This window comes from Streptomyces sp. NPDC079020 (genome assembly GCF_044542225.1).
Classification (GTDB): Bacteria; Actinomycetota; Actinomycetes; order Streptomycetales; family Streptomycetaceae; genus Streptomyces.
In genome coordinates this window covers 55,029-168,296 of the sequence record NZ_JBITUB010000001.1, presented here as the reverse complement: position 1 = coordinate 168,296, position 113,268 = coordinate 55,029, and the positions used below count along the sequence as shown (strand labels likewise).

Genomic DNA, 113,268 nt, shown 5'->3' with positions numbered 1-113,268 from the left:
CGATTCGCGGTCTCGCAGATGGCCCAGACCTCGCTCCGGTCGATCATCGGTAAGAGCGACCTGGACGATCTGCTGTCCAACAGGGAGAAGCTGAACCAGGGCCTGGAGCTGATGATCGACAGCCCCGCCGTCGGCTGGGGTGTGCAGATCGACCGGGTGGAGATCAAGGACGTGTCCCTGCCGGAGACGATGAAGCGCTCCATGGCACGTCAGGCGGAGGCCGACAGGGAGCGGCGCGCCAGGGTGATCAACGCCGACGCGGAGCTGCAGGCGTCGAAGAAGCTGGCCCAGGCGGCCGAGCAGATGTCCAGCCAGCCGGCGGCCCTGCAGCTGCGACTGCTCCAGACCGTGGTCGCGGTCGCGGCCGAGAAGAACTCCACCCTTGTCCTGCCGTTCCCGGTCGAGCTGCTCCGTTTCCTGGAGCGGGCGCAGCAGCCGCAGCAGGAAACGGAGCAGCAGCAGCAACAGCAGCCGCCACAGGTTCCGCAGCGGACCGATGCCGCGAGGGCCGAGGCCTCCGGAGCAGGGTCCGCCAGGAAGGGGTCCCCCACGGGCTCGACGGCTTCCACGCCTTCCAAGGCCTCCACCTCCAAGGCCTCCACGGCCTCCACGGCCTCCAGGACCGATGCCGGGCCGTTCGCCCGTCACTGAGCGGGCCGCCCCTCGCCGCCGACCGCTCTGAGCTGCGGTAACAGTCGCGACAACGGCAGCCGGAGCGGTCGTTGTCAGACCCCCCGCCTAGACTCGCGGAGTCAGAGGAACACACACGAGCCGGGGCGGGAGGGGGTGGCCGGACATGGCCGTACAGGACACGCACGACGCGCGGGAAGCGCACCTCGGCCGCCTGCTGCGCCAGCCGGCGGTCTTCCTGCCCGGCGCGCTGCCCAGAGACGGCCGGGTGGCCTTCTGGGACCCGGAGGAGCGCGGGGACGCCGCGGAGGCCGGGAATCCGTTCGCGTACGTCACCGGTGCCGCACCGGCCGGGACAGCGGCGCCCACCACCGCTGCACCGGCCGGGACAGCGGCGCCCACCACCGCCGGGCAGGGGGGAGTCACGGAGCTCACCGTCGTCCGGCGTGACGGTACGGGCGGCGCCCGGGACGTCCGGACGCGCACCGTCCCGGCCGTGCTGCTGTCCGTCGAGGACGCCCTGCCCCTGCTCGTCCGTGCCCGTCATCGGGCATCCGCCCATCCCGCCACGCGCTGCTGGGGTGCGGCGGCGCTGCACGCGCTGAATCTGGTGGCACGGGGCAGGCTGCTGCCCGGACTGACGGCGGGGAACCACGACGCCTGGCGGGCGGGGCCGCGTGACGCGGAGGACGTCGCGCAGCTGCGGGCCGTCGCCGCCGCGATGCCGCCGGAGGGTCACGCGGTGCCGGTCCAGGTCCTCCCGCCGCTCCGGCTCCCCGACCCCGAGTTCCTGATCGGCGCCTTCCTCGACGCGGTCGCCGACACCCTGCCCCGCACGCCGGCCGCGGCGTACGCGATGGGGGCGCCGTTCGCCGCCCGCGAGGCCCAGCATCTGCCCGGTGCCGCCGCCTGGGCCGTCGAGGTGGCCTCCGGCCTGGACGCGGGTGTGCGGGTCTCGTTGCGGCTCGACCTCTCCGCGTACGAGCTCTTCGACACCGCCGACACCTACGCCCCCACCGCCGCCCCGGACGGTTCCGGCGACGCCGACGGCCCCGGGGGTGCGGGTGGTCCGGGAGATCCCGCCACGCGCCACGCCGCCGCGGCCGTCGTCCAGGTGCACAGCCTCGCCGACCCGACGTATGTGATCGACGCCGCCGCCCTGTGGCACGGCGGCGGAGGTGAGCCCTTCGGGCCGCGGGCCCAGGTCGACGCGGTGCTCGCGCTGCGCCGTGCCGCCCGCGTCTGGGCTCCGCTGGAACGGCTGCTCGGCCAGCCCGTTCCCGACGTGCTCGCCCTCGCCGAGGACGAGCTGTACGAGCTGCTGAGCGATGCCGGGGCCCGCCTCGCGGCGGCGGGCGTCACGGTCCACTGGCCGCGGGAGCTGGCCCGCTCGCTCACCGCGTCCGCCGTCGTGCGCCCCGCGCCCGGCTCGGCCACCGACGGCACCTCGTTCTTCGACGCCCAGCAGCTCTTCGCGTTCAACTGGCAGCTGTCGCTGGGCGACGAGCAGCTGACCGAGGCCGAGATGGACACCCTGGCCGAGGCGCACCGCCCGGTGGTGCGGCTGCGGGACCAGTGGGTGGTCGTCGACCCCGCGCTCGTACGCAAGGCGCGCAAGCGGGAGCTGGGGCTGCTCGATCCGGTGGACGCCCTGGCCGTCGCCCTCACCGGGAGCGCCGAGGTCGACGGGGAGCAGGTGGACGCGGTGCCGGCCGGTGCGCTGGCCGCTCTGCGGGCCCGTATCCTCACCGACGACGCGACCGTTCCGGCGCCCCCCGGCCTGGACGCGACCCTGCGGGACTACCAACTGCGGGGCCTGGCCTGGTTGGACCGCATGACCTCGCTGGGTCTGGGCGGCTGCCTCGCCGACGACATGGGCCTCGGCAAGACGATCACGGTGATCGCCCTGCATCTGCACCGGGCCCGCTCCGCGCCGACGCTGGTGATCTGCCCCGCCTCCCTCCTGGGCAACTGGCACCGGGAGATCAACCGCTTCGCGCCCGGCGTTCCGGTGCGCCGCTTCCACGGCACCGACCGCACACTGACCGACCCGGACGGCGGCTTCGTCCTCACGACGTACGGCACGATGCGCTCCAGCGCGGCCCGGCTCGCCGAGCAGTCCTGGGGCCTGGTCGTCGCCGACGAGGCGCAGCACGTGAAGAACCCGCACTCCTCCACGGCCAAGGCCCTGCGCACGATCCCGGCCCCGGCCCGCGTCGCCCTCACCGGCACCCCTGTGGAGAACAACCTCTCCGAGCTCTGGGCGCTGCTCGACTGGACGACCCCCGGACTGCTCGGCCCGCTCAAGGCCTTCCGGTCGCGGCACGCCCGGATCGTGGAGAACACCGGTACGGCCGCGGGGCTGGGCAACGACGAAGCGGTCGAGCGGCTGGCCCGGCTGGTCCGCCCCTTCCTGCTGCGCCGCAAGAAGTCCGACCCCGGCATCGCCCCCGAGCTGCCGCCGAAGACCGAGACCGACCACCCCGTCTCCCTCACCCGCGAGCAGGTCACGCTCTACCAGGCGGCGGTGCGCGAGACGATGGCGCAGATCGAGGCGGCGGAAGGTATCGCCCGCCGGGGTCTGGTGATGAAGCTGCTTGCTTCGCTGAAGCAGATCTGCAACCACCCCGCCCAGTATCTGAAGGAGGAGCCGACCCGGCTCACCGGCCGTTCCGGCAAGCTCGCGCTGCTGGACGAACTCCTCGACACGATCCTGTCCGAGGGCGGTTCCGTCCTGATCTTCACCCAGTACGTGACGATGGCCAGGCTCCTCTCCGCCCACCTCGCCTCCCGTGCCATCCCCTCCCAACTCCTGCACGGCGGTACGCCGGTGGCCGAACGGGAACGGATGGTGGACCGCTTCCAGGCGGCCGAGGTCCCGGTGTTCCTGCTCTCCCTCAAGGCGGCCGGCACCGGACTGAACCTCACCCGCGCCGCCCATGTCGTCCACTACGACCGCTGGTGGAATCCGGCGGTCGAGGAACAGGCCACCGACCGGGCGTACCGGATCGGCCAGACCCAGCCCGTGCAGGTCCACCGGCTGATCGCGGAGGGGACCGTGGAGGACCGGATCGGCGAGCTGCTGGAGTCGAAGAGGGCGTTGGCCGACGCGGTCCTCGGCACCGGCGAGAGCGCGCTGACCGAGCTCAGCGACCGTGATCTGGCCGATCTCGTCTCGCTCCGGAGGCCGTCATGAGCCCCCTCCCCGCGCCCCGTCCCGCATCCCGCACCGCATCCCGCGCGGCGCCCCGGTCCCGGCCGGGCCCCGACGATCTGCGGCGCACCTTCGAAGCGGTACCGGCCCGCACGTCCCAGGAGGGCGAGCCCTTCGCGGACAGCTGGTGGGGGCGTGCCTGGGTGGCCGCCCTGGAGTCGCTGTCGATGGACGAGGCACGGCTCGCCCGCGGACGTACGTACGCCGACGCCGGACATGTCGCCGCGATCACCGTCACTCCCGGCCGGGTCGTCGCCTATGTCCACGGCAGCCGCCCCCGCCCGTACCGGGCCGAACTGCGTCTGCGCACCTTCACGGACACCGGCTGGGACACCCTCCTCGACGCGGTCGCCGCCCACCCCGGGCATCTGTCCGCACTCCTGGCCAAGGAGATGCCGCACTCCCTGGCCGACACGGCCCAGGAGGCGGACACCCGGCTGCTGCCCGCCGCGGGCGATCTCGATCCGAGCTGTTCGTGCCCGGACCACGGCCGGCCCTGCAAGCATGTCGCGGCACTCTGCTTCCAGACGGCCAGGCTGCTCGACAGCGACCCGTTCGTCCTTCTGCTGATGCGCGGCAGGGGTGAGCGGGAGCTGCTGGACGAGCTCGGCCGGCGCAACGCGGAACACTCCGCCCGGGAGCGCCCCGCCGCCCCCGACGCGCCCTCGGTCGCCGCCGGTGACGCGCTGGCCGAGCGCTTCCTGCCGCCGCTCCCGGCGCCCCTCCCGGTCCCCCCGCACCCCGGGCAGCCGCCGTCCTACCCGGATCTGCCGGGCGCACGCGATCCGCTGGGCCTGGACCACCTCGCCACGGACGCGGCGGCCCGCGCCCACCGGCTGCTCACCACCGGCGAGGACCCGCTCGCGGGCCTCACCCCGTGGCAGGACGCGGTCCGGCTGGCAGCGTCCCGCCCCACCGCCGGGCTCACCGCCACCACCCGGGCCCTCTACCGGGAGCTGGCCTTCGCCACCGGCCGTACCACCACCGACCTGGCCCGTGCCGTCGCCGCCTGGCGGCAGGGCGATGCCGAGGGCCTCGCGGTCCTGGAGGCCTCCTGGGACCCTCCGGCCGGTCCGTTCGACCGGGCCCGTCCGGCCCTGGCCGCCGCCGACTTCCCCCGCTTCCAGCCCTGGCGCAACCACCTCACCCACCCGGGCGGCGCCCTTCAGCTCCGCTTCGGCCACGACGGCCGCTGGTACGGCTACGAGTCCGACCCCGGCGCTGACGACTGGTGGCCCCGCGCCACTCCGGACACCGATCCGGTGAGCGCCCTGGAAGCCCTGCTGGGCGGCTGACAGCCGCGAAAATCCCTTCGACCGGCGCGGGTTGGCGGTGCTACGTTCCCGCACGTGGCGAAACTCAATCAGATCATCGCAGTGGAGAAGGGCGTCAAGTCCAAGGCACACCAGGACCTGACGGCGGCGCATCACGGCCTTCAGAAGGCCGGACTGCTGGCCGGGATCTCCCGGACCTACCAGCCGAAGGACGAGGAGGGCGAGCAGCTGCCGCCCGAGTCCACCCTGGTGCAGGTCAAGGCCGAGGACGTTCTGCGGGAGACCGCGCTGACGCTGACCCGGCTCTTCGATGTGACCGCCACGAAGGACTGGGCGAACTGCACGGCCCGCGCCGATGTGCTGGTCGACGGCCGGGTACTGGTGAGCGCGGTGCCGGTGTCCTACCTCCTCTTCCTGGAGAAGCAGCTGACCGACATCAACACCTTCGTCCGCAAGCTGCCGGTGCTGGACGCCTCGGAGGCATGGACGCAGGACCCGTCGACCGACTCCTGGAAGACAGAACCGGTCAGGACCCTCCGTACCAAGAAGGTGCCCCGCAATCATGTGAAGGCGGAGGCCACCGAGAAGCACCCGGCACAGGTCGAGGTGTACTACGAGGACATCCCGATCGGGTACTGGACGACGGTGAAGTTCTCCGGAGCCCTTCCCGCGCGGCGCGTCAACGAGCTGCTGGACCGGGTGGAAAAGCTCCAGCAGGCGGTGAAGTTCGCCCGCGAGGAGGCCAACGGCGCCGATGTCACCGACCAGCGGGTGGGTGACGCGGTATTCGGTTACCTCTTCGGGTAACCGACCATGGATTCCCCGGCCACCATGACACCACGGCCGGGGTGCGCGAGGAGCGCAAGCTGAACCTGAAGCTTGTCGTGACGACGCGGTTCCAGTGGAGGTTCGATTCCTCCCTCCGGCACTCCCGCGTACACCGCCGCAGGTGTACGCGTCCGGGCCGGAGTGGCCCAACTGGCAGAGGCAGACCGCGATCAATCTCAGACTCTTGCTCCAGACTCAGCATTCGCCACCGATCGCCGGATCAAACGGGCCTGGGCCCAAGGGCGTCGAGATGCCGGTTCGACTCCGGCCCGCGGAGCTTCGGTCCGCGGTCGTCTAAAGGCAGGACGCGACGACATAAGGCTGACCCAGGTCCTTAAATGTGCCGGTGTGCAGCATGGGTGGCAACCACAGGGCCCGGAGGCCGGCTACGCCTCCGGGCCCGCTCCCGTCCCTGCCCCCGCTCCCGTCCCCGCCGCCTGTGCCGGACCCGGCCCCGGGGAGACGCCACGGCCTGCGCCCAGGGAGACACCGCGGCCGGCGAAGAAGCGCCCGAAGTGCGCCAGCGGCAGCCGCGCGGACCGCGACCCGGCGTGCGTCCCGGACGGATTGTGGAAGTGGACGCCGTCCCCGTCCGGTGTGCGCGAGGTCAGCAGCACCAGATGCCCGCCCCGCCCGGGGGCCGGCCGCTCGGGGTGCCGGATCCCGTAGTGCACCGACGCCATCACCGTCCGGCCCTCGTCCAGCAGTCCGGGGATCTCCTGGAGGGCGAGATGCCGGTGCACGGTGGCGTCGAGCCCGTGGACCTCATGTACGTACCGGGCGAACGGGGCGTAGACCAGGCCCTTGATCACCCCGTCCGCGTCCTCGGTGTACGCCCCGTACGTCAGCCCGCCGTCGCGCAGGGCGAACAGCGGGGGAACGGCGGCACCCGGGCCGGGAACACCGGACGGGCCGGGAACTCCGGACGGGGCGGGAACACCGGGTGCTCCGGGGGCGCCCAGGGCCATGCGCAGACAGGTCATTCCGCACAGATGACCCGCCCAGCGCGCGTACTCGGCGGGCGAGGCCGCGCCGGATTCCGCCCAGCCCGGATCCTCGGCCGGATTGAGCCCGCCCTCGACGATCGGCCCCACCAGCTCCGGAGTGGCGAACTGCGTGTGGACGGGAACCCGGCAGAACGAGCAGGTCACTGGCGGTATCCATTCAGGAATCGGCCGATGCGGCTGATGGCCGCGTCCAGATCGTCGGCGTAGGGGAGGGTCAGAATCCGGAAGTGGTCAGGGCGCGGCCAGTTGAACCCCGTGCCCTGGACCACCTGGATCTTCTCGCGCAGCAGCAGATCGAGGACGAACCTCTCGTCGTCGACGATGGGGTGCACCTTCGGGTCGATGCGCGGAAACGCGTACAGCGCGCCCTTCGGCTTCACACAGGAAACGCCGGGGATCTCGTTGAGCTTCTCCCAGGCCCGGTTGCGCTGCTCGTACAGCCTGCCGCCCGGTGCCACCAGTTCACGGATGGACTGCCGGCCGCCGAGCGCCGCCTGGATGGCGTACTGCGAGGGCGCGTTGGGGCACAGGCGCATCGAGGCGAGCATGGTCAGGCCCTCCAGATAGCTGCGGGCGTGCTGCTTGGGCCCGGACACCACCATCCAGCCCGAGCGGAAGCCCGCGACGCGGTACGTCTTCGACAGCCCGCTGAAGGTGAGGCAGACCAGGTCGGGGGCGAGGGCCGCCACGCTGTGGTGCTCGGCGTCATCGTAGAGGATCTGGTCGTAGATCTCGTCGGCGAGCACCAGCAGCCCGTGCCTGCGGGCCAGTTCGAGGATCCCGTCGAGGATCTCGCGCGGGTACACGGCGCCGGTCGGATTGTTCGGGTTGATGATCACGACGGCCTTGGTGCGGTCGGTGATCTTCGACGCCATGTCGGCGAGGTCCGGGTTCCAGTCCGCCGACTCGTCGCAGACGTAGTGCACGGCCTTGCCGCCCGCGAGCGTCACCACGGCCGTCCAGAGCGGGTAGTCGGGCGACGGGATCAGCACCTCGTCGCCGTCCTCCAGCAGCCCCTGCACGGCCATGGAGATGAGCTCCGAGACCCCGTTGCCGAGGAAGATGTCGTCCACGCCGACGTACGGCAGCCCCATGGCCTGGTAGCGCTGCGCGACAGCGCGCCGCGCGGAGAGGATGCCGCGCGAATCGGTGTAGCCGTGTGCCTGCGGGAGCATCCGGATCATGTCCTGGACGATCTCCTCCGGCGCCTCGAAGCCGAAGAGCGCCGGATTGCCCGTGTTGAGGCGGAGCACGCTGTGGCCCGCCTCCTCAAGGGCGTTGGCCTGCTCGATGACCGGGCCCCGGATCTCGTAACAGACCTCGTTGAGCTTGCTGGACTGCCGGAACTCCATGCGGTGCCTCCCCGACCTGATTGCGATACTTGGTTTTACCAAGCTCGGGCTTGGAAAGTCCAACAACATGTCTAGACTGCGTCGCATGCCACGTCAGCAGCAGCCAGCAGCACGCCCTGTCCGCCGCCGGAGTTACGACCAGTTCTGCGCCGCCGCCCGCGCCCTCGACTCCGTCGGCGACCGGTGGACCCTGCTGATCGTCCGTGAACTGCTGGCGGGCCCGCGCCGCTACACCGATCTGCACGCCGACCTGCCCGGCGTCAGCACCGATGTGCTGGCCTCCCGCCTCAAGGACATGGAGCAGGGCGGCCTGGCCGTGCGCCGCCGGCTCCCGCCACCGGCGGCGGCGTCCGTGTACGAGCTCACCGAGCGCGGCCACGGCCTGCTGCCCGTCCTGGCCGCGCTCGCCGAATGGGGCGCGCCGGCACTGACCGGGCGGCGCCCCACCGACGCGGTACGGGCGCACTGGTACGCCCTGCCGCTGCTGCCTGCCCTGGACGGCCTGACGCACAGCGGAGTCGTCGAGGTCCACCTGGACGAAGGCGAGTTCCATGTCCGCGCGGGAGCGGGGGGAGAGGGCGGGGACGTGTACGGCTACGGCCCCGCCGACCGTCCCGATGCCCGGATCACGCTCGACGCCGAGCTGTGCCCGGCGCTCGGCAGGGGCGAGGTGACGTTCACCGAGGCGGTGAAGGACGGCCGGATCGAGGTGACGGGCGAGGGGCCGCTCGCCGCCGAACTGCGCGGGGAGTGAGGCCGGGGGACGGGGGATGATGGGCGCGTGCGACTCGAAGCGATCACCTGGGACGGGCTGGCCGGGGCCCTGGCGGCGCACGCGGACACCCTCACGCCGTCGGACGGTGGTGCCCGGCTCCGGGTGGGCATCGACGGAGCCCCGGCGTCCGGTACCGGCGAGCTGGCCGAACGCGTCGCCCAGGGGCTGCGGGTGCGCGGCCGGGCCGTGCTCGTCGTGGCCACCGAGGGATTCCTGCGTCCGGCGAGTCTCCGGTACGAGTACGGGAAGGAGGACCCCGACTCGTACGCCGACGGCTGGTTCGACACGGGTGCCCTGTGGCGCGAGGTGTTCGGGCCGCTGGAGCCGGGCGGCAGCGGGCGGGTGCTCCCGGACCTGTGGGACCCGGTGACCGACCGGGCGACCAGGAGCCCGTACCACGCCCTGCCCGAGGGCGGAGTGGTGCTCGTGCACGGACCGCTGCTGCTGGGACGCTGGTTCCCGTTCGACCTGAGCGTCCATCTGCGGCTCTCGCCGGGGGCGTTGCGGCGGCGCACCGCGGAGTCCGGCCGGTGGACCCTGCCCGCGTTCGCCCGCTACGAGGACGAGGTCGCGCCCGCCGAACGCGCCGACGTGGTCGTAAGGGCCGACGACCCGCGGCATCCCGCCTGGTCGGGGCTGGGGGACACGGGGCGGGGTGCGGGCCGGGGCGCGTAGCGGGAGGCCGGCGCGTGACGGTGGGCGGGTGCGGTGGGGCCCGGCGTCTGATGGTGGCCCGGCGTGTGCTGGTGGGCGGGCCGGGGTGTTACGGCGGTGGTCGGCCGCCGACCGTGGCGACCGCTTCCGCTCCTGCCCGGCAGCCCGCGGCCGCGGCCGAGGCGTCGTCCGCCCCGGCGAGACGCGCCGCGAGGAAGCCTCCGGTGAACGCGTCGCCCGCGCCCGTCGAGTCGACCGGGCCGTCGACCGGGCGGGCGGCGACACGGGCGATCACCGCACCCCCGACTGCCAGCAGGGCGCCCCGCTCGCCGAGCGTGACGACGACCTTCGGGAACCGCCGGCTCAACTTGGCTGCGGCATCCGCCGGTTCGGGCAGACCGGTCAGCTGCTCGGCCTCGTCCGCGTTGGGCAGCAGCAGATCCGCCCCGTCGGCGAACTCCAGGAAGCGGCCGGCACCCAGCTCGGCCAGAAAGCCCGCGGAGGCGGGGTCCACACTGACCGGGATGCCGCGCCGCCGGGCCGTCCGCAGGGCCAGGAGGGCCGTCGCGCGGCTGGTCGCGGCGAACAGCAGATAGCCGGAGATATGCAGATGGGCGACGCCGTCGAGCATCGAGGGCGAGAAGTCGTCGGGGGCGAGGCGCAGCACGGCGCCGCTGTCGGTGAGGAAGGTGCGCTCGGCGGACCGGTCCACCAGCGCGATGACCGTCGCGGTCGGCACCTCCGTGTCCAGGGCCAGCAGCGGACGTACGCCCGCGCGGTCCAGCGCCTCGCGGTGCCAGGCCGCGGAGCCAGCACCGGCACGGGCCAGCAGGGTCACGTCCCGGCAGCCCGAACGCACCGCCCAGCAGGCGACGTTGGCGCCCGCGCCGCCCGGCAGCGTACGGATCCGGGCCGCTGTGTCCGTGCCGTGGACGAGCCCCGGTCCATGCCGGGCCACGATGTCCGTGACCACCTCCCCGACGACGAGGAGCCCGCCGGACGGGGGAGGACCGCCCCTTTCCGTCACAGGAGGGCCGCCGCCGCGATCCGTGCCGCGAGCCGCACGTTTCCGCGTACCGCCGCCAAGTTGGCCTCCAGCGAGGCGCCTTCGGTCCGCCGCATCAGCTGGTCCAGCAGGAACGGGGTGACGGCCTGCCCGGTGATGCCGCGCTCCCGGCAGGCGTCCAGCGCCTCCGCGAGCACCCGGTCGTGCACCGCTGGATCCAACTGGTCCGCTTCCGGTACGGGGTTGGCGACGATCAGCGCGGACTCCGGGCCGCCGAGGGCCTCGCGCGCCCGCATCACCTCCGCCACCTCCCCCGGGGTGCGCACCGTCCAGTCGACAGGCTCGCCCGAACTGCTCAGATAGAAGCCGGGGAAGTGCCCGGTGCCGTAGCCGAGCACCCCGACCCCGAGCGTCTCCAGGCGCTGGAGGGTGGCCGGGACGTCGAGGATCGACTTCACTCCGGCGCACACCACCGTGATGCCGGTGCGTGCGAGCAGCCGCAGATCCGCGGACTCGTCCTGGCTGTGGGTCCAGTCGCGATGCACCCCGCCCAGGCCCCCGGTGGCGAAGACGCGCAGCCCCGCGCGGGCGGCGAGGAAGGCCGTCGCGGACACGGTCGTCGCCCCGCTCACGCCCGCCGCCGAAGCGGGCGCGAGGTCCCGGTGGCCCAGCTTCCGTATCGCCGGATCACCGGCGACGCGCTCCAGCCCGGCTTTGTCCAGGCCCACTTGTGCTCTGCCGTCCAGTACGGCGACGGTCGCGGGGACGGCCCCCTCGGCACGCACGAGATCCTCCAGCTCCACGGCGACCTGAAGGTTGCGGGGGCGCGGCAGACCGTGCGCGATGATCGTCGACTCCAGTGCGACGACGGGGCGGCGGGCGGCGAGGGCCGCACGTACCTCGTCGGACAGTGCCGGCGCGTAGCGCCCGGCGTCGTCGTGCGCGGGGCCGGGGGTGTGCTCCGGCGGTCGGCGGGTCGTCTGCTCCGACGGGTTCTGTGGCATGCCCCATCCCTGTCGCGGGCGGGGCGCCCGCAAACCAGGAAGTGCCGCCCCGCCGCCGGTCCTGGCCGCTTCCCACCGGTCCTGGTGGCCCTCCGCGCCGGTCGAGGTGGGCCCTCTCCGCCGGTCGAGGCGGGCCCTCTCCGCCGGTCCTGGTGGCCGGGGCTCCGGGAGCGGCGGCTAGGGTGACCGGCCATGACGACACTTGATCAGGCTCCCGCCTCCTTCTCCGTGCACATCCCGGATGCCGAACTGGAACCAGAACCTCTCGATCCCGCGCAGATCGTTTCGGGTGACCCGGTGGTGACGGGCAAGGTGCTGTGGGAGTCCCCGGACGGCAAGCAGGTGCGGGGCATCTGGCAGATCACGCCCGGAGTGGTCACCGACACCGAGGCCGACGAGCTGTTCGTGGTCGTCAGCGGGCGGGCGACGGTCGTGGTCGAGGGCGGCGGGACGCTCGAGGTGGGGCCGGGGGACGCCTGTGTGCTGCGGGAGGGCGACCGTACGACGTGGACGGTGCACGAGACGCTGCGCAAGGCCTACCACATCAGTCTTTGAGGCGCCGGTTCCGGTCGGCGGCCGGGCCCGCCGCCCGGCCGCCCGCGGCCCGTTCCCCGTTCGGGTCCGCTGCCCGGTCCGCGGCCCGATTCCCGTCCGGGTCCGCGGCCTGTCCGTCGTTCGGGTCCGGGGCCCGGTCGCTGTCCGGGCGCAGGCTCCGGCGCAGGGCGAGCGCGGCCATCGGCAGCAGCAGACAGGCGCCGATCGCGTTCAGCGGGCCGTAGCCCCACTGGGAGACGATCACCCCGGCCACCGCGCCGCCGACGCCCGCCGCCGTGTTCATGGTCAGGTCCGACAGACCCTGCACGGCGGCGCGGGCGGCCGGTGGCACCGAGTCGGTGAGCAGGGCCGAACCGGCGATCATGCCCGCCGACCAGCCGAGCCCGAGCACGAACAGGCCGGCGGCGGTCTGTCCGTCGCGGTGGCCCGCGGTGCCCGCCAGCAGCGCGGCACAGGCGAGCAGGCCGACCGCCAGACCGATGACGGCGAGCCGGCCGAGCCGGTCGGACAGCCAGCCCATCACCGGTGAGAACGCGTACATGCCCGCGATATGGCCGCTGATGACCAGCCCGATCAACTGGAGGTCCGCACCGTGCCGGCCCAGATGGACCGGGGTCATGACCATGATCGAAACCATGGCCGTGTGCGAGACCGCCACGGTCACCAGCGCGAGCCGGGCCATCGGTGCGGCCCGGACGGCGGCGACGGCGGTCCGCAGCGAACGCTTTCCGGCGGCGGGGCCGTCGTCCGGCGCCAGCGCGCGGGCCGTGAGCAGCGGGTCGGGGCGCAGCAGTACCGCGACCACGAGGCCCGCGAGCAGGAAGATGGCCGCCGCGATGAGGAACGGGCCCGCGTTCTCGGGCACGGCCGTACCGCGGAAGAGCCGGCCCGCCGGTGCGGTGATGTTGGGGCCGAGCACGGAGCCGATCGTCGTGGCCCAGATGACGGTGGAGATCGCCCGGCCCCGCCGGTCCGGGCCCGCGAGATCGGCCGCGGCGAACCGGGCCTGGAGATTGGCCGAGGAGCCGGCGCCGAAGGCGGCCATGCCGAGCAGCAGCAGCGGAAAACTGCTCACGACGGTGGCGAGCACCACCAGGCCGGCACCGAGCGCACCGATCAGATAGGCGACCACCAGGCCGGGTCGGCGGCCCCGTGCGGTCATCAGCGCGGCCAGCGGCAGTGACAGCAGGGCCGTACCCGCCACCGAGGCGGTCGAGGCGAGACCGGAGAACGCTTCGGAGCCACTCACCTCCGTGGCCAGGACGGGGGCCAGGGCGATGGCGATGGGCACGCCGAGGCCGCCGAGCATCTGGCTGGCGATGAGGACGGCGGATGTCCTGCGCTGCAGCGCGGGCAGGTCGGCGGCGGTGACCGCGGGGAGGGAGCGGGGGGTCGTCACCGGCGAAGTGTGCCATCACCCGTACGTGAGTACGAAGGCGGTTTCGGTGTCCCGTCGGCCACACGCCGATGGGACGAGGCGGCCACGGGGCCGTAACGGCGGCTGCCGGCCCAAGCGGCGGCTGTCCGCCCCGGGGCGTCCCTTCAGAAGAGCGGCTGCGGCAGAACCCCCTCCAGGGCGAGCAGCCGCCGCTTGGTCTCCAGCCCGCCGCCGAAGCCGCCGAGCCCGCCGTCGCTCTCCACCACCCGGTGGCACGGCACCACCACCGGAAGCGGATTGGACCCCATGGCCGCCCCCACGGCCTGCGCCGCCCCCGGCTGCCCCACCCGCGCGGCCAGCTCGCCGTACCCGACGACCGTCCCGTACGGCACACCGAACGCCAGCTCCCGGAGCACCTCGCGGTGGAAGCCGGAGGTCAGCGACCAGTCCAGCTCCAGCGTGAATTCCCGCAGCCCGCCCGCGAAATAGGCCGCGAGCTGGCGTATCGGCGCGGCGAGCCGCGCGGAGCCGGGAACCTCCACCGGCTCCGCGCCGAGTCGCGTGCGCAGCCGGCCGAGCGCCTGGTCCCGGACGGCGGGTGCGGCGTGGAAGATCACGCTCACCAGCCCGGTGCCGGTGGCGGCGAGCAACAGCGGTCCGATGTCGCTCGGTACGACGGACCACTCCACGGCCTGCTCGTTGCTGTTCATGCCGACCACGGTACGACCGGCCACTGACAACGCGGCATCCACGGCCGCACCACCACTCCCAGCACCTTCCCGCGCGTCCCCGTCCGCGCGTCCCGGCCGTCCGTCCCTGTCCGTCCGGCGTCAGTGTCCGGCGTCAGTGTCCGGCGTCAGCGCGTGGCGTCACGCACCACGTCGGGGAAGTTCGTGATGATGCCGTCGACCCCGAACTCATGGACCTTGGCCGCGTTCGCCGCGTCGTTGACCGTCCAGGTGTTCACCTGGAGCCGTTTGCCGTGCGCGCCCTTCAGCTTGTGGACGGCCGCCACGTAGTCCGCGCTGATCGTGGAGTACGAGGGGTTGATCTGGTCGGTGAACGCCGCGTACGACGGCAGATCGGCCACCGCCGGTGTGCCCAGGAAGCCGGTGGTGATGTCGGGACGGAGCGTGTGCACCTTCTTCACGCTGTCGCCGCCGAAGCTCTGGATGATCAGCTTGTGCTTCACATGGCGGCGGTCGAGCCAGCCCTCCTTGCGCAGCACCCGCAGGGTGGCCTGCTCGATGCCGGGGTAGGTCTCCGGGCTCTTGATCTCCAGCAGCAGCTTCTGGCGGTTGCGCTCGACCCGGTGCAGATACTGCTTGAGCGTCGGTACCCGGGCGCCCGCGAACTGCGCGCCGAACCAGCTCCCCGCGTCCAGTCTCGCGATCTCGGCGGCGGTGAAGTCCTTGACCGCCCAGGGGGCACGGTCGGGGTAGACCTCCTCGGCGTTCGTCGTCCGCTTCAGGTTGGTGTCGTGGATGACGACCAGTTCACCGTCCTTGGTGAGCTGCACATCGTTCTCCACCCAGTCGATGCCCAGGTCGTCCGCGGCGTCCACGGCGGCCAGGGTGTTCTCCGGCGCGTACGCCGAGGCCCCCCGGTGGGCGAAGACGACCGGGCTGTCGTGACGGCCGCGACTGTCGTGACGGTCGGCGGCCTGCGTCTGGGATGCGGGCAGCAGCAGAGCGCCGGCGCCGAGCAGGGCGGCGACGGCGGTGGAGGCGGTTGCGGTGCGTACGGACACGTGTACTCCTCGCTCGGAGATGCGGACACGCAGAGAGTCGCAGCCGATCACCAACGGAGAACAGGGCGCCGATGGCCACGACGTGAACGGAATCCCCGGTACCGGGTCACCGGCGGATCTCCATGTCGATAAAATGCCGCTCTTATGTTTGTCTGCCGGGCCTCGCCCCTTAGGGTCACCCCCGAACCCGGGCTTCCGTGAAGGGCGTACCAGCATGCAGGGCACAGTGGACGGTTTCAGCTACGGCCTCGTCACCCCGGTCGCGGCATTTCTCATGGCCTGCCTCGGCGCCGCGCTGGGACTGCGCTGCACCACCCGGTCCCTGAGAACGGAACAGTCCTTCAAGGCCGGCTGGCTGGCCCTGGGGGCCACCTCCATCGGTTCCGGTATCTGGACCATGCATTTCGTCGCGATGATGGGGTTCACCGTCGAAGGGGCGCCGATCACGTACGACAAGGCCATCACCTTCGCGAGCCTGGCTGTCGCGATCGTGATGGTCGGTGTCGGCATCTTCATTGTCGGCTACCGCGGCGCGACCCGCATGGCACTGATCACCGGCGGCACCATCACCGGCCTCGGGGTGGCCTCCATGCACTACCTCGGCATGGCGGGAATGCGGCTCCAGGGACAGTTCGCGTACGACACGCTCACCGTGTCCCTGTCCGTCGTCATCGCCGTGGTGGCCGCTACCGCCGCGCTCTGGGCGGCCGTCTCCGTCCACGGCTTCGCGGCCAGCCTCGGTGCGAGCCTGGTCATGGGTGTCGCGGTGAGCGGAATGCACTACACCGGAATGGCCGCGCTCGACGTTCACCTGCATGCCGACGCCCCCACCGGCGCCGTCGCCGGGGACACCCCCGCCACACTGATCGTCCCGATGCTGATCGGCCCGGCCGTCTTCCTGCTGCTGGCCGCGGTGGTCGTGATGTTCGACCCCCTGGTGGTCATGGGAGAGCCCGGCGGGGAGGGCCGACGGAACGGCGGGGGCGTCCGGGGCACCGGCCGGCCCGGGGCCGTGGCCGCCCAGCCGCGCCGCGCGACCCATGAAACCCCTGGCCGCAGGGATACCAGGCCGCCGCGGTACCGCTGAACCGGCCCCGTTGTCAGTGGGGGGTCGTACGGTGGTTGCATGCGGCCCGTTTCGAAGATCGAACGTTCGGTGGCGCCTTTCGAGGTCGTCAGCTCCTACCAGCCCAGCGGCGACCAGCCGGCGGCCATCGCCGAGCTGGAGCGGCGCATCCGCGCCGATGAGAAGGACGTGGTCCTGCTCGGCGCCACCGGCACCGGCAAGTCGGCGACCACCGCGTGGATGATCGAGAAGCTGCAGCGCCCCACCCTGGTGATGGCGCCGAACAAGACGCTCGCCGCCCAGCTCGCCAACGAATTCCGCGAGCTCCTGCCCAACAACGCCGTCGAGTACTTCGTCTCGTACTACGACTACTACCAGCCCGAGGCGTACGTACCGCAGTCGGACACCTACATCGAGAAGGACTCCTCGATCAACGAGGAGGTCGAGCGGCTGCGCCACTCCGCGACGAATTCGCTGCTCACCCGGCGTGATGTCGTCGTGGTCGCCTCCGTCTCCTGCATCTACGGCCTCGGCACGCCCCAGGAGTACGTGGACCGGATGGTCCAGCTCAAGGTCGGTGAGGAGATCGACCGCGACCGGCTGCTGCGCCGCTTCGTCGAGATGCAGTACAGCCGCAACGACCTGGCGTTCGCCCGTGGCACCTTCCGGGTGCGCGGCGACACCATCGAGATCTTCCCGGTCTACGAGGAGCTCGCCGTCCGCATCGAGATGTTCGGCGACGAGATCGAGGCGCTCTCCACCCTCCACCCGCTCACCGGAGAGGTCATCAGCGAGGACCGGTCCCTCCACGTCTTCCCCGCCAGCCACTACGTCGCGGGTCCCGAGCGGATGGAGAAGGCGGTCAGCGGCATCGAGCAGGAGCTGGAGCAGCGCCTGGCCGAGCTGGAGAAGCAGGGCAAGATGCTGGAGGCCCAGCGGCTGCGCATGCGCACGACGTACGACATCGAGATGCTCCGCCAGATCGGCACCTGCTCCGGCGTCGAGAACTACTCGATGCACTTCGACGACCGCGCCCCGGGCACCGCCCCCAACACCCTCCTCGACTACTTCCCCGAGGACTTCCTGCTCGTCCTCGACGAGTCGCACGTCACGGTGCCGCAGATCGGCGCGATGTACGAGGGCGACGCCTCCCGCAAGCGGACCCTCGTCGACCACGGGTTCCGGCTGCCGTCCGCCATGGACAACCGCCCGCTGAAGTGGGAGGAGTTCCTGAAGCGGACCGACCAGACCGTCTACCTCTCCGCCACCCCCGGCAAGTACGAACTCTCGCGCGGCGACGGCTTCGTGGAGCAGATCATCCGCCCCACCGGGCTCGTCGACCCCGAGGTCGTGGTCAAGCCCACCGAGGGCCAGATCGACGACCTGGTGCACGAGATCCGCGCGCGCACCGAGCGCGACGAGCGGGTCCTGGTCACCACCCTCACCAAGAAGATGTCCGAGGACCTCACCGACTACTTCCTGGAGCTCGGCATCCAGGTCCGCTATCTGCACAGCGACGTCGACACGCTGCGCCGTATCGAGCTCCTGCGCGAACTGCGCGCCGGTGAGTACGACGTCCTGGTCGGCATCAACCTCCTGCGCGAGGGCCTCGACCTTCCCGAGGTCTCGCTGGTGGCCATCCTCGACGCGGACAAGCAGGGCTTCCTGCGCTCGGGCACCTCGCTCATCCAGACCATCGGACGTGCGGCCCGTAACGTGTCCGGCCAGGTCCATATGTACGCCGACAAGATCACCCCGGCCATGGCGCAGGCCATCGACGAGACCAACCGCCGGCGCGAGAAGCAGATCGCGTACAACACCGAGCGCGGCATCGACCCGCAGCCCCTGCGCAAGAAGATCAACGACATCGTCGCGACCATCGCGCGCGAGGAGGTCGACACCGAGCAGCTCCTGGGCACCGGCTACCGGCAGACGAAGGGCGCCAAGGCCCCGGTTCCGGCGCTGGGCGGCAAGGCGGCCAAGGGCGGAGCGCGGGGCGGTGCCGCGTCGAACGGCGCGGTGCTCAGCGACCGGCCCGCGACCGAGCTGGCCGGAATCATCGAGGAGATGACCGAGCGGATGCGGGCGGCCGCTGCCGACCTGCAGTTCGAGGTGGCCGCCCGGCTGCGCGACGAGGTGGGCGAGCTGAAGAAGGAGCTGCGGCAGATGAGGGAAGCGGGCCTCGCCTGACCACGCCGGTCCGGTGTGTTGCAGGACCGACACAAAAACGGCCCGAACCTGCTGCGGGCCCGGGCGGACTGCGTAGGGTGCGGGGAAACCGCACACGGACGGATGCGGGGCAATGCGGAGAGGGGACAGCGCGTGACGGTCAATATGACCAAGGGTCAGGCCATCAGCCTGCAGAAGAGCGACGGGGGGACCCTGACCGCGGTACGGATGGGGCTCGGCTGGCAGGCGGCTCCGCGCCGCGGACTGTTCGGCTCGCGCACCCGCGAGATCGACCTGGATGCCTCGGCGGTGCTGTTCGCCGACAAGCAGCCTGTCGATGTCGTGTTCTTCCGCCACCTCGTCAGTGATGACGGCTCGGTGAAGCACACCGGCGACAACCTGGTCGGCGGCGCCGGTTCGGGCGGCGACGACGAGGCGATCCTCGTCGACCTCGCGCGCGTCCCGGTCCACATCGACCAGATCGTCTTCACGGTGAACTCCTTCACCGGGCAGACGTTCCAGGAGGTGCAGAACGCCTTCTGCCGCATCGTCGACGAGACCAACGGCCAGGAGCTCGCCCGCTACACGCTCGACGGCGGCGGACAGTACACCGCCCAGATCATGGCGAAGGTGCACCGCGCGGGGAGCGGGTGGCAGATGACCGCCCTCGGCAACCCGGCCAACGGCCGCACGTTCCAGGACCTGATGCCCTCGATCCTGCCGCACCTGTAGGGGCCGCTCACGGCACCGGACACGGCGCACGCGGCACGGTCCGGTCCGCGGCGGCACGAGTACGACGAGCGGTACGAGTACCAGCAGTACGAGCAGCTCCCGGAGGCCCCGCCGCCGGGAGCTGCATCACATCGCACGACACCGCGACACCGCGAAAACCCATGCGAACCACACACCGAGCAGCACCGCACCACAAGCCGATCGTCGAGGGGACAGGGCAGGAATGACGGCCGAACTGGTCCGGGGGCAGAACCACACCTTGCCCCAGACCCGTCTGGAGATCCGGGTATCGGCGGGCTCCCCCGTCGTGGCCGGAGCCACCCTCGGCGACGAACAGGGCACGGTGCACGGCATCGAGTGGATCGCCCACCCCGGATCGCCCCGGCTCCCCGGTCTTGAGGTGTCCCAGCAGGCCGCCGCGGGCCACCGGCTCGCCGTGGACCTCGACGCCCTGCCCGACGCGGTCCACCGTGTCACCGTGCTGCTCGCCCTCCCCGTGGGCGTCGGCGGTCCGGTGCGGTTCGGTGCCGTCGCCGCGCCCTTCGTGGCCGTCACCGGGCTGGACGGCACCGAGATCGCCACCTTCACGCTCACCGGTCTGGACTCCGAGACCGCCGTCAGCGCCCTGGAGCTCTACCGCCGGCAGGGAGTCTGGAAGGTCCGCGCCGTCGGCCAGGGCTACGCCGCCGGACTGGCGGAGATGCTCGCGGACCAGGGGCTGGCGGGAGCCGCGGAGCTGGCCGGTTCGATCCAGGAAGCGGTCGCCCGGGGCATGGCCCGCTCCGTGGCGCCGCCACCGCCCCGTACCCCGGACGGAGACCGGGCCCGCCACGCGGCGGGACCCTCGGCCTCCCCGGCCCCCCGGCCCGCCGCCGCGGCCTCGTCGGGCGACCCCGGGCCCGCCGCCGCGCCCTCCCCGGCAGTCCGGCCCGCGGCCGTGCCCCCGGCCCCGCAGCCCGCCCCGCAGCCCGCCGAGCCGCCGGCCGACCCCGCCACGGCCGCGGCGACCGCGCCCGGTGCCACGGCGGCCGCCTCGCCGGGCGGACCGATCAACTACGCGCACCCGCGCCGCCGGAGCACCGCACCGCCGCCCCCGCCCGCGGCGCCTCAGGCCCCGCCCGGACAGGCCGCGCCGCCCGTCGCCGGGGACGCGAGCGGCTGGTCGATGGACGAGCGCCTCTACAACCAGATCTGGGGCATGTTCGAGGATCTGGCCCGTGCCACCGCCGCCTACCGCAGCGCCGTGGACTTCGCCGACTCCCGCATGGAGCAGGAGCTCGACCGCACCCTGTCCGACCCGCGCAACCGGATCGGCGGCACGGGCGACCGGGCCCGCGAGGCGGCCCTGGCCAAGCGCGACGAGCTGACCGGCCGGGCGCGCGAGGCCCTGGACCGCGACCTCGCGCAGCTCGTCGCCGAGGCCGCCGTCGTCGAACCCGCGCTCCCCGCCGCCTACGCGGGCTGGGACAACCCCGTCTGGCACGGTTACCGCGTCCCGATGGAGATTCCGATGGCCCTGCGCATCGGTGACCTCCATCTGCCCGAGCGCACCGACCTGCGCATCCCGCTCCTCGTACGGCTGCCCCTGGAGCGCGGCATATGGGTCGACAGCGGCCGCACGGCCTCCGAGGCAGCCGCGCTGACGGACACCGACAGCCTGCGCCGCCTCGCCATGGAGAGCGCGGTCGGTCATGCCGCCCGGATGCTCGCCGTCTACCCCGCCGGGGAGTTCTCGGTGCATGTCATCGACCCGGCGGGCTCGGCGTCCGGGGCACTCGCGCCCCTGGTCGGCGCGGGAGTCCTCGCAGGGCCGCCGGCCGCCGGACCCGGGGGAGTGGCCTCGGTCCTGGCGCATCTCACCCGGCGCGTCGACCTGGTGCAGATGGCGGTCCGGGCCGGTGCCGCCGACTCCCTCCCGCCCGACCTGGACACCGGTGAGCACCTCCTCATCGTCAACGACTTCCCGCACGGTTTCGACGACCGGGCCGTCACCCAGCTGCGTTACCTGGCCGACGAGGGCCCCGCGGTCGGAGTGCATCTGCTGATGGTCGCGGACCGGGAGGACGCCGGCGCGTACGGTCCGGTGCTCGACCCGCTGTGGCGCTCCCTGCTGCGGATCACCCCGGTGGCCGACGACCACCTCGCCGACCCCTGGGTCGGCCATGCCTGGACGTACGAGCCGCTGAGGCTGCCGCCGGGCAGTCGCGTCCTGGAACAGGTGCTGGCCGCCGTGGCCGCCGCCCGGCGCACGGGCGGCGGCTGAGTCTCCCGCCCCGAAAACGCCTGCGGCCAGAGTGCGAGGCAGTGCTCTGACCTGCCATTTTGGCGGTTTCTTTACCCTTCTCTTTACCTTTTCTTGGTAGTGCCTGTACTGTTTCTTGGACGGAGGGGAGTACTCCCATACGCGACGTTCCCGTCAGTACGGACTGTGACCGGTCCCGGGGCGTCGGCCCAGGCACGCATCCCGTGTGCCCAGGTGGAAGAGACCTCCGGCAGCGACGACGCTGATCAGTAGCCGTAGCGAACTGCCGGAGGCGCAGTGGACGTTTCATGGACTCTTTGGGTGCTGACCATTCTTGGTCTGTGTGCCCTGATCGCCGTCGACTTCTTCATCGGGCGCAAGCCCCATGACGTGTCGACCAAAGAAGCCGGTATCTGGACCGTCATCTGGATCGCGCTGGCCGTCCTCTTCGGGTTCGGCCTGCTGCTCTTCGGCGAGAGCCAGGCATCCGGCGAGTTCTTCGCCGGGTTCATCACCGAGAAGTCGCTCAGTGTCGACAATCTCTTCGTCTTCGTCCTGATCATGGCGAAGTTCTCGGTGCCCTCGTACCTCCAGCAGCGTGTGCTGCTGGTCGGTGTGCTGATCGCGCTGGTGCTGCGGGCCATCTTCATCGCCGCGGGCGCCGCGGTGATCGCCAACTTCTCGTGGGTCTTCTACATCTTCGGCGCGTTCCTCATCTACACCGCCTGGAAGCTCATCCAGGAGGCGCGGGCTGACGAGGAGGAGGACGACTTCGAGGAGAACCGCCTCCTCAAGTCGATCGAGCGCCGCTTCGGTGTCGCCGACCAGTACCACGGCACCAAGCTCTTCATCCGGAAGAACGGCAAGCGCGTTCTGACCCCGCTGATGGTCGTCATGCTCGCCATCGGCACCACCGATGTGCTGTTCGCCGTGGACTCCATCCCGGCGATCTTCGGCCTGACCCAGGACCCGTACATCGTCTTCACCGCCAACGCCTTCGCCCTGATGGGGCTGCGTCAGCTGTACTTCCTCATCGGCGGTCTGCTGAAGAAGCTGGTCCACCTCAGCTATGGCCTGTCGGTGATCCTCGGTTTCATCGGCGTCAAGCTGGTGCTGCACGCACTGCACGAGTCCGGGGTGCACGTCCCCGAGGTCACCATCCCGTTCTCGCTGGCCTTCATCTGCGCCGTGCTGGTGGTCACCACGATCACCAGCCTCATCGCCAGCAAGAAGCAGGCTGCGGCCGAGGCGGCGAAGAAGGACGATCAGGCCGACGAGGAGAGCAAGAGCGTCTCCGGCTGACCCCGAGGGGCGGTGGCGTCAGCCGCGGGGCGACGCCGAGGAATCCGGTACCGGCCGGGGTGAGCGGAGATGTCCGCCCGCCCCGGCCGGTTTCCGTTCGGCGGGGCGGGGCTGCGGTGGGAGGGGCGGACGGGGCCGAGCCGGTCAGGTCGGGCGGACGGGGCCGAGCCGGCCGGGGACGAGGCCCCCAGCCACCCGCGCGGGCCCGCCACCCGCTACCAGCCGCGTGCGCGCCATTCGGGCAGCCGCGGCCGCTCGTCACCGAGCGTGGTGTCGTGCCCGTGCCCCGGGTAGACCCAGGTCTCGTCGGGCAGCCGGTCGAACAGCTTCGTCTCCACGTCATGGAGCAGGCTCGCGAAGGCCGCCGGGTCCTTGCGGGTGTTACCGACCCCGCCGGGGAAGTCCTAGGTTCCTCTGAACACCAGGATGCTCCCCGCGCCGTACCCTCGTCTTCCTTTACGCGCGGATCTCTGGGGACCCGCGCGTACCGTCGACGGGGCGTCAACCGGCAGCTGAGCGACCTGCGGCCGTTCTCCGAGGAGAACGGCTGGGAGGTCGGCGGCGAGTACGTCGAGAACGATGTGAGCGCGCACTCGGGTGAGGAACCCCCCCCGCGTACGACCGGCTGATGGCCGATGCCATCGAGGCAGCCGTCCGGGTGTTCAGGTCTTGCCGCTGAGGTTTCGGACAGAAGAGGTTCAGTCAGCCAGCGAGCCGGCGAAGATCTGCCACGCCAGGAGTGACTTCGCCACGAGGCTGAGGACCAGGTAGGCCTTTTCACCATATGCGTAGTCGGACCACCGGCCGACTCCGCAGTACTGGAGCCACTGGTTGAGACCGAAGCTGAAGAAGAGGGCGGCCTGGACGAGAACGATTCCGTACACGAAGCCGGGGACGGTCTCGGCCGCGACGGTGTTATACGCGATCGAGACCCACGGCGTGACGCCGACCAGCGTCCCGAACCAGAACGGCAGCATCCTTGTCCTCGCCCGCCCCGGAGGGTTCATCACCTCCTCGACCCAGCCGAAGAGAATCATCCCGACGTTGGCGCCGACGACGGCGATGACGGCATTGAGGCTGGTAATGCCCGCGTAGAAGCCGATGAGGAGCACCATCAGGGTTGCGCTCAGCGCGTACTCCAGCCACCGGAAGCGGTTGATGCCGCGTCTGAGGTCGCGTTCGTAGGTGTCGCGGCACACTGTCGCCGTCAGCAGGTGATCTGCCGCCGCGAGGGCGAGGAAGACGGCGACGGCCCAGCCGATCGGCACGTCGAACAACGCTTCCGGGGCGGGCGCTGCCGTTCCCGGTGGCCCCTCGGGGACGGAGGAGGTCACGGTGATCGAGAAGCTTCCGGCGAGCAGGACGATGGCCACGGCCTGGATCAGGTGCAGCAGCGTGAGCCCCAGGTTCCACCTGCGGAGCCCGGTGAGACGCTCGGTGGTGACACCGGTGGCCACCGATGTGCCGTCCTCTCGCTCCACAGGTCCTCCCCAGTGGCTGGTGCCGTGGTACGTCAGCATGGTCGTACCGGTCGGCCGGGAATCACGGCAGTCACGCCACGGCCCCGCCGAAAAGTCGCCCGAGTGGCGCCCGGGAATCCGCCGAAACCGCTGGCCTCCGGGACGCCCCCCGAGATCTCTCCCGGGACGGTGTGGCTGGGGTTGCGAACGACCACAGCAGCTCGCTGTGCTGGGGTACCGCCCGCCGAACAGTCCTCCCAGGGCGCTGATCTGGAGGCTTCCGGCGCCCGGCGTCTGTTCTTGGACGGTGACCAGAGCGCAGGCCGGCGACGGGCTCCGATGTCGAGTGCGGGTGCCGGGGACGACGCCTTCGTGCCGCACCGTGTCCGGCTGCCGGCATGACGGTTGGGTGCGCGAGCCGCGTAGGACTGCGCGCAGTCACCGGCCCGGCTGAACCGGGCAGGGCGGCTGTGCCCTGGTCCGGCCCGCGGGGGGCCAGGGTGCAGAGCGTTTGCGATGTTCAACGACGTGGGGTGAGGGGTCCGGACGGATCGGCGGTGCGGGATGTGGCCCGGGACGCGTCGTGGACTCTGGCGAAGTACTGGCCGGGTGGGTGGAGGGGCACGGAAGTGATCACGGTTGTGGCACCGATGCGGGCGGCGAACCGCGCCAGGGCGCGGGCGGGTAGGCGGTGAAAGAGGTTGGTGCGGGCGGGGAACAGGACGCTGGCATTGCGGTAGTGACCGGCTGCGGCGAGGGACTCGGTGTGGGGTGCGAGAACGGCTTCCGCCTGGTGGGTCAGGCGCCGGTGGCGGGCGATATGGAGTAGGGCGTTGACGCTGAAGCCGCGGGAGCGGAAGGCGACCGCGGCGGTGACCTTGCGGCCGGTGCGGGCGGCGAGCCGGCCCGCGTGGGCGGCTACGTCCGCATCGGCGCGGGCGCCGGTCAGGATGCCCAGGACGCCACCGCCTTCCGGGCCGCCGACGACGGTGTAGGCGTGGACGGGGGAGGTGCGGGGCGGGGCGGGTGTGCTGCGGCGGTGGGGGCTGAGGGTGGTCATGACGGCCGTCCTTCCGGATGGTGCGGGCTGGAGGAGGAGGTCGAGGCGTGGGCGCCGGTGGCCGGGTGCGGCTACGTGTGGTCCGTCTGTGATGCGGTTTCGCCGCTGTCGCTGTCCTCGCCGCGGGTGGCGATAAGGGACCAGGCGATGGAGACGGTGATGACGCCGAGGGTGAGGGGGCACGGTCGCCCTGCGTCATCCCAGCGAGGCGGACCACCCCGTCGGCGACCTCCTGGCTACCTTCCTGCACCGCGAGGACACCCCCGTCGCCGATTCCGAACGCACCGCCTTGTAACCGGCGCTCACCGGGCAGGCGGCACCAGAGTGTGCAGCAGCCGGTCCCGGTCGCCCTCTCCCCGTGGGGTGGCCGGGACCGATTCCTTTTGCCCGAGACTCAGCGGGGCGGGCAGGACGCGGCCAGCGGCGTCCACGGCACCGGTGGGCCGCGTGCACGAACGGGCCGCCACGGATGGCGGCGGCCTCCATCGCCGTGCACGCATCCAGCCTCGCCGGCCCGCTGCGCGATACCACCAGCAGCGAGTAGCCGTTAAGGACCGCCGTGTCCAGCAGTGCCTTCGCCGCATGCAGTCGCCCGCCGCCGCGCACAGCGGGACGGTGGTAGACGGCCGACCGATGGGCGATCCCCGCGCGGGCCAGCCGCGGCAGGGCCCGCCCGACCGCCGCACCGACCGCCATCAAGTCCGGGTGGACGGTCTTGGTCCTGGGCGGCGGTGGAGGCAGCACCGCGATCAGCAGCAGCGGTGCACCGCGCGAGGCGGCGAGTCGGACGGCCGCGTCCACCACGGCGGTGGGCGGTCGTCATTGGACGGTTACCAACCCCGCGCGCGCCACTCCGTGAGGTGGGGCCGCTCAGTGCCGAGGGTGGTGTCGTTACCGTGGCCGGGGTAGACCCAGGACTCGTCGGGCAGGGCGCCGAACAGCTTGGTCTCCAGGCCGCCCATCAGGGAGTCGAACTCATCCGGATGTGTTGTCCGGCCAGGGCCGCCGGGGAAGAGGCAGTCCCCGGTGAACAGGTGCGGGGCCCCGTGCGGGTCGTCGTAGACCAGCGCGATGGAGCCCGGCGTATGACCGGTCAGATGGCGGGCGGTCAGCGTGACCCGGCCGACGCGGATCGTGTCGTTGTCCTCGACGAGCACATCGGTCGGGACCGGGATGCCCTCGGCGTCGTACCGGCCGGCGTACGTCCGTGCTCCGGTCGCCGCCACCACCTCGGCCAGCGCCTGCCAGTGGTCGCCGTGCTGATGGGTGGTGACGACGGACGCGATGCCGTCGTCACCGATCAGCCCGAGCAGGGTCCCGGCCTCGGCGGCCGCGTCGATCAGGAGCTGCTCGCCGGTGGCCCGGCAGCGCAGCAGATAGGCGTTGTTGTTCATCCGGCCGACGGCGACCTTGGAGATCATCAGATCCGTCAGCTCGTGCACATCCGCAGGTCCGCCGACCTTCACCGCTCCGCTGTACGTCATACGGCTCAGCCTATAGCGGGGGCAGCGCCGGCAGCGGGCCCGCCGTCACGGTCAGTGCGGAGCCGTCGCGGCGCCCGGAGAGCCAGCCGAGCAGTTCGGCGGCCGGGCCCCGGACGGCCGCCGGGGCGCCCTCCGCACCGCCGCCCGTCGACCAGTCGCGGCCGTCCTCGTCGGTCAGGGCGGTGGCCGCGACATCGGGGTGCCCGGCGAAGCGGTCGGTGAGGAAGGCGATCTCCCGGGTCACGAACTCGTCCGGCAGGTCCTCCAGCTCGTAACCGACGCCCAGGTCGACGTGGTGCAGCTCCAGCTCGATCCGGCGCCGGAAGGGGACCCGGGACGCGGAGTCCGTCACGCCGTTGCGCAGGGTGACGGTGCGGGACCGGTCGCCCGGTTCCGCCGCCGCCGCGAGGAAGCGGTCACCGCTGTCCCGGAGGTCGGCCAACTGCTCGGCGAGGGGGCGCGGGGCGTCGCGCTCGATGTCCCGGTCGCGGGTTTCGCTGCTCGCGTACATCGGGAGACCCCGGAGAACATTTGCCAGTGCGTCGGCGTTACGTGACAGGTGGGCCAGTACATGGCCCCGGCTCCAGCCGGGCAGCCGTGACGGCTCGGTGACAGCGGCGTCGTCCCATGTGCCCGCTGCGCTGAGCAGTCGTTCGGTCGCCTCGCGTACAGCTCCCAGGTCGTGCGCATGATCGTTCATACGGCCGAGCCTAGCTCCGCCACTCATTCGGGTGAAGGAGTCCGAGGGCGACCGTAAATCGAATGCGCGTGCTATACGCTCGGAGTCGAAAGCCTCCTCCATCGCTGTGGCGCCCCCCATACCCTGGGAGAGGGGCTCAGTTCCCCCGCTTCCCCAAGAAAGGTGCGGACCGGCGTGGCCGACCGTCTCATCGTCCGTGGCGCGCGCGAGCACAACCTCAAGAACGTCTCGCTCGATCTCCCCCGCGACTCCCTCATCGTCTTCACCGGGCTCTCCGGGTCGGGCAAGTCGTCCCTCGCGTTCGACACGATCTTCGCCGAGGGCCAGCGGCGCTACGTGGAGTCCCTCTCCTCGTACGCCCGGCAGTTCCTCGGCCAGATGGACAAGCCGGACGTCGATTTCATCGAGGGCCTCTCGCCCGCCGTCTCCATCGACCAGAAGTCGACCTCGCGCAACCCGCGCTCGACGGTCGGCACCATCACCGAGGTGTACGACTACCTCCGGCTGCTCTTCGCCCGGATCGGCAAGCCGCACTGCCCGGAGTGCGGCAGGCCCATCTCCCGCCAGTCGCCGCAGGCCATCGTCGACAAGGTGCTCGGCCTGCCCGAGGGCAGCCGGTTCCAGGTCCTCTCACCGCTGGTGCGCGAGCGCAAGGGCGAGTTCGTCGACCTCTTCGCCGATCTGCAGACCAAGGGCTACAGCAGGGCCAGGGTCGACGGCGAGACCATCCAGCTCTCCGAGCCCCCCGCGCTCAAGAAGCAGGAGAAGCACACCATCGAGGTGGTCGTCGACCGCCTCACCGTGAAGGAGAGCGCCAAGCGCCGGCTGACCGACTCGGTCGAGACCGCGCTCGGCCTCTCCGGCGGCATGGTCGTGCTCGACTTCGTCGACCTCCCCGAGGACGACCCCGAGCGCGAGCGGATGTACTCCGAGCACCTCTACTGCCCGTACGACGACCTCTCCTTCGAGGAGCTGGAGCCCCGCTCCTTCTCCTTCAACTCGCCCTTCGGCGCCTGCCCCGACTGCACGGGCATCGGTACGCGCATGGAGGTCGACCCGGAGCTGATCGTCCCGGACGAGGACAAGTCCCTTGACGAGGGGGCGATCCACCCCTGGTCGCACGGCCACACCAAGGAGTACTTCGGACGGCTGATCGGCGCGCTCTCCGAAGCCCTCGGATTCCGTACGGACATCCCCTGGGCCGGGCTGCCCCAGCGCGCGAAGAAGGCCCTGCTCTTCGGCCACAAGATCCAGACCGAGGTGCGGTACCGCAACCGGTACGGCCGCGAGCGCGCCTACACGACCCCCGCCTTCGAGGGCGCGGTGCAGTTCGTGAAGCGGCGCCACTCCGAGGCCGAGAGCGATTCCAGCCGTGAGCGCTTCGAGGGCTACATGCGCGAGGTGCCCTGCCCGACCTGTGAGGGCACGAGGCTGAAGCCGATCGTGCTCGCGGTGACGGTGATGGAGAAGTCCATCGCCGAGGTCTCCGCGATGTCGATCAGCGAGTGCGCGGAGTTCCTGGGCCGGATGAAGCTCAACGCCCGCGACAAGAAGATCGCCGAGCGGGTGCTCAAGGAGGTCAACGAGCGGCTCAGGTTCCTCGTCGACGTCGGCCTCGACTACCTCTCGCTGAACCGGGCGGCGGGCACCCTGTCCGGCGGTGAGGCCCAGCGCATCCGGCTCGCGACACAGATCGGCTCCGGTCTGGTCGGCGTGCTGTACGTGCTGGACGAGCCGTCCATCGGGCTCCACCAGCGGGACAACCACCGCCTGATCGAGACCCTGGTCCGGCTCCGCGACATGGGCAACACCCTCATCGTCGTCGAACACGACGAGGACACCATCAAGGTCGCCGACTGGGTCGTCGACATCGGCCCCGGCGCCGGTGAGCACGGCGGCAAGGTGGTCCACTCCGGCTCGCTCAAGGAGCTGCTGGCCAACAAGCAGTCGATCACCGGCCAGTATCTGTCCGGCAAGCGGGCGATCCCGATGCCCGACATCCGGCGCCCGGTCGACCCGGGCCGCCGTCTCACGGTGCACGGCGCCCGGGAGAACAACCTCCAGGACATCGACGTCTCCTTCCCGCTCGGAGTCCTCACGGCCGTCACGGGTGTCTCAGGGTCCGGAAAGTCGACCCTGGTCAACGACATCCTCTATACGCACCTGGCCCGCGAGCTGAACGGTGCCAAGTCGGTCCCCGGCCGGCACACCCGGGTCGACGGCGACGACCTCGTCGACAAGGTGGTGCACGTCGACCAGTCGCCCATCGGCCGTACGCCCCGGTCCAACCCGGCCACGTACACCGGGGTCTTCGACCATGTCCGCAGGCTGTTCGCCGAGACCATGGAGGCGAAGGTGCGCGGCTATCTGCCGGGCCGCTTCTCCTTCAACGTCAAGGGCGGCCGCTGCGAGAACTGCTCCGGCGACGGCACCATCAAGATCGAGATGAACTTCCTGCCCGATGTGTACGTCCCGTGCGAGGTCTGCCACGGAGCGCGCTACAACCGGGAGACCCTGGAGGTCCATTACAAGGGCAAGTCCATCGCCGAGGTGCTGGACATGCCGATCGAGGAGGGCCTGGAGTTCTTCGAGGCCGTCCCGACGATCGCCCGCCATCTGCGCACGCTCAACGAGGTGGGCCTCGGATACGTCCGGCTCGGACAGTCCGCGCCGACGCTCTCCGGCGGTGAGGCGCAGCGGGTGAAGCTGGCGAGCGAGCTCCAGAAGCGCTCCACCGGCCGCACGGTCTACGTCCTGGACGAGCCGACCACCGGTCTGCACTTCGAGGACATCAGCAAGCTGATCAAGGTGCTGTCCGGCCTGGTCGACAAGGGCAACACGGTGATCGTCATCGAGCACAACCTCGATGTCATCAAGACCGCGGACTGGGTCATCGACATGGGCCCCGAAGGGGGCAACGGCGGAGGTCTGGTCATCGCCGAGGGCACCCCGGAGAAGGTCGCCTCGGTTCCCGCCAGCCACACCGGCAAGTTCCTCCAGGGCATCCTGGACGCGGACCGGATCAGCGAGGCCGCGCTGCCCGCGGCCCGCAAGCCGGTGCGGAAGGCGGCTGCCGCCACCGCGGCCAAGAAGACGGCGGCAGGCAAGGCGGCGGCAGGCAGGACGGCCAAGGCCGCGCCCGCCACGGCCGCCAGGAGCACGGCCGCCAAGAGCACAGCGGCGAAGAAGACGGCCCGCGCCCGCAAGGCGTGACCGTCGTGCCATGAGCCGGTGGCGGCGGTGGCCCGGAAACGAGGACCACCGCCGCCACCGGCCCGGCGCGCCCTCCGGCCGGTGGCGGGGCCCGCTGTCCGGCCATGTCCGGCCCGGCCGCAGAGCCGCCGGTCTCCGCCGGTATCGTCGTTTCTGTCACCGGGAACCGTGGCGCCGCTGCCACCGGTCGTCTCCGGCGACCGCCCGCACCACTTCCGAACACCGACCCGTGGAGACCGCATGCCCGGCCAGCCCGCCGCCCGCCGTACCGTGCTGAAGGGTGCCGCTCTCGCCGGTGCCGCCGGGCTGGGCGTGGCCGCCTGCTCGACCGACTCCAAGCTCGGCCACGCCGGGACGCCCACGCCGACCGCCCCCGTGGACCTCGGTGCCGCGGACGCGGTACCCGTCGGTGGTGCCAAGCTCTACCGTGAGCAGCGCGTCGTCGTGAGCTGCCCGGCGAAGGGCCAGTACAAGGCGTTCAGCGCCCAGTGCACCCACGGTGGCTGTGTCCTGGACAAGGTCGAGGGCACCGAGGGCCACTGCCCCTGCCACGGCAGCCGCTTCGACATGACCACCGGCAAGGCGCTCCACGGCCCCGCCACGGTGCCGCTGCCCTCCGTCCCGGTCACGGCCGAGGGCGGCAAGCTCGTCGTGGGCCCCGAGGCCTGACAGGCCTGCCGGGGCCGCTCCCCGGCCCCGTTCACTCCCAGGCCCGGTCGCCCCCGGTCCCGGCACTCCCGGCCCCCTCGTTCACTCCCAGTCCCAGTCGATGCCGACGAGACCGGGCCGTACCCCCTGCTCCACCAGATGCACGGTCCGGTGCCGCCCGGTGAGCGTCAGGTCGGTCCGGGCGCCGCGAGCCGCCCCCGCCGACGCCTGGACGAAGCGCCGGCACCGGACCGGCAGCGCGGCCTCGTCGAAGCGGATCTGGAGCACGTACTGCCCGCCGCCGAAGGTGAAGCCGCGCACGTATTCGCCGCTGGGCCCTCCCGTACCGTCGTCGAAGCCGTAGCCGAAGAGGTACGTCTCACCGGCCCGCAGCCGGGTGTCGAAGAGCAGTTCCGCCACCAGCACGCCGGAGTCCCCGTCCCAGCGGACCCGGCCGGTCCGGCAGTTCTCCCGGGCCCGCACCGTGATCCTGGACGGCTCACAGCCCGGATCGCCGCGGTGGACGGCCAGATAGCGGTCGACGCCGTCGCGGTGCGCCCGTACGACATGCTCCGAGTCGCGGCCCGCCAGCTCCCGCCCGGCCCCGATGCGTACCCGCTCCTGGTGCCCCACCGTGTGCAGCCCACCGTCGACCGGTGACTCCATCGCGGCCAGCAGCCGCTCCACCGCGCCCGACGCCTCCAGCAGCGAGCGGTACGAGCGCGCCGCGGGACGCTCGCCGTCCGCGGGGGCGTCCCCTGTCTCCAGCAGCCGCAGCAGCGAGTTGCCCGGCAGCGAGAGAACCTCCTCCAGAGCCCGCACGGCACGCAGCGACTCGGCGCGCCGGGGGCGGCGCGCGCCCTGCTGCCAGTAGCTGAGGCTCGTCACCCCGACCTTGATCCCCCGGTGCGCGAGGTGGTGCTGGACCCGCTGGAGCGGCAGCCCGCGCACGGACAGGGCGGTGCGCAGCGCCAGATGGAAGGGGCCGGTGTGCAGCACCTGGGCGAGTTCGGTCTCGGTGTGCCGCATGCCGGGCCTCCGGTGAACGTTCACGGCGGGAAGCGGGTGCGCCGCCCGTACGGGAACGGGGGAGCAGGTGACCGGGGCGGCACTGTTCACACATCCGCCGCGCCGTTCACACCGCGATGTCACCCCGCATTGAAGCGTGTTGACCCGTTCCGGACAACGGTCGATGCTCCTCAACAGCGTCCGGACGCGCTCCTCCGATCCCACCCCCCCCGCCATGGGAGGAACGCCATGCGCAACCGAAGAATCAGGCCGGGAAGGTTCCCGTTCACGGCACTCCTGGCCGCCGTGCTCCTCGCCGTCCCCGCGGCGACCGCCACCGCCGCCCGGAACCCGGCCACGCCGGAGGGCAGCGCCGTCGCCGCCACCCAGCGGCTGAACATCACGATGCAGGCCCAGCAGAAGACCAACTGGTGCTGGGCGGCCGCGGGCAACACCATCGCCACCTGGTTCGGGCGGAACTACTCCCAGAACCAGTTCTGCAACGCCGCCTTCGGCCGGAACCAGGGCTACGAGTGTTCCAACTCGCAGGCCACGCTCGGCGATGTCCAGAGCGGCCTGTCCTGGACCGGGGTCAACCCCGGGTCGTACGTCACGGGCTGGCTCCGCTACCCGACCGTGCAGGGCGAGATATCCGCCGGCCGTCCCGTCGAGACGCGCATCCAGTGGTCCTCCGGCGGCGGGCACATGCATGTCCTGTACGGCTACGACGACGCCAACAGCTGGGTCTACTGGGGCGATCCCTGGCCCTCCAGCAACCGCTACAACTGGGCCTCCCACGCCTGGTACGTGAACAACAACGAGTTCTCCTGGACCCACTCGCTGTACCGGATCGGGGCGTGACGGCATGACTTCCACGACCCGGCGCATCGTCACGGCCACCGCGCTCACCGGCGCCGCGCTGTTCGCCGCCGCCTCTCCCCAGGCCGCGGCGGACAGCGCACCCGCCGCCCGCCCGGCCGCCACCGTCCCGGCGCCCGTCATCGCCGTCAGCGCCCCGGCCCTGGCCGCCGCCCACGAGGCGGCGACCTCGGCCTCGACGCTGGACACCCTGTCCCGGTTCTTCGCCAGGGAGGGCGCGGTCACCCGGGCCGCGGCCGCACCGCGGGTCGGGCCCACGGCCGTCCCCGTACGCACGCTCTCCGCGGACTTCGTCGCCGGGAAACCGGGGGCGGCCCTCACCACGCTCGACTACCTCGCCTCCACGGCGGTCTCCTCGGACGGGCAGAAGGCGTCCCTGTGGACCGTCCCGAAGGCCGGCCGGAGCGGGGACTGGCAGGTGGTGAACATCGCCACCGGCGACGACGAGGCGCGGTACGCCGCGGCGGGCGCCCGCAAGCTCCCCGGCGGCACGGTGTTCCGTGAGCCGCAGATCGACGCCTGGTACGTCCACAAGGGCGCGAGGGTGCTCCCGCTGGACGAGGACGCCGCCGGGGCGGTCGGCGCGGAGGGCACCACCCTGTCCGCCTACCGCGGCCGGGTGCGGGAGGCGTACGGGGACAAGCTCCCCGGCTCCGGCTACGCCCGCTCCGGCAGGGCGGGAGGCTACGGCCCCGAGGCGGCGACGGGCTCCGGCCCCGGTCCGGAGACCGGCCCGGTGGCCGGTCAGGCCGAGGGACCCCGCTCCGCGCCCGCCCTGGCCGCCACCGCGGCGGGCACGCCGGACAGCGGTCCGGGCACCGCGTCCACCGCCGCCCCGGCCGCCGCCGGAGCCGGGGCCCTGCTGGTCCTGGCCCTCTGCGGCATCACCGCGGCCCGCCGCCACCGCCGTACCCGGGAGACCCCCGTCACCGGCGCCTGACCGGCACCCGCCGGACCCGTGCTCCGGGGCGCGCGCGCACCCCACCCGTACCCCGGAGCACGGCACCACCCGGGAGGAGGGCTCACTGTCACACTCCGCAAGTAGGCTGTGAGACATGGCAGACCCCTCCAGCTACCGCCCCAAGCCGGGACAGATCCCCGACTCCCCGGGGGTCTACAGGTTCCGCGACGAGCACCGCCGGGTGATCTACGTCGGGAAGGCGAAGAACCTGCGCCAGCGCCTGGCCAACTACTTCCAGGACCTGGCGGGCCTCCACCCGCGTACGCGCACGATGGTCACGACCGCCGCGTCCGTCGAATGGACGGTGGTCTCCACCGAGGTCGAGGCGCTCCAGCTGGAGTACTCCTGGATCAAGGAGTACGACCCCCGGTTCAACGTCAAGTACCGCGACGACAAGAGCTATCCGTATCTCGCGGTCACGCTCAACGAGGACTTCCCGCGGGTCCAGGTCATGCGCGGGGCCAAGAAGAAGGGCGTGCGCTACTTCGGTCCGTACGGGCACGCGTGGGCCATCCGCGAGACCGTCGACCTGATGCTCCGCGTCTTCCCCGTCCGTACGTGCTCCGCGGGCGTGTTCAAGAACGCCGCCAGGACGGGCCGCCCCTGCCTCCTCGGTTACATCGGCAAGTGCTCGGCCCCCTGCGTCGGCCGCGTCACTCCCGAGGAGCACCGCGAACTGGCCGAGGACTTCTGCGACTTCATGGCCGGCCGGACGGGGACGTACATCCGCCGGCTGGAGAAGGACATGATGCTGGCGGCGGAGGAGATGGAGTACGAGCGGGCCGCACGGCTCCGCGACGACGCCGAGGCCCTGAAGCGGGCCATGGAGAAGAGCGCCGTCGTCCTCGCCGACGCCACCGACGCCGACCTGATCGCCGTCGCCGAGGACGAGCTGGAGGCCGCCGTCCAGATCTTCCACGTCCGCGGCGGCCGGGTGCGCGGTCAGCGCGGCTGGGTCACCGACAAGGTCGAGGCGGTCGACACCGCGGGCCTGGTCGAGCACGCTCTCCAGCAGCTGTACGGCGAGGAGACGGGCGACTCCGTCCCCAAGGAGGTCCTGGTCCCGGCCCTCCCCGAGGACCCCGAAGCGGTCTCCCAGTGGCTCGCCGGGCGCCGGGGCTCGCAGGTCAGCCTGCGCATCCCGCAGCGCGGCGACAAGAAGGACCTCATGGTCACCGTCCAGCGCAACGCCCAGCAGGCGCTCGGACTGCACAAGACCAAGCGCGCCTCCGACCTGACGACCCGCTCCCGCGCCCTGGAGGAGATCGCCGAGGCGCTCGGCCTCGACACGGCCCCGCTGCGCATCGAGTGCTACGACATCTCCCATCTCCAGGGCGACGACGTGGTCGCGTCGATGGTGGTCTTCGAGGACGGGCTCGCCCGCAAGAGCGAGTACCGGCGCTTCCAGATCAAGGGCTTCGAGGGCCAGGACGACGTCCGCTCGATGCACGAGGTGATCGGGCGCCGCTTCAAGCGCTATCTCCAGGAGAAGGAGCGCACGGGGGAGTGGGAGGAGCCGCAGGAGTCCGGCCCGGTGCCCACCGGACCCGTCCCCGCGCCGGAGCTCGCCGGGGGTGCCGGTCCCGGTGGCGGCGAGCCGCGTGAGGACGAGGCCCGTGAGGACCAGGCCCGTGAGGACCAGGCCCGTGAGGACGAGCCGCGTGAGGACGACGGCCGCCCCAAGCGGTTCGCGTATCCGCCGCAGCTCGTCGTCGTCGACGGCGGACAGCCCCAGGTGGCCGCCGCCAAGCGCGCCCTGGACGAGCTGGGGATCGACGACATCGCCGTCTGCGGGCTGGCCAAGCGGCTCGAAGAGGTCTGGCTGCCCGATGACGACGACCCCGTGGTCCTGCCCCGCTCCAGCGAGGGCCTCTACCTCCTCCAGCGCGTGCGCGACGAGGCGCACCGCTTCGCCATCACCTACCAGCGGGCCAAGCGGGCCAAGCGCATCCGCAGCAGCCCCCTGGACGATGTCGCCGGTCTCGGAGAGACCCGGAAACAGGCGCTGATCAAGCATTTCGGCTCCGTGAAGAAGCTGCGGCAGGCGACAATCGACGAGATCTGCCAGGTTCCGGGGATAGGCCGCAGGACGGCGGAATCGGTGGCCGCCGCCCTCGCCTCGACCGCTCCGGCCGCACCTGCCGTGAACACGGCCACAGGAGAGATCATTGAAGACGACGACGGGGGCACGTCATGACTGAGCACACGGACGAGACAGAGAACAGAACCACGGCCGGGGGCGGGCACACCCCCGGACACGAACACCAGCACGAACGCACAGACCGAGCAGACGGAGCAGCAGACGTGAGTACGGGCACCACGAACGAGACGGGCGAGGCCGCCACGTCGGCCATTCCCGAACTGGTGATCATCTCCGGGATGTCGGGCGCGGGGCGCAGCACCGCCGCCAAATGTCTGGAGGACCTCGGCTGGTTCGTCGTCGACAATCTGCCACCCGCGCTGATCCCCACCATGGTGGAGCTCGGCGCCCGCTCACAGGGCAATGTGGCCCGGATCGCCGTCGTGGTCGATGTGCGCGGCCGCCGCTTCTTCGACAATCTGCGGGAGTCCCTCGCGGACCTGGAGGCCAAGCACGTCACCAGGCGGATCGTTTTCCTGGAGTCCTCCGACGACGCCCTGGTGCGCCGCTTCGAGTCGGTCCGCCGTCCGCACCCCCTCCAGGGCGACGGCCGGATCGTCGACGGCATCGCGGCCGAGCGCGATCTGCTGCGTGAGCTGCGCGGCGACGCCGACCTGGTGATCGACACCTCCAGCCTCAACGTGCACGAACTGCGGGCCAAGATGGACGCCCAGTTCGCGGGCGACGAGGAGCCGGAGCTGCGGGCCACGGTGATGTCCTTCGGCTTCAAGTACGGCCTGCCGGTCGACGCCGACCTGGTCGTGGACTGCCGCTTCCTGCCCAACCCGCACTGGGTCCCGGAGCTGCGCCCCTTCACCGGCCTCAACGAGGAGGTGTCCGCGTACGTCTTCGACCAGCCGGGCGCCAAGGAGTTCCTCAACCAGTACACGGAGCTGCTCCAGCTGATCGCGGCCGGTTACCGCCGCGAGGGCAAGCGGTACGTGACCATCGCTGTCGGGTGCACGGGCGGCAAGCACCGCTCCGTCGCGATGTCGGAGAAGCTCGCGGCCCGACTGGCCACGGAAGGCATCGAGACCGTCCTCGTCCACCGGGACATGGGGCGCGAGTGACCGGTCGCAATCTGCGTCTGCGGCGGCTCAGCAGAGCCACGTCGGCGCTCTCCGGCCGCAAGCGCGGCGCCCAGCCCAAGGTCATCGCGCTCGGCGGCGGTATGGGCCTGTCGGCGTCCCTCGCGGCGCTGCGCCGGATCACCGGCGACCTCACGGCCGTGGTCACCGTCGCCGACGACGGCGGCTCCAGCGGCCGGCTGCGCGAGGAGCTGGGGGTCCTGCCGCCCGGCGACCTGCGCAAGGCCCTCGCCGCGCTCTGCGGCGACGACGACTGGGGACAGACCTGGGCCCGGGTCATCCAGCACCGCTTCGAGTCCAAGGGCGATCTTCACGAGCACGCGGTCGGCAATCTGCTGATCGTCGCCCTGTGGGAGCAGCTCGGCGACCATGTGCAGGCGCTCGACCTGGTCGGCAAGCTGCTCGGCGCGCACGGCCGGGTGCTGCCGATGTCGGCCGTGCCGCTGGAGCTCCAGGCGCTGGTACGGGGACACGACGCGGAGCGCCCCGAGGAGATCGTCACGGTGCGCGGCCAGGCCACGGTGGCGCTCACCCCGGGTGAGGTCCAGTCCGTGCATGTCGTCCCGGCGGACCCGCCGGCCGTCCCCGAAGCGGTCGAGGCGGTCCTCGACGCGGACTGGGTGGTCCTCGGCCCCGGCTCCTGGTTCTCCTCGGTGATCCCGCATCTGCTGGTGCCCGATCTGCTCGACGCGCTGGTCGCCACGAAGGCCCGGAAGGTCCTCTCGCTGAACCTCGCGCCGCAACCCGGTGAAACAGATGGCTTCTCCCCGCAGCGTCATTTGGAGGTTTTGGGACGACACGCACCTAAACTCGCCTTGGACGTGGTGCTGGCCGACGAGGCCGCCGTGCCCGACCGTGAGTCCCTCGCCGATGCCGCGAAACGGCTCGGTGCCGCGGTCGAGCTGGCGCCTGTGGCCTCACCCGACGGCGTTCCGATTCATGATCCGGAGCTGTTGGCCGCCGCGTACGACCGTATTTTTCGGATGCATGGAAGGATCGGCCCATGGCGATGACGCCAGCGGTGAAGGACGAAATCTCTCGGCTTCCCGTCACCCGGACCTGCTGCAGGAAGGCAGAAGTCTCGGCGATTCTTCGTTTCGCGGGCGGGCTGCATTTGGTGAGCGGCCGGATTGTGATCGAGGCGGAGCTGGACACCGCGATGGCGGCGCGCCGGCTCAAGCGCGACATCCTCGAAATCTTCGGGCACAGCTCGGAACTGATCGTGATGGCCCCCGGCGGGCTGCGGCGCGGCTCGCGCTACGTCGTCCGCGTGGTGGCGGGTGGTGACCAGCTGGCCCGCCAGACCGGTCTGGTGGACGGCCGCGGCCGTCCCATCCGCGGGCTTCCCCCGCAGGTGGTCTCGGGAGCCACCTGTGACGCGGAGGCGGCCTGGCGCGGAGCATTCCTGGCGCACGGCTCCCTCACCGAGCCGGGCCGTTCCTCCTCGCTGGAGGTGACCTGCCCGGGGCCGGAGGCGGCGCTCGCACTGGTCGGCGCGGCCCGCAGGCTCTCCATCGCCGCGAAGGCCCGCGAGGTGCGCGGTGTGGACCGTGTCGTCGTCCGGGACGGCGACGCCATCGGGGCCCTGCTGACCCGGCTCGGTGCCCATGAGTCGGTGCTGGCCTGGGAGGAGCGCCGGATGCGGCGCGAGGTCCGGGCCACGGCGAACCGGCTGGCCAACTTCGACGACGCCAACCTGCGCCGCTCGGCCCGCGCCGCGGTGGCCGCCGGGGCCCGGGTGGGGCGCGCGCTGGAGATCCTGGGCGAGGAGGTGCCCGAGCACCTCGCGGCGGCCGGACGCCTGCGCATGGAGCACAAGCAGGCCTCCCTGGAGGAGCTGGGCGCGCTCGCCGACCCGCCGCTGACCAAGGACGCGGTCGCGGGCCGGATCCGCCGTCTGCTGGCCATGGCCGACAAGCGGGCCCAGGACCTGGGCATCCCGGGTACGGAGTCCACCCTGAGCGAGGAGCTCGCCGACGGCCTCGTCGGCTGACCGGTTCCTTATCCCCACGGGCCCGCGCGGGCGGCCGGATTCCGGTCCCCGGCGGGCCCGCCCGTCCGTCGGGTGCGGGGTGAATTCAAGCCGCCGCGTACCGGTGCGAAAAGGCGCGGAGAGGCATTGACAAACCGAGAGGCACGACTCTCGGCTCCGGTCGTCGCGGACCGGGACCAAGGTCCCGGCCTGCGACGGGACCAAGGGATCCCGGGCCCGTGCTCCTACCCAGGAGTACGGGCCCGAGCGCTCTTCCGGCCCCTGTCGATGTCACTCCCGGGCCCTCGGAGAGGTAGGGTCGGAGGCGGTCGGGGACATCCCATACAACTCGCCGGCGTCGAAACCCGGCGTACCTAACGAGGAGATCGGTTCGTGACGATCCGCGTAGGCATCAACGGCTTTGGCCGCATCGGACGTAACTACTTCCGCGCGCTGCTGGAGCAGGGTGCGGACATCGAGATCGTGGCTGTCAACGACCTGGGTGACACTGCGACCACGGCCCACCTGCTGAAGTACGACACCATTCTGGGTCGTCTCAAGGCAGAGGTGAGCCACACCGCCGACACCATCACCGTCGACGGTCACACCATCAAGGTGCTCTCCGAGCGCAACCCGGCCGACATCCCCTGGGGTCAGCTGGGCGTCGACATCGTGATCGAGTCGACCGGCATCTTCACCAAGAAGGCCGACGCCGAGAAGCACATCGCGGGCGGCGCCAAGAAGGTCCTCATCTCGGCTCCGGCCAAGGACGAGGACATCACCATCGTGATGGGCGTCAACCAGGAGAAGTACGACGCGGCCAACCACCACGTCATCTCCAACGCCTCCTGCACCACCAACTGTGTGGCGCCGATGGCCAAGGTCCTCGACGAGAACTTCGGCATCGTCAAGGGTCTGATGACGACGGTCCACGCGTACACGAACGACCAGCGCATCCTGGACTTCCCGCACTCGGACCTGCGTCGCGCCCGCGCCGCCGCCGAGAACATCATTCCGACCACGACGGGTGCCGCCAAGGCCACCGCCCTGGTCCTCCCGCAGCTCAAGGGCAAGCTCGACGGCATCGCGATGCGCGTCCCGGTCCCGACCGGTTCGGCCACCGACCTGGTCGTCGAGCTCCAGCGCGAGGTCACCAAGGACGAGGTCAACGCCGCGTTCAAGAAGGCGTCCGACGACGGCGACCTCAAGGGCTTCCTGGCCTACACCGAGGACCCGATCGTCTCGTCCGACATCGTCAGCGACCCGGCGTCGTGCACCTTCGACTCCTCCCTGACGATGGTTCAGGAGGGCAGGACGGTGAAGATCCTCGGCTGGTACGACAACGAGTGGGGTTACTCCAACCGCCTCGTCGACCTGACCGTCTTTGTCGGCGGCCAGCTCTGATCCTCGGATCGGCAGGCATCTCGATGTGAGCTCGGGGGTGTCCGACCACGATCCACCGGGCACCCCCCAGGGGCTCGAACGGCGCAACGTGGCGCGGTTCGAGCCTCCTTGCATGCTCATCCGCCCTTGCAAGGAGTAACGGAACAGATGAAGACGATCGACGAACTTCTCGCCGAAGGGGTCGCGGGCAAGCGGGTTTTCGTCCGCGCCGACCTCAATGTGCCGCTGGACGGCACCACCATCACCGACGACGGCCGGATCCGCGCCGTCGTCCCGACGGTCACCAAGCTCGCCGACGCGGGTGCGCGGGTCATCGTCGCCTCGCACCTGGGCCGCCCCAAGGGCGCCCCGGACCCGGCCTTCTCGCTGGCGCCCGCGGCCGCCCGCCTCGCTGAACTCCTCGGCACGGAGGTCGCCTTCGCGGCCGACACCGTCGGGGAGTCCGCCCGCGCCACGGTCGCGGCCCTCACCGACGGCAAGGTCGCCGTCGTCGAGAACCTCCGCTTCAACGCCGGTGAGACCTCGAAGGACGACGCCGAGCGCGGCGCCTTCGCCGACCGGCTCGCCGAGCTCGCCGATGTGTACGTGGGCGACGGCTTCGGTGCCGTCCACCGCAAGCACGCCTCGGTCTTCGACCTCCCGGCCCGGCTGCCGCACTACGCGGGCTACCTCATCGCCACCGAGGTCGGGGTGCTGAAGAAGCTCACCTCCGACGTCAAGCGGCCGTACGCGGTCGTCCTCGGCGGCGCCAAGGTCTCCGACAAGCTCGGGGTCATCGACCACCTGCTGGAGAAGGCCGACCGCATCCTGATCGGCGGCGGCATGGTGTACACCTTCCTCAAGGCCCAGGGCCACGAGATCGGCACCTCGCTGCTCCAGGAGGACCAGGTCGCCGCGGTGCAGGGCTACCTCGAGCGGGCCGAGGAGCGCGGTGTGGAGTTCGTGCTCCCCGTCGACATCCTGGTCGCGGACGAGTTCCCGGACCTGAGGACCAAGGCCCCGGCCCACCCGAGCACGGTCGCCGCCGACGCCATGCCGGCCGGCCGGCAGGGTCTGGACATCGGCCCCGAGACCCGCAAGCTGTACGCATCGAAGCTCGCCGACGCGGCCACCGTCTTCTGGAACGGTCCGATGGGCGTCTTCGAGCACCCCGACTACGCCGAGGGCACGCGCGCACTCGCGCAGGCCCTCATCGACTCCCAGGCCTTCAGCGTCGTCGGTGGTGGCGACTCCGCCGCCGCCGTCCGCATCCTGGGATTCGACGAGAACGCATTCGGCCATATTTCGACCGGTGGCGGCGCCAGCCTCGAATACCTCGAGGGCAAGACGCTTCCCGGCCTCGCCGCACTGGAGGACTGACCCTTAATGAGCACCCGCACCCCGCTGATGGCGGGCAACTGGAAGATGAACCTCAACCACCTCGAGGCCATCGCCCACGTCCAGAAGCTCGCCTTCGCCCTGGCCGACAAGGACTACGACGCCGTAGAGGTCGCCGTCCTGCCGCCCTTCACCGACCTGCGATCCGTGCAGACGCTGGTGGACGGCGACAAGCTGAAGATCAAGTACGGCGCCCAGGACATCTCGGCGCACGACTCCGGCGCGTACACCGGTGAGATCTCCGGCCCCATGCTCGCCAAGCTGAAGTGCACGTACGTGGCCGTCGGCCACAGCGAGCGCCGCCAGTACCACGGCGAGAACGACGAGGTCTGCAACGCCAAGGTCAAGGCCGCGTACAAGCACGGTCTGACCCCGATCCTCTGCGTCGGCGAGGGCCTGGACATCCGCAAGGCCGGTGACCAGGTCTCCTACACGCTCGCGCAGCTCGACGGCGCCCTCAAGGACGTGCCGGCCGAACAGGCCGAGTCCATCGTGATCGCCTACGAGCCGGTCTGGGCCATCGGGACCGGCGAGGTCGCCACCCCCGAGGACGCCCAGGAGGTGTGCGGAGCGATCCGCCGCCGGCTGGCCGAGCTGTACTCGCAGGAGCTGGCCGACGCCGTCCGTATCCAGTACGGCGGCTCGGTGAAGTCCGGCAATGTCGCGGCCATCATGGCCCAGCCCGACGTGGACGGCGCCCTGATCGGCGGCGCCGCGCTGGACGCCGACGAGTTCGTCAAGATCGTCCGCTTCCGCGACCAGTGAGTATGCGCTAGCGCGGATCCGTCGTACCCTTGCGGGGGCCGAAGGGAGTATCACCCTCCGGCCCCCGTTGTCCGTAGATGCAGTCCTGGGAATTCCGGAAAGTAGGGACCAGCCGTGATTTTGGGGTTCGAGATCGCCCTGATCGTCTTCAGCCTGCTGCTGATGCTGCTGGTGCTGATGCACAAGGGAAAGGGTGGCGGCCTCTCCGACATGTTCGGTGGCGGTATGCAGTCCTCCGTCGGTGGCTCCTCGGTCGCCGAGCGCAACCTCGACCGCATCACCGTCGTGGTCGGTCTGGGATGGTTCGCCTGCATTGTGGTCCTTGGTCTGCTGATCAAGCTGGACAACTGACCCGTCGTCCGCGATTCCCGGTGAGGGTGTAACTCCTTTCACTGGACGCGCGTTGGGCCTTACGTAGACTGGGGCATCTTCGAGCACCATCACGCAGGGAGTTACGACCGTGGCAAGTGGCAACGCGATCCGGGGAAGCCGGGTCGGAGCGGGGCCGATGGGGGAGGCCGAGCGGGGCGAGTCCGCACCGCGCCTCCGCATCTCCTTCTGGTGCTCGAACGGGCACGAGACGCAGCCGAGCTTCGCCCATGACGCGCAGGTACCGGAGACCTGGGACTGCCCGCGCTGCGGCTTCCCGGCCGGTCAGGACCGGGACAGCCCGCCGGACCCGCCGCGCACCGAGCCGTACAAGACGCATCTGGCGTACGTACGGGAGCGGCGCAGCGACGCTGACGGCGAAGCCATTCTCGCCGAGGCCCTTGCCAAACTGCGCGGCGAAATCTAGCGCCCTTCCCGGCGCGCTGGAAAACGTTCACCGGCCGGACACCCCAGGGTGTCCGGCCGGTCTGCAATTTCCCTGCCGTTGCCCGCATTTCCCGTGCCGCAGCCCACCCTCGCGCCCCGGCGACTCCCGATCAATTAGGTTGGAGGGGCAGCGGGGATGCGCAAGTACGAGAAGAAGTGGGCTGATATCCGCGATGAACGCACAAAGCCGAACCAGGCTCAATCAGACGCCCGAGTGGACGGCTCTCGGCAAGCACCGTGAAGAGCTCGGCGGGACCCATCTGCGGCAGCTGTTCGCGGACCGGCCGGACCGCGGCAGTGCCTACACCCTGCGGGTCGGCGACCTGTACCTCGACTACTCCAAGCACCTGGTCACCGACGAGACGCTCCGCCTGCTGCGCGAACTCGCCACCGCCACCGGGGTCACGGAACTGCGCGACGCGATGTTCCGCGGCGAGAAGATCAACACCACCGAGGACCGGGCGGTCCTGCACACCGCGCTCCGCGCCCCGCGCGACGCGGTGATCGAGGTCGACGGCGAGAACGTGGTGCCCGCCGTGCACGCCGTCCTGGACAGGATGGCCGCCTTCTCCGAGCGGATCAGGTCGGGGCAGTGGACCGGTCACACCGGCCGGCCCGTCAAGAACATCGTCAACATCGGCATCGGCGGCTCCGACCTCGGCCCCGCCATGGCGTACGAGGTGCTGCGCTCCTTCACGGACCGCTCGCTCACCGTCCGCTTCGTCTCCAACGTGGACGGAGCCGACCTCCACGAGGCGGTGCGCGACCTCGACGCGGCCGAGACGCTGTTCGTGATCGCCTCCAAGACGTTCACCACGATCGAGACCATCACCAACGCCACCTCCGCCCGCGACTGGCTGCTCACCGAGCTGAGGGCCGGTCAGGACGCCGTCGCCAAGCACTTCGTGGCGCTGTCGACCAACGCCGCGAAGGTCGCGGACTTCGGCATCGACACGGCCAACATGTTCGAGTTCTGGGACTGGGTCGGCGGCCGCTACTCCTACGACTCCGCCATCGGTCTCTCGCTGATGGTCGCCATCGGCCCGGACCGGTTCCGCGAGATGCTCGACGGCTTCCACCTCGTCGACGAGCACTTCCGCACCGCCCCCGCGGAGGAGAACGCCCCGCTGCTGCTCGGCCTGCTGGGTGTCTGGTACGGCGCCTTCTTCGACGCCCAGTCGCACGCGGTGCTGCCCTACAGCCACTATCTGTCCAAGTTCACCGCGTATCTGCAGCAGCTGGACATGGAGTCCAACGGCAAGTCCGTGGACCGGGACGGCAACCCGGTGGACTGGCAGACCGGCCCGGTGGTCTGGGGCACCCCCGGAACCAACGGCCAGCACGCGTACTACCAGCTGATCCACCAGGGTACGAAGATGATCCCGGCGGACTTCATCGGCTTCGCCGCCCCGGTGCACGACCTGCTGCCCGGACTGATCGCCCAGCACGACCTGCTGATGGCCAACTTCTTCGCCCAGACCCAGGCACTCGCCTTCGGCAGGACGCCCGACGAGGTCCGCGCCGAAGGGGTGCCCGAGGAACTGGTCCCGCACAAGACGTTCCGGGGCAACCACCCCACGACCACGATCCTCGCCGACCGGCTGACCCCCTCGGTCCTCGGCCAGCTGATCGCGCTCTACGAGCACAAGGTCTTCGTCCAGGGCGCCGTCTGGAACATCGACTCCTTCGACCAGTGGGGCGTCGAGCTCGGCAAGGTACTCGCCAAGAAGATCGAACCGGTCCTGACCGAGGGCACCGGCGGCGAGCGGCTGGACAGCTCCACCGCGACACTGGCCGCCGCCTACCGCACGCTGCGGGGGCGCTGAGCCGATGCCGCGGGGGGAGGGGACGATACGGCTCCGGCCGCCGGTCAACACGCTGGACGGACGGGCCGTGGGCTGGTGGCGCGCCCAGTGGGCGCTGCTCACCGCCGTACCGGTCGTGGTGCTCGGGGTGCTGGGCGCGCTCATCGAACCGGCCCGGTTCTGGCTGCTGCTGCCCGCCGGAGTGCTGGCCGTCACCGGAGCGGTCTGCGCCGTCCTCCTCCCCCTGTGGTGGTTCCGTACCCACCGCTGGGAGGTCACCGAGGACGCGGTGTACGTCCGCACCGGCCTCCTCCGGCAGGAATGGCGGATCGCGCCGATGTCCCGGATCCAGACCGTGGACACCGTGCGCGGCCCGCTGGAACAGCTCTACCGGCTCGCCACGGTCACCGTCACCACCGCGTCCGCCAAGGGCGCGGTGAAGATCGAGGGCCTGGACCACGAGGTGGCGGCCGAGCTGGCCGAACGGCTGACCCGGATCACCCGCGACACCCCGGGCGACGCCACATGAGCGCTGCCGGCGACTGGCGCCGCCTCGCCCCGCGCACGGTCCTGGCCACCGCGCTCGTCACGGCGGGCGTCGCGGCGGGCACGGCCGTGCCGACCACCCTCGGGCTGACCGGCCGGCTCGGCACCGGCCCGGCGGTCCTCTGGGTACTGGCCGGAGCCGTCCTGCTGATCGGCTGCGCGGCGGCCGGCGACCACATCCGCTGGCGCCGCACCCGCTACCGCGTCGGCCCCGGCCGCGTCGACCTCCACACCGGGCTCCTGCTCGTCAAGAAGCGCTCCCTGGCCCGCGAGCGCATCCGCAGCGTCGATCTGACCGCCCACCTGATGCTGCGCCTCCTCGGCCTCGTCACGGTCAGGATCGGCACCGGGGAGCACGCCGGGGGCGAATCCACCCTGGAGCTCGACCCGGTGACCCGCGCCGAGGGCGAACGGCTGCGCCGGCTGCTGCTGGAACGCACCGTCACCGTCCCCGGGGGCAGCCACCGCGAGGGCGACCTGGTCACCCTCGACCCCCGCTGGATCCGCTATGCCCCGGTCTCCTTCGTCGCCCCGATGCTGGGCGGCGCCGCGGCGGGGGCCGTGATGCAGGTCAGCGAATGGGTGGGGGCACAGGGGCAGGTCATCGCCTGGATCGGTGATCGCTTCCGGGAGACCCCGCTGCTCTGGATGATCGTGATCCTGGCCCTGGCGGCCCTTGCCGCAGGTGTCCTCGGCGCGCTCGGACTCTGGGTCGAGATGTGGTGGAACTACCGCCTGGAGCGCGAACCCGGCGGCACCCTGCGGGTCCGGCGCGGGCTGCTGACCACCCGCTCCATCTCGGTCGAGGAGGCCAGACTGCGCGGTGTGGACCTCGTCGAGCCGCTCGGTGTCCGGCTGCTCGGCGCCGCCCGGCTGGACGCGATCACCACGGGGATGGCCAAGGACGAGGACTCGGAGAACGCGGACCACAACACCCTGCTCCCGCCCGCGCCCCGGCGGCTGGCCGACAGCGTCGCCGCCGAGGTGCTGCGGGAGCAGGTCGCCCCGACCGGTGTCCCGCTCACCGGGCACCCCCGCGCGGCCCGCCGCCGCAGGCTGGGCTGGGCGCTCTCGGCGGCCCTGGCCCCCGCCGCGGTCCTGGCCGTGCTCGGGGCACTGCTGACGCCCGTCCTGCTCTGGATCGCGCTCGCCTGGGCGGTGGTGTTCCCGCCCGTCGCGGTCCTGCTCGCGCTGGACGCGTACCGTGCGCTGGGACACGCCATCGGCGGCCGGTATCTGGTGACCCGCTCCGGCACCGTCCGCCGCTCCACCGCCGCGCTGGAGCGGACCGGGGTGATCGGCTGGACGGTCAGGCAGACGTACTTCCAGCGGCGGGCCGGGCTGCTGAGCATCACCGCCACCACGGCCGCCGGAGCGGGCGCCTACACGGCGCACGACGCCGACGCCCACGAGGGCCTCGGCTTCGCCGCCGAGGCCGTCCCCGGCCTGCTGGAACCCTTCCTGGAGCGTGTGACGGCGGAGGCCCGGCCCGCTCGATGAGCGAACCGGGCCTCCGCGGTGTCCTGCCGGCGACCGCTCAGGGAGAGGCCGGCGGATACAGCGCACGCGGCAGCCGCGAGGCCGCCGCGGCGTCCAGCAGCCACAGCGTCCGGGAGCGTCCGTACGCCCCCGCCGCCGGGGCCTGGATCTCCCCGGCACCGGACAGCGCGATGGCCGCGGCCTCCGCCTTGTCCTCGCCCGCCGCCAGCAGCCACACCTCGCGCGCCGCCCGGATCGCGGGCAGCGTGAGGGAGACCCTGGTCGGCGGCGGCTTCGGGGCACCGTGCACACCGACGACGGTGCGCTCGGTCTCCCGTACCGCGGGCAGCTCCGGGAAGAGCGAGGCGACATGGGTGTCCGGGCCCACGCCCAGCATCAGCACGTCGAAAGCCGGTACGGGGCCGTGGTCCTCCGGCCCCGCCGCCGCGGCGAGTTCCGCGGCGTAGCCGGCGGCGGCCGCGTCCGCGTCATTGCCGTACGCGCCGTCCGAGGCCGGCATCGCGTGCACCCGGGCGGGATCCAGCGGCACCGAGTCCAGCAGGGCCTCGCGGGCCTGCGTGACATTGCGCTCCGGGTCGCCCTCGGGCAGGAAGCGCTCGTCGCCCCACCAGAGGTCCAGCCGTGCCCAGTCGACCGCGTCCCGGGCGGGCGCCGCGGCGAGTGCCGCCAGCAGGCCGTTGCCGTTGCGTCCTCCGGTCAGCACCACTGAGGCGTGACCGCGTGCGGCCTGGGAGTCCACGATCCTCGTGATCAGCCGGGCCGCCGCGGCCTGTGCCATCAGCTCCTTGTCGCGGTGCACGACCAGCTGGGGGACCGTCACTTGGACGCCGCCTTCTTGGCCGGGGCCTTCTTCGCGGCCGGGGGCTTCGCCCCGTCGTCGGCGGACGGCTGCTCCGCCGCCCGGACGGCCCGCACCGTCGGCGCGGGTGACGGACCGCCGAGGCGCTCCACACCGAACTTCACCGCGGACTCGTAGGTGTTGTCCGGGTCCAGACGGCGCAGCTCCTCCGCGAGCAGCTCGGCGGTCTCCCGCCGCTTGAGCGCGACGGCGCGGTCCGGCTGCCCCTCCATGGAGAGCGTGGCCAGTGAGCCGTCGGCCCGGTCGAGAACGATGACACCGTTCTTCGTCTCCATCCGGACCGCGGTCAGACCGGGACCGCCGGAGAGCGTGCGCTCCACCGGGACCCCCAGCCGGTCCGCGAGCCACATGGCGAGCAGTTCGCAGCTCGGGTTGTCGCTCTCGCCCTCGACGGTCGCGGCACTGACCGCGGCGGGCTGCTGGTCCAGCGCGGCGGCCAGCATCGAACGCCACGGGGTGATGCGGGTCCAGGCGAGGTCGGTGTCGCCCGGGTTGTACGTCGCCGCGCGTACCGCCAGCTCGTCGAGCGGGCGTTCGGCGGAGTAGGCGTCCGTGATCCGGCGCTGCGCGAGGGCCCCCAGCGGGTCCTTCGCCGGTTCGGCGGGCGCGTCCTCGGGCCACCACACCACGACCGGGGCGTCCGGCAGCAGCAGCGGCAGGACCACCGACTGGGCGTGGTTGGCCAGTTCGCCGTGCAGTCGCAGCACGACGGTCTCGCCGGTGCCGGCGTCGGAGCCGACGCGGACCTCGGCGTCGAGCCGGGCGTCGCGGCGGCTGCGCGGCGAGCGGCTGACCCGCTTGATCACCGCGATGATCCGCGAGGGGTGTTCGCGCGAGGCGTCCCCCGCCGACTTGAGCGCGTCGTACGCGTTCTCCTCGTCGGTGACGATGACCAGCGTGAGCACCATGCCGATGGCCGGGGTGCCGATGGCCCGGCGGGCCGACACCAGGGCCTGGTTGATCTTGCTGGACGTGGTTTCCGTGAGATCGATCTTCATGGCCGGCGCCAGCTCCGTCCGTCGCGTGCGAGCATCTCGTCAGCCTCGGCCGGACCCCAGGTGCCGGCCGCGTACTGCGCGGGCTTGCCGTGCTTGTCCCAGTACTCCTCGATCGGGTCGAGGATGTTCCAGGAGAGTTCGACCTCCTGGTGGCGGGGGAAGAGGTTGGCGTCGCCGAGGAGCACATCGAGGATGAGCCGCTCGTACGCCTCCGGGCTGGACTCCGTGAAGGACTCGCCGTAGGCGAAGTCCATCGTGACGTCCCGGACCTCCATCGAGGTGCCGGGCACCTTGGAGCCGAAGCGCACGGTCACGCCCTCGTCCGGCTGGACCCGGATGACCAGGGCGTTGCTGCCCAGTTCCTCGGTGGCACCGGACTCGAAGGGCAGATACGGGGCCCGCTTGAAGACGACCGCGATCTCGGTGACCCGGCGGCCGAGCCGCTTTCCGGTACGGAGGTAGAACGGCACGCCCGCCCAGCGGCGGTTGTTGATCGTCAGCTTGATCGCGGCGAAGGTGTCGGTCGTCGACTTGGGGTCGATGCCGTCCTCCTCCAGATAGCCGGGGACTTCCTCGCCACCCTGCCACGCGTGCGCGTACTGGCCGCGCACGGTGTGCTTGCCCAGGTCCTCCGGCAGTTCGACCGCCGTGAGCACCTTGAGCTTCTCGGCGACGAGCGCCTTGGGGTGGAAGGAGCCGGGCTCCTCCATCGCCGTCAGCGCCAGCAGCTGGAGCAGGTGGTTCTGGATGACGTCACGGGCCGCGCCGATGCCGTCGTAGTAGCCGGCCCGGCCGCCGATGCCGATGTCCTCGGCCATCGTGATCTGGACGTGGTCGACGTAGGACCGGTTCCAGATCGGCTCGAACATCGTGTTGGCGAAACGCAGAGCCAGGATGTTCTGGACCGTCTCCTTGCCCAGGTAGTGGTCGATCCGGAAGACCTCGTTGGGCGGGAACACATCGTGCACGAGCTGGTTGAGCTCCTGCGCGCTGGTGAGGTCGTGCCCGAACGGCTTCTCGATGACGGCACGCCGCCACGAGCCTTCCTTCTGGTCGGCGAGCCCGTGCTTCTTGAGCTGCTGGACGACCTTGGGGAAGAACTTCGGCGGCACGGACAGGTAGAAGGCGAAGTTGCCTCCCGTGCCCTGCGCCTGGTCGAGCTCCTGGATGGTGGCCTTCAGGGTCTCGAAGGCATCGTCGTCGTCGAAGTTGCCCTGGACGAAGCGCATCCCCTGGATGAGCTGCTGCCAGACCTCTTCGCGGAACGGGGTACGGGCGTGCTGCTTGACGGCGTCGTGGACCTCTTGGGCGAAGTCCTCGTCCTGCCATTCGCGGCGGGCGAAGCCGATGAGCGAGAAGCCCGGCGGCAGCAGGCCGCGGTTGGCCAGGTCGTAGACAGCGGGCATCAGCTTTTTACGGGACAAATCGCCCGTGACGCCGAAGATGACCAGGCCCGACGGCCCCGCGATACGCGGGAGCCGTCGGTCCTGGGCGTCACGAAGCGGGTTGGCTCCGGGAACACCAGACAAGGTGGTCAGCCCTCCGAAGGGGCGAGGCGCTTGAGCTCCGCCTCGGTGGAAGTGAGCAGGTCGTTCCAGGACACGGCGAACTTCTCGACGCCCTCGTCCTCCAGGACCCGCACGACGTCGTCGTAGGAGATCCCGAGCTTCTCGACGGCGTCGAGTTCGGCGCGCGCCTGCTCGTAGGTGCCGGCGATGGTGTCACCGATGATCTGTCCGTGGTCCGCCGTGGCGTTCAGCGTGGCCTCGGGCATGGTGTTCACCGTGCCGGGGGCGACCAGATCGTCGACGTACAGCGTGTCCTTGTACGCGGGGTCCTTGACGCCGGTGGAGGCCCACAGCGGACGCTGCTTGTTGGCCTGTGCCCTGTCGAGGGCGGCCCAGCGGTCGGAGGCGAAGACCTCCTCGTACGCCTGGTAGGCGAGCCGTGCGTTGGCGAGCGCCGCCTTGCCCTTGAGGGCCTTGGCCTCGTCGGTGCCCAGCGCGTCCAGACGCTTGTCGATCTCGCTGTCCACCCGGGAGACGAAGAACGAGGCGACCGAGTGGATCTTGGAGAGGTCCAGACCCGCGGCCTTCGCCTTCTCCAGACCCGCCAGGTAGGCGTCCATGACCTCGCGGTAGCGCTCCAGCGAGAAGATCAGCGTCACATTGACACTGATGCCCTTGCCGATGACCTCGGTGATCGCCGGCAGACCGGCCTTCGTCGCCGGGATCTTGATGAGCGTGTTCGGCCGGTCCACCAGCCAGGCCAGCTGCTTGGCCTCGGCGACGGTCGGCGCGGTGTGGTGGGCCAGCCGCGGGTCCACCTCGATGGAGACCCGGCCGTCCTGGCCGTCGGTCGCGTCGAAGACCGGACGCAGGATGTCGGCGGCGTCACGGACGTCCGCCGTCGTGATCATGCGGATGGCCTCGTCGACGGTCACCTTGCGGGTGGCGAGGTCGGTGAGCTGCTGCTCGTAGCCGTCGCCCGAGGAGATCGCCTTCTGGAAGATCGACGGGTTGGTGGTGACACCCACGACGTGGCTCTGGTCGATCAGCTCCGCGAGATTGCCGGAGGTGATCCGCTTGCGCGACAGGTCGTCGAGCCAGATCGCCACGCCCTCGTCGGAGAGGCGCTTGAGTGCGTCTGTCATGAGAATTGCATCTCCTACTAGTCGTATATACCGGCGTCAGCGCGCGGCGGCGGCGAGAGATTCCCGCGCGGCGGCGGCCACGTGCTCGGCGGTGAAGCCGAACTCCCGGAACAGCACCTTCGCGTCGGCCGAGGCACCGAAGTGCTCCAGCGACACGATCCGCCCGGCGTCACCGACGTACCGGTACCAGGTCAGGCCGATGCCCGCCTCGACGGCGACCCGGGCCTTCACGGACGGCGGCAGGACGCTGTCGCGGTACGCCTGGTCCTGCTCCTCGAACCACTCGACCGACGGCATCGAGACGACCCGGGTCGGCACCCCGGCCGCCTGGAGCTGCTCGCGCGCCTCCACGGCGAGCTGCACCTCGGAGCCGGTGCCGATCAGCAGGACCTGCGGCTCGCCGCCCTCGGCGTCGAAGAGCACATAGCCGCCCCTGGCCGCGTCCTCGTTCGCCTCGTACGTCGGCACACCCTGGCGGGTCAGCGCCAGACCGTGCGGGGCGCCCTTGCCGAACACCTTGGTGTAGCGGCGCAGGATCTCGCGCCAGGCGATCGTGGTCTCGTTGGCGTCGGCCGGGCGCACGATGTTCAGACCCGGGATGGCGCGCAGCGCGGCCAGGTGCTCCACCGGCTGGTGGGTCGGGCCGTCCTCGCCCAGACCGACCGAGTCGTGCGTCCACACGTACGTCACCGGCAGGTGCATCAGCGCGGACAGACGCACCGCGTTGCGCATGTAGTCGGAGAACACCAGGAAGGTGCCGCCGTAGATACGGGTGTTGCCGTGCAGCGCGATGCCGTTCATGGCGGCGGCCATGGCGTGCTCACGGATACCGAAGTGGATCGTGCGGCCGTACGGGTCCGCGCCCGGCAGCGGGTTGCCCGCCGGGAGGAACGAGGAGTTCTTGTCGATCGTGGTGTTGTTCGAGCCCGCGAGGTCGGCGGAGCCGCCCCACAGCTCGGGGATGACCCCGCCCAGGGCCTGGAGCACCTTGCCGGACGCGGCGCGGGTGGCGACGCTCTTGCCCGCCTCGAAGAGGGGAAGCTTCTCCTCCCAGCCCGTGGGCAGCTCGCCCGCGGCGATCCGGTCGAACTCGGCGGCGCGCTCCGGGTTGGCGGTGCGCCACGCGGCGAAGGACTTCTCCCAGGTGGCCTTGGACTCACGGCCGCGGTCCAGCGCCTCGCGGGTGTGCGCGATGACCTCGTCGGAGACCTCGAAGGACTTCTCCGGGTCGAAGCCGAGGACCCGCTTGGTGGCGGCGACCTCGTCGTCGCCGAGCGCCGAGCCGTGCGCGGCCTCGGTGTTCTGGGCGTGCGGGGCGGGCCAGGCGATGATCGACCGGGCCGCGATGAACGACGGGCGCCCGGTCTCGGCCTTGGCGGCCAGCAGCGCCTCGTACAGACCCCTGGGGTCGAGGTCACCGCTGGGCAGCTGCTCGACGCGCTGGACGTGCCAGCCGTACGCCTCGTAGCGCTTGAGGGTGTCCTCGGAGACCGCGGTCTCCGTGTCGCCCTCGATGGAGATGTGGTTGTCGTCCCACAGCAGGGTCAGGTTGCCCAGCTTCTGGTGACCGGCCAGCGAGGAGGCCTCGGCCGAGATGCCCTCCTGGAGGCAGCCGTCACCGGCGATGACCCAGATGTTGTGGTCGAACGGGGAGGTGCCGGGGGCCGCGTCCGGGTCGAACAGGCCGCGCTCGTACCGTGCCGCCATGGCCATGCCCACGGCGTTGGCGACACCCTGGCCCAGCGGCCCGGTGGTCGTCTCGACGCCCGTGGTGTGCCCGTACTCCGGGTGGCCGGGGGTCTTGGAGCCCCAGGTGCGGAAGGCCTTCAGATCATCGAGCTCCAGGCCGTAGCCGGCCAGGTAGAGCTGGATGTAGAGGGTCAGGCTGGAGTGGCCCGCGGAGAGGACGAACCGGTCACGGCCGGTCCAGTCGGCGTCCGCCGGGTCGTGCCGCATCACCTTCTGGAAGAGGGTGTACGCGGCGGGAGCCAGGCTCATGGCCGTACCCGGGTGGCCGTTTCCGACCTTCTGTACGGCGTCCGCGGCGAGGACGCGGACAGTGTCCACGGCCCGCTGGTCCAATTCGGTCCACTGGAGGTCTGTGGTGGTCGGCTTGGTGCTCACCCTGAGTCAGGGCTCCTCTCCACTGTTGTAACCGGTGGCTGTTACCGCACCGGGCATTGTCGAGCCTACCCCCGTCACCACGCTCGATTTCCGGGCTCTTTCCAGGGTGCGGGCGACCCACGCGGTTCGCCCGTCGGCGGAATGCGTCCGTTCATTGCCGCGCCACCTCAACACGACCCCACCCCCGCGAAGATCGGTGTATCCCCAACGTCTACAGTGGTCTGGTTCGCGCAAGTCTTTACCGGGCCTTCACTCCCGGAGCTTGCTGGGATTTCTCTGTCAGGGGTGTGCGTGACGGCCGTCGAGTCCCGACCCGCAGGGGTCGCCTTGACTCCGAGCCCAGGGGGCCATCGCCCGTTCGGGGCCCGCATCAAGGCATTCGTGGCGCTTACCAAGCCGCGGATCATCGAGCTGTTGCTCATCACCACCGTTCCGGTGATGTTCCTCGCCGCTCAGGGTGTGCCCGACCTGTGGCTCGTACTCACTACCACCATCGGTGGATATCTCTCCGCCGGCGGTGCCAATGCGCTGAACATGTACATCGACCGCGACATCGACGCGTTGATGGACCGTACGTCACAGCGCCCGCTGGTCACCGGCATGGTGAGCCCGCGCGAGTGCCTGGCCTTCGGAATCGCCCTCGCGGTGATTTCCACCGCCTGGTTCGCGTTCTTCGTCAACTGGCTCTCGGCATGGCTCGCGCTCGGCGCGCTCCTCTTCTACGTCGTCGTCTACACGATGCTGCTGAAGCGCCGTACCTCGCAGAACATCGTCTGGGGCGGAATCGCCGGATGCCTCCCGGTCCTCATCGGCTGGTCCTCGGTGACCAACTCGATGTCCTGGGCCGCCGTCATCCTCTTCGCGGTCATGTTCTTCTGGACGCCGCCGCACTACTGGCCGCTGTCCATGAAGGTCAAGGACGACTACGCCCGGGTCGGCGTGCCGATGCTCCCCGTCGTCGCCACCAATCAGGTGGTCGCCCGCCAGATCGTCATCTACAGCTGGGTGATGGTCGGGGTCTCGCTGCTGCTGACGCCGCTGGGCTACACGGGCTGGTTCTACACGGTGGTGGCGGTGCTCTCCGGCGCCTTCTGGCTCTGGGAGGCGCACGGCCTGCAGAGCCGCGCCAAGGCCGGGGTGACCGGCGCCAAGCTCAAGGAGATGCGGCTGTTCCACTGGTCCATCACCTATGTCTCGCTCCTCTTCGTCGCCGTCGCGGTGGATCCCTTCCTGCGCTGACGAGTCACCCGCCGCACGGGCGGGGTACGTGGCCTGGGCCACGTACCCCGCCCGTCGCCGTTTGATCTACCCGTCGGTAGCATCCTGTGCATGGCAGAGACGGCAGCAGACACGGCAGAGACCCGGCGGGCGGACAGCAGGCGGGAGGCCCGCGCGGAGCGCAGGGCGGCGAGGCTCGCCAAGCAGATCGGCGCCTTCGCCAAGGAGCACGGCGGGGCCGAGGGGCAGCTCGCCCACATCGGGGAGTCCGGCACCCGCATCGTCCTCGTCGGCGAGGACGGCGGCTGGGGCGACCTGGTCGCACCGTCGTACGCCGTCGCCGAGAACGCGGCGCGGAAGTCCGGCATCACGATGCACGAGTCCTTCGACGGCGACTTCGCGGCCAAGGTCCGCACCGGTCCGTACGAGTGGTCGAGGATGGCGGGCATCCAGGTCGGCGGCCCGTCCAACGACCGCTGAGCCGTCCGCCCGGCACAGCCCGGCGGCGGCCCGCCCGGAGTTCACTCGTCGGGCCGTACGCACGCGTGGGTCCCGGGCGCGTCCCGGGCCCCGGACGCACGATCGCCGCCCCCGGCAGCCGGGGGCGGCGATCGTGCGTCCGGGAGGTCCGTCGCCCTCCGGCGGTTCAGCTCGCGGGCGCGGGCGTGGCCTTCTGCTGCTCGGCGGACGGGCCCGGGACCGGGGTGCTCGCCTCGGCCGGCCGCTCGCGCATGCTCAGCGCCAGCCGCAGCACGGCGATCCACATCAGGGACGAGCCGAACATGTGGAGGCCGACCAGGACCTCGGGCACATCACTGAAGTACTGCACGTAGCCGATCCCGCCCTGTGCCACCAGCACGATCAGCAGGTCGCGGGCGCGTGCCCGGGTGTCGGCGGGGGCGTCCACCGTCCGCAGGGCCAGCCACATGCCGATGGCCAGGGCGCAGACGACCCAGGCGGCGATGGCGTGCACATGGGCCGCCGCGTTCCAGTCCCACGGCATGCGCGGGACGTCGCTGCTGTCACCGGCGTGCTTGCCGGAGCCGGTCACCGTCGTACCGAGCGCGATCAGGACCACCGAGGTGCCGACGATGGCCCAGGACAGGCCGCGTACGGGACGCGGTGCGCGGGGACGGCGCGGGCCGTCGCCCTCGCCGACCCGGACCCAGGTGATGACCGCGACGGTGAGCAGGCAGTTGGCCAGCAGGAAGTGTCCGGCCACGGACCACGGGTTGAGGCCGGCCCAGACCGTGATCCCGCCGATGACGGCGTTCCCCATCACGAGCCAGAACTGGGACCAGGCCAGCCGCGTCAGGGCGCGGCGCCGGGGCTTGGCGGAACGCGCCGAGATGATCGCCCAGCCGACCGCGGCCGACAGGACGTAGGTGAGCATGCGGTTGCCGAATTCGATGGCGCCGTGCAGGCCCTGCTCGGGCGTGGCGAAGAGGCTCTCGTCGGTGCACTTGGGCCAGGTGTCGCAGCCCAGACCGGAGCCGGTCAGCCGGACGGCGCCGCCGGTGATGATGATGAACACGGTCATCACGACCGCGGAGAGCGCGGCGCGCCGGACCACCTTGGTGGACGGCGTCCAGCGCTTGGCGATGTAGGAGAGGGGTGTTTCCACGCGCACCATCGTAGGCCGGGGCTTGTGCATGTTTTCACGAGGGGTGGGGTGGTTCCCGGACGACTCAGGACATCACCGGAATGTCAGCAGGTGGTCACCTGGAAGGACACGTGCTCACCGCGCCGGCAGGCGCGTGCTCACTCCCAGCGGAAGAACCGTGCCGCCGCGCCCAGCCCCAGCACCGACCAGACCGCCAGGATCCCGAGATCGCCCCAGGGGACGGACGCGCCGTGCTGGAGCACGTCCCGCAGTCCGTCCGAGAGCGCCGAGATCGGCAGCAGCCCCAGCACCGACTGCACCCCTTCGGGGAACTTGTCCAGCGGCACGATGACCCCGCCGCCGACCAGCAGCAGCAGGAAGACCAGGTTGGCGGCCGCGAGTGTCGCCTCCGCCTTCAGCGTCCCGGCCATCAGCAGCCCGAGTCCGGAGAAGGCCGCGGTGCCCAGTACGAGGAGCAGCAGGACGGCGACGGGGCCGCCGTGCGGCGACCAGCCCAGCGCGAAGGCGATGACGGTCAGCAGCACGATCTGGAGCACTTCGGTGACCAGGACGGACAGCGTCTTGGCGGTCATCAGCGCCCAGCGCGGCAGCGGTGAGGCGCCGAGCCGCTTGAGCACCCCGTAGCGGCGCTCGAAGCCGGTGGCGATGGCCTGGCCGGTGAAGGCCGTGGACATCACCGCGAGCGCGAGGATGCCGGGCGTCAGGAAGTCGACCGGCTCGCCCGAGCCGGTGTCGATGACGTCGACGGCGCTGAACAGCACCAGCAGCAGCGTCGGGATGATCACCGTCAGCAGCAGCTGCTCGCCGTTGCGCAGCAGCATCCGTGTCTCCAGCGCGGTCTGCGCGGCGATCATGCGGGGCAGCGGGGCGGCGCCGGGGCGCGGGGAGTACGTACCGGCGCTCATGCGCGCAGCTCCTTGCCGGTCAGTTCGAGGAAGACGTCCTCCAGGGTGTGCCGCTCCACGGAGATGCCGTCCGGCATGACCCCGTGCTGGGCGCACCAGGAGGTGACGGTGGCCAGGAGCTTCGGATCGATCTGTCCCGTGATGCGGTACGTCCCCGGGAGCGGCTCGGCGGCGCCGCTGCCGTCGGGCAGGGCCTTGAGCAGCGAGGCGAGGTCCAGGCCGGGCCGTCCCGTGAAGCGCAGGGTGTTCTCGGCGCCGCCGCGGCACAGCTGTTCCGGGCTGCCCCGGGTGATGACCCGGCCCGCGTCGATGATCGCGACCTCGTCGGCGAGCTCCTCCGCCTCGTCCATGAAGTGGGTGGTCAGCACGGTCGACACGCCGTCGGCGCGCAGTTCCTTCACGAGTTCCCAGGTGGAGCGGCGGGCCTGCGGGTCCAGGCCCGCGGTCGGCTCGTCCAGGAAGAGCAGTTCGGGGCGGCCGACGACCGCCATGGCGAGCGAGAGCCGCTGCTGCTGGCCGCCGGAGAGCCGCCGGTACGCCGTCCGGCCGCAGCCGCCGAGGCCGAGGCGGTCGATCAGGGCGTCGACGTCCAGGGGATGGGCGTGCAGCCGGGCCATGTGGCGGAGCATCTCCTCCGCCCGCGCGCCCGAGTAGACCCCGCCGGACTGGAGCATCACACCGATCCTCGGGCGGAGCTTCTCCGCCTCGGTGACCGGGTCGAGGCCGAGCACCCGGACGGTTCCCGCGTCGGGGCGGCGGTATCCCTCGCAGGTCTCGATGGTGGTGGTCTTCCCGGCGCCGTTCGGGCCGAGGACCGCGGTCACCGCGCCGGCCGGAACGGTCAGGTCGAGGCCGTCGAGGGCGGTCTTGGCGCCGTACCGCTTCACCAGGCCCTCGACCAGTACGACAGGCTCGCTCTTCATGGCGGGTAAGTCTAGGCAGGCCGGGGAGGCGGTTCGTCCCCGGGGAGCCCCGCGGGGGCGGGTCCGGACCGGTCCGCGAGGCCAGATTAGGTGACCCTAAGTGACGAATCGCACCGTTGATCGTTCCGGACCGTGGTTGTCAGGGCCGGATGAATTACGCAACAATGGCGTTGTGAAATACGTTGGCGAGGCTCCGCAGGAGGAACTCGCGACCGGTGAGCGCTCGACGCGCAACCGGGTCGCGCGCTCCATCCTGGACCACGGCCCTTCCACCGCAGCCGATCTGGCGAAGCGGGTGGGTCTGACCCAGGCCGCTGTCCGCCGCCACCTCGACGCACTCGTCGCCGACGATGTCGTCGAGCCCCGTGAACAGCGGGTCTACGGCGCGAGGACCCGCGGCCGCCCCGCCAAGGTGTTCGCCCTGACCGCCTGCGGCCGGGACGCTTTCGACCAGTCCTACGACAAGCTCGCCGCGGACGCCCTGCGCTGGATCGCCGAGACCTCGGGCGACGCGGCGGTGCTCGCCTTCGCCCGTGCCCGGATGGCCGAGCAGGCCGAGGGATACCGCGAGGCGGTCGAGGCCGCGGCTCCCGAGGACCGCGCCGAGGCGTTGGCCAAGGCCCTGTCCGCCGACGGGTACGCTGCCATGGCGCGAAGTGCGCCGGGCCCCCAGCAGGGCGAGCAGCTGTGCCAGCACCACTGCCCGGTCGCGCATGTCGCCGAACAGTTCCCACAGCTGTGCGAGGCGGAGACGGAATTCTTCTCCAGCCTCCTCGGGACCCATGTGCAGCGTCTGGCCACCCTTGCCCACGGCGACGGCGTGTGCACGACCTTCGTGCCGCGCAGCGCTCACGCAGCACCATCACAGACCACCCCATCAGCATCTGCAAGCACGGCCGGGAGGAACCCCGCATGACGCTCCCCACGGAGACTGCCCACCCTGAGCTCGAGGGTCTGGGCACGTACGAATTCGGCTGGGCCGACTCCGACGCGGCAGGAGCGGCGGCGAAGCGCGGCCTCTCCGAGGCTGTCGTCCGCGACATCTCGGGCAAGAAGAGCGAGCCCGAATGGATGCTGAAGCTGCGGCTCAAGGGCCTGAAGCTGTTCGGCAAGAAGCCCATGCCGAACTGGGGCTCCGACCTGTCGGGCATCGACTTCGACAACATCAAGTATTTTGTACGGTCCACCGAGAAGCAGGCGGAGTCCTGGGAGGACCTGCCCGAGGACATCAAGAACACGTACGACAAGCTCGGCATCCCCGAGGCGGAGAAGCAGCGCCTGGTCGCCGGTGTCGCCGCGCAGTACGAGTCCGAGGTCGTCTACCACCAGATCCGTGAGGACCTGGAGGAGCAGGGCGTCATCTTCCTCGACACCGACACCGCGCTGAAGGAGCACCCGGAGCTCTTCAAGGAGTACTTCGGCACCGTCATCCCGGTCGGCGACAACAAGTTCGCCTCGCTGAACACGGCCGTGTGGTCCGGCGGATCGTTCATCTACGTTCCCAAGGGTGTCCACGTCGACATCCCGCTCCAGGCCTACTTCCGTATCAACACGGAGAACATGGGCCAGTTCGAGCGGACGCTGATCATCGTCGACGAGGACGCCTACGTCCACTACGTCGAGGGCTGCACCGCGCCGATCTACTCCTCGGACTCGCTGCACAGCGCCGTGGTCGAGATCATCGTGAAGAAGGGCGGCCGCTGCCGCTACACGACCATCCAGAACTGGTCGAACAACGTCTACAACCTCGTCACCAAGCGCGCCGTGGCGTACGAGGGCGCGACCATGGAGTGGGTCGACGGCAACATCGGCTCCAAGGTCACCATGAAGTACCCGGCGGTCTACCTGATGGGCGAGCACGCCAAGGGCGAGACGCTCTCCATCGCCTTCGCGGGCGAGGGCCAGCACCAGGACGCCGGCGCCAAGATGGTCCACATGGCCCCGAACACCTCCTCCAACATCGTCTCCAAGTCGGTGGCGCGAGGCGGCGGCCGTACCTCCTACCGCGGTCTGATCGAGATCGGCGAGGGCGCGCCGGGCGCGAAGTCCAACGTGCTCTGTGACGCGCTGCTGGTCGACACGATCTCGCGCTCCGACACCTATCCCTACGTCGACGTCCGCGAGGACGACGTGTCGATGGGCCACGAGGCGACCGTCTCCAAGGTCTCCGAGGACCAGCTCTTCTACCTCATGAGCCGTGGACTCACCGAGTTCGAGGCCATGGCGATGATCGTGCGCGGCTTCGTCGAGCCGATCGCGAAGGAGCTGCCCATGGAGTACGCCCTGGAGCTCAACCGGCTGATCGAGCTGCAGATGGAGGGTTCGGTCGGCTAGTACGGCCGCGCGCCGTACCACCGGACGAATCCCGAGTTCCTGACTGAGAAAGCGAGCACTACGACAGCCATGGCTGAGGCTCAGAACATTCCGGCGGGCTCCACCACCGCCGGGTCCATCGCGGTGGCCGCCGAGTCGACCGTCGCCACGCGCATGAGCGCCCCCCCGTCCTTCGACGTCGCGGACTTCCCGGTCCCGCACGGCCGCGAGGAGGAATGGCGCTTCACGCCGCTGGAGCGGCTGCGCGGGCTGCACGACGGCACGGCCGTCGCCACCGGCGGCGGCGTCAAGGTCGCGATCGAGGCGCCCGAGGGCGTCACCGTCGAGACCGTCGGCCGCGACGACGCGCGGCTCGGCAGGGCCGGTACGCCGGTGGACCGGGTCGCCGCCCAGGCGTACTCCGCCTTCGAGAAGGCCTCGGTCGTCACGGTCGCCAAGGAAGCCGTGCTCACCGAGCCGGTCCGGATCGCCGTGCACGGCGAGGGCGGTGTGGCCTACGGCCACCAGGTCATCGAGCTGGGCGCCTTCGCCGAAGCCGTCGTCGTCATCGACCACACCGGTGACGCGGTGCTCGCCGCCAACGTCGACTACGTCCTCGGCGACGGCGCGAAGCTGACCGTCGTCTCCGTCCAGGACTGGGACGACACGGCTGTCCATGTCGGCCAGCACAACGCGCTGGTCGGCCGGGACGCCTCCTTCAAGTCGGTCGTCGTCACCTTCGGCGGGGACCTGGTGCGGCTGCACCCGCGGGTCGCCTACGCGGGCACCGGCGGCGAGGCCGAGCTCTTCGGCCTGTACTTCACCGACAAGGGCCAGCACCAGGAGCACCGCCTCCTGGTCGACCACAACACCCCGCACTGCAAGTCCAACGCGGTGTACAAGGGCGCGCTCCAGGGCGAGGGCGCTCACGCCGTGTGGATCGGTGACGTCCTCATCCAGGCCAGGGCCGAGGGCACCGACACCTACGAGATGAACCGGAACCTCGTCCTCACGGACGGCGCCCGGGTCGACTCCGTACCCAACCTGGAGATCGAGACCGGCGAGATCGTCGGCGCCGGCCACGCCTCGGCGACCGGCCGCTTCGACGACGAGCAGCTCTTCTACCTCCAGTCGCGCGGTATCCCGGCCGAGGAGGCCCGCCGTCTCGTCGTGCGCGGCTTCTTCGCCGAGCTGGTCCAGCAGATCGGCCTGCCGGACGTCGAAGCGCGTCTCCTCGACAAGATCGAGGCCGAGCTGAAGGCGTCCGTCTGATGACCTTCGTCAAAGCCTGTGCGCTGAGTGAGCTGGAGGACGACACCCCCAAGCGGGTGGAGCTCGACGGCACACCCGTCTCCGTCGTCCGCACCGAGGGCGAGGTGTTCGCGATCAACGACATCTGCTCGCACGCGAACGTCTCGCTGTCGGAGGGCGAGGTGGAGGACTGCATGATCGAGTGCTGGCTGCACGGATCGAGCTTCGACCTCCGTACCGGCAAGCCGTCCGGCCTTCCCGCGACGCGCCCCGTCCCCGTATACCCCGTAAAGATCGAAGGGGACGATGTGCTCGTCTCCGTCACCCAGGAGTCCTGAGTCACCCATGGCAACGCTTGAAATCCGCGACCTGCACGTCACCGTCGAGGCCGACAACGCCACGAAGGAGATCCTCAAGGGCGTCGACCTGACCGTGAAGCAGGGCGAGACCCACGCCATCATGGGCCCCAACGGGTCCGGCAAGTCCACCCTCGCGTACTCGCTGGCGGGTCACCCCAAGTACACGATCACGCAGGGCACGGTCACCCTCGGCGGCGAGGACGTCCTGGAGATGTCCGTCGACGAGCGCGCCCGCGCCGGCCTGTTCCTCGCCATGCAGTACCCGGTCGAGATCCCCGGTGTCTCGGTCTCCAACTTCCTGCGCACCTCCGCCACCGCCGTCCGCGGCGAGGCGCCCAAGCTGCGTACGTGGGTGAAGGAGGTCAAGGAGACGATGGCCGGGCTCCAGATGGACCCGTCCTTCGCCGAGCGCAACGTCAACGAGGGCTTCTCCGGCGGTGAGAAGAAGCGCCACGAGATCCTTCAGCTGGAGCTCCTCAAGCCGAAGATCGCGATCCTCGACGAGACGGACTCCGGTCTGGACGTCGACGCGCTGAAGACCGTCTCCGAAGGAGTCAACCGGGTCCGTGAGGGCGGCGAGGTCGGCACCCTGCTGATCACGCACTACACGCGGATCCTCCGCTACATCAAGCCCGACTTCGTGCATGTCTTCGCCAACGGCCGTATCGCCGAGTCCGGCGGCGCCGAGCTCGCCGACAAGCTGGAGGACGAGGGCTACGAGGCATACGTGAAGGGTGGCGCTTCCGCGTGACTGACGCCCGACAGGGGCTCTCCGGCCTCCTCGACACCGAGGCGATCCGCAAGGACTTCCCCCTCCTGGACCGCACGGTTCACGACGGCAAGAAGATCGTGTACCTGGACAGCGCGGCGACCTCGCAGAAGCCGCGGCAGGTCCTCGACGCTCTCAACGAGTACTACGAGCGGCACAACGCCAACGTCCACCGCGGTGTGTACACCATCGCGGAGGAGGCCACCGCGCTGTACGAGGGCGCTCGCGACAAGGTCGCGGCCTTCATCAACGCGCCCAGCCGCAACGAGGTGATCTTCACGAAGAACGCCTCCGAGTCGCTCAACCTCGTGGCCAACATGCTGGGCTGGGCGGACGAGCCCTATCGGGTCGACCGCGACACCGAGATCGTCACCACCGAGATGGAGCACCACTCCAACATCGTGCCGTGGCAGCTGCTCTCGCAGCGCACCGGCGCGAAGCTGAAGTGGTTCGGCATCACGGACGACGGCCGTCTCGACCTGTCCAACATCGACGAGATCATCACGGAGAAGACGAAGATCGTCTCCTTCACCCTGGTCTCGAACATCATGGGCACGATCAACCCGGTCGAGAAGATCATCCGCCGCGCCCAGCAGGTCGGCGCGCTGGTCTGCATCGACGCCTCGCAGGCGGCCCCGCACATGGTGCTCGACGTGCAGGCGCTGCAGGCTGACTTCGTGGCCTTCACCGGCCACAAGATGGTCGGTCCGACCGGTATCGGCGTGCTGTGGGGACGGCAGGAACTCCTGGAGGACCTGCCCCCGTTCCTCGGCGGCGGCGAGATGATCGAAACCGTGTCGATGCACTCGTCGACGTATGCCCCCGCGCCGCACAAGTTCGAGGCGGGTACGCCCCCGATCGCCCAGGCCGTCGGCCTCGGCGCGGCCGTGGACTACCTCTCGGCGATCGGCATGGAGAAGATCTACCGCCACGAGCACGCGATCACCGAGTACGCGGTGAAGCGGCTCCTGGAGGTCCAGGACCTCAGGATCATCGGTCCGGCGACGGCCGAGGACCGCGGCGCCACGATCTCCTTCACGCTCGGCGACATCCACCCGCATGACGTGGGCCAGGTCCTCGACGAGGAGGGCATCGCCGTCCGGGTCGGCCACCACTGCGCGCGGCCGGTCTGCCTGCGGTACGGAATTCCTGCGACGACGCGAGCGTCGTTCTATCTGTACTCCACGCCCGCCGAGGTCGACGCCCTGGTGGACGGTCTGGAGCACGTCCGGAACTTCTTCGGCTGAGGGCTGACTGGTGAAGCTTGATTCGATGTACCAGGAAGTGATCCTGGACCACTACAAGCACCCCCATGGGCGTGGCCTGCGGGACGGCGACGCCGAGGTGCATCACGTCAACCCGACGTGCGGTGACGAGATCACGCTCCGGGTGAAGTACGACGGCGAGACCATCGCCGACGTGAGCTACGAGGGCCAGGGCTGCTCCATCAGCCAGGCCAGCGCCTCCGTGCTGAACGAGCTGCTGGTCGGCAAGGAGCTCGCCCAGGCGCAGCGGATCCAGGACGCGTTCCTGGAACTGATGCAGTCCAAGGGTCAGCTGGAGCCGGACGAGGAGATGGAGGAGGTGCTGGAGGACGCGGTCGCGTTCGCCGGTGTCTCCAAGTACCCGGCCCGGGTCAAGTGCGCGCTGCTGAGCTGGATGGCGTGGAAGGACGCGACGGCGAAGGCGCTGTCCGAAGGGAAGACGGCATGAGCGACAACGAGACTCTCACCACCAAGCCGGCCTCCGAGGAGGAGGTCCGCGAGGCGCTGTACGACGTGGTCGACCCCGAGCTGGGCATCGACGTCGTCAACCTGGGGCTGATCTACGGCATCCACGTCGACGACGCCAATATCGCCACTCTCGACATGACCCTGACGTCCGCGGCCTGTCCGCTGACCGATGTCATCGAGGACCAGGCGAAGTCCGCGACCGACGGCATCGTCAGCGAGCTGCGGATCAACTGGGTCTGGATGCCGCCGTGGGGCCCGGACAAGATCACGGACGACGGGCGCGAGCAGCTGCGCGCGCTGGGCTTCAACGTCTGAGACGTCCCGTCCCACGTCCGGTGGTCCGTCGCGTCACCCCGTGGCGTCGCCCCGTCGCCCCCTTTTGTACGACAGTGAACGGCCGTGCCCGCCAGTCTGCCTGGCGGGCACGGCCGTTCACGTGTCAGCGGCGACGTCGGCCGCCGCGGGGTCCGCAGGTCACGGGGTGGCCGGGGGCGGGCCGTACTGCTCGGGCAGCACGACGGCCGCCTCGGCCAGGACCGGGCCCAGGTTCTCCGTGCGGATGCGCCGGTCCACGTAGAGCAGGCCGACGACCAGCGGCGGGAAGATGGTGGAGAACAGCTGGCTGATCATCTGGCTGATCAGCATGAGTACGATCAGACCGCTCATGGCGGCCACGATCGCGCCGGCACTCGCGTCGGGTGCCAGCTCGTCGGTGTCGGTCATGCCCGGGAACGAGCCCATGACCGAGAACGGCATCTGGAGCAGCGAGCCGGCCATCGACGCCATGACGTATCCGAGCAGCGAGATCCCCAGGATGCGCCACCAGTCGCCGCGCACCAGCTGGGACGAGCGGCGCAGGGCCGCGATCGGGCCCTGGTCCTCGAAGACCACGATCGACGGGGCCAGCGAGAACTTCACCCAGAGCCAGATCGCCAGCGGCACGAGGAGCAGGGTGCCGGGAACGCCGATCCACAGCATCGGCAGGACGCCGTCCGCATCGGCCACGAAGTAGATGATCATGCCGATGAAGGCGGTCATGGCGAGCAGCGTCGGTACAAGGGCGATCAGCGCCGTGAGGAACACGGTGCCGATCATGGCCCAGACCCGGGCCCAGGCCCGCTTCCAGACCGCCCCGAAGGTGGCCGGGCGGCCGAGCACGGCCTGCTGGAGTATCGCCGGGACGGCGGCCTGCATCAGGGCGGCGGCCAGGATGTACACGACGATGCCGATGATGATCACCACACCGAAGGCGACCGCCAGCGGGATCCAGTCGTCCGAGGCCGGGGCCTGTGAGGACGAGGACCCCCAGTAGTCGTCGGCCGTGACCACGTCCCAGTGGACGGCGACGGCGGAGAACGCGACGAGCGCCGCCGCCACCAGCAGCAGCGTCGCCCCGGCGAAGGCGGTCACACCCATGCCGAACAGGGGCTTCCAGTAGCGCCCCATGGTGGAGAAGGCACCGCTGAGTATGTCCGAGACCCTCAGCGGCGCGAGGGGTATGACTCCCGGCTTCGGCGGTGCCGCCCAGGTGCCGCCCCACCCCCCGCCGCCCCAGCCCCCGCCTCCGGGGGGCCCTCCATAAGGCACCCCTCCGGGCGGCCCTCCGTAGGGGCCCCCGCCGTGCGGGGCCCCGCCGTAGGGTGCGCCCCCGCCGGGGCCCCCGCCCCACCCTGCATCCTGCGTCACTGCGTCTCCGTCGTGTCGTCGGCCGTGTCGTGGCCGTGTCATGGCTGTGCCGTGGTCGTGCTGTCGTGCCGTGTCCTCGGTCGGGACACCGTAGCGTCCTGGGCGGACGGTTGATGTGTACGGGCGTACGCAACGATGCGTACACTCGTACACATGGGATACGGACTGCTGGCGGCTGCCATAGCCGCCGAGGTGACCGCGACGACGGCCATGAAGTACAGCGAGGGCTTCACCCGGCTCTGGCCCTCCCTGATCACCCTCGCGGGGTATGTCCTCGCCTTCGCCCTGCTCGCGCAGACCCTGAAGACGCTCTCCGTGGGCACGGCCTACGCGATCTGGGCCGGGGTGGGCACCGCCGCCGTCGCCGCGATCGGCGTGATCTTCATGGGGGAGTCCGGGAATCTGCTCAAGGTTGCGGGCATCGCCCTGATCATCGCCGGGGTCGTGGTCCTCAACCTGGGAGGAGCCCACTGATGGCCCGGCGCTACGACCCCGACCGGCGCGAGCACATCATCGACGCGGCGCTCCGTGTGGTCGAGGCCAGGGGCATCGCGGGACTCAGCCACCGCTCCGTGGCCGCCGAGGCCGATGTGCCGCTCGGCTCGACGACGTACCACTTCGGCTCGCTCGACGAGCTGCTGATCGCCGCCCTGCGCCGCTGCAACGAGAACTTCGCCCAGGCCCTGCGGGAGAGCGATGTCCTCGCCGGGGTCCCGGGCCGGGGGGACGGGGCCGTGCTGGCCGAGGAGCTGAGCAGGCTGCTGGGCGAGTGGTTCGAGGGCGGACGCGGGGCGACGGAGCTGGAGTACGAGCTGTATCTCGCCGCGCTGCGCCGCCCCGCGCTGCGCCCGGTCGCCGCCGAGTGGACCGACGGTGCGGTCGAACTGCTGACCCGGCAGACCGACCCGGCCACCGCGCGGGCGCTCGTCGCGCTGATGGACGGGATCTGCCTCCAGGTGCTGCTCACCGGGGGTTCCTACGACGCGCGCTACACCCGGGAGATGCTGGCGAGAGTCGCGGACGCGCCCCCGCGCCCCTGACGGTCCGGGTCCGCCCGCCCCGCAGTCCGCCCGGACCCCTTGCCCGGCCGCCGTGCCGGTCCCGCCCTCCGGCCCGCAGTCCGTCCGGCCGCCCCGCAGTCCGTTCGGCCGCCCCGCAGTCCGTCCGCTCAGCAGTCCGTCCGTCCGCTCAGCCGGACGTGCCCAGGCGGCGCACCGTGTCCAGTGCCGTGCGGACGCTCGCCTCGATGTCCGTGATCGGGTAGAGCACCTCGTGGACCGTCCGGTCCCGGTCCACCACCAGGGTCAGCCGCTTGAGCCGGCTCACGCCCGCCACACGGAACGTCGGCAGCCGCAGGGCCGCCGTCAGGGTCAGCTCGGCGTCGGAGAGGAGCGGGAAACGCAGCCCCTCGGCATCGGCGAACGCCCGCTGCTCGTCCGGGCGCTGGGCGGACACCCCGTGCACGGTCGCACCGGCCGCCGTGAACCCCGCCAACTGGTCCCGGTACGTGCACGATTCGAGGGTGCAGCCGCGCGCCCCCGGGATCTGTCCCCACCCCGGCGGGTAGGCGTCCGCGCGGGCGTACGCGCCGGGGAAGCAGTACAGGACCGTGTACGGGGTGTCGGCGACCGGGTCGCGCGGGGCCCCGTCGTGGCCGAGCAGGCGCAGCTCCGGCAGCCGGGTGCCCACCAGGGCGTGCACCCGGGCCGCCTCCTTCGAGGACTCCGCGGTCGTCGCCATCGTCTCTCCGTCCCCCAGAACCCAGGAATCGCCCCAGTCCTGGAGCGCGATCAGTACGGGCAGCAGGGCACGGCCGCGCGGGGTGAGCCGGTACTCGTACCGCGCGGGGCGGTCCTGGTACGGCTCCCGGGACAGCACATCCGCCTCGACGAGCAGGCGCAGCCGCTCGGTGAGCACCTTGCGCGAGACGCCCAGCTCCTGCTGGAGCGCGTCGAAGCGGTGCACGCCGCGTGCGGTGTCCCGCACGATCAGCAGGGTCCACCAGTCGCCGACGACGTCCAGTGCCTGGGCGATCGAGCAGTCGGCGTCCGCCAGGCTCGTGCGCTGCGGCATGGCTCGCCTCTTCTTCCGTTCGTGGCTTCCCCGGGGTGTCGTTCACGGTCAGTTGTACGCGGTTGACCTGCCGAAAGCATGCTGCCATAGTCCGTTCCCAAAAGGAACTCTATCGGGGGCGGGCCGGATGGGCATGCTGCGCGGAGTGCCGGGCACGGTACGGCTGCTGGCGCTGGGAGCGTTTCTCCAGGCTGTCGTCAGCTTCACCTTCGTCTATCTCTTCGTCTATCTGACGGGGCCGCGCGGTCTGTCCGTCGCCCAGGCCGGAGTGATCAGCGGCATCGGCGGCATCGGGCTGGTCGCCGGGAACTTCACCGGGGGCTGGTTCGGCGACCGCTACGGCCACCGCCGGATGCTGCTGGCCGGCGCCTGTGCGAGCGGCGCCGCACTCGTCGCCCTGCCCGTCCTCCCGGTCGCCGCCCTCTACGCGGTGCTGCCGCTCGCCCAGTACGCCTCGGGCGTCGTACGGGCGGCCAACGCCGCACTCGTCGCGGTCTCCGTACCCGAAGGGGGCCGGCGCCAGAGCTTCGCGCTCACGCGCTTCGCGGCGAACGGGGGCTTCGCCGTCGGGCCGCCGCTCGGCGCGCTGATCGCCGCCCGCTTCTCGTACGACTGGCTCTTCCTGGCCGACGGGCTGGGCACCCTGCTCTTCGCCGCGTACGTGGCCAGGATCCTGCCCGCCCGCGGCCCCGCGCGCACCGGGCCCGCCCGTGATCCGCGTGCCCCGGGGCTCCGGCGCGAGCTGCGGGCCAGGCCCGCGGTGCCGGTGCTGCTCGCCGCGATCGTCTGTGTCGACTTCGTCTACCGGCAGCAGTACTCCACCCTGCCCGTCTTCCTCGCCGACCACAGTCACGGCACCCAGTTCTACGGCTGGCTGATCGCGGTCAACGGCGGCATCATCCTGTGCCTCGAACTGCCCGCGGCGCACGCCCTGCGCAACCGCTCGCCGCTCGGCATCGTGGGGGTGGGCCTGCTGCTGGTGGGGCTCGGCTACGCCGTGCTGATCCCGGGCGACGGAGCGCTGTTCGCCGTCGCCATGATGGTGTCGCTGACGCTGGGGGAGATCCTCTACAAGACGCCCGCCACGGCGTATGTGGCCGATCAGGCGCCCGATCACGCACAGGGGCGTTTCCAGAGTCTGTACGCGGGCGCCTCGATCAGCGGTCAGGTGCTGGCGCCGCCGCTGGGCGGAGCCCTGTACGCGAGCGCTCCCGCGCTGCTGTGGCCGCTCTGCGCGGTGCTCGCGGGCGGTGCCGGGGCGGCGGTGCTGGCGGCGGGGCGGCTGCGGGAACCCGGACGGCCGCCGCGTGCGGCGCCACCCGGCCCGGGGGCGGGGACCGGCGGCACGGCGGGGCGCGGCGGGGACGCGGGCACCGGCTCCCCGGCCCGGCGCGGCCCTGATGTGGAGACCGGTTCGCCGGAGCGGGCCCCGGCCGGTTAGGTTTCTGTCCATGACCGACACGACTTCCCAGGGTTCTGCCCGCACCACCGGCGCCGTCGCCGCCGGCCTCGCCACCATCGCCGGTGACGGCACCGTCCTCGACACCTGGTACCCCGCCCCCGCGCTCGCCGCGGAGCCCGGCCCGGCCGGTACGCAGCGCCTCGGTCCGGAAGAGGCCGTGAACCGGCTCGGCGAGGGTGCGGCCAAGGCCCTCGGCGTGGACGCCCGGCGCGGTATCGAGGTCGTCGCCGTCGCCACGGTCATCTCCTCGCTCGACGACAAGCCGCTCGACGCGCATGACGCGTACCTGCGTCTGCACCTGCTCTCGCACCGTCTCGTCCAGCCGCACGGCCAGAACCTCGACGGTGTCTTCGGGCTGCTCGCCAACGTCGCCTGGACCTCGCTCGGTCCGGTCGCCGTCGACGACCTGGAGAAGGTGCGGCTGAACGCCCGCGCCGAGGGCCTCCACCTCCAGGTCACCTCGGTCGACAAGTTCCCGCGGATGACGGACTACGTGGCGCCCCGGGGCGTCCGCATCGCCGACGCCGACCGGGTCCGCCTCGGGGCGCACCTTGCGTCCGGCACGACCGTCATGCACGAGGGCTTCGTCAACTTCAACGCGGGCACGCTCGGCACCTCGATGGTCGAGGGCCGGATCTCCGCGGGCGTCGTCATCGGCGACGGCTCCGACATCGGCGGCGGCGCCTCCACCATGGGCACCCTCTCCGGCGGTGGCAAGGAGCGCATCGTGATCGGCGAGCGCTGCCTGATCGGCGCCGAGGCGGGCGTCGGCATCGCCCTCGGCGACGAGTGCGTGGTCGAGGCGGGCCTGTACGTCACGGCCGGTACACGCGTCACGCTGCCGGACGGCCAGATCGTCAAGGCCCGTGAGCTCTCCGGTGCCTCGAACATCCTCTTCCGCCGCAACTCGGTCACCGGGACCGTCGAGGCCCGCCCGAACAACTCGGTGTGGGACGGGCTCAACGATATCCTGCACGCGCACAACTGAGGACACGCGCCCACCTAGCGCGCGGCGGCGAGGAGTTCCTCGTACGCCTCCCGCAGCCCGTCGGCGGCCCCGCGCCCGGCGGGCTGCAGCGGTTCGCGGACCGGCCCCGCCGAGAGCAGCGCCTTGACCGTGACCGTTCCGGGCAGACCGGAGGCCATCATCAGTTCGGTGAGGCGGACCGTGAGGGCGTTCAGCCGGGCCGCCTCACCGGTGCGGCCCGCGTCGAACGCGTCCAGGGGCGCCCGCATCTGACGGGGTGCCACATTGGCGACCGTACTGACGTAGCCGGCGCCGCCCAGCGCGTACAGCGGAAGGTTCAGCTCCTCGCACCCCGAGTAGTACGCCAGGGAGGTCCGCGACATCACCGTCGTCGAGCCCAGCAGGTCGTACGCGCAGTCCTTCACCGCCACGACGCGCGGGTGCTCCGCGAGCCGCAGCAGGCTCTCCGTCCCGATCCGGGTGCCCGTGCGGCCCGGGATGTCGTACAGCATCAGCGGGATGCCGGACACCTCCGCGACGCGCAGGAAGTGCGCCTCGACGGCGGCCCGCGGCGGGCGGCTGTAGTACGGGGTGACCACCAGCAGGCCGTCCGCGCCCGCGTCCTCGGCCCGGCGGGCCAGCCGCAGGGTGTGCCGGGTGTCCGCGCTGCCGACGCCCGAGAGCAGGGCCACCCCGTCGCCGACCGCCTCGCGGACCGCCCGCAGCAGGGCGGTCTTCTCCTCGTCGGTCGTGGTGGGGGACTCGCCGGTGGTTCCGCTGAGCACCAGCCCGTCGCAGCCGTCGGCGACCAGCGCGGCGGCATGCGCGCGGGCCGCTGTCAGATCCAGCTCACCGGCGGCGGTGAACGGCGTGATCATGGCGCAGAGCGCGCGTCCGAAAGGGCGTGGCGTGGTCGCTGTCATGTCCGAAGTGTCGGTCGCGGCGGCCATGGAGGTCCACTTAGATCTGCTTGGCGTGCGGGGCAAGCGGTGCTGAACAGTCCCTGTCCGCTCCGGGCCGTCTGACATGATCGAACGGACGGACGAGAGTGGGCCGGGGCGAGGGGTGGGCGCATGGGGAAGCCGGTACGAAGAGCGGCCGTGGCGGTCTGGGTGGCGGCGGCGGGGGCGGCCCTGACCGGCTGTGCCGGGTTCCTGGTCCCGGCCGGTGAGGGCGAGCCGGAACCGACGCCGAGCGCCACGCGCACGGTCCCGTACGGTGTGCACGCGGACACGCTGCCGCCGACGCCCGCCGCACCGCAGAGCCCACCGGTCACCGGCGCGACCGGCGGGCCGGGCGGGGGCGCCACCGGTCCCGCCGCCTCCGGTGACTGTCCCGCCTCCGGTGCCGTCGTGGACATGGGGCCGGTCGAGACCGCGATGATGCACCGGGCCGTCGTGCTCACGCTCACCAACTGCGGTGACAAGCCCTACCGCGTCCGCGGCTACCCCTCGGTCCAGGCGCTCGGCGAGGACGGCGGACGGCTGCCGGTCAAGGTCAATCCGGGCGGCTCCTACTTCGGCCAGGACCCGGGGCCGAAGGAGGTCGTGCTGAAGCCCGGCGCCGCCGTGAAGTCGATCCTCGCCTGGGTCTCCACCAAGGAGGGCGGCGACCTCATCGAGGGCGACGCGCTGGAGATCGCCGCCGCCACGGACACCGGGGCCCGCGTCTTCCCGCTGGAGGGCCACGACATCCGCCTGATGGACGAGCTGAACATGACCGCCTGGCGCACCCGGCTGAGCACCTGAGCCGTTTAGCGGCGGAGCGGGGGCACGGCCGTGCGGCGGCCGGCCGGCCGGGGCCGTGTCCTTGACCTCAAGCGCGCTTGAGGAGTGACGGTGGTGACCGAAGCGGCGCGCCACCGGGGCGCGGCCGGAGAGGAGCACCACCATGACCGCGCAGTTCAACTCCCGCCCCGACCTGAGGCGTTCCGACGTCGGTGTGGTCAAGGCGAGCACCTGGGACGTCGCCACGCCCGAGCGGCAGCGGCTGACCGTCGAGGCGCTCCGTGAGGCGTGGGGCAGCCGCGACTGGCCGCACCCGGGGCTGCTCTCGTACAGCGTGTACGCCGGGGAGGACGGCAGAACGCTCCTGCACTACTCGCAGTGGTCCGGCGAACAGGCCTACCAGGACTTCTTCCGGGAGGGCCGCGACGAGCGCAACGCCGCCGTCGACGCGGCCGTGCCCGGCATCGAACGCCTCGGGCTGCACACGTACGAGCTGTACCGCTCCACGCCCCCGGACGACCGCCGCGAGCCGGGGTGCGTGGTGACCGTCGACGTGGAGTTCGCCGGTCCCGACCCGGCCCGGCAACGGGACTGGGTGGACACGGTGTTCGAGGCGCTGGGCACCGAACCGATGCCCGCCCCGGGCGGTATCTCCGGGCACTTCCATGTCAGCACGGACGGCACGCGCGTCCTCAACTACGCCGAGTGGGAGAGCGCGCGGGCGCACCGGGACGCGCTCTCCGCACCCGGCGACGGCGTCGGTTCGGGGACGCCGCAGTGGGCGAGGGTGCAGTCCTACCCCGGGGTCACCGGCGGAGGTGTGCGCCGCTACACGCCCGCGCTCTCCCTCGGCGCGGGCGTGTAGCGGTGCGGTGCGCCCGGGGGCGCGGCATCCGGGGGCGTGACACTCAGGGGCGGAAGCGCAGCACCTGCGGGTCGTGGTCGCTGTTCTGGTCGGCGAACTCCGCGTTGATGTGCACGCTGTCGTAGTCGAAGCCGCGGATCGACGGGCTGGTCAGGATCTGGTCCAGGACCTGGGTGTTGCCCTGGTAGACGTAGGAGTAACGCTCCGTCCTCGGCAGGGACTTCACCGCCGGGTACAGCGCGCCCCCGGACGTCAGCGCCTTCGTCGTACCGGAGAACTCGAAGTCGTTGATGTCACCCACGACCAGTACGTCGGCCCGCTTGTCCGCGCTCAGCAGTTTCTTCACGAAGGTGTTGACCGAGCGCGCCTGGGCCAGCCGCTGGACCTCGGAGGAGCGCGTCGGCGGCTGGTGGTGCGAGAGGATCGACTCGTCCCCGCCCTTCGACGAGAAGTGGTTGGCGACGACGAACACCGGGGCGCCGCGGAAGGTGAACTCGCCGACGAGCGGCTTGCGGCTGTCCGTCCACGCGGCGGCCGACGGGTCCACGCGGCCGGGGGAGTGGGTCAGGGCTGCCCGGCCCCGCTCCCGGACGACCTCGGTCGCGGTGGTAGCGTCGCCGCCCGCACGGTCGGTGAACGACACCCGCTCCGGGTTGAACAGGAACACCTGACGGATGTTGCCGCCCGGCTCGCCGCCGTCCTTCTTGTCCTCGGGGGCGATGGAGCGCCAGTCGTACGCCGGTCCCCCTGCCGCCCTGACCGCCTCGGTGAACCTGCGCACGGTCTGCTCGGCCGAGACCGTGCCGTCGTCCGTCGGGCCGTTGTCGTCCTGGATCTCCTCCAGGGCCAGGATGTCCGGCGAGGCGAGGCTGTCCACGACGGCCGCCGCCAGTGCGTCGAACTTCTCCTGCGGGTCGCCCGGGTCGAGGTTCTCGACGTTGTACGTCGCCACGGCCAGCTCGCCGTCGCGCTGGGCGCGCGTCCGCTCCCGGCGCGGTCCGCGGTCCACGACCGTGCCGAGGGTACGCGCGGTGAGTGTGTAACCGCCGTACTGGCTGAAGTCCAGCGGCCCCTCGGTCGGGCCCGCCAGCACATCACCGACATCCGCCTTGGGGAACGGCTGCTCGGCGAGCGGCACCAGGGACTGGATCTGGAGCCGCCCGGTGTTCTGCGAGGTGTACGAGCCGTAGACCGTGCCGCCCCGCCGGTTCGCGTTCTCGTGCGGCTTGACCGTCACCCACAGCTCCGCGTGGGAGTCGGTGGCGCCGACCACGCGCGAGGAACCGACACGGACGTTCATGCCCTCCAGCGACTCGTAGAAGTCCAGGGCGTACCGGCCCGGGGAGAGCCGGAGCCCGTTCACCGAGCCGCCGGCCGCCGGGTCGCCCGCCGGGGCGTAGCGCGCGGGGACCGAGTGTGCCGAGACGGCGACCGGGGCGGGCAGCGCGTTGCCGGACGAGACCACCGACACGGTGGGCTTGGTGATCTGGGTGAGCGACTGGTTGCCGGACGCGGCGCCGCCGGGGACGTACTCGGCGACCGTGCCCGAGACGGTGACCGCGTCGCCGACCGCGACGGCCGGTGCCGAACCGGTGTAGACGAAGACACCCTCGCTGGTGGCCCGGTCGGCGTCGGCGTCCGGGTCCTGGAACCAGAAGCCCTTCGAGCCGTAGCCGCGCACCCCGGTGACGATGCCCGGAACACCGGTGACCTGCGTACCGGCCAGCGGGGATATCCGGGTGGTGCCCTGGATGTCATGGATACGGACCTGGCCGTCGGGGGCCGCGACGGCCGAGGAGGCGCCGGTGAGCAGACCTGCGGCCAGGGCGGCGGTGACGACGGCGGAGACGGCGGTGGTGCGGGAGGATGCGGCTGGCATCACGGACTCCGGAGGGTTCGAGGGTGCGGACGGACGCGTACCGGGCTCGGCGGTACAACGTCTACGCGCGTCAATCTCTTGGGTCCGTACCGGAGTTGTCAAGGTTCTCCGGGAGACGGCGGCGGTACACCGCCTGAACCGGGTGGCATGGGACGAAATGCGTCTACGCTTGGGCGGCCCAGCCGCGTACGCACCCGGTACGCCCGAGCACGCCCGAGGAGAACCCCCGATGTCCGCAGAGCGCCCCACCCTGCCGCCGGTGCGGCTGCATTCCGAGGCCGAGCTGGCACGGGCCGCCCTGGCCGCTCCGCTGCTCGCCCGCGCCGTCCGGCTCGCCCGCTGGGCCGGACCCGCCACCCGGGTCGGCGCGGGCGGTGAGCTGGCCGAGGCGCAGCTTCCGGCGGCGGCCGAACACCTCGGCCTCACCCCGGACGAGGACGGTGCCGCGTACGCCAGCGAGGCGTGGCGCCTCGCCGTCGACACCGGGCTCCTGGATGTCACCGATCCCGAGGAATCGGCGCAGGACGCCGGGGACCCGCGGACGGACGGGGAGAGTCCGCAGGACACCCCCGAGGCCGAAGGGACCGTCACCGAGGGCGAGAACCTGGCCCTGCTCACCGGCGGCTCCCCGCAGGACGTCCTGGCGATCTGGCTCGACGGCCTGGAAGCGGTGCACGCCGACGCCACCGCACCGGTCTTCGACGACTTCGCCGACCTCGTCAACGAGGACGGCTCGATCGACTTCGACGCCCTGGACTGGGACCCGGAGGCGGAGGCGGAGTTCCTCGACGGGGTCCTCGGCAACCTGTATCTCCTCACCCTCGCGGACAACGGCGCGGGCGACGGGCCCGTACCGCTGCCGGCCCTCGCCGCGTCGATGATCGTGCCCGACGACATGGGCGAGCCGACCGACGACATCCTGGAGCAGGTGTCGGAGGCGATGATGCGGCTGGATGACCAGTTCCGGCTGCTGGAGCCCATCGGCATCGTCGAATACCGGCCGGTCGACGAGGCGTTGCTGGTCGAGGAGGGCGAGCAGGGCGACCAGCCGGACGCGCTCGCCGACGAGGACGACGTCACCCGGTACGGCATGGTCAAGCTCACCCCCCTCGGCCTCTACGGCATCCGGAACCGGATGCTGGAGGCCGGTGTGGACGCGCCCGCCATCGGTGACCTCGCCGGCAAGGGCGCCGACGCGCTCCTCGACGGCATCGCCCACTATCCGGAGGCGGCGGCCCGGTCCGAGGTCGAGCTCTGGCTCGGCGACCGGGGTGCCGACGGCGCGGTGGCGGCCGCCGCCGAGCTGCTGGCGGCGGCGCGCGGCACGGACGAGGGGGCGCCGCTGCGCCGGCTGCACTGCCAGCAGGCGCTCTCGCTGGCGGGTCCCGAGGCGGAGCCCGCGGTGCGCGCGGTGCTCGGCCACCCGGAGCTGGGCGGTCTGGCCCGGGTCTGGCTCGCGGAGCGCGGAGCGGCCGACGTCCCGGCGCCGCCGGAGTCGATGATCTTCTGGCTGGCCATCGACACCATCGCCGCGCAACTGGACGCGGACGGCGATCTGGAGGAGCTCCAGGGGCTGGTCGAGGGGCTCGCCGGGCAGCACAGCGGCTTCTTCGACGGCGCCTGGCGGGTGGACCACCCGGCGACGGCCGATGTCCTGGAGGCCATGGGGCGGCTGCACAGCGACAAGAAGACGGCGAAGGACGCCCGCAAGGCCGCGTTCAAGGCCCGCTCGCGCACGGGCGGCTGAGAGCGCGCGACGGCTCTGGCGGGCGGGTCCGGAATCAGGACCCGCCCGCCGGGACCGCGGGAAGCTCCTCCCGGAGACCTGCTCACGGCAAGGGTGTTGCCCGAAGCCGCCTGCTGTTCAACCGGCGTTCGCATACGGCGGGGAATGTGGGCGCGCCAGCACCCCGCCAGCCGCACCAGGAGCCCGCGATGCCGTTCACCCGCAGGGAATTCACCAGACAGTCCGCCCTCACCGGCGCGGGCATCGCCCTGACGGGTGCTGTCGGCACCCTGGCGACCGCCCCCGGCGCCCTCGCCGCCGAGGACACGCGGCACGGCCACGACGGCCACGGCCACGACGACCACGACGGGCACGGCCACGGCCACGGGCACGGCCACGGTCACGGCCGGGAGCCCGGCTACGGCCCGCTGATCCCCGACCCCAAGGGCATACTCGCGCTGCCGGCCGGATTCTCGTACCGCGTCGTCACCCACAGCGGGGTCACCAAGCTGGAGTCGGGCGAGTACACCCCCTCCAACCACGACGGCACGGCCGCCTTCGAGGGCCCGCGCGGAGTCACCCTCCTCGTCAACAACCACGAGCTGAGCGGCACCCGCGCCAAGTGGAAGTACCCGGTCCCGCTCACCGAGGGCCTCGTCTACGACCCGGTCGCGGCCGGCGGCTGCACGGTCGTGGAGACCCGCCGCGACGGCCGCACCGCCGAGTGGGTCGGCATCGCCGGTACGTCCACCAACTGCGCGGGCGGCAGCACCCCCTGGGGCACCTGGCTGACCTGCGAGGAGACCGAGGACAAGGCCGGCAAGAACGGTCTGCTCAAGGACCACGGCTATGTCTTCGAGGTCGACCCCTACGACAGGCGCGCCAACCGTGACCCGCGTCCGGTCAAGGCGTTCGGCCGGTACGCCCACGAGGCCGTCGTCATCGACCCCCGGCGCGGCCACGCCTATCTCACCGAGGACGCCTCCGGCCCCAACGGACTGCTCTACCGCTGGGTCCCGCCGCACGGGTTCAAGCACGGCCGGGGCAAGCTGCGCACGCTCGCCGACGACGCGGGTGTCCTCCAGGCCACCAGGTGCTTCGACGGGAGCGGGCGCTTCGTGGACGACCTGTCCCGCGCCACGAGGATCGGCACGGTGTACGGGGTCGACTGGGTCGACGTGCCCGACCGCGACGCGAGGACCGTCTCCGTGCGCAAGCAGTTCACCGACGGCCAGGTCACCCGTGCCCGGAAGCTCGAAGGCATGTGGTGGGGCGACGGCGGTGCCTACTTCGTCTCCTCGTACGCCCGCGACGAGAGCCCCGTCCAGCACGACGGCCAGGTCTGGTTCTACGACCCGAAGCGGCGCACGGTGACCCTGAAGGTGATCCTCGGCGTCAACGCCGACCCGTCCAGGGACGGCGCCTTCGACGGCCCCGACAACATCACCGTGTCGCCGTACGGCGGCATCGTCATCTCCGAGGACGGCGAGGGCATCCAGCACCTCTTCGGGGCGACCGAGAGCGGTGTCACGTACCCGATCGCGCGCAACGAGCTCAACGCGGGCACCGAGGAGGACCCCTCGTACAGCGAGATCGCCGGGGTGACCTTCTCGCCCGACGGGAAGACGCTGTTCGCCAATATCCAGACGCCCGGCATCATGCTCGCCATCACGGGCCCGTGGCGGCGCCGGCCGAACGGGCACTGACCGCGGCCGCCGGCCGCCGGCCGCCGGGTGGGGGCCGGCGGTCCTCACGGTGGGTCGCGGCGCGTTCGCGTTCGGTGGTGACGGCGCCTCGGGCCCCGGGGCGACCGGGCCGCCCGCACCGGTGGACCGGACCGGCCGCAGCGCTTCCGGGAGTGGAGAACGCCACACCTTCGGGGGTCTTTCCGGCGCGGAATTCCGGGCGGCGGGCCTGCCGGAGGCGGGCGGAACCGCCGCCGGGGCCCGGTAACGCCTGATTACGAATCCGGTACTACTGGGCCTCCGGGAGCGGTCGGGCATGGCGTCGGGCGTCGCGGAGGCGCATACTCAAGGTAATGAAACAGTCAGCCGGATCCCGGCGTCACCTGCCTTCCAGTCCCTTCAACCGCCCGGCCCAGGCGGCCCCACCGGTCGAATGTTTCGATGTGGGCGACAGGGTGTCGCACGATCAGTTCGGGCTCGGCAGAATCCTTGCTGTCGAGGGCGACAACGATGCAGTCCTCATCGACTTCTCGGGGCGACAGGGGAGGATCCTGAGCCCGTACTCCAAGCTGACCAAGCTCTGAGAGGGCGGACGAGCTCGCGCAGCGTCCACCCGGAGAACCTCCGGATCCGGGGCACCTGAGAACGTCAGGTGCCCCGGAAGCCGTTTGCCGGGGGCTGCTCCCGGCCCGGGGCTACAGAGACTTGGCGGCGGGCTTCACCATGCCGCGCACGGTGCGCGACTTCACGAACTCGCCCATGGCGGTCATCTCCCACTCGCCGGAGAACTGCTTGATCAGCTTGGCCATCATCACGCCGGTCTGCGGCTCGGCGCCCGTCAGGTCGAAGCGGACCAGCTCCTCGCCGGTGGCCGCGTCGAGCAGCCGGCAGTAGGCCTTGGCGACCTCGGTGAACTTCTGGCCGGTGAACGAATTCACCGTGAAGACCAGTCCGGTGGCCTCGGCGGGGATACGGCCCAGATCCACGACGATCACCTCGTCGTCACCCGCGCCCTCGCCCGTGAGGTTGTCGCCGGAGTGCTTGACCGCACCGTTCAGGATGGAGAGCTTGCCGAAGTAGCAGCTGTCCAGGTGGTTGCGGTTCGGGCCGTAGGCGATCACCGAGGCGTCGAGGTCGATGTCCTTGCCGCGGAACGCGGGCTCCCAGCCGAGACCCATCTTGACCTGCGAGAGCAGCGGCCGGCCGCCCTTGACCAGGGACACGGTCTGGTTCTTCTGGAGGCTGACCCGGCCCTTGTCGAGGTTGACCTTGCCGGAGCCCGCGGGCGCGGGTGCGGCGGCCGGAGGGGCGGGCGGTGCGGGGGGAGCGATCCGCGGGTCCACCGGGGCGGCGTGCGGGACCGGAGCGGCGGGCGGGACCGGGGCCGGAGGAGCGACCGGGGCCGGAGGGGCGACCGGCGCGGCGGCCGGGGCCGCGGGCTCCTCGACCGAGACGCCGAAGTCCGTGGCGATGCCCGCGAGTCCGTCGGCATAGCCCTGGCCGACCGCGCGGGCCTTCCATGCGCCGTTGCGCAGATAGATCTCGATGACCACCAGCGCCGTCTCGGCGCCCAGCCGGGGCGGGGTGAAGGTCGCGAGCGCGCTGCCGTCGTCCGCGTTGCGCACGGTGGCGGTGGGCTCGATGCCCTGGAAGGTCTGGCCGGCGGCGTCCGGGCTCGCGGTGACGACGATCTTCTCGATGCCGGGCGGGACCGCGGCGGTGTCCACCACGATCGCGTCGGGCGCGGAACCGCCGCCGGAGCGGTAGGTCACCCCGGGGCCCGAGGGCTGGTTGTAGAAGATGAAGTCGTCGTCGGAGCGCACCTTGCCGTCGGCGGTGAGCAGCAGGCCCGAGACGTCGAGCCGCACCGGTGCGGCGACGTCCACCGCCACGCGGGCGGCGGAGAGAGGGATGTTCGAGCCGGAGGTCATTGCGGTCATGCACCGGGTAACGAACGACCCCGCTTTGCCGTTCCCTTACCTTCGCGCGCCTTCACCCGGCGGAGGTGGCCGGGTGCCGCGCCGGAGGGGGACCGGATGTCCAGCCGTGGGGGATCAGTGCGGCCAGATGGGCGGGTCGGTCACGAAGTGGCCGCCCAGACGGGCGTGGCCGGGGTTGGCGGGGTTCAGTTCGCCCTGTTCGGCGATGAGCGCCGCCGCGTAGCGCTCCGAGTCGTCCTCCGGTTCGTACCCGAGCGCCCTGGCGGTCGTCAGGTCCCACCACAGGCGGGTGTTGTCGGAGGAGCCGTACACGACGGTGTGCCCGACGTCCTCGGCGGTGAGCGCGGCGTGGAAGAGCCGGGCGCCGTCGGCGGGGCTCATCCAGACCGACAGCATCCGTACCGAGGTCGGCTCGGTGAAGCAGGACCCGATGCGCACGGAGACGGTCTCGATGCCGTGCTTGTCCCAGTAGAGCTGGGCCAGGTCCTCGCCGAAGGACTTGGACAGACCGTAGAAGGTGTCGGGGCGGCGCGTGATGCCGATGGGGAGCAGCGGATCGCCGGGGACCGGGCACGGGGTGTAGCCGATGACGTGGTTGGAGGAGGCGAAGACGACGCGGCGCACGCCTTCCTCCCGCGCGGCCTCGTAGAGGTTGTAGGTCCCCTCGATGTTCGCGCGCAGAATCCTGTCGAAGGAGGCTTCCAGGGAGATGCCCGCGAGGTGGATGACCGCGTCGGTGCCCCGCACCGCCGCGCGCAGTGCCTCCCTGTCGCCCAGATCAGCGGTGATCGCGTCGGGTTCGCCCTCGACCGGGGCGACGTCGAAGAGCCGCAGTCCGTAGCCGTACGCGGGCAGCAGACCCCGCATCAGGGTGCCGAGGCCGCCGGCGGCTCCGGTGAGCAGGACGGTGCGGGGAGCGGGCATACGGGTCTCCTCGGTGCGGCGCTTCCATCGGCTGTGCGGCGATCGGACGCACAGGGCGTCAAATCCATGGATGTCATTCACATGCATGGACAAGCTAAGAACCAGTGGCCGAGCGCGTCAAGTGTCGCGGGCGGGGGGCCGGCTCCGCCGTGCGGACCGGTTGGCTCGCCGCTTTGAGGGCGTGTTCCTGTCTTGACCTGCGCCGTACGGCTGCCTTAGCGTGATGCTGTTCAGAAATATGGACGACGGTCATAGTTGTGTACGTCTGAATCTGCTCAGGGAGCGCACGTGTCCTCAGCCCCCCTTGCCGCCCGGCTCACCCAGGTCGCCGGGCCGCTCTTCTTCCCCGTCACCGCGTACGGGCCCGACGGCACCGTCGACCTCGACACCTTCCGCACGCATGTGCGCCGGGGCATCGATGCCGGTGCCGCGGCGGTCTTCGCCTGCTGCGGCACGGGCGAGTTCCACGCGCTGACCCAGGAGGAGTTCCGCCTCGTCGTCGCCGCCGCGGTCGAGGAGACCGCGGGCCGGGTCCCCGTCGTCGCGGGCGCCGGATACGGCACGGCACTCGCGGTCCAGTACGCGAAGCTGGCCGAGGAGGCGGGGGCCGACGGGCTCCTCGCCATGCCCCCGTACCTCGTCGTCGCCGACCAGGAGGGGCTGCTGAAGCACTACGCGGCCCTCGCCGCGGCCACCTCCCTGGAGACGATCGTCTACCAGCGCGACAACGCGGTCTTCACCCCGCAGACCGTCGTCGCCCTCGCCCAGACGCCCGGGGTCGTCGGGCTCAAGGACGGCTACGGCGACCTCGACCTGATGCAGCGCATCGTCAGCGCCGTACGCACCCAGCTGCCCGGCGGGGACTTCCTGTACTTCAACGGGCTGCCCACCGCCGAGCTGACCGGCCCGGCCTACCGGGGCATCGGCGTCACGCTCTACTCCTCCGCCGTCTTCGCCTTCGCCCCGGACATCGCCCTCGCCTTCTACCGGGCCCTGGAAGCCGGAGACGACGGCCTGGTCAACGCCCTGCTCGACCGCTTCTACCGGCCCCTGGTCGAACTGCGCGCCCAGGGCCGCGGATACGCCGTCTCCCTGGTCAAGGCGGCCGTCCGGCTCCAGGGCCTGGACGTCGGCGGGGTACGCACCCCGCTCACCGAGCCGACCGCCGCCCACGTCAAGGACCTGGCCGGGATCATCGCGAGCGGCCGCGCGCTGCTGGAGGAGTACGCGGACGGGGAGCGGGCGTGAGGGCCTCCGCCTTCCTCTACCCGTGGGACGTCATCGGGGACCCGGACGCCCCCGCGCGGATCGCGGACCTCGGCGTCCAGCAGGTGACGCTGGCCTCCGCCTACCACTCCACCCGGGCCCTCACCCCGCGCCATCCGGTACGCAGGATCGTCACCGCCCAGCACGCCGCGGTGCTCTACCCGCCCGACGCGAACCGCTGGGCGGGGCGCGAACCGGCGCCCTACGCGCAGACCTGGGTGGACCGGGACGACCCGTACGGCGACGCGGCGCACGCCCTGGCCGAGGCCGGTCTCGACGTGCACAGCTGGGTCGTCCTCGCGCACAACTCCCGTCTGGGCGCGGAGTATCCGCACCACAGCGTCGTCAACGCCTACGGCGACCGCTACCCCTGGGCGCCGTGCATCGCCCAGCCCGCGGTCCGCGGCTACCTCGTCGGCCTGGCGGAGGAGGCCGCCGCCCGGCCCGGGACGAGCGGCACCGAACTGGAGTCCTGCGGCTGGTACGGCTTCGCCCATCTGCACGCCCACGACAAGGTCACGGGCGTCGGTCTGGGGGACGCGGCGCAGTACCTGATGTCCCTGTGCTTCTGCGCCTCCTGCCGGGACGGCTACGCCGCGCAGGGCCTGGACGCCGCCGAACTGGGGGCCGCCGTGCGCCGCGCCCTGGCCCCCGGCTGGGCCGGTTCCGGCTCCACCGAAGCCGGCTGGTCCGGCGTCGAGAAGCTCCTGGGCCCCGGCCTCGCCGACGCCACCCTCCGATGGCGGACCTCGGCCGCCCGCACGCTCCAGGAGGCCGCGGTCGCCGCGGTGCGGGCGGCGGCCGGACCGGGCTTCCAGGTCCTGCTGCACGCCGACCCCGCCCCCTATCGCTCGGGGGCCAACGCCGGAGTGGAGGTGGAGCACATCCTCGGTGTGGCGGACGGTGTGGTGCTGCCGTGCACCGGTGGTGACGCGGCGCGCGAGGCGGTGCTCGGGCCGTTCGCGGGGCGGTCCGCGGTGCTCGCCGCCAACTTCGGCGTGGTGACCGGGATGGGCGGCAGCCCCGGCACGCTGGAGCGGGACGCGGCCCACGCCGCGTCCCTCGGCGCGAACCAGCTGCGCCTGTACCACGCCGGGCTGGCCTCCGACCCGGACCTCAGAGCCGTCGCCGAAGCGCTGTCGCGCATCGGGTGATGACGGGAACGGACCGGTGGGGGCGCCCGTCAGCCTCCCCCGCCGGTCCGTGCCGGCCGCCGTTCCCCCCGGCCGCCCCGGACCGCCGGCACCGCCACGAACAGTCCCATCACGCCCGTCAGCGCCAGCAGCACGCGGGTGTCCAGCACCGCGACGAGCCCCGCGCCGAGCGCCAGCGCCAGCGCGTTGGGCGCCATCATCAGCGAGTTGGCCGTCGCCGCCGTCCGGCCGAGCACCGCGTCCGGTGTCTCCCGCTGCACGGCCGTCATCGCCGCGATCAGGACACACGGCAGCCCGAACCCGATCGCGACGGCGCTCACCGCGGCCACGGCGTCGTACGGCAGCGCACGCGCCCCAACGGCGACCGCGAACAGCGCGATCCCGGCCCCCGCGAACACCCGCTCGCCCAGCCGCCGCAGCAGGGGTCCGGCCAGCAGCCCGACCGCCACCGAACCGGCGCCCTGCGCCGCGTACAGCAGTCCGGTGTACGCGGGGGAGCGGCCGAGCACGTCATCGACGTAGGCGTAGGCCGCGGCCCCGTTCAGCCCGGCGAGCAGCATCGTCGCGGCTCCGGCGCACACCAGGGGCCGCAGGACCGGTGATTCCCGCAACTGGCGGGCTCCCTCGGTCAGTTCCCTCCACCGCGACTCCTTCCCGGCCCCGCTCCGCAGGGGCTCCCGCGCCTCCTCCCGTACCGGCAGCCGCGCGAAGATCAGCGCGGCCAGGACGAAGGTCGCCGCGTCCAGCACCGCCACCGTCCCGCCGCCGAACCGCGCGTACAGCCCCGCGCCGGCGAGCGGGGCGAGCAGCTTCATCCCCTCGTTGGCGCTCATCCGCAGCCCGTTGAGGTCGGCCAGCAGTCCCGGGTCCACCGAGCGTGCGACCAGGGCCGCCTCCGCCGCGTCCACGAGCACCCCGCTCACCCCGTAGAGCACCAGGACCACGAAGACCAGCCAGATCCGCCCGGCCGAACCGACCAGCAACAGCGTCAGCAGCAGGCCCGCCATCGCCGCGTTCACCCGGACCAGCAGCGGCTTGCCCGGCAGCCGGTCGGCGACCGCGCCGAGCGCCGGAGCGATGAGCACCGGCGCCCACATCGCGAACACCGTCAGCGCGGCGAGGGAGTCGGACCCGGTGAGCGACTTGACCCAGATCCCGGCCGTGAGCCACATCGCCGAGGTCCCGAAACCGGAGACGACCACCCCCGCCAGATACCGCCCCGCCGTCCGGTCCCGGAGCACCCTGCCCGCCGCTGACCCCGCCATCGCACCCCACCGTGCCTTCCTGACCCGCGCGTCCGTCACAGGGCCAGGCTCGTGACTGAGGAGGGCGGACGGCATCGGGCAGATGCCCTAGCGGCGGGTCCGGCCATGCCCGACAGCCGCGCGCCCGCTACCCCTGGAGCGCCGCCTTCATCATCTTCTGGGCGATCGGCGCCGCCAGCCCGTTGCCGCTGACCTCCGAGCGGGAGGCGTCGGAGCTCTCGATCACCACGGCGACCGCCACCTCCTTGCCGGAGGAACGGTCCTTCGCGTACGAGGTGAACCAGGCGTACGGGGTGTTGCTGTTGTCCACACCGTTCTGCGCGGTGCCCGTCTTGCCGCCGACCTCGGCCCCGGCGATACGGGCGTTCGTGCCGGTGCCCTCCTCGACGACGGTGACCATCGCGCTGCGCACCTGCTCGGCCGTCCGTTCGGAGACGACCCGCTTCGTGTCGCCGTCCTCGAACTCCTCCAGCGTCCCGCCGTCCGCGTCCACGACCTGGGAGACCATGTGCGGGGCGGCCAGCTCTCCGCCGTTGGCGAGGGTGGCCGAGACCATGGCCATCTGCAGCGGGGTCGCGGTGACCTCGAACTGGCCGATGCCCGTCAGCGCCGTCTGCGCCTTGTCCATGCCGGTCGGGTAGACGCTCGTCGAGGCCCGCACCGGGACGTCCAGCTTCTCGGTGTCGAAGCCGAAGCCGTCCGCCATCGCCTTGACCTTCTCCTGGCCGAGGTCGGCGGCCACCTTCGCGAACACGTTGTTGCAGGAGTACTGGAGCGCGGTGCGCAGGGTGGCGTTCTCGCACGGGGCGGTCGCGCTCTCGTTGCGCAGCACCGTCGAGGTGCCCGGCAGCGTGTACGGGTCGGGGCTGTCCGTGGGCTCGTCGACCGAGCCGTAGAGCCCGTCCTCCAGCGCCGCCGCCGCCACGACCAGCTTGAAGGTGGAGCCGGGCGCCAGCGGCTGCCGCAGCGCCCGGTTGACCTGCGGCTTGTCCTTGTCGGCGAGGAGCTGCTCCCAGGCCTCGCCGTCCGCCGTCCCGCTGATCTTCGACGGGTCGTACGAGGGGGTGGAGACCATGCCCAGGATCCGCCCGGTCTCCGGGTCGATGGCCACGGCCGCGCCCTTGTCGTCGCCCAGCGCCTCGTAGGCCGCCTTCTGGACGTCCGGGTCGATGGTCGTCAGCACATTGCCGGGTGCGCTCTGCTCGCCGGTGAGCACGGCGGCCGGTTTCTTCAGCCGGTCGTCCGTGCCGTCGAGGACATCGCTGTAGATGCCTTCGAGCTGGGTGGACCCGTACGCCTGCGAGCCGTAGCCGGTGACCGCCGCGTACAGCTCGCCCTGTGTGTAGGTGCGTTTGTACTGAAGATCGCCGCCCGTCGTCCTCTCCGATCCGGTGACCGGGGAACCGGCCACGATGATGTTCCCGAGCGGCTGCGCGTACTGCGCGATGACCTTCCGCCGGTTGTGCTCGTTGTCTGCGAGCGCCTCGGCCTGGTACGCCTGCAGCCAGGTCGCCCGCACCAGCAGGGCGAGAACCATCAGCAGACAGAAGACCGAAGCGCGCCTGATTGTCTTGTTCATCCCGTTGGAGGGACGAGCGGGGCCGCTCCGGGCGTTCCCGGGCGGATCCCTTCTCACCGTTTTCTCAGGCGCCCCGGCCGTGCCCCGTCAGGTCTCCGGCCGGGGGTCCGGAGGCTCCGGCCGAGCGTTCGGAGCCTCCGGCCGAGGGTTCAGAGCCTTCGGGTCGCGAGCGTGAGCCGGTCGCGGGCGTCGAACAGGGCGTCCTTGACCATCTGCTCGTGCGCGGGCGTGAGCCGCGCGACCGGGACCGAGCAGCTGATCGCGTCGCGCGCCGGCGTCCGGTAGGGGATCGCGATGCCGAAGCAGCGCAGGCCGAGCGTGTTCTCCTCACGGTCCACGGCGTACCCCTGCTCGCGGATGAGGTGCAGTTCCTCGATCAGCTTCTCGCGGTCCGTGAGGGTGTGCTCGGTCAGCGCGGGCAGTGTCTCGGGCAGCATCTTGCGGACCTGCTCGTCACTGTGGGTGGCCAGCAGTGCCTTGCCGAGCGAGGTGGAGTGGGCGGGCAGCCGGCGGCCGACCCGGGTGAAGGGGCGCAGATAGTGCTGGGACTGCCGGGTGGCGAGGTACACCACGTTCGTCCCGTCCAGACGGGCCAGGTGGATGGTCTCCGTGGTGTCGTCGGAGAGACGGTCCAGGGTGGGGCGGGCGGCGGCCACGACCTCGTCGCCGTCGATGTACGACGTACCGACGAGCAGGGCGCGCACCCCGATGCCGTACCGGGTGCCCGTCGCGTCGGTCTCCACCCAGCCGAGCTCCACCAGCGTGCGCAGCAGCATGTAGAGGCTGGACTTGGGGTAGCCGACTGCCTCCTGCACGGCGGCGAGCGAGTGCATACCGGGGCGCCCCGCGAAGTATTCGAGCAGTTCCACCGTCCGCACCGCGGACTTGACCTGTGCTCCACCAGACTCGGCAACTGCCATCGTCCCTACGCCCCTTCCAGCCCATCACGCCAAAATCCTGCGACTTCTTGCCAACGCGGAAGCCCGGAAATAGAGTCCCCGTACATTCACGATCAGGAACGCTGTTCAGAATACCGAACAACGCCGTGATGCGTGGCAGCGGACCGGGAAGGAAACACGGTGGCAGCAGCACCAGTCTGGAGCGTCGACCCCCGAACCGGGAACCCGCGTGAGCAGGTTGCGGTGGAGGCTACAGCCGAGGATGTCGACCGTGCGGTCGCGGCGGCCCACGCCGTACGGGACGCGCTCGCCGACCGCACCGTACGTGCCGCGTTCCTGCGCACCGCCGCGGACCTGCTCGCCGAGGACGGGGAGCGGATCATCGAGGCCGCGGACGCGGAGACCGCGCTCGGACCGGTCCGGCTCACCGGAGAACTCGCCCGCACCGCAGCGCAGCTGAGGGCGTTCGCGGAGGTCGTCGACGAGGGTGCCTACCTCGGTATCCACATCGACCACGAGGACGGCACCAGGACCCCGCCCTGGCCCGACCTGCGCCGCTACAGAATCCCCCTGGGGGTGGTCGCCGTCTACGCGGCCGGCAACTTCCCGCTCGCCTTCTCCGTTCCCGGCGGCGACACCGCGAGCGCGCTCGCGGCCGGCTGCCCGGTCGTCGTCAAGGCGCACCCCGGCCACCCGGCGACCTCCGAGCTGTGCGCCTCCGTGCTCCGCCGCGCCGCCGCCCGGGTCGGACTGCCCGAGGAGGTGCTCACCCTGGTGCACGGCTTCGGGGCGGGCGTCGAGCTGATCAAGCACCCGCTGGTGAGCGCGGCGGGCTTCACCGGCTCCGTGCGCGGCGGACGGGCCCTGTTCGACGCGGCCGCGGCCCGGCCCGCCCCGATCCCCTTCCACGGCGAGCTCGGCTCCCTCAACCCCGTCGTCGTCACCGAGGCGGCCGCCGCCGAGCGCGGTGAGCGGATCGGCGCCGGGCTCGGCGGCTCGATGACCATGGGCGCCGGGCAGTTCTGCACGAAGCCCGGCTTCGTCCTGGCCCCCGCGGACGAGGCCGGTGACCGGCTGCTGAAGGCCCTCGCCGAGACCGTCGGCGCCGCCGGCGCCGGAGTGATGCTCGACCACCGGATCCGCGACGCGTTCCTCGCCGGCGTCCGGGAGCGGGCCGCGCTCGCGGACGTGGAAGCCCCCGTCATCCCCGGCGCGGGCGGCGAACACGCCGTGTGCGCGGGCTTCCTGACCGTCCCGGCCGCACGGCTCACCGCCGAGGGCCCGCACGACGCGCTCCTGGAGGAGTGCTTCGGTCCGGTCACCGTCGTGGCGCGGTACGCGTCCGAGGACGAGCTCACCGCGGTGCTCTCCCGGCTCCCGGGCAACCTGACCGCCACCCTCCAGATCTCCGCCGAGGAGGCCGCGGGCGGCGCGGCCGCACTGCTCGCCGCCCTCGCACCGCTCGCCGGGCGCGTCCTGGTCAACGGCTGGCCGACCGGCGTCGCCGTCGCACCGGCCCAGCACCACGGCGGCCCCTACCCGGCCTCGACCTCCACGTCCACCTCCGTGGGCGCCACCGCCATCGAGCGCTGGCTGCGCCCGGTCAGCTACCAGGGCACTCCGGAGGCCCTGCTGCCGCCGGAGCTGCGGGAGGACAACCCGCTGGGTCTGCCGCGCCGCGTGGACGGACGACGGGCATGACGATGAACATCCCCGAACTCCCCTTTCCGCTCGTGCCGTTCGGCCCGGACGGCGACTGGTCCTACGCGGACGGGGTGCTGAGCGGCCGGGCCGGTGCACGCCAGGACCGCTTCGTGCCCCCGGGCGGCGATGTGCTCGACTCCGCCGCCGACGCGCCGCGCCTGCTGGCAGCCGTTCCGGACGGGGACTTCCAGCTCAGCGCCCGGGTGCGGGTCGGCTTCCTGGCCGCCTTCGACGCCGGGGTGCTCTATCTGCACGTCGGTGAACGGGAATGGGCGAAGCTCTGCCTGGAGCTCTCCCCGGGGACGCCGGCCATCTGCACCGTCGTCACCCGTGGGCACTCCGACGACGCCAACTCCTTCGTCGTGGACGGGGACACCTTCTGGCTGCGGCTCAGCCGCACGGGCGGCGCCTTCGCCTTCCACGCCTCGGCCGACGGCGAGAGCTGGACCTTCGTCCGCGTCTTCACCCTCGGCAGCCCCCAGGAGCGGGCGTCCGCGCTCGCCGGATTCCTGGTGCAGTCGCCCACCGGAGAGGGCTGCGGCGCGGTCTTCGACCGGATCGGCTTCCGGGCCGAGGGGCTGAAGGACCCGCGCGACGGCAGCTGAGGCGCCGCCCGCCCGCACACACCCACGGAGCCGGCCGCCCCGCCCGCTCCCCCGACCGCCCCGGCCCCGCTCACCACATGAGCGGGGCCGGGGCGGTTCACCGGGTTCCGGACCCTCGCCCGCCGCCCCGTGATCCGCGGCATGTCCGGCCCGCGGTGCCGTTGCGACGGCCCGATGGGGACGCCCGCTCACCGGTCCGGCAGGATTTCCCCTCCCGCCTCCTTCCGGTACCGGTACCGGCACCGGCCCTGTTCGTCCCACCTCACAGATGCGAGCACCAGCATGTCCGTACGTTCCGCGATGACGACCTGGCTCACGCGCCGCTACCTCGCCCGCCTCAGTTCCCAGGGCACCTCCCTCGATCTCTCGAAGCTGCCCGACGCCGCGCTGCTGCCGCTGCGCCGCGACGGCCTCGATCCCGTGCCGGAGATCGGCGCGCTGCGCGACCGTGAGCCGGTCAGCCGGCTGCCGGTCCCCGGAATGACGGTGTGGCTGGTCTCCGGATACGAGGAGGCCAAGCAGGTCCTCGGCGATGCCCGCGCCTTCAGCAACGACTTCGCCCACCTCGTCGGCCGCACCGGTGTCGTGGAGAACCACCAGCCGGGCGGCCTGGGCTTCTGCGACCCGCCGGACCACACCCGCCTGCGGCGCCTGCTCACCCCCGAGTTCACGATGCGCCGCCTGGGCCGTCTCACCCCTCGTATCCACGCGATCGTCGAGGACAGCCTGGACGGACTGGCCAAGGCGGCCGACGCCGAGGGCCGGGTCGATCTCGTCGAGCACTTCGCGCTTCCGGTCCCGGCCCTGGTCATCTGCGAACTGCTCGGCGTCCCCTATGCGGAGCGGCAGGCGTTCCAGCGGTTCTCGGTGGCACGCTTCGATGTGCTCGGCGGCGTCGGCGCCTCGTTCGGGGCCATCTCCCGGTCCCGGGACTATCTCCGCGGCGTGGTCGAGCAGCAGCGGCGCTGTCCCGGGGACGGCCTGCTCGGCATGCTCGTCCGCGAACACGGCGACAGCGTCACCGACGAGGAACTCACCGGTCTCGCCGACGGCGTCCTCACCGGCGGCCTGGAAACGACCGCGAGCATGCTCGCCCTCGGCACGCTGATCATGCTCCAGGACCGCGAGCACTTCACCGCGCTCCGCGACGCCGAGGACCCGGCCGCCGTGGTGGCCCCCTTCGTCGACGAACTCCTGCGCCATCTCACAGTGGTCCAGACGGCCTTTCCGCGCTTCGCCCGTGAGGACCTGGAAGTCGGCGGCGTCCGCATATCCGGCGGCGACATCGTCATTGTCTCGCTCAGCGCCGCCGACCGCGACCCGCGTCTGGGCCCCGCGATGGACTCCTTCGACCCGTCGCGCCCGCCCCCTTCCTCCCACCTGGCCTTCGGTCACGGCATCCACCGCTGTATCGGAGCGGAACTGGGCAGGATGGAACTCCGGGCGGCCTTCCCCGCACTCGTGTCCCACTTCCCCCGCATGAGCCTCGCCGTGCCACCCGCGGAACTGGAGTTCCGGAAGCTGTCGATCGTGTACGGAGTGGACGCGCTGCCGGTGTACCTGGACTGATGGGCCGTCAACAGGGCGTCGGTGCCTGGTCCGTGTGACGGGGACGCAACCGTGACCGGGGCCCTGAGCGTCCTTGTCCTCATGATCAGAACAGCGACCCCCACCGACCTGGATGCGATAGTCCGCCTGCACACCGAGGCGCGTGCCACCTACTACCAGGGCCACCTGCCGGTGGAGGAGTACGCGGGCGAGGCCGAGGTCTCGCGCAGCCGCGAGGGCTGGTCCGGCGCCATCGACCGTCCCGGGGCCGCGGTCCTGTGCGCCGAGCGGGACGGTGCGCTGGCAGGGGTCGCGGCCTATTCCGTACGCGACGGAGTCATGTGTCTCACGCAGCTCCATGTCGCACCGTCCCAGTGGCGAACGGGCATCGGCACCGCCCTGCACACCACCTGCACCGACGCGTGGCGGCGCACCGGCGTGCGGACCGCCCTGCTGGAGGTCTTCGCGCCCAACGTCAGGGCCCAGTCCTTCTACGCCCACCACGGCTGGATCGAGGACCCGGACACCCCGCGCGCCGGGAGCCATCTCGTCCTGCGTCTCACCCTCGGGAATCAGTAGGTCCGCTTCGGCGTTCGACGTGGGTGCGGGGGTGTCCTCCGTACTGCCCGAGAGCCTGGAGAGAAGAAGAGTCATGCGCGTCGAGATCTGGAGCGACATCGCCTGCCCGTGGTGCTACATCGGCAAGGCCCGGTTCGAGAAGGGCCTGGCGGAGTTCGCCCACCGGGACGAGGTCGAGGTGGTGCACCGTTCCTTCGAGCTCGACCCGGGCCGGCCCAAGGGGGACACCGAGCCGGTGATCGACATGCTGGCGCAGAAGTACGGCCGTACCCGCGAGGAGGCCGTGTCCATGGAGGCCAATGTGGCGGCCAACGCGCACGCCGAGGGGCTCGGCTACCGCACCGAGGGGCGCGACCACGGCAATACCTTCGACATCCACCGGCTGCTGCACCTGGCCAAGGCCCGGGGCCGCCAGGACGAGCTGCTGACCCTCGCCTACCGGGCGAACTTCGCCGAGGAGCGCTCGGTCTTCGACGACGAGGTGCTCGTCCGGCTCGCCGTCGAGGCCGGGCTCGACGCGGCCGAGGCCCGCGCGGTGCTCGCCGACCCCGAGGCGTACGCGGACGACGTACGGGCCGATGAGCGCGAGGCGTCCGAACTGGGTGCCGGCGCCGTGCCGTTCTTCGTGCTCGACCGGCGCTACGGGATCTCCGGCGGCCAGCCGTCCGAGGTGTTCGTCAAGGCGCTGGAGCAGGCCTGGAAGGACCGTCCGGCCACCGCGCTGACGGCGATCGGCGCGGACGGGGCCGCCTGCGACGCGGACGGCGCCTGCGAGGTTCCGCAGGCCTGAGCGCGTCCAGTCATAAGAATTTCTTGGGTATACCCCTTGACTCTTCGTGATTGACTATGAGTTGAGGGGCCCCAGGCTTGGGGCACGGAGACCTCTTCGCTCAGCCTCGGCCAGGCGGCGGCCGCCGAGTTCGCGCCGGAGACCACGTATCTGAACAGCGCCAGTTGCGGGCTGCTGCCCCGCCGGACCGTCGAGGCCGTCAAGGCCCTCGCCGACGAGACCGCCGCCGGCGGGCGGGGCGGCGCGGGCAGCTTCGAGGCGGTGGAGGCCGCCCGCGCCGGGTTCGCCCGGCTGGTGGGCGTCGGCCCCGACCGGGTCGCCGGAAGCTCGGTCGCCGTCCATGCCGGGCTGATCGCGGCGTCCCTGCCGCCGGGCGCCGAAGTCCTGGCCCCGGAGGGGGAGTTCAGCTCGGTGGTCAGTCCGTTCGCGCTCCGCGGTGATCTGAGGATGCGTTACGTCCCGCTCGCGGACCTGACCGGAGCGGTACGGCCCGGGACCGCGCTCGTCGCCTTCTCGGTCGTGCAGTCCGCCGACGGCAGGGTCACCGGCCTGGACGCCGTCCGGGCGGCCGCCGCCGCGCACGGCGCCCGGACGCTGGCCGACGCCAGCCAGGCGGCGGGCTGGTTCCCGCTGGACGCCGGCGCGTACGACTGCACCGTCACGGGCGGCTTCAAATTCCTGCTCTGCCCCCGGGGCGCTTCGTTCCTCACGGTGACCGAGGAGGCGCAGTCGGCCCTGCCGCCCGTGTTCGCCGGCTGGGTGGCCGCGGAGGACCCCTGGAACAGCACGTACGGCCCGGTCGAGCGGCTGGCCGCCACCGCCCGCCGCTTCGACGAACCGCCCGCCTTCCTCGCCTGCCACGGGGCCGAGCACTCCCTCGCGCTGCTGGCGGAGATCGGTACCGACGCGCTGTACGCCCATGCCACCGGGCTCGCGGCCCGGTTCCGCGAGGGGCTGGCGGCCATCGGCCACAGTGCCGTTCCCGGTGAGTCGGCCATCGTCGCCGTGCCCGGCCTCGGCGGCCGCGAACCCGATCTGGCCGCGGCCGGGGTCATGGTCTCGGCGCGGGCGGGCAACCTCCGGGCGGCCTTCCACCTCTACAACACCGAGGCGGACGTGGCGCGCGCACCGGAGGTCCTGGGCTGACGCGGGGCGCGGCCCGGGGGTCAGGAGACTCCCGGGCATCCCTCGGTCTCCGCGCAGAGGTTCGACTCCACCGTGGACAGCAGCCGGGTCAGCTCCGCGCGCTCGGCGGGACCGAGGCCCGCGAGGGTGTGCTCCTCCAGGCTCGTCCACGCCTCCTCCACCGCGCTGCGCAGGGCACTGCTCCCGTCCGTGGCCTCGACCAGGACGGCCCGCCGGCCGGCCGGGTCGGGGCGGCGGCGTACATGCCCGGTCTGCTCCAGGCGCTGGAGCATCTTGGTGACCGTGGAGGGGTCGAGGTCCAGGGCCCGGATCAGCTCCGACTGCCGGACCGCGCCCGCGTCCCACAGGTGCATCATCAGGAATTCCTGGCCCGGGTAGAGGTCCAGCCCCCTGAGCAGCTTGCCCGCCGCGATCCGGTGCAGCCGGGAGATCCGTGAGACGGCATGGCTGAGCGGGCCGCCGCGCGCCGCGCTGGGCAGCGCGTCGGTACAGGGGCCGCCGTCGGCGCTTTTGGCGGTCTCCGTGGTCCCGGTGGCAGTTGTGGCAGCTGTGCTGTCCGTGGCGTGGGCGGCGGTCATCAGGGCTCCTCGGGGCGGGGCTGCGGAAGCCGCCTCAAGGCCGGCGGCCCGTACAACACCCCGGACCGCGCCACGTTCTACGGCGGCGGCGCCAAGGGCTACACCGACTACCCGGCGCTGGGCACCGTCTGAGGACCGGCCGCCCACGCCGGATCGCGGCGTACCGGTCCGGTGCGGGAGGAGCACCGTCGCCGGGGTCTCCTCCGCTCCTCCTCCCGGCAGGGCGGCCGACGTACGATCTTCGGCGGAGGGGACGGATGGAACAGCGGGTGCGCGTACACAGGGCCCGGCCGGGCGGCAGCGAGTTCCGGGTGATCCGGCCGGGGCCGGGGCGGGCCGGCTGGCGCTGCGCGACGAACTGCGACACCTGGCGCGGGTGAGCCCTCAGCCCAGCGGGGCGCCGTGCCACTTCCAGGAGGTACGGCGGGCCAGGCCCGGCAGTCCGGTGCGGCCCGTGCACCACAGCAGGGCGCTCCACCGGTCCACGTCCGCCGGGGCCTCGGGGAAGAGCCGGGCCAGTACCCGGTCGCACAGGGCGGCGGGCGGCGCCCACACGAGGCCCAGTCCCTCGGCGATGTCATGCGTGTGGACCAGGGTCTCCACGACGCCCATCGCGGCGAACCCCTCCGGGTCGGAGATGCCGTGCGAGTGGTAGGACCGGACCCCGGCCGGAGTCGTCCGCACCATCGAGGCCAGCAGCGCACCGCTCGCCTCCAGCGTCCGGAGCAGACCGGCGGAGCCGGCCGCGCGGTCCGCGAAGACCGCGTTCGCCGGTCCGCCCGTACGCTCGGCGCCCCACCGGTAGGGGACCTCGCCGTCGAGCGGGGGCGTACGTGGGCCCAACTGGACGGCGTAGGCGAAGAGATCGTCGCTCAGGTGCTCCGCGGTCTCCCAGCAGGTCCACTCCAGCGTCCCGGCGGGCGCCTCCCAGCGGTCGGCCGCCGCCGCGCCGAGCGCGTCCACCGACAGCAGGACGGCCGAGGCCACGTCGTCCGCGGTGACCGGCAGCCGGGAGCCGGTCAGCGCCGCGCGTTCGGCGGCACCGCACTCCACACAGAACTCGTTGCCCTCGGGATCGGCGAGCGTCGCCCAGCCCCGCCCGTTCGGCCTGCGGTGATCGCCGACCAGTGTGGCGCCGAGGGCCAGCAGCCGTTCGACCTCCTCGTCGCGGGAGCGGTCGTCCGGCTGGATGTCGAGGTGCAGACGGTTCTTGGTGGCCTTCGGCTCGGGAACCGTGATGAACAGCAGCGCGGCTCCGGGCGCCTCGACGAGCGCCTCGGGATCACCGGGGGCGTCGTCGTCGGACACGGGGGAGCCGAGCACCTGGGACCAGAAACCGGCCAGCCTGTACGCGTCGGCGCAGTCGATGGTGATGTGACGTACGAGTGAGGTCATGGGCCATACCCTCGCCGGTGGCCGGGTTCCGGTCCAGCCGGTTACGGCGGTGGGGGCGGAGCGGTACGCCGCCCCGCCCCCACCGGTTCCGCCTCCCGCGCTACCTCACCGGAGTGAAGTCCCGCGCCCCGATGAACTCCGGGCGGCGGACCGGAGCCGCGAAGGGCTCCTGGGCCGCGTTCTCCACGCTGTTGAACACGATGAAGACGTTGCTGCGCGGGTACGGGGTGATGTTGTCGCCCGAGCCGTGCATGCAGTTGCAGTCGAACCAGGTCGCCGAACCGGCCCGCCCCGTGAAGAGCTTGATGCCGTGCCGGTCGGCCATCGTTGTCAGCGCCTCGTCGGACGGGGTGCCGGCGTCCTGCATCTGCAGGGACTTCTTGTAGTTGTCCTCCGGCGTCTCGCCCGCACAGCCGAGGAACGTCTTGTGCGAACCGGGCATGATCATCAGCCCGCCGTTGGTGTCGTAGTTCTCGGTCAGCGCGATCGAGACCGACACGGCCCGCATGTCCGGCAGACCGTCCTCGGCGTGCCAGGTCTCGAAGTCCGAGTGCCAGTAGAAGCCCGAAGCCCCGAAGCCCGGCTTGACGTTGATCCGCGACTGGTGGACGTACACGTCCGAGCCGAGGATCTGGCGGGCCCGGCCCACCACCCGCTCGTCGCTCACCAGCCGGGCGAAGACCTCACTGAGCCGGTGGACCTCGAAGACGGACCGTACCTCCCGCGACTTCGGCTCTATGACCGAGCGCTCGTCGGCGCGTACCGCCGGATCGGCGATCAGCCGCTCCAGCTCCGCGTGGCAGACGGAGACCTCGTCCGGCGTGATCAGCTGGTCGACGGTGAGGAAGCCGTCGCGTTCGAACCCCTGGAGGTCCTTCACGGCGACCGGCCCCGGTGCGCCGGGCGCGGACCAGATGACCGGGTCCTGGCGGGGAGTGGTCATCTCGGCGGCGCCGCGCGAGGGATACCGGTCGGCGCGTACTTCGGTGGTCATGGTTCAGCCCTCCTCTGTCAGCAGTGGGTAGACACCGTTCTCGTCATGGTCCTCCCGTCCGGTGACGGGCGGGTTGAAGACACAGACGCAGCGGAAGTCGGTCTTCGGCCGCAGCGTGTGGTGCTCGTTCCCGTCCAGCAGATACATCGTGCCGGGGGAGATCCAGTGCTTCTCGCCGGTGTCGTCGTTGGTCAGCTCGGCCTCGCCCTCGGTGCAGAGCACCGCCTCGATGTGGTTGGCATACCACATGGAGGTCTCCGTGCCCGCGTAGAGCACGGTCTCGTGGAGCGAGAAGCCGACCTTCTCCTTGGCGAGCACGATGCGCTTGCTCTCCCAGGTGCCGGACGCGGCCTTCACATGCCGGTCGGTGTTCTCGATGTCTCTGAACGATCGGACGATCACGGTGGGTCGGTGCCTTTCTCTTGACAGCTTCTCTGTGCGGCGGGAGTCGTTCTCCGCCTCGCGGTCCGTCCCGGGGTACCGGGTCAGGCCGTCTCACGGACGCAGCGGGCCAGCGTGCGCAGGCCCTCGTCCAGCTCTTCGGGGGTGATGGTCAGCGGGGGCAGCAGCTTGACGACCTCGCTCTGCGGGCCCGAGGTCTCCAGCAGGAGGCCCAGCTCGAAGGCGCGGGCGCAGACGGCCGTGGCCCGCGCGGGGTCGGCGAACTCCATGCCCCAGACCAGGCCGCGGCCGCGGAACTGCGCGGTGGGCTCCTCGGCGCAGATGGCCAGCAGCGACTGCCTCACCTGCTCGCCGCGGGCCCGCGTCTGCTTCTCCATCTGGCCGTCGGCCCAGTAGGCGTCGAGCACGGCGGCGGCGGTGACGAACGCCGGGTTGTTGCCGCGGAAGGTGCCGTTGTGCTCGCCCGGCTCCCAGATGTCCAGCTCCGGCTTGAACAGGCAGAGCGACATGGGCAAGCCGTAGCCGCTGATGGACTTCGACAGGGTGACGATGTCCGGCACGATGCCGGCCTCCTCGAAGGAGAAGAAGCCGCCGGTACGGCCGCAGCCCATCTGGATGTCGTCGACGATCAGCAGCATGTCCTGGCGGTGGCACAGCTCCTGGAGCGCGCGCAGCCACTCGGTGCGGGCGACGTTGATGCCGCCCTCGCCCTGGACGGTCTCCACGATCACGGCAGCGGGCTTGTTGAGCCCGGAGCCCTGATCCTCCAACAGCCGCTCGAACCAGAGGAAGTCGGGGACCGTACCTTCGAAGTAGTTGTCGAACGGCATCGGTGTGCCGTGCACCAGCGGGATACCGGCTCCGGCCCGTTTGAAGGCGTTTCCGGTCACCGCGAGCGAGCCGAGCGACATGCCGTGGAAGGCGTTGGTGAACGAGACGACGGACTCGCGGCCCTTGACCTTACGGGCCAGCTTCAGCGCCGACTCGACGGCGTTGGTGCCGGTCGGGCCGGGGAACATCACCTTGTACGGCAGGTCGCGCGGACGCAGGACCACGTTCTGGAAGGTCTCCAGGAACGCGCGTTTGGCGGTGGTCGCCATGTCCAGGCCGTGGGTGATGCCGTCGCGCTCGATGTAGTCGATCAGCGCGCGTTTCAGCACCGGGTTGTTGTGGCCGTAGTTGAGCGATCCGGCACCGGCGAAGAAGTCGAGGTACGAGTGGCCGTCCTCATCGGTCAGCCGGGCGCCCTGCGCGCGGTCGAACACCGCGGGCCAGCTGCGGCAGTAGCTCCGTACCTCCGACTCCAGGGTCTCGAAGACACTCAGGGCGGGCGGGGTGATGGTCACAGCGGTCTCCTGGTCGAGGGGGGTACGACGGGCGGCGGTGAAGCCTGCTTCCGGCGGCGGAGGCATGGCCCGGGTACGCGCCGGGGGGTCGGTCCGGCGCGGGCGGTCGTGGCGCGGAAGCGGCGTCGGCCGGGGCCGCGTCGGTCGGAACCGCGTCGTTCGGGACGGCATCGGTCGGATCGGCGCCGGGCGGCACCGCGCCGGGGCGCCGGGTGCCGCGGCGCTCGGCGCCTTGGTGCGTCAGGAGTGGAACGGGCCTATGCGGTACAGCACTTCCGGCAGATGCGTGTCCTCGGGGAACAGGTCCCCGTCGAAGAGCACCTCGCGCTCCAGGGGCACGTCGTGGCGCTGGGCGTAGGAGGTGAACAGCCGGTCGGACGCGGTGTTGTCCGGGGTGACGGTCGTCTCCACCAGGGCGAGCCCCCGCTCGGCGGCGACCCGGGCGGTCAGCGAGTCCAGCAGCTTGGCGGCCAGGCCCATGCCACGGTGGCCGTGGTCGACGGCGACCTGCCAGACGACGAGGGTGTCCGGGCGGTCGGGCCGGATGTACCCCGTCACGAAGGCGATCGGCTCGCCGTTCTCGTCGCGGGCGACCACGGAGGTCGCGGCGAAGTCCCGGCACCACAGGAGGTAGCTGTACGAGGAGTTGAGGTCCAGGACCTCGGAGTCGCGGGCAATGCGCCAGATCGCGGCTCCGTCCTCCACTCGTGGGGCGTCGATCCTGAGGAATTCACTTCGGGCACGGGCAAAATCTGCTGGTGCGGCGGTCATGTGAATTGAATTTACCCAGCAAATGCCGAAATTGCATCGAGGCAAAGGGTTGGGTCGGCGGTGACCTTGTGCTATCACGCGGGCGCATACCCCTGCGCGAATCCCCTTCGCTTTCTCACGATTTGGCCTGAATTTTTCCGGCATTACGGTCACTGTGTGGAGTCGGTCACAGGGTTGTAACTCTCGGGAGAAGTGCCCGGTCGCGTGAATCGGTGTTCAGGAAACTTTAGCGTTTAGGGTCCGGGAAAGCGGGCAGAAGAATGCGGGGAGCTGATTTCAGTAAATCAGCTCCCCTTATTTATGATTCTGGTCCGCGTGGTGGCGGACGGCGCTGCCGATAGGCGGCGCCGCGGAAACTATTCGCTCGGCCAGGTTTCCGAAACGGCCTTGCGGGCAGCTTCGAAGTCGACCTGCCGGCCCGTGTCGGCCAGCGCCGCCCCCAGAGCCGCGAGCGAGGAGCGCACCGCGCCCCGCGTCGCGTCCACCCCGTAGTGATTGACCCGGATCATCTCCTTGGACAGCGCCCCGCCGCCCGCGATGAGCGGCAGCGAGGGGTCCGCCGCGAGCGCCTGCGCGACCAGCTCGGCGGCGTCGACTCCCGCCGGGGCGCGCAGCGTCGTGGCCACCGGGGCCGCGTCCCGCGCGTCGTGGACATACGGCTCCAGGCCGCCGCCGAGCGCCGCCGCGCCGGCCCGGGTCGCGGCGGCAGCCGCCGCGTGACGGGCCATCAGCGCATCGAGCCCCTCGGCCTCGATCCGCTCCACGCACGCCTCCAGCGCCAGCATCTCCAGCTGCGCCGGGGCGTGCAGCAGCGCCTTGCGGCCACCGTCGATCCAGCGCTCCTTCCAGTCCAGGAGGGACAGGTAGGAGCGGCGCGGGGCCCGGGGATTGGCGGAGATCCGCTCCCAGGCCCGCTCGCTCACCGACACCGCCGACACCCCGGCCGGCCCGCCCATCGCCTTCTGCGCGCCGATCACGCAGAGGTCGACACCCCAGACGTCCGGCAGCAGCGGTTCGGCGCCCACCGAGGCGACGGCGTCCAGCATGAAGAGCGCGCCGTGCTCCCGGACCACCTCGCCGATCTCCGCGACGGGGTTGGTGTTGCCGGTCGCCGCCTCGGCGTGCACCAGCGACACGAAGTCGATCTCCGGGTGCGCGGCCAGTGCCCGGGCGACCTGCCCGGCGGTCACCGCGGTGTGGAACGGCACCGCGAGGTCGACGACCTCGGCGCCGCAGTCCCGCAGCCAGTTGCCGAAGGTCTGGCCGTACGGGCCCGTGACGATGTTCAGCGCGGTCGAACCGGGCCGGGCGCCGCCCCGGATACAGCCCTCCAGGGGCAGCAGCGCCTCGCCCTGCATGATGACGACGTCCTGCTGCGTGGCGAGGAGACCGGCCACCCGCCGCTCGATGGCCGCGAAACGCGCGGCGGTGAGCGGGGCGAGGTCGAGGAAGGGGTGCGTCACGGTGGTGCTCTCTTCGGTTCGGTCGGCGGTTCGGTCGGCTGTTCTGCTCACGAACGGTGCTCCGTCGAGGGTACCGAGGGCCTCGTACAGTGCGGCATATGAGTGATCAGGAGCAGCGGGTGCTGCGGGTGAAGGGGCGGGTGCTCGTCGGTCCGGACGAGATCCGGGACGAGCTGTGGGCCGTGGACGGGCGGATCACGTACGAGCGGCCGCCGGGGGCGGACGGGGCGGTGACGGTCACCGGGTGGGCGCTGCCGGGACTGGTCGACGCGCACTGCCATGTGGGCCTCGACCGGCACGGCCCGGTCGACGCCGCGACCAGTGAGAAGCAGGCCCTCGCCGACCGGGAGGCGGGCACGCTGCTGATCCGGGACGCCGGGTCGCCCTCCGACACCCGGTGGATCGACGACCGCGAGGATCTGCCGAAGATCATCAGGGCGGGCCGGCACATCGCCAGGACCCGCAGGTACATCCGCAACTACGCCCATGAGATCGAGCCCGGCGACCTGGTCGCGTATGTGGCGCGCGAGGCCCGGCGCGGGGACGGCTGGGTGAAGCTGGTCGGCGACTGGATCGACCGGGACGCCGGTGATCTGACCGCCTGCTGGCCGCGCGGCGAGGTCGAGGCGGCGATCAATGAGGCGCACCGGCTGGGCGCCCGTGTCACCGCGCACTGCTTCGCCGAGGAGTCGCTGCGCGATCTCGTGGAGGCCGGGATCGACTGCATCGAGCACGCGACCGGCCTGACCGAGGACACCATTCCGCTGTTCGCCGAGCGCGGTGTCGCGATCGTCCCGACGCTGGTCAACATCGCCACGTTCCCCGATCTCGCGGCGGGCGGCGAGGCCAGATTCCCGCGCTGGTCGGCGCATATGCGGCAGCTGTACGAGCGCCGCTACGACACCGTCCGCGCCGCGTACGACGCCGGGATCCCGGTCTACGTCGGCACCGACGCGGGCGGCTCGCTGGCCCACGGTCTGGTGGCGGCCGAGGTCGCCGAGCTGGTGAAGGCGGGCATCCCGCCCCGGGAGGCCCTCGCCGCGACGGCCTGGGGCGCCCGGCGCTGGCTGGGGCGGCCGGTCCTCGAAGAGGGCGCCCCGGCGGACCTGGTCGTCTACGACGAGGATCCGCGCGCGGACGTACGGGTACTGGCGGCGCCGCGTCACGTCGTGCTGAACGGGCGGGTCATCGGCTGACCGCCCCGGGGGCGGCGGGAGCCGGCGTACGGGGGCGAGCGGCCCGGTGCGCGGGCGTCACGTTGACCGGCAGTGACCGCAGGGGTGCGTGGCTCGTTTACGCACTTCTGCGCCCACCCCGGCGCGGTCAGCACCCGTGCCGCTCACACTCGGTGAAACGGGTGACGTGAAGGAACGCACGTGCCGAAAGATTCGAATACACACGCTAAAACCCCTCTTTGGGGTGAACTCACCACAGGTATCCGCGAGTTCACCCTCCGTACGTAAAGATTCACGGAGTCGAGGCCACCGGTGCCCGCGATGTCCCCCATTGGACGGCGCCGGTGGCTCCATGTCTCTTGTGGGGGTTCCACCATCTTGAACAGCAACACCTTCCGTCTCGCTGCCCTGGCGGTCGCCGCCGCTCCCGTCGCCCTGCTTGCCGCCGTCCCCGCGCAGGCGGCCACCGCGACGGCCACGACCACCGGCGAGGGCAAAGCGAGCGCGGTCGTGCTCCGTACCGCACTGAATGTCTCACTCCTGAACAAGACGATCGAGGTTCCGCTCAAGGCCACGCTCAACGAGGTACAGGCGCCCGCCAGCGCGAAGAAGACCGCCCTCAGCGTGCGGCTCGACGGCGTGGACCACGGACAGCCGTTCAGCGTGCTGCGCGCCGACGTGGCCACGGCCGAGGCCACCGTGGGCAAGCACAGGGCGCAGGGGTACAGCAATCTGGCGAAGGCCGCGGTCCATCTGCCCGGACTGCCGCTGCTCCCGCTCATCGAGGTCGAGAAGGTCACGTCCAAGGCGGTCTGCGAGGTGGGCAGGAAGCCGGTCGCGGAGTCGAACGTGCTGGGCCATGTGTCGGTCCTGGGCACGAAGGTCACGCTCACCGCGGGCGGGACGACCCGGGTGGAGGTGCCGGGCGTCGGTGAGGTGACCCTGGACCTGTCGAAGACCAGCACCACCTCGCGGACCGCGGCCGCCGCGGCGCTGCAGCTCCGGGTGTCCGTGAATCCGCTCAAGCTCAACGTCGCCGACGTACAGGGAGATGTCACGCTGGCCGAGGCGACCTGCGAGACACCGAAGGCGACCGACCCGGGAGGCACCGACGGTGGCTCCAGCAGCGGCGGCTCCAGCGGCGGTTCGAGCGACGGCGGCGCGTCCGGCAGCGGTGGCTCGACGGACGGCGGTTCGACGGGCGGCAAGGGGGACGGCGGCCCGGATGTGAAGACCCAGACGGGCTCGGGGAAGGCCCCGGCGACGGAGAACCTCGCCGAGACCGGAGGCAGCTCCGCCACCCCGTACATCGCGGGCGGCGCGGCACTGCTGCTGGCGGTCGGCGCGGGGGCGACGGTGATGGCTCGCAGGCGCGCCCGGGCCTGATCCGGCCGGTGGCCTGATCCGACCGGTGGCCTGAGGGACCGGAGTCCTGAGGGACGGGGGGCTTGAGGGGCGGCGTTGCCCGGGGAGGGACGCCGCCCCTCGGGGGCGGGCCCGAGGGGCCCGGCCCCGGGCCCCTCAGGACAGAGGTCTCGCGGGCAGGGCCTGAAGGGCCTGGTCGAAGGCCTGGAGGAAGCGGTTGGTCGTCACCCGGTCGCGTACGGCCAGCCGCAGCCACTCCGGCCCGAGCCCCGGGAACGTGTCCCCCCGCCGTGCCGCGAAGCCCAGCAGCCGCAGCCGCTCCCGTACCTCGGCCGCCCGCTCCAGCCGCAGCAGGACGAACGACCCCTCGGCGGGCTCGACCGCCCGTACCTCACCGAACTCCGCCAGCCCGGCCAGCAGATGGGCCCGGTCCACCGCGATCCGGTCCGCCGCCCCGGCCGCCTCCACCAGTGCCCGCGGCTCCATACAGGCCTCGGCCGCCGCCAACGCCGGGGAGGACACCGGCCACAGGGGCTGTGCGTCGGACAGCAGCGCGATGGTGACCGGGTCGGCCAGCACATAGCCGATCCGCAGCCCCGCCAGCCCCCAGGTCTTGGTGAGGCTGCGCAGGACGACGAGCCCGGGGATGTCCGTACGCCCGCACAGCGCCTCCCGCTCGCCGGGGACCGCGTCCATGAACGCCTCGTCGACCACGAGCGTCCGCCCGGGGCGCGCCAGTTGCTCCAGGACGGCCGCCGGGTGGAGCACGGACGTCGGGTTGGTCGGATTGCCGACCACCACCAGGTCCGCCTCCTCGGGCACCGCCGCCGGATCCAGCCGGAAGCCGTCCTCGGCGCGCAGCAGCACCCGCCCCACCTCGTGACCGGCCGACCGCAGCGCCGCCTCCGGTTCGGTGAACTGCGGATGCACGACGACCGGGTACGCGGCCGGCAGCGCACGGGCGATCAGCACGAACGCCTCCGCCGCGCCCGCCGTCAGGAGCACCCGTTCCACCGGGAGCCCGTGCCGCCCGGCGACCGCGGCCCGCGCCGCGGTCCCGTCCGGATACGAGGCCAGCGACACGAGCGAGGCCGCTATCCGCTGCCGCAGCCAGTCCGGCGGCGTATGGGTGCGTACGTTGACGGCGAGATCGGTCAGGTTGCGGTCGCGCACCTCCGCGTCACCGTGGTGCCGGAGGTCCGGCTCGGTGCTCTGGACTGACTTCGTGGGGGGATTCATGGCTGCCATGGTGAAGGCGCCCGTCCCGTCCGTCACCGGCGGGGTGGAACTTTTCCGGTCAGGGGTCGCAAGGGTGGCCGGAATCCGACGGGCCACCGCACACGTCACGGCCCCCTTCGGAGCCGTCCCGCGCGCCGACCGGGTCTTGGCGACCAGCAGTTCGTCCGCGTCGATCAGCGCGGCGGCCTCCGCGACCGAGGGCGTCCCCACGGCCGCGCCCGGCGCACCCGAGGGATTCGGTACGAGGACCCCGGCCAGCGCCTCGGCCGTATGCGTCCGTACCGGTACTCCCAGCCGCGCCGCGGCCCCCACGATCCCGGGTTCGGCGGCCTTGGCCTCGACGGTGGCCAGTTCCACGATGTCGGCCGTCCGCAGTCCCGCCGTCAGGAGCGTTTTCTTGATCAGGCCGAGCACCTCGTCGAGCGGTGCGCCGCGGCGGGCGCCGACGCCGACGACGAGCGTTCCGGCGAGGGGGACCGGGCAGGGGCCGGCGGCTGCTCCGTACATGGGCGGAGTCCTTTCGTACGCCGGCCCGGGGGCCGGATGCTGCGGGGGGAGGACGGAACGGGTGGGCGGCAGTCAGGGGGTGAGGGGCAGGAGCCGGTAAGGGCGGCCTGAGATGCGGGCACGGGGGTCAATCGGCTAGCAAGGGCCCATGGCGGTGTTCGTCGCGCTCGGCGCGTTCCTGATGACTCTGGCCGGCGGCTGGGTCGCTCAGCGGGTGACCGACCGCCGTCACCTGGTGCTCGGCTTCGCGGGCGGGCTGATGCTCGGTGTGGTCGGCCTCGACCTCCTGCCGGAGGCGGTCGAGGCGGCGGGCGGGCCGGTCTTCGGCGTCCCCGCCGCCCTGCTGCTGTTCGTGGGCGGGTTCCTGGTGGCCCATCTGGTGGAGCGGCTGCTCGCCGTACGCCGGGCGGCACACGGGGCGGGCGAGGAACGGGTGCCGCAGGTGGGGCTGACGGCGGCGGCCGCGATGGTCGGCCACAGCCTGATGGACGGAGTCGCGCTCGGCGCCGCGTTCCAGGTCGGCGGGGGCATGGGCGCGGCGGTCGCGCTGGCCGTGATCAGTCATGACTTCGCCGACGGATTCAACACGTACACCATCACCAGTCTCTACGGGAACGCCCGCCGCAAGGCGCTCCTCATGCTGTTCGCGGACGCCCTGGCTCCGATCGTGGGCGCCGCGACGACACTCCTGTTCACCCTTCCGGAGGAACTGCTCGGCTGCTATCTCGGCTTCTTCGGCGGCGTACTGCTCTACCTGGCCGCCGCAGAGATTCTGCCCGAGGCGCACCACGACCATCCCGCCCGGTCCACATTGCTCTGCACGGTCGGGGGAGTGGGCTTCATCTGGCTGGTGGTGGGCATCGCCGAGTAGTCCGTACCCGCCGGGGCTCCCACCCGCCGGCGGCTCACCCGCCGGTTTCCCGTCCCCCGGAGGACGCGCCGCACCGCTCGACGAAGCGCCGTGCCACCCCGGGCGAGGACGCCCAGTGCGTATGCAGATAGCTCGCGTGCACGCCCCGCTGGACGAAGCCCTCCACCCGCCGCTCCGGCTGATGCATGCCCCACGCGGGAACCGGCCCGGCACCCGGCTCCAGCACCGTCCGGTGGAACTCATGACCGCGCAGCCGGGTCCCCGCCACCGCCAGCGAACTGTCGGAGACCGCCACCGCCTCCCGGTAGCCCAGCGTCAGCCGCTCCGACATCCGGGCCTCGGCGTCCAGCACCCCGCACATCGGCCGCCCGTCCAGCTCACGCGCCAGGTACAGCAGCCCCGCGCACTCCGCCGCCACCGGCGCACCGCTCAGCGCCAGCGCGGTCACCGCCGCGCGCAGCGGCTCGTTGGCCGACAGCTCGGGGGCGTACATCTCCGGGAACCCGCCGCCGATCACGAGCCCCGCCGTGCCCGCCGGGAGCTTCTCGTCGCGCAGCGGGTCGAAGACCGCGACCTCCGCGCCCGCCGCCGCCAGCAGCTCGGCGTGTTCCGCGTACGCGAAGGTGAACGCCGCCCCGCCCGCCACGGCCACCACCGGCCGGGACCCGGGCGCCGGGTGACGCTCCGGCTCCCACGCCCCGTCCGGCAGCGGGGGAGCCGACCTGGCCAGCGCCATCAGCGCGTCGAGATCGCACCCCGCCCGCACCCGTTCGCCCATCGCCGCCACGGCCTCGACGGCGTCGGTCTGCCGCTCGGCCACCGGCACCAGGCCCAGATGGCGCGAGGGCGTCGCGAGCCGCGCGGCCCGCCGCAGCACCCCGAGCACCGGCAGGCCCGACTCCTCCAGCGCGTCGCGCAGCAGCGCCTCGTGCCGGTCGGAGGCCACCTTGTTCAGGATCACGCCGCCTATGCGCACCAGGGGGTCCCAGGACGCGAACCCGTGCACCAGGGCCGCGACGGAACGGGACTGCGAGGAGGCGTCGACGACCAGCACGACGGGCGCCCGCAGAAGCTTGGCGACCTGAGCCGTGGAGGCCAGTTCCCCCTGCCCCGAGGCACCGTCGTACAGCCCCATGACGCCCTCGACGACGGCGAGGTCGCAGCCGCCCGCCCCGTGCGCGAACAGCGGGGCGATCAGGTCCGTCCCGCACATGTACGCGTCGAGATTGCGGCCGGGCCGTCCCGTCGCCAGCGCGTGGTAGCCCGGATCGATGTAGTCCGGGCCCACCTTGTGCGGGGACACGGCGAGCCCGCGCGCGGCGAACGCCGCCATCAGACCCGTGGCGACCGTGGTCTTGCCGCTGCCGGACGCCGGAGCGGCGATGACCAGACGGGGAACACTCACCACTCGATGCCCCTCTGGCCCTTCTGCCCGGCGTCCATCGGGTGCTTGACCTTCGACATGTCGGTCACCAGGTCGGCGGCCGCGATCAGCTTGTCCGGAGCGTTGCGCCCGGTGATCACCACATGCTGGGTGCCGGGACGGTTCCGCATCACCTCGACGACCTCGTCGGTGTCGATCCAGCCCCAGTGCATCGGATAGGCGAACTCGTCCAGGACATACAGCTTGTACGTCTCGGCCGCCAGGTCGCGCTTGACCTGCTCCCAGCCCTCACGGGCCTTCTCCTCGTTGTCCAGCTGGTTATCGCGCTGCACCCACGACCAGCCCTCGCCCATCTTGTGCCAGGCGACGGTGCCGCCCTCGCCGCTGGCCCCCAGGACCTTCAGCGCGTTCTCCTCGCCGACCTTCCACTTCGCCGACTTCACGAACTGGAACACCCCGATCGGCCAGCCCTGGTTCCAGGCCCGCAGCGCGAGACCGAAGGCCGCCGTCGACTTCCCCTTGCCGATGCCCGTGTGGACGAAGAGCAGCGGGCGGTTGCGCCGCTGACGGGTGGTGAGCCCGTCGTCCGGTACCGATGTCGGCTGTCCCTGTGGCATTACGCGGCCCTCCCGGCTGTGGTGACGTCCTTGACGAGCCCGGCGATCGAGTCGGCCCGCAGCTCGTCGAGCGTGACGGCGGTACCTCCCAGATCCCGGGCGAGCTGTGCGGCGAGCCCGAGGCGTACGATCCCCGACTCGCAGTCCACGACGACGGACGCGGTGCCCTCGGAGCGGTGCAGACGCCCCGCCCGCCCGGCCAGCGCCACCGGTTCGGGGCCGCCGGTCGCCCGGCCGTCCGTCACCACGACGAGCAGCGGCCGCCGCGACGGATCACGCAGCCGCTCCACCCGCAGGACGTCATGGGCCTTCAGCAGCCCGGCGGCCAGCGGCGTACGCCCCCCGGTCGGCAGCGATTCCAGCCGTGCCGCCGCCGCGTCCACCGACGAGGTCGGCGGCAGCGCCACCTCGGCGTCCTTGCCCCGGAAGGTGACCAGGCCGACCTTGTCGCGCCGCTGGTACGCGTCCAGCAGCAGCGACAGCACCGCGCCCTTGACCGCGCTCATCCGCTGCCGGGCGGCCATCGAACCCGAGGCGTCCACGACGAAGAGCACCAGATTGCCCTCGCGCCCCTCCCGCGTCGCCTGCCGCAGATCGTCCCGGCGGACGACCAGGCCCCGCCCCGACCGCCCGCGGGCGTGCTGGTGCGGTGCCGCGGCCTGCACGGTCGCCGACAGGTGCAGCTTGGTCAGGGCACCCTGCGGGCGCCGCGAACCGGTCGTACGGCCGTGCTCGGTACGGGCCCGGGAGCGCCGCCCCGCGGCGCCCTCGCCGAGACCCGGCACGCTCAGCATCTTCGTCCGGAACGGCTCGGCCGAGGCCACGGGCTGCTGCTCCGCGCCGGCCGGGCGGCCGGGCGCGCCGGTGCTGCCCTCCTGGGCCGGTCCCGGGGTACCGCTGCCGTCGGCCTGCGGAGGCACCCCGCCGCCCCCGCCGCCGCCGTCGTCGCCCCCGCCCCCGTCACCGGGGCCGTCCGGGTGCGGACCGTCGGGGTCCGGGTCGTTGCCGCCCTCGCCGCCCGCCTCGTCCCCGGCGGCCTCCTGGAGCGTGTCGTCCAGCTTGTCCTCGTCCAGGCCGGGCGCGTCGAACGGGTTGCGGCGACGCCGGTGCGGGAGCGCGAGGAGCGCGGCCTGCCGCACGTCCTCGGCGAGCACCTCCTCGCGCCCCGCCCACGCGGCCAGAGCGGTCGCCGTACGCGCCATCACGATGTCGGCGCGCATGCCGTCGACCTCGAAGGCCGCGCAGGTCGCCGCGATCTGCCGCAACACGCCGTCGCCCAGCACGACATGGGGGAGCAGGGCGCGCGCGGCGGTGATCCGGTCCCGGAGGGCGGCCTCCTCCTCGGCCCACCGGGCGGCGAACGCGACCGGGTCGTCGTCGTGGGCGAGCCTGCGCCGCACGACCTCGACCCGCTGATCGGTGTCACGGGACGCGGCCACCTCGACCGTGAGCCCGAACCGGTCCAGCAACTGGGGCCGCAGCTCGCCCTCTTCGGGGTTCATCGTGCCGACCAGCAGGAAACGCGCGGCGTGCCGTACGGAGACGCCCTCGCGCTCGACGTACGAAGCGCCCATCGCCGCCGCGTCCAGCAGCAGGTCCACGAGATGGTCGTGGAGCAGGTTGACCTCGTCCACGTACAGGATCCCGCGATGCGCGTCCGCCAGCAGCCCCGGCTCGAAGGCCTTCACGCCCTCCGAGAGCGCCCGCTCGATGTCCAGCGCGCCGACGAGCCGGTCCTCGGACGCGCCGACCGGCAGTTCCACGGTCCGCGCGGCCCGCGACACGCCCGTCCCGTCCCCGTGGGGCCCGTCGGGACACGCCGGATCGGGCGCCCCCGGGTCGCACGAGAAGCGGCACCCGGGCACCACGGAGACCTCCGGCATGAGCGCGGCGAGCGCCCGCACGGCGGTGGACTTGGCGGTTCCCTTCTCGCCCCGTACGAGCACCCCGCCGACAGCCGGACTGACGGCGTTCAGCAGCAGTCCGAGCCGAAGATCGTCCTGCCCGACGATCGCGGTGAAGGGATACGGCGTACTCACAGGGCCTCCTTGTTGACATCCGACACTTCAAGGGCCGCTCCGGGCCCGTCCGGCGCTCCGGGCCCGTCGGGCCCGCGCACCGCGTTCCGGGCCGTACCGGGCCCGTCCGGCGCTCCCGCGTCCCGTGCGCCCGCGGACGCGCCCCCGCCCACTCCGGGCGCCCCCGCCCGCGGTGCCGCCGCCCCCGGTGCCCCCGGGGCGATGAACGGCAGTCCCGCGGGCGCGCCGCCCTCGATCAGCCGCCACAGCGCGTCCGTGTCCGCGTGTTCCTCCACCAGATCCCCGAGCCGGTCCAGCTGCTCCTCCCGCAGCACCCCGAAACTCGTGTCCGGCGCGGCGACGAACCGCCGGCCCGCCGCCCGTGCGACCTCCGCGAGGAACCGCCGCCGGAACGCGTCGCTCTCCAGCGACCCGTGCCAGTGCGTCCCCCACACGGCACCCACCCGGCAGCCGTCCAGGAACGGCTCACCGCCGCGCACATCGGCGACCCCGTGGTGGATCTCGTATCCCTCCACCGGCTCGCCGAGCGCCGTACCGGCCGGCCGGGCGAGCGTCTTGGCCCGCTCGAACCGGATGCGTACCGGCAGCAGTCCCAGCCCGTCGACCACCCCGGCCCGCGACTCCACCTCGTCCTCGATCCGCTCCCCGAGCACCTGGAACCCGCCGCAGATGCCGAGCACCGGCCGTCCCTCGGCCGCCCGCCGCACCAGCGCGTCGGCGAGACCCCGCTCGCGCAGCCACGCCAGTGCCCGCACGGTGCCGCGCGTGCCGGGCACGATCACCAGGTCCGCGTCGGCCAGCTCCTCCGCCCGGTCCACGAACCGCACCACCACGCCCGGCTCGGCGGCCAGCGCGTCCACATCGGTGAAGTTCGACATCAGCGGCAGGGCACACACCGCCACCCGCAGCACGTCCTCGCCGTGCGGCGGCGCGACGACCGACTCCCGTACGGCTCCGCGCATCGAGACGCGCAGGCCGTCCTCCTCGTCGATGCCCAGCCCGTGCGCGAACGGCAGCACCCCGTAGGTCCGCCGCCCCGTCAGCCCGTACAGCATGTCCAGGCCCGGCTCCAGCAGCGAGACATCGCCGCGGAACTTGTTGACGAGATAGCCGGCGACCAGTGACTGGTCCTCGGCGCTCAGCAGCGCCGTCGTACCGAAGAACGAGGCGAAGACGCCGCCGCGGTCGATGTCCCCGACGACCAGCACGGGGAAGCGCGCGGCGCGGGCTATGCCCATGTTCACGATGTCGGTGCGCCGCAGATTGATCTCGGCAGGACTGCCCGCCCCCTCGCAGATCACGGCGTCATACGTGCCCCGAAGCTGTTCCAGGCAGTCCACGACCGTCCCGAGGAGGGCTTCCTGCCGTCCCCCGTGGTAGCCGCGGGCGCTCATCTCACCGACCGGCTTCCCCATCAGGACGACCTGGCTGGAGCGGTCGCCGCCGGGCTTGAGCAGCACCGGGTTCATCAGCGCGGACGGCTCGACCCGGGCGGCCTGGGCCTGCATCGCCTGGGCGCGCCCGATCTCCGCGCCCTCGCGGGTGACGAACGAGTTGAGCGACATGTTCTGCGCCTTGAACGGCGCGACCTTCACGCCCCGGCGTACGAGCCACCGGCAGATCCCTGCCGTGACGACGCTCTTGCCCGCGTCCGAGGTGGTCCCGGCGACCAGGAGTCCGCCGCTCATTTCGCTCTCCGTCCCGCGAGCAGCCGGCCCGCCACGCATACGCCCAGGGCCAGCGCGCCCACCCGGCGCGACAGCCGTACCGCCCGTTCGATGTCGGCGCTCTCCACGGCCCGGCCGGCCGCCCCGTTGAGCACGGGCCGGTGCTCGACCCGCCCGGCGTACGCCAGGGTCCCGCCGAGCCGTACGCCGAGAGCCCCCGCGAACGCGGCCTCCACCGGCCCCGCGTTAGGGCTCGGATGGCTGCCCGCGTCGGCCCGCCAGGCCCGTACGGCCGCACGGGGCCGTCCTCCGGCCACCACGGCCAGCGCGGCCGTCAGCCGGGCTCCCGGCCCGCCCGCCAGGTCGTCCAGGCGGGCCGAGGCCCAGCCGTAACGCCGGTAGCGGGGCGACCTGTGGCCGACCATGGCGTCCAGCGTGTTGACGGCCCGGAAGCCGACGAGCCCGGGGACCCCGCCCAGAGCGCCCCAGACGA

100 protein-coding genes, 1 tRNA gene and 3 pseudogenes (2 of these 104 running past the window's edge) are annotated in these 113,268 nt (G+C 71.7%); 61 read left to right on the top strand and 43 right to left on the bottom strand.

All coding sequences use genetic code 11. The features are described from left to right. From ACIGJO_RS00810 to ACIGJO_RS00790, 5 genes and pseudogenes are all read left to right on the top strand, one after another. Positions 1-439: pseudogene (locus ACIGJO_RS00810) on the top strand (slipin family protein); its annotated part reaches 324 nt to the left of the window's first position; the annotation flags it as partial. 357 nt (positions 440-796) lie between these two features. Then, positions 797-3,826, top strand: a complete 3,030-nt coding sequence (locus tag ACIGJO_RS00805) for a DEAD/DEAH box helicase (RefSeq protein ID WP_399950017.1) — start codon at positions 797-799, stop codon at positions 3,824-3,826. Next, positions 3,823-5,139 (top strand): SWIM zinc finger family protein, encoded by a 1,317-nt coding sequence (locus tag ACIGJO_RS00800; RefSeq protein WP_399950014.1) that lies wholly within the window; start codon positions 3,823-3,825, stop codon positions 5,137-5,139. The genes ACIGJO_RS00805 and ACIGJO_RS00800 overlap by 4 nt, the downstream gene beginning before the upstream one ends. 54 nt (positions 5,140-5,193) lie before the next feature. Then, complete coding sequence (locus ACIGJO_RS00795) at positions 5,194-5,925, top strand: hypothetical protein (protein ID WP_399950011.1); 732 nt, start codon at positions 5,194-5,196, stop codon at positions 5,923-5,925. A gap of 35 nt (positions 5,926-5,960) precedes the next feature. Next, positions 5,961-6,046: transfer RNA gene (locus tag ACIGJO_RS00790), tRNA-OTHER, on the top strand. Positions 6,047-6,332: 286 nt separating this feature from the next. On the opposite strand, the gene ACIGJO_RS00785 is transcribed toward ACIGJO_RS00790, so the two are convergent. After that, the gene (locus ACIGJO_RS00785; RefSeq protein ID WP_399950008.1) at positions 6,333-7,097 is read right to left on the bottom strand and encodes a peptidase; all 765 of its coding nucleotides are present in this window, start codon (positions 7,095-7,097) and stop codon (positions 6,333-6,335) included. Beyond that, positions 7,094-8,305, bottom strand: coding sequence for a pyridoxal phosphate-dependent aminotransferase (locus ACIGJO_RS00780; RefSeq protein ID WP_399950004.1), 1,212 nt, complete (start codon positions 8,303-8,305; stop codon positions 7,094-7,096). Before ACIGJO_RS00780 ends, ACIGJO_RS00785 begins: the two co-directional genes overlap by 4 nt. A gap of 85 nt (positions 8,306-8,390) precedes the next feature. On the opposite strand from ACIGJO_RS00780, the gene ACIGJO_RS00775 reads away from it, so the two are divergent. Then, a complete protein-coding gene (locus ACIGJO_RS00775) occupies positions 8,391-9,059 on the top strand; it encodes a winged helix-turn-helix transcriptional regulator (protein ID WP_399950001.1) in 669 nt (222 codons plus the stop codon). Between the two features lie 27 nt (positions 9,060-9,086). After that, positions 9,087-9,755: a uridine kinase gene (locus ACIGJO_RS00770; protein ID WP_399949998.1), complete on the top strand. Its 669-nt coding sequence runs from the start codon at positions 9,087-9,089 to the stop codon at positions 9,753-9,755. Between the two features lie 88 nt (positions 9,756-9,843). Here ACIGJO_RS00770 and ACIGJO_RS00765 read toward each other — a convergent pair whose 3' ends face one another. Together ACIGJO_RS00765 and ACIGJO_RS00760 are read right to left on the bottom strand one after the other, a co-directional pair. Beyond that, a complete protein-coding gene (locus ACIGJO_RS00765; protein ID WP_399949995.1) occupies positions 9,844-10,761 on the bottom strand; it encodes a carbohydrate kinase family protein in 918 nt (305 codons plus the stop codon). Then, positions 10,758-11,744, bottom strand: a complete 987-nt coding sequence (locus tag ACIGJO_RS00760) for a pseudouridine-5'-phosphate glycosidase (RefSeq protein ID WP_399949992.1) — start codon at positions 11,742-11,744, stop codon at positions 10,758-10,760. Before ACIGJO_RS00760 ends, ACIGJO_RS00765 begins: the two co-directional genes overlap by 4 nt. 192 nt (positions 11,745-11,936) lie before the next feature. Between ACIGJO_RS00760 and ACIGJO_RS00755 the strand changes: the two genes are divergently transcribed. After that, positions 11,937-12,299, top strand: coding sequence for a cupin domain-containing protein (locus ACIGJO_RS00755; RefSeq protein WP_399949988.1), 363 nt, complete (start codon positions 11,937-11,939; stop codon positions 12,297-12,299). On the opposite strand, the gene ACIGJO_RS00750 is transcribed toward ACIGJO_RS00755, so the two are convergent. From ACIGJO_RS00750 to ACIGJO_RS00740, 3 genes are all read right to left on the bottom strand, one after another. Then, positions 12,289-13,698: an MFS transporter gene (locus ACIGJO_RS00750; RefSeq protein ID WP_399949985.1), complete on the bottom strand. Its 1,410-nt coding sequence runs from the start codon at positions 13,696-13,698 to the stop codon at positions 12,289-12,291. The two genes, ACIGJO_RS00755 and ACIGJO_RS00750, sit on opposite strands and share 11 nt — an antisense overlap. Before the next feature lie 143 nt (positions 13,699-13,841). Then, positions 13,842-14,387: a methylated-DNA--[protein]-cysteine S-methyltransferase gene (locus tag ACIGJO_RS00745; RefSeq protein ID WP_399949982.1), complete on the bottom strand. Its 546-nt coding sequence runs from the start codon at positions 14,385-14,387 to the stop codon at positions 13,842-13,844. 146 nt (positions 14,388-14,533) lie between these two features. Then, positions 14,534-15,427, bottom strand: coding sequence for a glycerophosphodiester phosphodiesterase (locus ACIGJO_RS00740; RefSeq protein ID WP_399949979.1), 894 nt, complete (start codon positions 15,425-15,427; stop codon positions 14,534-14,536). Between the two features lie 214 nt (positions 15,428-15,641). Here ACIGJO_RS00740 and ACIGJO_RS00735 point away from each other — a divergent pair, with 214 nt between their 5' ends. The 5 genes from ACIGJO_RS00735 to ACIGJO_RS00715 all read left to right on the top strand — a co-directional run bounded on the left by ACIGJO_RS00735 (position 15,642) and on the right by ACIGJO_RS00715 (position 22,938). Beyond that, positions 15,642-16,514 (top strand): MHYT domain-containing protein, encoded by an 873-nt coding sequence (locus ACIGJO_RS00735; protein ID WP_399949975.1) that lies wholly within the window; start codon positions 15,642-15,644, stop codon positions 16,512-16,514. Positions 16,515-16,553: 39 nt separating this feature from the next. Continuing rightward, positions 16,554-18,683, top strand: a complete 2,130-nt coding sequence (uvrB, locus tag ACIGJO_RS00730) for an excinuclease ABC subunit UvrB (RefSeq protein WP_399949972.1) — start codon at positions 16,554-16,556, stop codon at positions 18,681-18,683. A 132-nt stretch (positions 18,684-18,815) separates the two neighbouring features. Further along, positions 18,816-19,394: a TerD family protein gene (locus ACIGJO_RS00725; RefSeq protein WP_329942296.1), complete on the top strand. Its 579-nt coding sequence runs from the start codon at positions 18,816-18,818 to the stop codon at positions 19,392-19,394. A gap of 223 nt (positions 19,395-19,617) precedes the next feature. After that, a complete protein-coding gene (locus ACIGJO_RS00720; protein ID WP_399949967.1) occupies positions 19,618-21,657 on the top strand; it encodes a TerD family protein in 2,040 nt (679 codons plus the stop codon). A 276-nt stretch (positions 21,658-21,933) separates the two neighbouring features. Beyond that, complete coding sequence (locus ACIGJO_RS00715) at positions 21,934-22,938, top strand: TerC family protein (protein ID WP_399949963.1); 1,005 nt, start codon at positions 21,934-21,936, stop codon at positions 22,936-22,938. 215 nt (positions 22,939-23,153) lie between these two features. Here ACIGJO_RS00715 and ACIGJO_RS00710 read toward each other — a convergent pair. The 3 genes and pseudogenes from ACIGJO_RS00710 to ACIGJO_RS00700 all read right to left on the bottom strand — a co-directional run. Further along, a pseudogene (locus ACIGJO_RS00710) lies at positions 23,154-23,339 on the bottom strand (MBL fold metallo-hydrolase); the annotation flags it as partial. A gap of 297 nt (positions 23,340-23,636) precedes the next feature. Then, complete coding sequence (gene heR, locus ACIGJO_RS00705; protein WP_399949959.1) at positions 23,637-24,419, bottom strand: heliorhodopsin HeR; 783 nt, start codon at positions 24,417-24,419, stop codon at positions 23,637-23,639. 499 nt (positions 24,420-24,918) lie between these two features. Next, positions 24,919-25,458 (bottom strand): hypothetical protein, encoded by a 540-nt coding sequence (locus ACIGJO_RS00700; protein WP_399949956.1) that lies wholly within the window; start codon positions 25,456-25,458, stop codon positions 24,919-24,921. A gap of 181 nt (positions 25,459-25,639) precedes the next feature. On the opposite strand from ACIGJO_RS00700, the pseudogene ACIGJO_RS00695 reads away from it, so the two are divergent. Then, a pseudogene (locus ACIGJO_RS00695) lies at positions 25,640-25,753 on the top strand (transcriptional regulator); the annotation flags it as partial. Between the two features lie 535 nt (positions 25,754-26,288). Here ACIGJO_RS00695 and ACIGJO_RS00690 read toward each other — a convergent pair. Both ACIGJO_RS00690 and ACIGJO_RS00685 read right to left on the bottom strand, forming a co-directional pair. Continuing rightward, a complete protein-coding gene (locus tag ACIGJO_RS00690; protein ID WP_399949953.1) occupies positions 26,289-26,942 on the bottom strand; it encodes an MBL fold metallo-hydrolase in 654 nt (217 codons plus the stop codon). Between the two features lie 10 nt (positions 26,943-26,952). After that, the gene (locus ACIGJO_RS00685) at positions 26,953-27,642 is read right to left on the bottom strand and encodes a maleylpyruvate isomerase family mycothiol-dependent enzyme (RefSeq protein WP_399949950.1); all 690 of its coding nucleotides are present in this window, start codon (positions 27,640-27,642) and stop codon (positions 26,953-26,955) included. A gap of 174 nt (positions 27,643-27,816) precedes the next feature. Between ACIGJO_RS00685 and uvrA the strand changes: the two genes are divergently transcribed. Together uvrA and ACIGJO_RS00675 are read left to right on the top strand one after the other, a co-directional pair. Further along, the gene (gene uvrA / locus ACIGJO_RS00680; protein WP_399949947.1) at positions 27,817-30,855 is read left to right on the top strand and encodes an excinuclease ABC subunit UvrA; all 3,039 of its coding nucleotides are present in this window, start codon (positions 27,817-27,819) and stop codon (positions 30,853-30,855) included. Positions 30,856-31,095: 240 nt separating this feature from the next. Continuing rightward, a complete protein-coding gene (locus tag ACIGJO_RS00675) occupies positions 31,096-31,524 on the top strand; it encodes a Rieske (2Fe-2S) protein (RefSeq protein ID WP_399949944.1) in 429 nt (142 codons plus the stop codon). An 81-nt stretch (positions 31,525-31,605) separates the two neighbouring features. Here ACIGJO_RS00675 and ACIGJO_RS00670 read toward each other — a convergent pair whose 3' ends face one another. Further along, the gene (locus ACIGJO_RS00670) at positions 31,606-32,532 is read right to left on the bottom strand and encodes a hypothetical protein (RefSeq protein WP_399949941.1); all 927 of its coding nucleotides are present in this window, start codon (positions 32,530-32,532) and stop codon (positions 31,606-31,608) included. Positions 32,533-32,760: 228 nt separating this feature from the next. Between ACIGJO_RS00670 and ACIGJO_RS00665 the strand changes: the two genes are divergently transcribed. The 14 genes from ACIGJO_RS00665 (at position 32,761) to ACIGJO_RS00600 (ending at position 47,764) form a co-directional block, all read left to right on the top strand. Then, positions 32,761-33,372: a papain-like cysteine protease family protein gene (locus tag ACIGJO_RS00665; protein ID WP_399949938.1), complete on the top strand. Its 612-nt coding sequence runs from the start codon at positions 32,761-32,763 to the stop codon at positions 33,370-33,372. 4 nt (positions 33,373-33,376) lie between these two features. Next, positions 33,377-34,330 carry a hypothetical protein gene (locus ACIGJO_RS00660; protein WP_399949934.1) on the top strand — a complete coding sequence of 318 codons (954 nt, stop codon included), beginning with the start codon at positions 33,377-33,379 and terminating at the stop codon, positions 34,328-34,330. Positions 34,331-34,445: 115 nt separating this feature from the next. Continuing rightward, positions 34,446-36,548: an excinuclease ABC subunit UvrC gene (uvrC, locus tag ACIGJO_RS00655; RefSeq protein ID WP_399949931.1), complete on the top strand. Its 2,103-nt coding sequence runs from the start codon at positions 34,446-34,448 to the stop codon at positions 36,546-36,548. Next, a complete protein-coding gene (rapZ, locus tag ACIGJO_RS00650) occupies positions 36,545-37,561 on the top strand; it encodes an RNase adapter RapZ (RefSeq protein WP_399949928.1) in 1,017 nt (338 codons plus the stop codon). The genes uvrC and rapZ overlap by 4 nt, the downstream gene beginning before the upstream one ends. Beyond that, positions 37,558-38,592: a uridine diphosphate-N-acetylglucosamine-binding protein YvcK gene (gene yvcK, locus ACIGJO_RS00645; RefSeq protein WP_399949925.1), complete on the top strand. Its 1,035-nt coding sequence runs from the start codon at positions 37,558-37,560 to the stop codon at positions 38,590-38,592. The genes rapZ and yvcK overlap by 4 nt, the downstream gene beginning before the upstream one ends. Next, on the top strand, positions 38,583-39,572 hold the full coding sequence (gene whiA, locus ACIGJO_RS00640) for a DNA-binding protein WhiA (RefSeq protein WP_030919772.1): 990 nt from the start codon (positions 38,583-38,585) through the stop codon (positions 39,570-39,572). The genes yvcK and whiA overlap by 10 nt, the downstream gene beginning before the upstream one ends. Before the next feature lie 372 nt (positions 39,573-39,944). Beyond that, the gene (gap, locus tag ACIGJO_RS00635; RefSeq protein WP_399949922.1) at positions 39,945-40,955 is read left to right on the top strand and encodes a type I glyceraldehyde-3-phosphate dehydrogenase; all 1,011 of its coding nucleotides are present in this window, start codon (positions 39,945-39,947) and stop codon (positions 40,953-40,955) included. Between the two features lie 147 nt (positions 40,956-41,102). Next, on the top strand, positions 41,103-42,314 hold the full coding sequence (locus tag ACIGJO_RS00630; RefSeq protein WP_399949919.1) for a phosphoglycerate kinase: 1,212 nt from the start codon (positions 41,103-41,105) through the stop codon (positions 42,312-42,314). Between the two features lie 6 nt (positions 42,315-42,320). Then, complete coding sequence (gene tpiA / locus ACIGJO_RS00625) at positions 42,321-43,097, top strand: triose-phosphate isomerase (protein ID WP_399949916.1); 777 nt, start codon at positions 42,321-42,323, stop codon at positions 43,095-43,097. A gap of 114 nt (positions 43,098-43,211) precedes the next feature. Then, positions 43,212-43,448: a preprotein translocase subunit SecG gene (secG, locus tag ACIGJO_RS00620; RefSeq protein ID WP_018104607.1), complete on the top strand. Its 237-nt coding sequence runs from the start codon at positions 43,212-43,214 to the stop codon at positions 43,446-43,448. Positions 43,449-43,557: 109 nt separating this feature from the next. Then, positions 43,558-43,893, top strand: coding sequence for an RNA polymerase-binding protein RbpA (locus ACIGJO_RS00615; protein WP_136207022.1), 336 nt, complete (start codon positions 43,558-43,560; stop codon positions 43,891-43,893). Positions 43,894-44,086: 193 nt separating this feature from the next. Further along, on the top strand, positions 44,087-45,739 hold the full coding sequence (gene pgi / locus ACIGJO_RS00610) for a glucose-6-phosphate isomerase (RefSeq protein ID WP_399949913.1): 1,653 nt from the start codon (positions 44,087-44,089) through the stop codon (positions 45,737-45,739). A 4-nt stretch (positions 45,740-45,743) separates the two neighbouring features. Next, on the top strand, positions 45,744-46,247 hold the full coding sequence (locus ACIGJO_RS00605) for a PH domain-containing protein (protein WP_399949910.1): 504 nt from the start codon (positions 45,744-45,746) through the stop codon (positions 46,245-46,247). Next, the gene (locus tag ACIGJO_RS00600; RefSeq protein WP_399949907.1) at positions 46,244-47,764 is read left to right on the top strand and encodes a PH domain-containing protein; all 1,521 of its coding nucleotides are present in this window, start codon (positions 46,244-46,246) and stop codon (positions 47,762-47,764) included. The genes ACIGJO_RS00605 and ACIGJO_RS00600 overlap by 4 nt, the downstream gene beginning before the upstream one ends. A 37-nt stretch (positions 47,765-47,801) precedes the next feature. Here ACIGJO_RS00600 and pgl read toward each other — a convergent pair whose 3' ends face one another. Genes pgl through tkt form a run of 5 tightly spaced genes read right to left on the bottom strand, consistent with a single transcriptional unit; the run spans position 47,802 to position 54,398 of the window. Beyond that, on the bottom strand, positions 47,802-48,584 hold the full coding sequence (gene pgl, locus ACIGJO_RS00595; protein ID WP_399949904.1) for a 6-phosphogluconolactonase: 783 nt from the start codon (positions 48,582-48,584) through the stop codon (positions 47,802-47,804). Beyond that, entirely contained in the window at positions 48,581-49,621 is a 1,041-nt protein-coding gene (gene opcA, locus ACIGJO_RS00590; protein WP_399949901.1) for a glucose-6-phosphate dehydrogenase assembly protein OpcA, read from the bottom strand. The genes pgl and opcA overlap by 4 nt, the downstream gene beginning before the upstream one ends. Beyond that, a complete protein-coding gene (gene zwf / locus ACIGJO_RS00585; RefSeq protein ID WP_399949898.1) occupies positions 49,618-51,150 on the bottom strand; it encodes a glucose-6-phosphate dehydrogenase in 1,533 nt (510 codons plus the stop codon). Before zwf ends, opcA begins: the two co-directional genes overlap by 4 nt. Positions 51,151-51,155: 5 nt before the next feature. Continuing rightward, the gene (gene tal, locus ACIGJO_RS00580; RefSeq protein ID WP_399949895.1) at positions 51,156-52,274 is read right to left on the bottom strand and encodes a transaldolase; all 1,119 of its coding nucleotides are present in this window, start codon (positions 52,272-52,274) and stop codon (positions 51,156-51,158) included. Between the two features lie 36 nt (positions 52,275-52,310). Then, a complete protein-coding gene (gene tkt / locus ACIGJO_RS00575; RefSeq protein ID WP_399949892.1) occupies positions 52,311-54,398 on the bottom strand; it encodes a transketolase in 2,088 nt (695 codons plus the stop codon). A 285-nt stretch (positions 54,399-54,683) separates the two neighbouring features. On the opposite strand from tkt, the gene ACIGJO_RS00570 reads away from it, so the two are divergent. Both ACIGJO_RS00570 and ACIGJO_RS00565 read left to right on the top strand, forming a co-directional pair. Continuing rightward, complete coding sequence (locus ACIGJO_RS00570) at positions 54,684-55,637, top strand: heme o synthase (protein WP_266929678.1); 954 nt, start codon at positions 54,684-54,686, stop codon at positions 55,635-55,637. Between the two features lie 90 nt (positions 55,638-55,727). Continuing rightward, on the top strand, positions 55,728-56,096 hold the full coding sequence (locus tag ACIGJO_RS00565) for a hypothetical protein (protein WP_399949887.1): 369 nt from the start codon (positions 55,728-55,730) through the stop codon (positions 56,094-56,096). Between the two features lie 166 nt (positions 56,097-56,262). Here ACIGJO_RS00565 and ACIGJO_RS00560 read toward each other — a convergent pair whose 3' ends face one another. From ACIGJO_RS00560 to ACIGJO_RS00550, 3 genes are all read right to left on the bottom strand, one after another. After that, entirely contained in the window at positions 56,263-57,249 is a 987-nt protein-coding gene (locus tag ACIGJO_RS00560; RefSeq protein ID WP_399949884.1) for a heme A synthase, read from the bottom strand. Positions 57,250-57,377: 128 nt separating this feature from the next. Beyond that, positions 57,378-58,145, bottom strand: coding sequence for an ABC transporter permease (locus tag ACIGJO_RS00555; protein ID WP_399949881.1), 768 nt, complete (start codon positions 58,143-58,145; stop codon positions 57,378-57,380). After that, positions 58,142-59,068, bottom strand: a complete 927-nt coding sequence (locus ACIGJO_RS00550; protein WP_399949878.1) for an ABC transporter ATP-binding protein — start codon at positions 59,066-59,068, stop codon at positions 58,142-58,144. The genes ACIGJO_RS00555 and ACIGJO_RS00550 overlap by 4 nt, the downstream gene beginning before the upstream one ends. Before the next feature lie 172 nt (positions 59,069-59,240). Here ACIGJO_RS00550 and ACIGJO_RS00545 point away from each other — a divergent pair, with 172 nt between their 5' ends. The 8 genes from ACIGJO_RS00545 to ACIGJO_RS00510 all read left to right on the top strand — a co-directional run bounded on the left by ACIGJO_RS00545 (position 59,241) and on the right by ACIGJO_RS00510 (position 65,808). Then, entirely contained in the window at positions 59,241-59,984 is a 744-nt protein-coding gene (locus ACIGJO_RS00545) for a helix-turn-helix transcriptional regulator (RefSeq protein WP_399949875.1), read from the top strand. Continuing rightward, positions 59,981-61,402 carry a Fe-S cluster assembly protein SufB gene (gene sufB, locus ACIGJO_RS00540; protein ID WP_399949872.1) on the top strand — a complete coding sequence of 474 codons (1,422 nt, stop codon included), beginning with the start codon at positions 59,981-59,983 and terminating at the stop codon, positions 61,400-61,402. Before ACIGJO_RS00545 ends, sufB begins: the two co-directional genes overlap by 4 nt. 69 nt (positions 61,403-61,471) lie before the next feature. After that, positions 61,472-62,653 (top strand): Fe-S cluster assembly protein SufD, encoded by a 1,182-nt coding sequence (sufD, locus tag ACIGJO_RS00535; RefSeq protein ID WP_399949869.1) that lies wholly within the window; start codon positions 61,472-61,474, stop codon positions 62,651-62,653. Further along, positions 62,653-62,970, top strand: coding sequence for a bifunctional 3-phenylpropionate/cinnamic acid dioxygenase ferredoxin subunit (locus ACIGJO_RS00530; RefSeq protein WP_136328637.1), 318 nt, complete (start codon positions 62,653-62,655; stop codon positions 62,968-62,970). Before sufD ends, ACIGJO_RS00530 begins: the two co-directional genes overlap by 1 nt. A 7-nt stretch (positions 62,971-62,977) precedes the next feature. Next, complete coding sequence (gene sufC, locus ACIGJO_RS00525) at positions 62,978-63,742, top strand: Fe-S cluster assembly ATPase SufC (RefSeq protein WP_399949864.1); 765 nt, start codon at positions 62,978-62,980, stop codon at positions 63,740-63,742. Continuing rightward, on the top strand, positions 63,739-65,007 hold the full coding sequence (locus ACIGJO_RS00520; protein ID WP_399949861.1) for a cysteine desulfurase: 1,269 nt from the start codon (positions 63,739-63,741) through the stop codon (positions 65,005-65,007). Before sufC ends, ACIGJO_RS00520 begins: the two co-directional genes overlap by 4 nt. A gap of 10 nt (positions 65,008-65,017) precedes the next feature. Further along, positions 65,018-65,473, top strand: a complete 456-nt coding sequence (gene sufU, locus ACIGJO_RS00515) for a Fe-S cluster assembly sulfur transfer protein SufU (RefSeq protein ID WP_399949859.1) — start codon at positions 65,018-65,020, stop codon at positions 65,471-65,473. Then, positions 65,470-65,808 (top strand): metal-sulfur cluster assembly factor, encoded by a 339-nt coding sequence (locus ACIGJO_RS00510; RefSeq protein ID WP_073720270.1) that lies wholly within the window; start codon positions 65,470-65,472, stop codon positions 65,806-65,808. Before sufU ends, ACIGJO_RS00510 begins: the two co-directional genes overlap by 4 nt. A gap of 159 nt (positions 65,809-65,967) precedes the next feature. Here ACIGJO_RS00510 and ACIGJO_RS00505 read toward each other — a convergent pair whose 3' ends face one another. Next, positions 65,968-66,963 carry a hypothetical protein gene (locus tag ACIGJO_RS00505; protein WP_399951646.1) on the bottom strand — a complete coding sequence of 332 codons (996 nt, stop codon included), beginning with the start codon at positions 66,961-66,963 and terminating at the stop codon, positions 65,968-65,970. Between the two features lie 369 nt (positions 66,964-67,332). Between ACIGJO_RS00505 and ACIGJO_RS00500 the strand changes: the two genes are divergently transcribed. Continuing rightward, positions 67,333-67,653, top strand: coding sequence for a DMT family transporter (locus ACIGJO_RS00500; protein ID WP_399949856.1), 321 nt, complete (start codon positions 67,333-67,335; stop codon positions 67,651-67,653). Next, positions 67,653-68,219: a TetR/AcrR family transcriptional regulator gene (locus ACIGJO_RS00495; RefSeq protein ID WP_399949853.1), complete on the top strand. Its 567-nt coding sequence runs from the start codon at positions 67,653-67,655 to the stop codon at positions 68,217-68,219. Before ACIGJO_RS00500 ends, ACIGJO_RS00495 begins: the two co-directional genes overlap by 1 nt. Before the next feature lie 148 nt (positions 68,220-68,367). Here ACIGJO_RS00495 and ACIGJO_RS00490 read toward each other — a convergent pair whose 3' ends face one another. Continuing rightward, positions 68,368-69,252: a winged helix-turn-helix transcriptional regulator gene (locus ACIGJO_RS00490; RefSeq protein ID WP_399949850.1), complete on the bottom strand. Its 885-nt coding sequence runs from the start codon at positions 69,250-69,252 to the stop codon at positions 68,368-68,370. Positions 69,253-69,379: 127 nt separating this feature from the next. Between ACIGJO_RS00490 and ACIGJO_RS00485 the strand changes: the two genes are divergently transcribed. Together ACIGJO_RS00485 and dapD are read left to right on the top strand one after the other, a co-directional pair. Further along, positions 69,380-70,693: an MFS transporter gene (locus tag ACIGJO_RS00485; RefSeq protein WP_399949847.1), complete on the top strand. Its 1,314-nt coding sequence runs from the start codon at positions 69,380-69,382 to the stop codon at positions 70,691-70,693. A gap of 10 nt (positions 70,694-70,703) precedes the next feature. Continuing rightward, complete coding sequence (gene dapD / locus ACIGJO_RS00480; RefSeq protein WP_399949844.1) at positions 70,704-71,702, top strand: 2,3,4,5-tetrahydropyridine-2,6-dicarboxylate N-succinyltransferase; 999 nt, start codon at positions 70,704-70,706, stop codon at positions 71,700-71,702. A 14-nt stretch (positions 71,703-71,716) separates the two neighbouring features. On the opposite strand, the gene dapA is transcribed toward dapD, so the two are convergent. Continuing rightward, positions 71,717-72,604 (bottom strand): 4-hydroxy-tetrahydrodipicolinate synthase, encoded by an 888-nt coding sequence (gene dapA / locus ACIGJO_RS00475; protein ID WP_399949841.1) that lies wholly within the window; start codon positions 72,602-72,604, stop codon positions 71,717-71,719. Between the two features lie 150 nt (positions 72,605-72,754). Between dapA and ACIGJO_RS00470 the strand changes: the two genes are divergently transcribed. Continuing rightward, on the top strand, positions 72,755-73,429 hold the full coding sequence (locus ACIGJO_RS00470; RefSeq protein WP_399949838.1) for a DUF4232 domain-containing protein: 675 nt from the start codon (positions 72,755-72,757) through the stop codon (positions 73,427-73,429). Between the two features lie 142 nt (positions 73,430-73,571). Beyond that, complete coding sequence (locus ACIGJO_RS00465) at positions 73,572-74,273, top strand: antibiotic biosynthesis monooxygenase (RefSeq protein WP_399949835.1); 702 nt, start codon at positions 73,572-73,574, stop codon at positions 74,271-74,273. 43 nt (positions 74,274-74,316) lie between these two features. Here the strand turns inward: ACIGJO_RS00465 and ACIGJO_RS00460 are convergent, their stop codons facing one another. Next, entirely contained in the window at positions 74,317-76,152 is a 1,836-nt protein-coding gene (locus ACIGJO_RS00460) for an endonuclease/exonuclease/phosphatase family protein (RefSeq protein ID WP_399949832.1), read from the bottom strand. A gap of 229 nt (positions 76,153-76,381) precedes the next feature. Here ACIGJO_RS00460 and ACIGJO_RS00455 point away from each other — a divergent pair, with 229 nt between their 5' ends. The 3 genes from ACIGJO_RS00455 to ACIGJO_RS00445 all read left to right on the top strand — a co-directional run bounded on the left by ACIGJO_RS00455 (position 76,382) and on the right by ACIGJO_RS00445 (position 80,147). Beyond that, positions 76,382-77,899, top strand: coding sequence for a hypothetical protein (locus ACIGJO_RS00455; protein WP_399949829.1), 1,518 nt, complete (start codon positions 76,382-76,384; stop codon positions 77,897-77,899). A gap of 188 nt (positions 77,900-78,087) precedes the next feature. Beyond that, positions 78,088-79,584 (top strand): alkaline phosphatase PhoX, encoded by a 1,497-nt coding sequence (locus ACIGJO_RS00450; protein WP_399949826.1) that lies wholly within the window; start codon positions 78,088-78,090, stop codon positions 79,582-79,584. 332 nt (positions 79,585-79,916) lie between these two features. After that, entirely contained in the window at positions 79,917-80,147 is a 231-nt protein-coding gene (locus tag ACIGJO_RS00445; RefSeq protein ID WP_073720249.1) for a hypothetical protein, read from the top strand. A gap of 111 nt (positions 80,148-80,258) precedes the next feature. Here the strand turns inward: ACIGJO_RS00445 and ACIGJO_RS00440 are convergent, their stop codons facing one another. Further along, entirely contained in the window at positions 80,259-81,503 is a 1,245-nt protein-coding gene (locus tag ACIGJO_RS00440) for a TerD family protein (RefSeq protein ID WP_399949823.1), read from the bottom strand. Positions 81,504-81,617: 114 nt separating this feature from the next. Then, positions 81,618-82,427: an NAD-dependent epimerase/dehydratase family protein gene (locus tag ACIGJO_RS00435; RefSeq protein WP_399949820.1), complete on the bottom strand. Its 810-nt coding sequence runs from the start codon at positions 82,425-82,427 to the stop codon at positions 81,618-81,620. A 288-nt stretch (positions 82,428-82,715) separates the two neighbouring features. On the opposite strand from ACIGJO_RS00435, the gene ACIGJO_RS00430 reads away from it, so the two are divergent. Further along, positions 82,716-83,675 carry a 5-dehydro-4-deoxyglucarate dehydratase gene (locus ACIGJO_RS00430; protein WP_399949817.1) on the top strand — a complete coding sequence of 320 codons (960 nt, stop codon included), beginning with the start codon at positions 82,716-82,718 and terminating at the stop codon, positions 83,673-83,675. Continuing rightward, positions 83,672-84,847 (top strand): hypothetical protein, encoded by a 1,176-nt coding sequence (locus ACIGJO_RS00425; protein WP_399949814.1) that lies wholly within the window; start codon positions 83,672-83,674, stop codon positions 84,845-84,847. The genes ACIGJO_RS00430 and ACIGJO_RS00425 overlap by 4 nt, the downstream gene beginning before the upstream one ends. Before the next feature lie 29 nt (positions 84,848-84,876). On the opposite strand, the gene ACIGJO_RS00420 is transcribed toward ACIGJO_RS00425, so the two are convergent. From ACIGJO_RS00420 to ACIGJO_RS00410, 3 genes are all read right to left on the bottom strand, one after another. Then, positions 84,877-86,112 carry an MFS transporter gene (locus ACIGJO_RS00420; RefSeq protein ID WP_399949811.1) on the bottom strand — a complete coding sequence of 412 codons (1,236 nt, stop codon included), beginning with the start codon at positions 86,110-86,112 and terminating at the stop codon, positions 84,877-84,879. A gap of 127 nt (positions 86,113-86,239) precedes the next feature. Beyond that, positions 86,240-87,691, bottom strand: a complete 1,452-nt coding sequence (locus ACIGJO_RS00415; protein ID WP_399949808.1) for a peptidoglycan D,D-transpeptidase FtsI family protein — start codon at positions 87,689-87,691, stop codon at positions 86,240-86,242. Positions 87,692-87,840: 149 nt separating this feature from the next. Further along, positions 87,841-88,611, bottom strand: a complete 771-nt coding sequence (locus tag ACIGJO_RS00410; RefSeq protein WP_399949805.1) for an IclR family transcriptional regulator — start codon at positions 88,609-88,611, stop codon at positions 87,841-87,843. 159 nt (positions 88,612-88,770) lie between these two features. Here ACIGJO_RS00410 and ACIGJO_RS00405 point away from each other — a divergent pair, with 159 nt between their 5' ends. The 6 genes from ACIGJO_RS00405 to ACIGJO_RS00380 all read left to right on the top strand — a co-directional run bounded on the left by ACIGJO_RS00405 (position 88,771) and on the right by ACIGJO_RS00380 (position 94,962). Further along, positions 88,771-90,291 (top strand): aldehyde dehydrogenase (NADP(+)), encoded by a 1,521-nt coding sequence (locus ACIGJO_RS00405; RefSeq protein WP_399949801.1) that lies wholly within the window; start codon positions 88,771-88,773, stop codon positions 90,289-90,291. A gap of 2 nt (positions 90,292-90,293) precedes the next feature. After that, complete coding sequence (locus ACIGJO_RS00400) at positions 90,294-90,899, top strand: DUF1349 domain-containing protein (RefSeq protein WP_399951643.1); 606 nt, start codon at positions 90,294-90,296, stop codon at positions 90,897-90,899. Positions 90,900-91,181: 282 nt separating this feature from the next. Then, the gene (locus ACIGJO_RS00395; protein ID WP_399949797.1) at positions 91,182-92,468 is read left to right on the top strand and encodes a cytochrome P450; all 1,287 of its coding nucleotides are present in this window, start codon (positions 91,182-91,184) and stop codon (positions 92,466-92,468) included. 81 nt (positions 92,469-92,549) lie between these two features. Further along, positions 92,550-93,026 carry a GNAT family N-acetyltransferase gene (locus ACIGJO_RS00390; protein ID WP_399949794.1) on the top strand — a complete coding sequence of 159 codons (477 nt, stop codon included), beginning with the start codon at positions 92,550-92,552 and terminating at the stop codon, positions 93,024-93,026. Between the two features lie 73 nt (positions 93,027-93,099). Continuing rightward, positions 93,100-93,816, top strand: coding sequence for a DsbA family oxidoreductase (locus ACIGJO_RS00385; RefSeq protein WP_399949790.1), 717 nt, complete (start codon positions 93,100-93,102; stop codon positions 93,814-93,816). 150 nt (positions 93,817-93,966) lie between these two features. Next, positions 93,967-94,962, top strand: a complete 996-nt coding sequence (locus ACIGJO_RS00380) for an aminotransferase class V-fold PLP-dependent enzyme (RefSeq protein ID WP_399951640.1) — start codon at positions 93,967-93,969, stop codon at positions 94,960-94,962. A 20-nt stretch (positions 94,963-94,982) separates the two neighbouring features. Here ACIGJO_RS00380 and ACIGJO_RS00375 read toward each other — a convergent pair whose 3' ends face one another. Further along, positions 94,983-95,540, bottom strand: a complete 558-nt coding sequence (locus tag ACIGJO_RS00375) for a MarR family winged helix-turn-helix transcriptional regulator (protein ID WP_399949787.1) — start codon at positions 95,538-95,540, stop codon at positions 94,983-94,985. Between ACIGJO_RS00375 and ACIGJO_RS00370 the strand changes: the two genes are divergently transcribed. Further along, entirely contained in the window at positions 95,526-95,672 is a 147-nt protein-coding gene (locus tag ACIGJO_RS00370) for a hypothetical protein (RefSeq protein WP_399951752.1), read from the top strand. The two genes, ACIGJO_RS00375 and ACIGJO_RS00370, sit on opposite strands and share 15 nt — an antisense overlap. A 252-nt stretch (positions 95,673-95,924) precedes the next feature. Here the strand turns inward: ACIGJO_RS00370 and ACIGJO_RS00365 are convergent, their stop codons facing one another. From ACIGJO_RS00365 to ACIGJO_RS00340, 6 genes are all read right to left on the bottom strand, one after another. Then, positions 95,925-96,935 carry a VOC family protein gene (locus ACIGJO_RS00365; protein ID WP_399949785.1) on the bottom strand — a complete coding sequence of 337 codons (1,011 nt, stop codon included), beginning with the start codon at positions 96,933-96,935 and terminating at the stop codon, positions 95,925-95,927. Positions 96,936-97,035: 100 nt separating this feature from the next. After that, positions 97,036-97,929: an ectoine hydroxylase gene (gene thpD / locus ACIGJO_RS00360; protein WP_399949783.1), complete on the bottom strand. Its 894-nt coding sequence runs from the start codon at positions 97,927-97,929 to the stop codon at positions 97,036-97,038. Positions 97,930-97,932: 3 nt separating this feature from the next. After that, entirely contained in the window at positions 97,933-98,331 is a 399-nt protein-coding gene (locus ACIGJO_RS00355; protein WP_399949780.1) for an ectoine synthase, read from the bottom strand. Positions 98,332-98,414: 83 nt separating this feature from the next. Continuing rightward, a complete protein-coding gene (ectB, locus tag ACIGJO_RS00350; protein ID WP_399949776.1) occupies positions 98,415-99,677 on the bottom strand; it encodes a diaminobutyrate--2-oxoglutarate transaminase in 1,263 nt (420 codons plus the stop codon). Between the two features lie 240 nt (positions 99,678-99,917). Continuing rightward, positions 99,918-100,382 carry a diaminobutyrate acetyltransferase gene (ectA, locus tag ACIGJO_RS00345; RefSeq protein ID WP_399951637.1) on the bottom strand — a complete coding sequence of 155 codons (465 nt, stop codon included), beginning with the start codon at positions 100,380-100,382 and terminating at the stop codon, positions 99,918-99,920. 422 nt (positions 100,383-100,804) lie between these two features. Beyond that, complete coding sequence (locus ACIGJO_RS00340; protein ID WP_399951634.1) at positions 100,805-101,911, bottom strand: pyridoxal-phosphate-dependent aminotransferase family protein; 1,107 nt, start codon at positions 101,909-101,911, stop codon at positions 100,805-100,807. 98 nt (positions 101,912-102,009) lie between these two features. On the opposite strand from ACIGJO_RS00340, the gene ACIGJO_RS00335 reads away from it, so the two are divergent. Further along, entirely contained in the window at positions 102,010-103,107 is a 1,098-nt protein-coding gene (locus ACIGJO_RS00335) for an amidohydrolase family protein (RefSeq protein WP_399949773.1), read from the top strand. 357 nt (positions 103,108-103,464) lie between these two features. Further along, positions 103,465-104,472, top strand: coding sequence for an SCO1860 family LAETG-anchored protein (locus ACIGJO_RS00330; protein WP_399949770.1), 1,008 nt, complete (start codon positions 103,465-103,467; stop codon positions 104,470-104,472). 135 nt (positions 104,473-104,607) lie between these two features. On the opposite strand, the gene cobC is transcribed toward ACIGJO_RS00330, so the two are convergent. Continuing rightward, positions 104,608-106,197, bottom strand: coding sequence for an Rv2231c family pyridoxal phosphate-dependent protein CobC (cobC, locus tag ACIGJO_RS00325; RefSeq protein WP_399949767.1), 1,590 nt, complete (start codon positions 106,195-106,197; stop codon positions 104,608-104,610). Between the two features lie 148 nt (positions 106,198-106,345). Here cobC and ACIGJO_RS00320 point away from each other — a divergent pair, with 148 nt between their 5' ends. After that, complete coding sequence (locus tag ACIGJO_RS00320) at positions 106,346-107,068, top strand: ZIP family metal transporter (protein WP_399949764.1); 723 nt, start codon at positions 106,346-106,348, stop codon at positions 107,066-107,068. A gap of 34 nt (positions 107,069-107,102) precedes the next feature. Here the strand turns inward: ACIGJO_RS00320 and ACIGJO_RS00315 are convergent, their stop codons facing one another. The 5 genes in view from ACIGJO_RS00315 to ACIGJO_RS00295 are tightly spaced (each overlapping or abutting the next) and all read right to left on the bottom strand, a layout consistent with a single transcriptional unit that may run on beyond the window. Continuing rightward, positions 107,103-108,476 (bottom strand): cobyrinate a,c-diamide synthase, encoded by a 1,374-nt coding sequence (locus ACIGJO_RS00315; RefSeq protein WP_399949760.1) that lies wholly within the window; start codon positions 108,474-108,476, stop codon positions 107,103-107,105. Beyond that, the gene (cobO, locus tag ACIGJO_RS00310) at positions 108,470-109,069 is read right to left on the bottom strand and encodes a cob(I)yrinic acid a,c-diamide adenosyltransferase (protein ID WP_399949757.1); all 600 of its coding nucleotides are present in this window, start codon (positions 109,067-109,069) and stop codon (positions 108,470-108,472) included. Before cobO ends, ACIGJO_RS00315 begins: the two co-directional genes overlap by 7 nt. Next, a complete protein-coding gene (locus ACIGJO_RS00305) occupies positions 109,069-111,108 on the bottom strand; it encodes a putative cobaltochelatase (protein ID WP_399949754.1) in 2,040 nt (679 codons plus the stop codon). The genes cobO and ACIGJO_RS00305 overlap by 1 nt, the downstream gene beginning before the upstream one ends. Next, a complete protein-coding gene (locus ACIGJO_RS00300) occupies positions 111,105-112,796 on the bottom strand; it encodes a cobyric acid synthase (RefSeq protein WP_399949751.1) in 1,692 nt (563 codons plus the stop codon). Before ACIGJO_RS00300 ends, ACIGJO_RS00305 begins: the two co-directional genes overlap by 4 nt. Then, on the bottom strand, positions 112,793-113,268 hold the 3' portion of the coding sequence (locus tag ACIGJO_RS00295; protein ID WP_266929580.1) for a cobalamin biosynthesis protein. 469 nt of this gene lie beyond the right edge of the window; only the last 476 of its 945 coding nucleotides appear in the window; its start codon lies beyond the right edge, outside the window; its stop codon occupies positions 112,793-112,795. The genes ACIGJO_RS00300 and ACIGJO_RS00295 overlap by 4 nt, the downstream gene beginning before the upstream one ends.

Excerpts from the sequence above, each read along its gene's own strand:
- ACIGJO_RS00805 (WP_399950017.1), top strand. The coding sequence starts at position 797 with ATGGCCGTACAGGACACGCACGACGCGCGGGAAGCGCACCTCGGCCGC.
- ACIGJO_RS00800 (WP_399950014.1), top strand. The coding sequence starts at position 3,823 with ATGAGCCCCCTCCCCGCGCCCCGTCCCGCATCCCGCACCGCATCCCGC.
- ACIGJO_RS00780 (WP_399950004.1), bottom strand. The coding sequence starts at position 8,305 with ATGGAGTTCCGGCAGTCCAGCAAGCTCAACGAGGTCTGTTACGAGATC.
- ACIGJO_RS00775 (WP_399950001.1), top strand. The coding sequence starts at position 8,391 with ATGCCACGTCAGCAGCAGCCAGCAGCACGCCCTGTCCGCCGCCGGAGT.
- ACIGJO_RS00760 (WP_399949992.1), bottom strand. The coding sequence starts at position 11,744 with ATGCCACAGAACCCGTCGGAGCAGACGACCCGCCGACCGCCGGAGCAC.
- ACIGJO_RS00755 (WP_399949988.1), top strand. The coding sequence starts at position 11,937 with ATGACGACACTTGATCAGGCTCCCGCCTCCTTCTCCGTGCACATCCCG.
- ACIGJO_RS00745 (WP_399949982.1), bottom strand. The coding sequence starts at position 14,387 with ATGAACAGCAACGAGCAGGCCGTGGAGTGGTCCGTCGTACCGAGCGAC.
- ACIGJO_RS00735 (WP_399949975.1), top strand. The coding sequence starts at position 15,642 with ATGCAGGGCACAGTGGACGGTTTCAGCTACGGCCTCGTCACCCCGGTC.
- uvrB (WP_399949972.1), top strand. The coding sequence starts at position 16,554 with ATGCGGCCCGTTTCGAAGATCGAACGTTCGGTGGCGCCTTTCGAGGTC.
- ACIGJO_RS00720 (WP_399949967.1), top strand. The coding sequence starts at position 19,618 with ATGACGGCCGAACTGGTCCGGGGGCAGAACCACACCTTGCCCCAGACC.
- ACIGJO_RS00700 (WP_399949956.1), bottom strand. The coding sequence starts at position 25,458 with ATGACCACCCTCAGCCCCCACCGCCGCAGCACACCCGCCCCGCCCCGC.
- ACIGJO_RS00690 (WP_399949953.1), bottom strand. The coding sequence starts at position 26,942 with ATGACGTACAGCGGAGCGGTGAAGGTCGGCGGACCTGCGGATGTGCAC.
- ACIGJO_RS00685 (WP_399949950.1), bottom strand. The coding sequence starts at position 27,642 with ATGAACGATCATGCGCACGACCTGGGAGCTGTACGCGAGGCGACCGAA.
- ACIGJO_RS00675 (WP_399949944.1), top strand. The coding sequence starts at position 31,096 with ATGCCCGGCCAGCCCGCCGCCCGCCGTACCGTGCTGAAGGGTGCCGCT.
- ACIGJO_RS00670 (WP_399949941.1), bottom strand. The coding sequence starts at position 32,532 with ATGCGGCACACCGAGACCGAACTCGCCCAGGTGCTGCACACCGGCCCC.
- ACIGJO_RS00665 (WP_399949938.1), top strand. The coding sequence starts at position 32,761 with ATGCGCAACCGAAGAATCAGGCCGGGAAGGTTCCCGTTCACGGCACTC.
- ACIGJO_RS00660 (WP_399949934.1), top strand. The coding sequence starts at position 33,377 with ATGACTTCCACGACCCGGCGCATCGTCACGGCCACCGCGCTCACCGGC.
- uvrC (WP_399949931.1), top strand. The coding sequence starts at position 34,446 with ATGGCAGACCCCTCCAGCTACCGCCCCAAGCCGGGACAGATCCCCGAC.
- rapZ (WP_399949928.1), top strand. The coding sequence starts at position 36,545 with ATGACTGAGCACACGGACGAGACAGAGAACAGAACCACGGCCGGGGGC.
- whiA (WP_030919772.1), top strand. The coding sequence starts at position 38,583 with ATGGCGATGACGCCAGCGGTGAAGGACGAAATCTCTCGGCTTCCCGTC.
- ACIGJO_RS00630 (WP_399949919.1), top strand. The coding sequence starts at position 41,103 with ATGAAGACGATCGACGAACTTCTCGCCGAAGGGGTCGCGGGCAAGCGG.
- tpiA (WP_399949916.1), top strand. The coding sequence starts at position 42,321 with ATGAGCACCCGCACCCCGCTGATGGCGGGCAACTGGAAGATGAACCTC.
- pgi (WP_399949913.1), top strand. The coding sequence starts at position 44,087 with ATGAACGCACAAAGCCGAACCAGGCTCAATCAGACGCCCGAGTGGACG.
- ACIGJO_RS00605 (WP_399949910.1), top strand. The coding sequence starts at position 45,744 with ATGCCGCGGGGGGAGGGGACGATACGGCTCCGGCCGCCGGTCAACACG.
- ACIGJO_RS00600 (WP_399949907.1), top strand. The coding sequence starts at position 46,244 with ATGAGCGCTGCCGGCGACTGGCGCCGCCTCGCCCCGCGCACGGTCCTG.
- opcA (WP_399949901.1), bottom strand. The coding sequence starts at position 49,621 with ATGAAGATCGATCTCACGGAAACCACGTCCAGCAAGATCAACCAGGCC.
- tal (WP_399949895.1), bottom strand. The coding sequence starts at position 52,274 with ATGACAGACGCACTCAAGCGCCTCTCCGACGAGGGCGTGGCGATCTGG.
- ACIGJO_RS00565 (WP_399949887.1), top strand. The coding sequence starts at position 55,728 with ATGGCAGAGACGGCAGCAGACACGGCAGAGACCCGGCGGGCGGACAGC.
- ACIGJO_RS00560 (WP_399949884.1), bottom strand. The coding sequence starts at position 57,249 with ATGGTGCGCGTGGAAACACCCCTCTCCTACATCGCCAAGCGCTGGACG.
- ACIGJO_RS00555 (WP_399949881.1), bottom strand. The coding sequence starts at position 58,145 with ATGAGCGCCGGTACGTACTCCCCGCGCCCCGGCGCCGCCCCGCTGCCC.
- ACIGJO_RS00550 (WP_399949878.1), bottom strand. The coding sequence starts at position 59,068 with ATGAAGAGCGAGCCTGTCGTACTGGTCGAGGGCCTGGTGAAGCGGTAC.
- sufB (WP_399949872.1), top strand. The coding sequence starts at position 59,981 with ATGACGCTCCCCACGGAGACTGCCCACCCTGAGCTCGAGGGTCTGGGC.
- sufD (WP_399949869.1), top strand. The coding sequence starts at position 61,472 with ATGGCTGAGGCTCAGAACATTCCGGCGGGCTCCACCACCGCCGGGTCC.
- ACIGJO_RS00530 (WP_136328637.1), top strand. The coding sequence starts at position 62,653 with ATGACCTTCGTCAAAGCCTGTGCGCTGAGTGAGCTGGAGGACGACACC.
- sufC (WP_399949864.1), top strand. The coding sequence starts at position 62,978 with ATGGCAACGCTTGAAATCCGCGACCTGCACGTCACCGTCGAGGCCGAC.
- ACIGJO_RS00510 (WP_073720270.1), top strand. The coding sequence starts at position 65,470 with ATGAGCGACAACGAGACTCTCACCACCAAGCCGGCCTCCGAGGAGGAG.
- ACIGJO_RS00500 (WP_399949856.1), top strand. The coding sequence starts at position 67,333 with ATGGGATACGGACTGCTGGCGGCTGCCATAGCCGCCGAGGTGACCGCG.
- ACIGJO_RS00495 (WP_399949853.1), top strand. The coding sequence starts at position 67,653 with ATGGCCCGGCGCTACGACCCCGACCGGCGCGAGCACATCATCGACGCG.
- ACIGJO_RS00490 (WP_399949850.1), bottom strand. The coding sequence starts at position 69,252 with ATGCCGCAGCGCACGAGCCTGGCGGACGCCGACTGCTCGATCGCCCAG.
- ACIGJO_RS00485 (WP_399949847.1), top strand. The coding sequence starts at position 69,380 with ATGGGCATGCTGCGCGGAGTGCCGGGCACGGTACGGCTGCTGGCGCTG.
- dapD (WP_399949844.1), top strand. The coding sequence starts at position 70,704 with ATGACCGACACGACTTCCCAGGGTTCTGCCCGCACCACCGGCGCCGTC.
- dapA (WP_399949841.1), bottom strand. The coding sequence starts at position 72,604 with ATGACAGCGACCACGCCACGCCCTTTCGGACGCGCGCTCTGCGCCATG.
- ACIGJO_RS00470 (WP_399949838.1), top strand. The coding sequence starts at position 72,755 with ATGGGGAAGCCGGTACGAAGAGCGGCCGTGGCGGTCTGGGTGGCGGCG.
- ACIGJO_RS00465 (WP_399949835.1), top strand. The coding sequence starts at position 73,572 with ATGACCGCGCAGTTCAACTCCCGCCCCGACCTGAGGCGTTCCGACGTC.
- ACIGJO_RS00460 (WP_399949832.1), bottom strand. The coding sequence starts at position 76,152 with ATGCCAGCCGCATCCTCCCGCACCACCGCCGTCTCCGCCGTCGTCACC.
- ACIGJO_RS00455 (WP_399949829.1), top strand. The coding sequence starts at position 76,382 with ATGTCCGCAGAGCGCCCCACCCTGCCGCCGGTGCGGCTGCATTCCGAG.
- ACIGJO_RS00450 (WP_399949826.1), top strand. The coding sequence starts at position 78,088 with ATGCCGTTCACCCGCAGGGAATTCACCAGACAGTCCGCCCTCACCGGC.
- ACIGJO_RS00445 (WP_073720249.1), top strand. The coding sequence starts at position 79,917 with ATGAAACAGTCAGCCGGATCCCGGCGTCACCTGCCTTCCAGTCCCTTC.
- ACIGJO_RS00440 (WP_399949823.1), bottom strand. The coding sequence starts at position 81,503 with ATGACCGCAATGACCTCCGGCTCGAACATCCCTCTCTCCGCCGCCCGC.
- ACIGJO_RS00435 (WP_399949820.1), bottom strand. The coding sequence starts at position 82,427 with ATGCCCGCTCCCCGCACCGTCCTGCTCACCGGAGCCGCCGGCGGCCTC.
- ACIGJO_RS00420 (WP_399949811.1), bottom strand. The coding sequence starts at position 86,112 with ATGGCGGGGTCAGCGGCGGGCAGGGTGCTCCGGGACCGGACGGCGGGG.
- ACIGJO_RS00415 (WP_399949808.1), bottom strand. The coding sequence starts at position 87,691 with ATGAACAAGACAATCAGGCGCGCTTCGGTCTTCTGTCTGCTGATGGTT.
- ACIGJO_RS00410 (WP_399949805.1), bottom strand. The coding sequence starts at position 88,611 with ATGGCAGTTGCCGAGTCTGGTGGAGCACAGGTCAAGTCCGCGGTGCGG.
- ACIGJO_RS00400 (WP_399951643.1), top strand. The coding sequence starts at position 90,294 with ATGAACATCCCCGAACTCCCCTTTCCGCTCGTGCCGTTCGGCCCGGAC.
- ACIGJO_RS00395 (WP_399949797.1), top strand. The coding sequence starts at position 91,182 with ATGTCCGTACGTTCCGCGATGACGACCTGGCTCACGCGCCGCTACCTC.
- ACIGJO_RS00390 (WP_399949794.1), top strand. The coding sequence starts at position 92,550 with ATGATCAGAACAGCGACCCCCACCGACCTGGATGCGATAGTCCGCCTG.
- ACIGJO_RS00385 (WP_399949790.1), top strand. The coding sequence starts at position 93,100 with ATGCGCGTCGAGATCTGGAGCGACATCGCCTGCCCGTGGTGCTACATC.
- ACIGJO_RS00375 (WP_399949787.1), bottom strand. The coding sequence starts at position 95,540 with ATGACCGCCGCCCACGCCACGGACAGCACAGCTGCCACAACTGCCACC.
- ACIGJO_RS00365 (WP_399949785.1), bottom strand. The coding sequence starts at position 96,935 with ATGACCTCACTCGTACGTCACATCACCATCGACTGCGCCGACGCGTAC.
- thpD (WP_399949783.1), bottom strand. The coding sequence starts at position 97,929 with ATGACCACCGAAGTACGCGCCGACCGGTATCCCTCGCGCGGCGCCGCC.
- ACIGJO_RS00335 (WP_399949773.1), top strand. The coding sequence starts at position 102,010 with ATGAGTGATCAGGAGCAGCGGGTGCTGCGGGTGAAGGGGCGGGTGCTC.
- cobC (WP_399949767.1), bottom strand. The coding sequence starts at position 106,197 with ATGTACGGAGCAGCCGCCGGCCCCTGCCCGGTCCCCCTCGCCGGAACG.
- ACIGJO_RS00320 (WP_399949764.1), top strand. The coding sequence starts at position 106,346 with ATGGCGGTGTTCGTCGCGCTCGGCGCGTTCCTGATGACTCTGGCCGGC.
- cobO (WP_399949757.1), bottom strand. The coding sequence starts at position 109,069 with ATGCCACAGGGACAGCCGACATCGGTACCGGACGACGGGCTCACCACC.
- ACIGJO_RS00300 (WP_399949751.1), bottom strand. The coding sequence starts at position 112,796 with ATGAGCGGCGGACTCCTGGTCGCCGGGACCACCTCGGACGCGGGCAAG.